The organism is Pseudomonas sp. A34-9 (assembly GCF_029543085.1).
Classification (GTDB): domain Bacteria; phylum Pseudomonadota; class Gammaproteobacteria; order Pseudomonadales; family Pseudomonadaceae; genus Aquipseudomonas.
On record NZ_CP119967.1, the window covers coordinates 2942467 to 3057809 of the forward strand.

Genomic DNA, 115343 nt, shown 5'->3' on the forward strand with positions numbered 1-115343 from the left:
ACACCCATTTGCTCGGCAAACCGTACAGCCCCGAAGCCCTGTTGCAGATGATCCGGGTGGTGATCGGCAACTGAGCGCTGAACATTCCTTTACCAAGGCAGGTCGATGACTTCCAAACGCACCTCCAAAGCGCCCGCCGGCATGGTCCGGGTGCGCGGCGCCCGTGAACACAACCTGAAAAACGTCGACGTCGACATCCCCCGCGACGCGCTGGTGGTGTTCACCGGCGTGTCCGGTTCGGGCAAATCTTCGTTGGCCTTCTCGACCTTGTATGCCGAAGCCCAACGCCGTTACTTCGAATCGGTGGCGCCGTACGCGCGACGGCTGATCGATCAGGTTGGCGTGCCGGATGTCGATTCCATCGAAGGCCTGCCGCCGGCCGTGGCCCTGCAACAGCAACGCGGCACACCGAGCACGCGCTCGTCGGTGGGCAGCGTCACCACGTTGTCGAGCCTGATCCGCATGCTCTATTCCCGCGCCGGCAGTTATCCGCCGGGCCAACCGATGTTGTACGCCGAGGACTTTTCGCCGAACACGCCGCAGGGCGCGTGCCCCGAGTGTCATGGCCTGGGCCGGGTGTATGAAGTCACCGAGGCGCTGATGGTGCCCGATCCGAACCTGACCATCCGCCAGCGCGCGGTGGCGTCCTGGCCGTTGGCCTGGCAGGGCCAGAACCTGCGCGACATCCTCGTGACCATGGGCATCGATGTCGACATCCCGTGGAAAAAGCTGCCGAAAAAACAGCGCGACTGGATACTCTTCACCGAAGAAACCCCGACCGTGCCGGTGTACGCCGGGCTGACCCCGGAAGAAACCCGCGTCGCCCTCAAACGCAAGATGGAGCCGAGTTATCAGGGCACTTTCACCGGCGCCAGGCGCTACGTCCTGCACACCTTTACCCATTCGCAAAGTGCGCTGATGAAGAAGCGTGTGTCGCAGTTCATGCTCGGCAGTCCTTGCCCGTTGTGTGACGGCAAGCGCCTGAAGCGTGAGGCATTGTCGGTGACGTTTGCCGGGTATGACATCGGTGAGCTGTCGCAGATGCCTTTGCTGCAACTGGCCGAAGTATTGCGGCCGGTGGCGGCGGCCAGTTATCTGCAGCAGGCCGAAGCAAGCGGTGAGACCTTGAGCCACGCGCAAACCCGTGAGGCCCGCCAGCAACGCGTGGCCCATGGCGCCAGCGGCCACGGCAGCGCGCCCGATGTGCGACACACGCCCAACCTGTCATTGGAAAAACGCCTGGCGGCGCAGCGCATTGCCGAGGATCTGCTGGAGCGGGTCAGCACCCTGACCGATCTGGGCCTCGGTTATCTGGCGCTGGAGCGCAGCACGCCGACGCTGTCGTCCGGGGAGTTGCAGCGCTTGCGGCTGGCAACGCAACTGGGTTCGCAATTGTTCGGGGTGATCTACGTGCTCGACGAGCCCTCTGCCGGTTTGCATCCGGCCGATGGCGAGGCGTTGTTCGAGGCGTTGCAGCGCTTGAAGGCTGACGGCAACACGCTGTTTGTAGTCGAGCACGACCTGGAAACCATGCGCCGTGCCGACTGGCTGATCGACGTCGGTCCGGCGGCGGGCGAGCAGGGTGGGCAGGTGCTGTACAGCGGCCCGCCCGCCGGTCTGGCCGAGGTCGAAGCGTCGCAGACTCGCGCCTACCTGTTTGCTGAAGCACAGCGCCAGATACGCACGCCGCGCCAACCGTCAGGGTGGCTGAAGCTCGACGGCATCACCCGCAACAACTTGAACAACCTCAGTGCCGAATTTCCGCTGGGCTGCTTTACCTCGGTCACCGGCGTGTCCGGTTCCGGCAAGTCGAGCCTGGTCAGTCAGGCCTTGCTGGAACTGGTCGGCGCGCAGTTGGGACGTACCACGGTGGACAGCGAGCCGGAAGAACTCAGCCTCGAAGACGACGCGCCGCAGGTCAGCAGTGGCCAGGTCACGTCGGGGCTGGAGTCGATCAAGCGACTGGTGCAGGTCGACCAGAAACCTATCGGCCGCACACCGCGTTCCAATCTGGCGACCTACACCGGGTTGTTCGATAACGTGCGCAAGCTCTACGCCGCGACCGACGCTGCACGGGCGGCGGGTTATGACGCCGGACAGTTTTCCTTCAACGTCGCCAAGGGCCGTTGCGCCACGTGCGAAGGCGAAGGGTTTGTCAGTGTCGAGTTGTTGTTCATGCCCAGCGTCTATGCGCCGTGCCCGACTTGTCAGGGTGCGCGGTACAACCCGCAGACCCTGGCAATTCTCTGGGAGGGATTGAGCATCGCCCAAGTGCTGCAATTGACCGTCGATGAAGCGGTGACGGTGTTTGCCGAGCAAGCGGGGATTCGCCGTTCACTGGAAGTGCTGCGCGATATTGGCCTGGGTTATCTGCGTCTGGGTCAGCCGGCCACGGAGTTGTCCGGGGGCGAAGCACAGCGGATCAAACTGGCCACCGAGTTGCAGCGCAACCAGCGCGGCGCGACCTTGTATGTGCTGGATGAACCAACCACCGGGCTGCATCCGCGTGATGTCGACCGGTTGCTGGAGCAACTGGACACACTGGTGACAGCGGGGCACACGGTGATTGTCGTCGAGCACGAAATGCGCGTAGTGGCGCAGAGTGACTGGGTGATCGATATCGGGCCGGGGGCGGGGGATCAGGGCGGCAGGATTGTTGCCGCCGGCACACCGCAGAAAGTGGCGGCGAGCAAGAAGAGCAAGACTGCGCCATTTTTGGCCCGGGCCTTGAGCCGGTAGGGGTGTTGGCAGGGCTGACGCCTAAGCGAGCATAGCGAATCCCGCGTGCACGCCAAATCCTGTAGGAGTGAGCCTGCTCGCGATAGCGGAGTATCAGCCATAGATGAATTGGCTGACCTGACGCCATCGCGAGCAGGCTCACTCCTACAGTGGATCTGTGTACGACATTAATCCCTGTGGGAGCTGCGGTCAGGCACCATCAAGGGTGCGGCGGACCTTGTCGAGCAGCTCGCTGATCTGAAACGGCTTGACCAGCATGTCCATGCCGCTGCCCAGAAACACCTGGCGGTTGATCGCTGTCTCGGCATACCCGGTCATGAACAGAATCGGCAAGCCTTCGCGCCAGCCCCTCGCAACATCCGCCAATTCCCGTCCGCTCATGCGCGGCAGGCCAACGTCGGTCAACAGCAGGTTGATCGACGCATCATTCTGCAAGCGCTCCAGCGCTGTTTCGATCTCCGCTGCCTGGGTGCAGCGATAACCGGCGTCCTCCAGCACTTCAGTGACAAACATGCGCACCGATGGCATGTCTTCGACAATCAACACATGCTCGCCGCTGCCTTGCGGATCGACCACGGGCGCCGGGATATCGACGCCTGTCGGATCGGTGGTGGCCGGCAACATGATCGTCACTTCGGTACCGCGCCGGGCGACGCTGCGGATGTGCGCGTCGCCGCCCGATTGCCGGGCAAAACCGTAGATCGTCGACAGCCCCAGCCCCGTGCCCTGGCCCAACGGTTTGGTGGTGAAAAACGGATCGAAGACCTTGTCGATGACGTTGTGCTCGATCCCTGTGCCGTCGTCACGCACTGACAGCGCCACGTAAGCGCCATCGGCCAGATTCGGGTCACCGTGAGAGTACGCGGCATAAGTGTTGACCCAGATATTGCCGCCTGCCGGCAGCGCATCACGGGCGTTGATCACCAGATTCAGCACCGCGCTTTCCAGTTGCACCGGGTCGACCAAAGCAATGGCCGGTTTGCTGGTCAATTCAAGTTTGAGGCTGATCCGCTCACCGATGGTGCGCACCAGCAATTCTTCCAGCGAGCGTACTTGGTCGTTGATGTCCACCGGCCGCGTATCCAGCGGCTGTTGGCGGGCAAAGGCGAGTAAACGATGGGTCAGGGACGCGGCGCTCATCGCCGAATTCAACGCCGCTTCGCTATAGAACTGCACCTTGTCCAGGCGCTCATCGGCGACGCGTTTCTGGATCAACTCCAGGCTGGTGATGATCCCGGTCAGCAGGTTGTTGAAGTCGTGGGCGATCCCGCCAGTGAGCTTGCCCAGCGCATCCATTTTCTGCACTTGCAGCAACTGCGCCTCGGCGCGCACGCGCTCGGCGACCTCTTTGGCCAGTTGCGTGGTGGTGTCGTCCAGACGCGCCAGATGCGAGCGTTCGCGATGGCGATGTTCGGTGACGTCTTCGACAAATACCAGGCTCAACTCGGGCGTGCGGTACGGCGAAATCTGCCACTCGGTCTCGCGGATCTCACCCTGCACGCGCATGTTCAGCGTGCCTTTCCAGCGTTCGCCATCGACCAGGCGCAAGCGCAGTTCATTGAGGATTGCGCTTTGATCCTCGGCGAAGCATTCACGCAGGGTTTGCGGGGCCTGATTGTCGAGAATCAGTTGTGCGAAAGCGTGGTTGCACTCATGCACCTTGAGGCTGGCATCCAGCACCGCAATCGGCGCGGACACATTGACGAAAATTTCGCGGAATCGCGCTTCACTTTCGCGCAGGGCATTTTCCGTGTCGCGCACCCGTAACAGCGTGCGCAGGGTGGCCAGCAGCACGTCCGGGTCAACCGGGTGAATCAGGTAGGCGTCGGCACCGGCGTCGAGACCGGTGATGATGTCGCCGGTCTGGATCGACGCGGCGGACACATGGATGACAGGCAGCAGCGCGGTGCGCGTATCCGCGCGCAGAATGCGCACGATGTCGAAGCCGCTCATGTCCGGCAGATTGACATCGAGGATCAAAGCGTCGAGCACTTCGCTGTCAATCAGCGCCAGCCCCTCGCCGCCAGTGCCGGCCTCCAGCACCTCGTAACCATGCCGCTCCAGCCGTCGGCGCAGGGCATAGCGGGTGGCGACATTGTCGTCGACGACCAACAGGCGGATGTCACGTTTCATCGACGTTCTCCAGAGCGATCGCCAGCGGAATGACCACGAAGAAGGTCGAGCCGACCCCCGGCGTGCTTTCCAGCCCGACTTCACCGCCGAGCAGGGCCGCGAAGCGTTTGCACAGCGACAGACCCAGCCCGGTGCCGCGCAGACGTTTCTGCAACGGCGAGTCGACCTGGGAAAAGTCCTCGAACAATGCACCATGCAGCTCGGGTGCGATACCGATTCCGGTGTCGCTGACGGCAAAACGCACCTTGTCCACGCCTTCGAGGCGCGCAGACACCCGCACTTCGCCACGGGTGGTGAACTTCAGCGAATTGGAAATGAAGTTGCGCAGGATCTGCGCGAGTTTCTTGTCGTCGGTGTACAGGCGCGGCAAGCCGCTCGGTTCTTCGAAAATCAAATCGACCGCAGTGGCATCGACAATCGGCCGGAACATTCCGCGCAGGGCGGAGAACAGGTCGAACATGTCGAACCAGGCCGGGGAAATGGTGATGCGCCCGGCCTCGATCTTGGCCAGATCGAGCAGGTCATCGACCATGTCACTGAGTTCGCGCGCGGCCGTGCTGACGAACGCCACCTGTTTGTGCTGCTCGGGGCTGAGCGGGCCGTCGAGTTCATCGGCGAGCAGGCTGTTGATGCTCAGGATCGAACCCAGGGGTGTGCGGAACTCATGGCTCATGTACGACAGGAAACGGCTCTTCAGATCCGAGGCCTGGCGCAGTTCTTCAGCCTGTATGTCGAGTTCGGCGTACAGGGCCAGCACGCCCTGATTGGTTTCATCGAGTTCTTCGCGCAGGGCCGCCGTTTCGCTCTGCAACTGCGCAATCAGCGCAGCCTGCTCGGCACTGCTCAGAATGGGCGACTCAGCCATGGGCGGCCTCCAGGGCAACGACCAGCACCGTTACATCGTCGCGCCCGCGACTGAAGTCGCGGTGCAGGACGCCGGCTATCACGGCAGGGTGGCGGTGCACCAGACCGGGGTAGTCTTGAAGATTCCAACGGGACTGCAAGCCGTCGCTGTACATGATCAATAGATTTCCGTTCACGTGAGCATAGTCAAAGGGGCGGGCTTTCCGGTATTGCACGCCGACAATGCCCGGGTGCGAGGCCAGTCCGCGGGATTTGTCGGCGCTGATCAGGCTGGCGCCGATGTTGCCGACGCCGGCAAAGGTCAGGCTGTCGCGCCTGCCGTCGAACTGCATGAACGCAACGGCGCCACCGCGAGTGCCGATCATGTCCCGATGCAGGTCTTCCATCAACATCACCGGTTCGGCGAACGGCGTCAGGGCAAAGGCCTGCGCCCCCGCGCGACCGGCGCGTTCGGCTTCCTCGCCATGCCCGAGGCCGTCGATCACCAGTGCGCTGACGCTGGCGCCTTCATACGCCAGGTGCCAGACATCACCACACGCCGGATCGTCGTGCAACGAATGCTGACTGACGCCATAGCGGATATCCGGCTCGCGGTCGCTGCGTGGGTAAAGTCGTGCCAGCAATACCGCGCCACGCGCGTCGGCATAGACATCGAACACCTCGGTCTGCCGCGATACCGCGCCGAGGCCGATCCCCTGGGTGCCGCCCGTGGAGAATCCATCGGCCAGGCAGGCCTCCAGATCAAAGCCCTGAGCGCGATCCACCGCGAGCATTTCGATGCCGAAACCCGTGGGCCGGGGTAATACGCGAAGATGCAGTGCGCCGTGAGCGGCATGCTTGAGCACATTGCTCGCCAGTTCAGTGGCAACCAAAGCGACGCGCCCGGCATCGCGCTCATCAAAGCCATGCTGTTCAGCGAGTTGCTGCGCGGTGCGCCGGGCATGACCGATCTGACTGCTGTCTTCGATGGGCAGAACCTGGGTCAATGCCCCCACGATATTCATGTCCATCGGGTGATCGTTATGCGTGTGCCTTTGCCGGGCTCGGTGTCGAGTTCGAACTCTTCGACCAGCCGTTTCGCGCCGGTCAGGCCCAGCCCCATGCCGGTACCGGACGTCCAGCCGTCGGTCATCGCCAGTTTGATATCGGCAATACCCGGACCTTCATCGCGAAACGTCAGACGCAGACCGACCTTGTGATCCTCATCGAGAATTTGCCAGTCCATGTCGCCGCCGCCCCCGTAAACCATGGTGTTGCGGGCCAGTTCGCTGACCGCCGTGACCATTTTCGTCAGGTCGATCAGACGCATGCCGCATTCGGTGGCCAGTTTGCGTGCTGTCTGGCGCGCGAGCACGACATCCTGTTCGATGTGGATGGGTTGAGTACCGCTGCTGCGTACGGTCATTGCCGGTCTACTCGTTCCTGCAGCAGCTTCATCCCGCGCTCGACGTTCAATGCCGTGCTGACACCGGGCAGGGTCAGGCCGAGTTCGACCAGGGTGATCGCCACCGCCGGCTGCATGCCGACCAGCATGGTTTCGGCGTCCATGATTTTCGACAGGCCGGAGATCGTGCTGATCATCCGGCCAATGAACGAGTCGACCATGTCCAGCGCCGAGATATCGATCAGCACGCCCCGTGCCGAGGTGTTGCTGATGCGCTCGGACAAGTCGTCCTGCAAGGTGAGGGCGAGCTGGTCATGCATGTCGACCTGGATGGTCACCAGCAGGAACTTGCCCATCTGGAGAATCGGGATACGTTCCATGCTTATACCGTCTTGACGAGGCTGACACCCAGACGGGTCAAGGCCAGTTTCAGCGCATCGGCCAGATTGGCCTTGGTCACCACGCCTTGCAGGTCGAGGCCGAGGTGGACGATGGTCTGGGCAATCTGCGGACGCACACCGCTGATGATGCAGTCGGCGCCCATCAGGCGGATCGCGGTCACGGTTTTCAACAGGTGCTGGGCGACCAGGGTATCGACGGTCGGCACGCCGGTGATGTCGATGATGGCGATTTCCGAACCCGTGTCGACGATGCGTTGCAGCAGCGACTCCATCACCACTTGCGTGCGCTGGGAGTCGAGGGTGCCGATCATTGGCAGGGCGAGCACGCCGTCCCACAGCTTGACCACCGGAGTGGAGAGTTCGAGCAGTTCTTCCTGTTGACGCTTGATCACCGCCTCGCGGGATTTCTGGAAGGTGCGGATGGTGTGCATGCCGAACGCGTCGAGCAGTTCGGAGACTTCCCAAAGTTGCTCGGCGAGCAGCGCAGGCTGGTCGTTGTAATGGCTCTGCAGCAGGTTAAACAACGGCCCTTTGAGGGCGAAGATGAAACTGGCGGTCTGTTGCGAATCCTGGCCGAGCAGGGCGCGGCTGTGGGACAGCTTGTCGAGAAACTGACGCGTCGCTTCCCAGCCAGGTGCATTGATGTTGGTGCCGTTGTCGCTTTCCAGGCCGTTGACCACCAGCTGCAGAAATTCGCCGGTTTGCTGCTGAAGGTCGTGGTCTTTCAGATTGCGCGTGGCGCCGCTGGTTTGAAGTCCGTTGATCCACTCACTCAGCAGTTGCGCTTGTTTGTTTTTCATCGCATCGAGTGTGCTGTTCTGCAGTGCTGCCATGTGCCTGTTGCTCCGTCGCGAATGGGGGGGCGGTCGTGAAAATGATCGCCGCGAAATGATCGACATTTGCCGTTCGAAATAGTTGTTCGCTCCTGCACGTATTTTTTTGATCCGGTGCGAGCAGCGTCCCGATAACTCTAGTATGCGTGAAGGCGAGCGGCGATGTTTTGAACGTTGGCGCGGGGCAGGCTTCGAATCTTTAACACCCGGCGGATGTGCGTCGGGGGTGTTTGACCAACGAGGTGGCCATGAACGAGCAAACGAAGCAGAGCCAATCTGGCGAACCGATCAACCGCAATGATCCGGCAATCGACCCGCAGGTGCCGGGGCAGCCGGCGCCGACGCAGCAGCAGGGCGAAAAAGAGCAGGCGCAGAGTGCCGACCCCGCGGTGGATCAGAAGCAAAAACATACCGACAACGACAATGAGTTCAGCCCGGGCTTTAAACCGACACCGGATCGGGCGGGGCCGGGTGAGGAGACCGATGCTGATATTGATACCGATGGCGGTTGATTTTGGCGGATATGACAAGGCCGCATCTATTGGATGCGGCCTTTTTTTTTGCTTGAGTCTGGTGGTGTGGCTGACATCGATCCCCCTCACCCCAACCCTCTCCCCCAGGGGGGGCGAGGGGGAAAGGGAGCCGATCTCGGTGCCTTTCAAAAATCAGGTTCAACTCGAGGTTTCAGGTCGGTGTAACTCGAACATCCAACTCGGCCGGCTTCCTCTCCCTCCTCCAAAGGGCGAGGGGAAAGGGAGCCGATTGGGGGATGTTCAAAACCGGAGTTCCACTGCAGAACTTCAGTTCGAAGCCGAAATTTCAGGTCGGTGTAACTAGGACATCCAACTCGGTCGGCTCCCTCTCCCTCCGGGAGAGGGCTGGGGTGAGGGTAAGGCTTTTTACTTGCTCGGATGCTTGGCCTGCAGTTCTTTCGCTGCCGCCAGATGTTTCTCCAGCGCCGGCAGCATTTTCTGCGCAAACGCCTTCAATTCAGGGGCGCCTTTTACCTTGTCATCCGTCACGGTATTGGCTTCTTTCTTGAACAGTTCGATGGTCTCTTCGTGCGCCTTCACCTGATTGTTGGCGTAAGCGGCGTCAAAGGATTCATCGCGCATGTCGAGAATTTTTTCCTTGGCCTGTTTGACCAGGGTCGTGGTGTCCGGGACTTTAATGTCGTTGGCCTTGGCAATGCTCGCCAGTTCGTCATTGGCCTTGCCGTGATCGGTGATCATCATGTTGGCGAACGTCTTGATGTCAGCCGATTGGCTTTTTTCCAGAGCCAGACGGCTGGTTTCGATTTCGGCGATGCCACCTGCTGCGGCGTTATCGACGAAATTATTGTCAGTCGCAGCGAACGCGCTGCCCATGCCGCTGCTCAAAGCGACAGCCAGAACCAGATGACGCAGGTTGAATCCGTCCATAGGTGCATCTCCACGCAGTTTTTGTTGGTGTTAACCAATGGAGGCCATGCGGCGAATAAAGGTTTGATCGCATTTGCGACAGGGCGACGAACGGACACCGCTGGTCTGACAGGTGGTCGACAGAAGCGCCCAACCGAGGCCATTCTGATAACTGGCCAGCGCAATCGGTCGCGTTGGCCAGCCGATCAACTGACGGAGGTGTTCCATGCCGGTGACCCATGATCTGTTACAGGACTTGAAGCTTACGAAGGAAGAGATCCAGCAAAAACGCACCGCGGATCCACATCTGGACGCACTGATCAACAAGTATTCCCAGGCGGACGCCGACGTAGTCAAGGCCGAGACTGCCACCTCGGATGCTCCCAGCGACGACACACTGAAAAAACTCAAAGAAAAGCGCCTGCAAGTCAAAGACAGGATCGTCGAGCAGTTACAAGCGCGATCCTGACGCCCAGGTGATCCGCCGACCTACGGTTGCGGATTGACTGGAACGACAGCCACGACCGGCACCTCGAATGTTCAGAGTCTTCTTTTACCGACTCTTTACGAGGTGCCTTATGAACGATCCCAAATTCCCCAGTGAAGAGCAGGGCGCATTCGACCCCGTGCCCACGCATCCCGAACCCAACAGCCCGGCGCATACCACGGCCAATCCTGAAGAGCCGGACGAGGATCTGCCTGAGGACGAAGATCCGGACAAGTTCGACAAGTCCAGTAACTGACAGACCGTCTTCGCGAGCAAGCTCGCGCCCACAGTTGAAACGCATTCCCCTGTAGGAGTGAGCCTGCTCGCGATGGCGTCAGCCCCTTCACCACAAAACTTTCAGATTCACTTCAGGGCCGCATCCAACGGCATCCGCGCCATATTTGTGGCTTTCAACGAGCCGAAATACAACCACGGCCCATACTCGCGCACCGTAGTGATCGGCGAATAATTGCCACTGCTCGCGTCCTGCAGATTGGCGATCACCTTGCCCTCAAGATCCAGCCCCAAGACAAACCCGCGTTTCTCCACTGGCTTAGGCAAAACCGTCAATGCCCGCACGATCATCTTGCGCACGAATGGATGCCCGGCCGTGCCATCGAGCAAGGCATTGCGCGGCGCATACAACGCCACCCAAAACCGATTGCTGCCATTGAACGCCAGGTTGTCCGGCAGCCCCGGCAGGTTGTCGATGAACAGGTCGTGAGTGCCGGCTTTCGGCCCGGTCAGCCAATAACGGCTGATGCGGTAGGCGCCGGTTTCGTTGACCAGCACATAAGCGTCGTCCGGGCCGAGGGTCACGCCGTTGGCGAACTCCAGTTTGTCCAGCAGCACACTGGTTTTACCGCTCTGAAAGTCATAGCGCAGCAGACGTCCGTCGCCGCCGTGCTCGATGATCGCCTCGCCGTCGTGGCCATAGCCCCAACGGCTGGAAGCATCGCTGAAGTAGGCGTAATGCCCGGACTTGTCGATGGCCACGTCGTCGGTGAAACCAAATGTCAGGCCGTTGGCCGCCGTGGTCAGTGGGATCAACTGCCCCTGCGCATCAAGGGACAGCAAGCCCTTGACCCCATCGGCGATGACCAGCATGCCGTTCGGATGCCGGGCCAATCCGAGCGGTCGGCCACCGGTGTCGGCCAGCACTTTGCGCTGCTGGCCGTCGAGGCTGGTGCGAATCAGGCGACCGTCGTGCAGCCCGGTGATCAAGAAGTCACTCTCCAGTAGCAAGGCTTCCGGCCCTTCGATGTCGCTCGGCCCGACCTGCGCTGCGCCTATGAGTTTCTGGTTCTCGGCGAAGGTGCCCTCTGTCAGCGAGGGCGCCGGCGGCGGTTTCCAGGCGACGGGTTCGACTTTGGTGGGCATCAACAACAAGAACGCGATGACGATGAGGATCAGCAACAGCAGCAGATGTCGCAGCTTCACGCGCTGGCCCTCGTCGATGACAGGTATTGCGCGGCCATGTCGCGCAGCGCCAGCATCGACGCAGCGGATTCGCGCTCGATGCGCCGTTTGAGTAACAAGCGATTGGCGATGCGCATGCCCAGACCGTCGAAGCGATAGTCCAGTGTGCGCACAAATCGCGTACTGCTGCCTTCAGCGCTGCATTCATAGGTCAGCAACAGCGACAAGCCATGATCGCCTTGCGCTCGCGCACACCAGCGCCGACCGGGCAAATACTCGGTGACTTCCCAGCTCAAATGGCCTTCACGACCGCCGGCATGAATGTCCTCTTCAAAGTGCGCGCCGGCATGCAGCGGGCCGTGGGGACCGTCGATTTTCAGCGACGAGGGGTGCCACTCCGGCCAGCGACCGACGCTGGCGGCGTAGGCCAGCACGGCGATGGGGTCGCCAGCGATATCGATCGTGTGCTGCAGGCGGGTCATGGGCATTCTCGAATAGCTCAAAGGGGCGGTTTCCGGCTCCCAGTACAGGGTGCCGAACAGGTAGTCCATCAGCGGCAGGACGATGTTGAAGTTGCGCTCCTGCATGCGCTCGCGGCGGTGATGCAATTCGTGCAGACGGCGCATCTGGCGGATCCACGGCAGACGGGTCAGCGGGTTGCGCGGCGGCAAGTGTTCGCAGGCATGGAATATTTCGTAAGTCAGATAACCGAGGACCATGCAGCCGCCGAACAGTCCGGCGACGTTGGCGTTGGCTTGTGCGATCAGCCACCACAGCGGCAGGGTAATCACCAGGGTGTGCAGCACGATCAGCCACGCCGGGAACAGAATCACTCGCCAGTCACGCGCACTGTCGTAGGTCATGTGGCCGGGGGTGAAGAAGCTGTGATGATCGCCCGCATGCCGGGCGTAGAACATTTTTGCGAAGGCTTTTTTCTGGTGGCCGAGATGGCGATGGACCATGTACACGCCGAAATTGAACAACAGCAGGGTAAGCGGCACCGTCAGCCACTCCAGCGGACTGACCTGCTGCACGCGCCCCCAGAATGCTCCCATGGCCAGCACGCCGAACAACAGCACGAAGGCACCGTGCAGCCACGGGTTGTACAGCGGATGAATCGCCGCGCGGTAGCGGCTGCGAAATATCTCGGTGGTCTGCCTCACTGCGTCACCTGCGGGTATTGTTGTTATACCCGGCAGATTAGCCGATCCGGCCGTTTGTGCAGGCCGGACCTCGATGGCACATGCGCCATGCTCCGGTGTAATGCTGCCGATTCAGCTCAAGGGGTTCCAGCGTTGTGACCAGTCGTCATCGGTGCGGATCACTTCGCGCAGCAGGTCGAAGGCTTGCTGCAGCGTCGCCGAATCGCGATCGCGTGAGTAGACAAGGTAAGTCGGGTAGCCGAATTCCGGAGCTTTGGTCACGGCTTCCAGGGCGCCGCTTTCCAGATACGTGCGCACCACGCGGGTGCGGAAGTAGCCGCTGCCGCCGTGTTCGAGAATGTATTGCAGGGCCAGCGGGCCGAGGTTGAAACTCAGCGCCGCTTTGGCTTTTTCCGGCAGGGCGGCGTCATGCTGTCGGCGGAAGTCCGGGCCCCAGTCGATGTAGACGTAGGGATCGGGGCGATCGACCGCGCGCACCAGAATCAGTTTTTCTTCCAGCACTTGCTCGACCTGCAAGCCCGGCCAGTATTCCGGCTGATAGACCAGTGCGGCGTCGAGCACGCCGAGTTCCAGCTGGCGCAGCAGGTTTTCGCCGTCTCGGATCTCCATGCGCAGGGCATGCCCGGGAATTTTCTCGCGCAGCTCCGCCGCCCAACTGAGCATCAACGGGTTGCACAGGCTGACCTCGCCGCCGATGTGCAGCACGTTGTGATAACCCTCGGGCAGCGGCAGGTCGCGGCGGGCGGCCTCCCAGGTCTGCACCAGTTGATTGGCGTAGACCACAAAGGCCTCGCCATTGGGCGTCAGTTTCGCCCCGGCGCGGTTGCGCACGAACAGCGTGCTGCCCAGCTGACTTTCGAGTTTCTGCACCCGGGCGGTGATCGCCGTTTGCGTGACGAACAACTTCTGTGCGGCCGCGGCGAGGCTGCCATGACGGACGATTTCCAGAAAGGTGCGAGCGAGATCGATGTCCATGAGCGGGCCGGTGTTTGAGGTGGGCGCATTGTAAAGGCAAAAGCCCCTCACCCTAACCCTCTCCCAAAGGGAGAGGGGACTGATTGGGGGATATTGAAGAAATACACCGACTTGAACGATCAGCGTTGAATCCATAATCGACCCGATTTTTCAGGTCGATGCAGGGCGCCAGACACCTCGGTCGGTTCCCTCTCCCCTGGGAGAGGGCTAGGGTGAGGGGAAATGCAGTCACCGCCAAAATCAACTGGCCAACTCGGTCAAACGCCCCCGCGCCCACTCCTCGATCAACCGCGCCGGCGTGCCACACACCCTGCGCTTGTAGACAAAGTGTCGGCACTTCTCGGCAAATTGATTACGGTCGTAAAGCATGTCTTCCTGCATCTCTTGCAGCTCGGTGTCACGGCATTGGCGGATCAACACCTGATCAGTCCGCGCCTTGCGCTCGCGTACCGCCGCATAGGTCGAATCGCTCAACACGCCGTTGGCCCGTTGCAGCAACCACAGGGCAAACTCATCCGGGCAGCGCGGGCCGATTTCCTGAACCATACCCAGTTGCCACGCCTGCACCGCGCTTACCGGCAGGCAAGCCTGGGTCAATTGCTCCGCCATTGCCGGGCCGACGGCGCGGGGCAGGCTGTAAGTCCAGTATTCGGAGCCGTACAAACCCATGCTCTTGTAATGCGGATTGAGCACGACATCGGCGCGGGCAAACACAATGTCCGCCGCCAGTGCGAGCATCACGCCACCGGCGCCCGCGTTGCCGGTGACGCCGCTGACCACCAGTTGCCGGGCCGTCAGCAGTTCTTCGCAGACGTCATCGATTGCCTGAATATTCGCCCAGGCTTCGGCACCGGGATCTTGCGCGGCTTGAATCACGTTCAGATGCACGCCGTTGGAAAAACTGCCGCGCCCGCCCTTGATCAGCAACACCTGGGTATCACGGGACTTGGCCCAGCGCAGCGCGGCGACCATGCGCTGGCATTGCTCGGTGCTCATGGCGCCGTTGTAGAACTCGAAGGTCAGTTCGCCGACGTTGCCGGATTCGCGATAACGAAGCGGTTGATACGCTTCGTCACTGAACGGCTGCGTGGCAATCGACCAGTCCAGCACCGGCACATCGTCCAGTTGCCCGGCCAACAGGTGCCGCGCCGGTTGTTTGAAGGTTTCCTCGCCAGGTAGCGGTTTACGGCGCAGCGAACCAATCCACACACTTTGATCACCCGCCGCGACCAGCACCGCATCGTCATGCACCGCAAGAATCTCGCCGGGCATGCCGCTGCGCGCATCGAGGTGCGCGTCGTACACGTAATACTGACCGCCGGCCAGGCTCGCCAGCACGCCGGGCTGGCCGTCGGCGGCATCGATGCAGCGTTTGATGAAGCGTGCGCAGTCGTGCCAGCTGAAGCTGCGGTCGACCTGTTTCATGTTCGGTTGCAAGCGCCCGCGCACTTTCGCATCGGCATAGTCCAGGGCAACCGGCTCAAACCCTTCGATGAATTTCTCCACCACTTCGCGTATGCAACGAATCGCCGCGTCACTGACCCGGCCGTTGTACAGCTCGGATTTACGCAGGCCCGCTGGCAGGTTGAATTCGCAGGTGGCCCACACCGGGCCGGCGTCCATTTCCTCGACGGCTTGCAGCGCTGTGACGCCCCAGCTCGGTAGCTCATTGGTAATCGCCCAGTCGAGGGCACTGGCGCCGCGATCGCCGACGATGCCGGGATGAATGATCACCACCGGACGCTGGGCATTGCTCCACAGCGCCTCGGGGACGCGGTCCTTGAGGAACGGGCAGATCACCAGATCGGCGCCGCTGTGTTCGATCTGCTCGCACACCGCCTGTTCATTGGTAAACAGCACAACGCTGGGCGAGTGTCCGGCCTCGCGCAGTTCCAGCCAGGCGCGTTGGGTCAGGCCGTTAAAGGCCGACGACAGCAGAATGATGTTGAGTGGTCGCATGCTTGCTCTTCCTTGAGTGGGATCAGCCGTGGGCTCTCGGTGAGCCGTCCCTGGCTTTCGATGGAGCCGCGAGATTAATCAGTGACTGCCCACACGCCAGTGATCGAGGTCAACGTTGTGTCAGCCAATGTTTCTGCGGCGACGAAGCGGCTTATGTTTAATGGTTTGCTTGTGCTGATTTTTTATTACTTCAAATGTCTTCGAGGCTATTGCACAGTCGCGCCTGATCAGAGCCGGACGATCCCGGCAGAACGATGGTTTTTCGCAGCGGGTGGGACCCGTTTCAGGGAGCAAGGCATGGGTGGGTACAACCCGCATTACCAGATCATCGGGCAGATGTTTCAAAAGGACTATCGCTGGCTCTGCGCTGCCGTTGGCCGCACGCTGGGTTGCCCGCACAGTGCGCAGGACATTGCCTCGGAAACCTTTTTGCGGGTATTGGCACTGCCGGACCCGGCGGCCATTCGCGAACCACGGGCACTGCTGACCACCATCGCCCGGCGGCTGGTGTACGAAGGCTGGCGCCGTCAGGACCTTGAACGCGCCTATCTGGAAAGCCTGGCGCTGGCGCCGGAGCCGGTGCATCCATCCCCGGAAGAACGCGCGCTGGTGATCGAAGCGCTGCTGGCAGTGGATCGCCTGCTCAATGGCCTGTCGGCCAAGGCCAAAGCGGCGTTTCTCTGCCACCAGCTCGACGGTTTGACCTACAGCGAGATCGGCGAGCAGCTCGGCGTGTCCACCAGCCGCGTGCAGCAATATATGGTCGAGGCGTTCAAGCGCTGCTATCAGGCGATGCAGGCATGAGGCCGGACGAGGCGGTGATCGACGAGGCAGCGCAATGGCTGGCGTTGTTGCAGTCGGGCGAGGCGGGCATGGCTGAGCGGGCAGCGTTTGAGGCCTGGCGGCTTGCCGATCCACGCCATCAACAGGTCATCGAGCAGATGGGCGGCGGCCTGAGCCTGCTGCGCAACCCGAACCTGCGCAGTGTGCCGCGCAGCAGTTTGCTGCACAGCCTCAATGCGCCGTCGAGCCGTCGACGCTTTATCAGCGGCAGTTTGAGTGTGCTCGGCATTGCGCTGCTGGCCGGGTTGCTCGGACGGCGCTACGGCTGGTTGCCGGAGGCGGGGGAGTTGGCGACCGGGACCAGTGAACGGCGTGACTTCACGCTCGCGGACGGCAGTACGCTGACCCTCAATGCGCGCAGTCGTGTGGTGCCTCTGTTCGATGTTCAGCAACGCTTGCTCGCGTTGCGCAGTGGCGAGTTGCTGGTCGACGTGGCGAAAGAGCCGGCGCGGCCCTTTGTGGTCGAGACGGAGCACGGTCGCATGCGTGCCCTGGGCACGAAGTTTCTCGTGCAATACAGCGAGGAGGCGACGCGATTGGTGATGCTCCACTCGCAGGTCGAAGTGCTCACCGCAAGTGGCGCGCGGCAAGTGGTGGCGGCCGGTGAGAGTCTGCTGTTTAACGGCGCCGGGCTGTTGTCGCTGGAGCGCAGCAACGGCCACGAAAGTGCCTGGGTGCAAGGTCGCCTGGAAGTGCGCGACCGGCCTTTGCGCGAGGTCATCGAGAGCCTGCGCCGCTACCGTCGCGGCATCCTCCACCTGAGTCCGCAAGTCGCGGATCTGCGCCTCAGCGGCCTCTATCCGCTCGACGACAGCGATCGCACGTTGCAACTGCTGGAACGCTCGCTGCCGATCCGCGTGACCTGGCACAACCCGTACTGGGTCAGCATTGACCCCCGCCCAGCCGCTACCTCAACTCTGTAGGAGCTGCCGCAGGCTGCGATCTTTTGATCTTGCCTTTGCTTGAGAAAAACCAAAGTCAAAAGATCGCAGCCTGCGGCAGCTCCTACGGGGCCTGGCGTTGAATGGGATGGCCCGGTTTCCGGTTATAGGGATATGACTTCTTGGCCTAATCGCGGCCCTATAAAAAGCGCCGGCCCGCTGCTCATTCCCTGCAGATGCCTCTAACAGGGAAACCCTTCGATGTTCTCATTCAAACAACAATTACCTCGATTGACCCTTGCCGCTGCGTTGGCACTGGGCCTCAGTCCACTGGTGGCGGTCGCTCAGGAACCTGCGGCGGCGGTGTTCACCTTCGACATCGGCACCGGGCCGCTCGACGAAGTGCTGCTGGACATCTCGCGGCAGAGCGGTGTGCCGATTTCCTTTAGTCAGGAACTGGTCCAGGGCAAACGCAGCGCTGCGGTGCGCGGAGCTTTGGGTGGCCGTCAGGCGGTGGAGAAGGCTCTGCTCGGCAGTGGTCTGCAAGTCGAGCAAAGCGCTCAGGGCCTGACCGTTCGCCAAGCCGATGCGCCGGCGAAAGTCACGGCCGTGGCACCGGTCACCAGCGCCGATTACCACATGGAAAAAGTCACCGTCACCGGTTCGCGCATTGCCCGTGCGCAGAGTGATGGCGCCACGCCGGTCAACGTCATCACCCACGAAGAAATGGAAGCGCGCGGCTATAAAAACGTCTACGACGCCTTGGCGACGCAAACGCAAAACACCGGGATGACCCAAGGCGAAGATTACGGCAATACCTGGCAACCAGCGGCTAGCGCACTCAACCTGCGCGGCCTCGGCCCGAACCATACGCTGGTGCTGATCAACGGCCGGCGCGTCGCCGATTATCCGACACCGTACGACGGCAAGGTCAACTTCACTAACCTGGCGAACATTCCGTCGGCGGTCATCGAACGCATCGAAATCCTCAGCAGCGGCGCCTCGGCGATTTACGGTTCGGATGCGATCGCAGGCGTGGTCAACATCATCCTCAAGGACAAGATCAATGGCGTCGACGTCAACCTCAAGGGCGGCACCAGCGAACGCGGCGGTGGCGACAATCAACGCTTGCAGATCAGTGGTGGCGGCAGTTGGGGGGATTTTGACGGCTTGTTCGGTCTGGAGTTGACCCACCGCGATCCCATCTGGGCCGACGACCGTGGCTTTATGCAAAACGGCCCGCTGGCGGATGTCGGTTACCGCCGCGACCTGAGCAACAGTCGATATCTGGGACCGGGTTGCGGCGCTTATCAGGGCACCTTCGACAACAAGCTGTTCAACAGTGGCGGGCGCTGCCGCACCGACCAGATGTACAACGATTACTGGACCGTGCAGACCCAGAAGGAAAACTACGACGGTTACAGCCGTGGCACCTGGCATTTCAGCGACAGCGGCCAGGTTTTCGCCGATTTGATGTACGGCCTCGACCACATCCAGAACAACACGCGTGGGCCGACCTTCACCTCGCCAGACTTCATCAACCAGAACAGCGGCAATCTGGAACGCTGGTATCGCCGTTTCGGTGAGGAAGAGATCGGCGGGCGCACCAGCAACAACAGCAAGTGGCGCGACACCTCGTGGACCGGCACCCTGGGTCTCTCCGACAAGATCGCCGACACCGGCTGGCGTTACGATCTGGCGGCCAATCGCTCGGAGTATCGCAGCGTCGGAACGACCCGCTACAGGCCGCTGTCATCGATTCAGGATTTCTACCTCGGCCCGCAGTTGGGTGTGAGCGGCGGTTATCCGGTGTTCGCCCCGGACGCCTCACGGCTCGACCGGCCACTGACGCCGCAGGAGTGGCAGCAGTTTCGCAGCAACCTGACCCAGAGCAGCAAGTCGGTATCGACCAGCTACAACGCTGCGGTCAACGGTGACCTGTTCGATCTGCCAGCCGGCCCCGTGGGCTTCGCCGGGGTGCTGGAGGCGGGCAAGCAGCAATACCGTGTCGACCCGGATGATGGCCTTAACGACGGCACGTTCTACGGCGTAAGCCCACAGCAAAGCTCCGGGGGCTCGCGCAAGCGTTATGCGGCGGGTGGCGAGTTCAGTATTCCGCTGACTGACACGATTCTGGCGACCGCCGCCGGGCGCTGGGATCAATACAAATTCAGCGGCCGCACCGAGCAGCAGAAAACCTACAACCTGGGGCTTGAGTGGCGCCCGGTGACGAGCCTGTTGTTGCGCGGCAGTTATGGCACCAGTTTCCGCGCGCCGGATCTGAACTACATCTATCAGGCCGACAGCAACGGCTACTCCCCGGCGCAGATCGATTATTACGGTTGCAGCCAGGGCGTGCCGGGCGCCTGTGATCGCGGGCAAGTCAATTACACCCAGAGCGGCACGGCGGACCTTGAGTCGGAACGCGGCAAATCGTGGACCTACGGATTTGTCTGGTCGCCCTCGCGCAACTTCGATCTCTCCACGGATTTCTGGCGGGTCGAGATCGACGATTTGCTAACCACCGTCGACGAAAACCGCTTGCTGCAGCAGGAAAACGAATGCCGCAACGGCACGCAGGACATCAACTCGGCCAATTGCCAATCGACCCTGGCGCGCATCGATCGCAACGCTGGCAATGCGGCGGTCGATCCGAACCAGTTGAACCGCGTGCGGATCAACGCGATCAACGCCGCCAGCGAGCGGGTCAGTGGTCTGGATTTCAAGAGCAATATCCGCTGGGGCGCCGGGCAGTACGGCGCGTTCAGTTCGGCGCTGGGCTACACCTTGGTGCTTTCGCATTACTACAAGGAATCGGAAGAAGCACCCACGCAAGACTGGCGCACTTCACGCACCAATCACGACTGGCGCAGCAAGGTCAACGCCAGCCTGACCTGGGATTACCAGAAAGCCACGGCGACGCTGATGGGCATTCGTTACGGTTCGGTCACCAACGGCGCGGAGGACGGGCGCCTGTCACCGTGGACGGTGTTCAACGCCAGTGCGCGTTACAAGCTCAATGACCGGGCGAGTGTCGGGCTGACCGTGAACAACGTGCTCAATCAGGTTAAACACGATGATTCGGCGGGGTGGCCGTATTACCCGACGGGCAACTATGACCCGTACGGGCGGCAGTGGTGGCTGGATGTGAGTTATCACTTCGGTGGCTGAAAGCATGAATCTTGCGTTTACGTCCTACGGAAAATGGCAGGTTTTGCGGCAAGCGGGGGATATTTCCGACGACTTTTTCAGGTTGGTCGTCGGAAGCGCGTTCTATAGCATCGGACCTGACATTGAAGTCGCTGAGCGGTTTGAACGCTCAGGCTCCCAGATCAAGGATCAATTATGCGTACCTCACACCTCGAGCATGAATCGCCTGCTTATTCCCATCGGTATGCCTGGCGCGATGACCGCGCCAGATGCCCCATGGAGGATGTCCCGATGCCCGCAGCAAAAACGCCCCGGCTTACTGGCCTGAAAAAGGTCGAAGGCAAACCTGTCGATTTACTCGTGCATGGCCAGAACATAGGCGACGATGCGCTGCTGATCGTCCACCTGACGGACGAGGGCTTTGAGCTGAGCGACGTGGTCAACATGCTTTCCACGTCCGAGCTGTACCAGCAAGGCGAGATGGTCAAACGTATCACCGGCAAGTCTGTCAGAACCGTGCGCCGGCTCATGAAGGAAGGCAAATCGATGCGCCTTGACCCGCAGCAGAGCGTCGTCGCCTATCAATATGCGTTGGTGCTGCAGATGGCTATTCGGGCATTCGGGCGTCAATCAAAGGCCGAGGCGTGGATGCAGCAGCCCACTCCCTACCTGAACGGTCGCGTGCCGTTGGAATTGACCCGACATCCACTGGGTTTCCAGATGGTGGAGCAATACCTGGGCCGGATCATTTATGGAGTACACCAATGAATCCCTTGCCTTGGGACGAGCGCTGGTATGCCTGGCGGCTGGATCCCGAAGTCTACGGATGCACCTGGGACAGCGGCATTGGTTCCGAGCTGAACGGAGGACGATGGAATGTACCCGGCCGGCGAGTGGTTTATGCATCCGTCGACCCGTCCTCGGCCATTCTGGAAGTGGCAGCCAATCACAGCTTCGATGTGCTGGACAGTGAACCCTATGTGCTGACGTGTTTCGAGGTCATCAGCGACGCAAAGGTCAGAATCGTACAGCCAGAAGAAGTGCCCAATCCCAACTGGTTGAGCCCGGCACCGCCTTCACCCAATCAGCAGCAGTTTGCCGACGCTTTATTGTCCGAGCATCCGTTTGTGCTGATTCCTTCGGCGGCCACCCGGCATTCGTGGAATCTGCTGGTGAGCTGCGAACTGGCAGAAGGGCAGTTCAAAATGGTCTCTCAGGAGCGGTTTGGACTGGATACCCGATTACTCAGGGAGATGGCACAGGCCTGATGTGCGCTTGGCATTTTTTGCATAACCTCATCACTCAACGGTCTAAATCGCCCTCTATAAATCTTCCTGTGTCACCGCACATCCCTGCATAAACCAAAACGCAGGGATGGCTGTTCATGATCCAGTTTTCACCCGTCAAATCACCTTTGAGCCTGGCCTTGCTGCTGGCAATCAACACGCTCCCGGCCATCGCCGCCGATAGCGCAACTGAACCGACCACCCAACTGCAGCGTGTCGAAGTCACGGGTACGGCAATCCGCCGGGTCGATGCAGAAACCGCGGTGCCGGTCACCATCCTGCGCGTCGAAGAATTGCGCGAGCAGGGCGTGACTACTACGGAAGAACTGGTCAGCCGGATATCCGCCAACCAGTCTTCGGTCGGCTCCGGGCGTTCGGTTGGGTCAAGCAGTGGCGGGGCTTCATATGCCGATCTGCGGGGCATAGGGCCGAACAAGACTCTGGTGTTGCTGAACGGCCGCCGTTTGAGCAACAACGCTACCAATGCGATCAACGGCTCGGGTGTCGACCTCAACACCATCCCGTTCGCCGCGATTGACCGCGTGGAAGTGCTGCGCGATGGCGCTTCGGCGTTGTACGGCACCGATGCGATTGGCGGGGTGATCAACTTCATCACCAAAACCAGCCTGACGGAAGGGCAGATCAGCACCAACTACGACACACCGACGCATTCCGGTGGCGGTGAAAGCCGCAACTTCAGCGGCAGTTGGGGCTTCGGCGATCTGCAGGATGATCGCTTCAACGTGTTCGGCGTGGTCAGCTATGACAAACAGCAACGCCTGGCCGCTGAAGACCGTGGTTACACCTACAACTATCAACCGAACCGCGGGCTCGATTACACCTCCGGCACCGCATCGCCGGCCAACTGGAGCCAAGGCAGTAACGCCACCAATCCCTTGGCCGGCTCCGGCTGCAACGCACCGGGATTGCTGGCGCGTAACGGTATCTGCCGGCAGAGCCTGTGGAATTACCTCGATCTGGTGCCGGAAACGGAGAAGACTTCGGCCTTCGCCAAAGCCACCGGCAAGCTGTCGGACGATCACAATGTCAGCCTCGAATATTTCTGGGCGCGTAACGAAAACCGCACACAGATCGGTCCTGGCACCTTGATGGGCAATCAGGTCAACCCCGGCACCGCATTCTATCCGGGCAACGGCATCACCCCCGGGCCGAACGGTTTTGCCCTCGACCCGACGCAACCGGTCGACGTGAACTGGCGCGAAACCGCCGTCGGCGCGCGCCAGCATGAGGACGACAACACCGGACAACGCTTGCTCTTGAGTTTTGACGGCACACTGGCGGGTTGGGATTACAACCTCGGTGCCTCGTACAACCAGAACAAAGTGGTCAATAGCATTCAGGACGGTTACGTCAACGACCGCGCCGTCAGCGCCGGTATTGCCAATGGCGTGATCAACCCGTTCGGCCCGCAGACGGCTGCCGGTTCGGCGCTGTTGGCGGCCAACGCGGTGGACGGTGATTACGCCACGGCGGTCGGGCGCGTGAAGGCTATCGACGGGCGCATCAGTCGTGAAATCGGCGACTGGTTCGGTGCCGGCCCTTCGGCATTGGCGCTCGGCGGCGAGTATCGCAAGGAAGATTTCCATCAGGATTTCGCCCAGTTTGCCGGCGATGTGCAAAGCCTCGGTGTCGATCCCAACGGCAGCGTGGCCGGGGATCGCAGCGTCTCGGCCGAATACGCCGAGGTCAACGTGCCGGTGCTCGACAGCCTCGAACTGTCCGCTGCCGTACGCCATGACAAGTACAGCGATTTTGGCAGCACCACCAATCCGAAGTACTCGTTCCGCTTCCAGCCGTTCAAGCAACTGGTAGTGCGCGGTGCCTACAGTGAAGGGTTCCGCGCGCCGTCTTTGTATGAGCTGTACAACCCGACCTTCACCAGTTTCACCAACGCCAACTACAACGATCCGCGCTTGTGCGCTGGCGGCAACCCGAGCAATGGCGGCATTGCCAACCGCGATTGCGCGCAGCAGTTCAATCGCATCAGCGGTGGCAATACTGACCTCAGCCCGGAAACGGCGCGCAACGTCACCCTCGGGTTCGTCTATCAGCCGTTTGAGCGCCTGAGCGCCGGGCTGGATTTCTGGTGGATCGACATTGCCAACCAGATTGCCGAATTCCCCGAGTCGGCGGTGTTCGAGAATCCCGAGCTGTACCCGGATCGCCTGGTCCGCAAGCCGGATGGCTCCATCGACCACATCGTCACCGGGCTGGCCAACCTCGGCAAGATCAAGACCAACGGCGTCGACGTCAGCTTCGATTACCGTCTGCCGAGCACCCCGTACGGCAACTTCGGCGTCGGCCTGCAAGGCACTTACGTCACCCGTTATGACTATCAGCAACAGCTCAAGGGCGACTACATCGACAAACTGGGCGATTTCCGTGGCGGTGATTTCGCTTCGGCGGGCGCCGTGGCGCGCTGGCGGCACAGCCTGACCGGCAGCTGGAACTACGGGCCGTTTGGCGCCGCACTGACCAACCGCTACACCAGCGGTTACCACGACTCTGATCGCGACACGCACGATTACGTGGGTTCGTACAACGTCTGGGACCTGGCCGGCACTTACACCTGGCGCAAGACCCTGAGCGTGACGCTCGGGGCGAAAAACCTGTTCGACCGCGAACCACCCTTCAGCAACCAGACCTACACATTCCAGAGCGGCTACGACCCGAAATATGGCGATCCGTTTGGGCGGACGCTGTACACGCGGGTCAGTTACAAGTTCTGAAAATGATCAGAGGTGGCGGGTTTTAGTCACCTATTGATCTAAAGCCCGCCCTATAAAAATCGCCGGCCTGTTGCACATCACAGGTAGGCAGCAGGATGTGTGGTGACTGTTCCGGCGTTATCGCGAGCAGGCTCACTCCTACATTGGATTTGTGTTCACCGCAGACCTTTGTAGGAGTGAGCCTGCTCGCGAAGAGGCCAGTAGCAGCACCGTGTAAAAGGATCTGCCCATGTTCTCCAGGCTCATTTTATTCAGCGCGTGTGCGCTTCTGACTCCGCTCGGTTGGGCCGCCCCGCAACCGGCGTTAACGGTCTACGGCGAACCCGCCAAATACGCCGCCGATTTCCAGCACCTGGCTTACGCCAACCCCGACGCACCGAAGGGCGGCAGCCTGCGCCGGTCCTCGCTGGAAAGCGGCCCGTTCGACCACCTGATTCCCTACACCGACAAAGGCACTGGCGTGGCCGATATTGATGGCTGGCTCTACGCACCGCTGGCCTATCGCAGCAAGGACGAGCCTTACAGCGTCTACGGCCTGGTAGCGCAGCAGATGGAGCTGGATCCGGACCGCCGCTGGTTGCGTTTCTACCTGAACCCGAGGGCACGTTTCGACGACGGCACGCCGATCACCGCCGAAGACGTGCGTTACACCTTCGAACTGTTCACCACCCAGGGCAGCCTCAAATATCGCCAGCAGTTTCGCGATGTCGCTGAAGTCGTCGTGGAGTCGCCCACGCAAGTGCGCTTCCTCTTCAAAAACAACGACAGCCGCACCTTGCCGCTGGACCTGGCGACACTGCCGGTGCTGCCCGAGCATTGGTGGCGTAGCCGCGATTTTGCCGAGGGCGGCGGTTTCGAGATCCCGCCCGGCAGCGGTCCGTATCGCATCAGCGCGGTGGATGCCGGGCGCAGTGTGAAATTTCAGCGGGTGCAGGACTGGTGGGCGAAGGATCTGCCGATCACGCGTGGGCTGTACAACTTCGATCAACTGAGCGTGGAGTTCTTCGCCGACACCGACGTGTCACGGCAGGTGCTCAAGGCCGGCGGCTTTGATTACAACCGCGAGTTCTCCGCCACCAGTTTCACCATCGGTTACGCAGGGGCCGCACTGGAGCAAGGCAAATTGCTCCGCGAACATCTTGCACCCGGTGCCGCTCAAGGCGCGCAAGGCTTTGTGTTCAATCTGCAGAAACCGCCGTTTCAGGATCGTCGGGTGCGCCAGGCGATCGCCATGCTCTGGGATTTCGACTGGACCAACCGGCAGATGATGCGCGGTATGTACCTGCGCCAACACAGCTACTTCTCGCACAGCGCATTGGCGGCCAGGCAGTTGCCGGACGCCGAAGAGCTGAAAATTCTGCAGCCGTTGCGCGGGCGGATTCCCGAAGAAGTCTTTACGAAGGTGTTTGAAGCGCCGAAAACCGACGGCAGCGGTAACATCCGCGCCGAGCAATTGCAGGCCTTGAAATTGCTCGAAGCCGCTGGCTGGAAGCCCCGTGGCGATCAATTGGTGAACGCCAATGGCGAGCCGTTGCACTTCACTTTCCTTAACGGTCAGAAAGGTTTCGAACGACTGTTATTGCCCTTCAAACGCAATCTCGCGCAGATCGGCATCGGTTTCGATATTCGCCAGGTCGACACCGCGCAATACAACAACCGCGTACGCAATCGCGATTACGACATGATCGTCGCCGCTTACCCGGTGAGTCAGGCGCCCGGGCGCGAGATGTTCAATTACTTCGGCTCTGACGATGCCGATGATCCCGGCTCGAACAATTACATGGTGCTGCGCGATCCGGCCGTCGATGCACTGCTTGAAGGGCTGGTGCAGGCCGACAACCGCGAGAGCCTGCTGCGCCACGCGCATGCTCTGGATCGGGTGTTGCAGTGGGGCTACTACTGGGTGCCCAACTATTACCCGCCGGGGATTTCCACGGTGTGGTGGAACCGCTTCGGTCGACCGGCGATTGCGCCGCTGTACGACGCCGGCCTCGACACCTGGTGGGAAATCAGCCCGACCGCACTGAGCGCCAACCAGATGCACAAGGAGTACGCCCATGTGGGGTTATAGCCTGCGGCGCCTGCTGCTGATTGTGCCGACCTTACTGGCGATTTTGTTGGTCAATTTCGTCATCGTGCAAGCCGCGCCCGGTGGTCCGGTGGAACAGGCCATTGCGCGCTTGCAGGGGATTGGCGTCGGCGCGGCGGTGGGCTCCAGCCATGTCGAAACGGTGGGTGGCGAATCCCGCGCGACCCGAGGGCTCGACCCGAAACTGGTGGCCGATATCGAGCGTCAGTACGGCTTCGACAAACCCGCCAGCGAGCGTTTGTGGCTGATGCTCAAAAGCTATGCGCGGCTGGACTTCGGTCAGAGTTTCTTTCGCGGTGCCAGCGTCATTGAACTGATCCGGCAGAAGCTGCCGGTGACCTTGTCGCTGGGTCTGTGGGCGACGTTGATCACCTATCTGGTGTCGATTCCGCTGGGCATTCGCAAAGCCGTGCACAACGGCTCGGCATTTGATGTCTGGAGCAGCGTGGCGATCATCGTCGGTTATGCGCTGCCCGGATTTCTCTTCGCGCTGCTGCTGATCGTGGTGTTTGCCGGCGGCACGGCGCTGGACTGGTTTCCGGTACGCGGGCTGGTCTCGGACAACTTTGCCGAGCTGTCGCCATGGGCCAAGGTGGCCGACTATTTCTGGCACTTGGTGTTGCCGGTGATTGCCTTGGTCATCGGCGGTTTCGCCACGTTGACCATTCTGACCAAGAACAGCTTTCTCAACGAGATCTCGCGGCTATACGTAGTGACCGCGCGGGCCAAGGGCCTGAGTGAAAAGCAGGTGCTGTATGGCCATGTGTTTCGCAATGCGATGCTGCTGGTCGTCGCCGGTTTGCCGCAAGCCTTGGTGACGGTGTTCTTCGGCGGCTCGCTGTTGATCGAAGTGATCTTTTCCCTCGATGGCCTCGGCCGCCTCAGTTACGAAGCGGCGGTCGCGCGCGACTATCCGGTGGTGTTCGGTTCGCTGTTCATCTTCACCCTGTTCGGCCTGCTGATAAAACTGCTCGGCGACCTCTGCTACACGCTGGTCGACCCGCGCATCGACTTCACCGCGAGGGCTGCCTGATGCTGACATTTTCTCCAATCGGCCGGCGCCGCTGGGCGCGGTTCAAGGCGCACCGACGCGGGTGGTGGTCTTTGTGGCTGTTTCTCGCGCTGTTCGGCCTGAGCCTTGGCGGTGAACTGGTGGCCAATGACAAACCGCTGCTGGTGACGTATCAGGGCGAATGGTATTTCCCGGCGTTCAAGCGCTACACCGAGCAGGATTTCGGCGGTGAGTTGCCGTTTCAACCGGACTATCGCAGCGCGCAGGTGCGGCAATTGATTGAAGGGCAGGGCGGGCGAATTTGGTTTGCGCCGATTCCGTTCGCGTTCGACACGGTCAATTACGACCTGACCGAGCCTGCACCGAGCCCGCCCAGTGGCGACAACTGGCTGGGTACCGATGATCAGGCGCGGGACGTGCTGGCGCGGGTGATTTTCGGCACCCGCGTGTCGCTGCTGTTTGCCTTGGCGCTGACGGCGGCGAGTGCGCTGATCGGCATCGCCGCCGGCGCCTTGCAAGGTTACTACGGCGGTTGGGTCGACCTGATCGGTCAGCGCGTGCTGGAGGTGTGGTCGGGGCTGCCGGTGTTGTACCTGCTGATCATTCTGTCCGGGTTTGTCGAACCGAATTTCTGGTGGTTGCTGGGGATCATGGCGCTGTTTTCCTGGTTGAGCCTGGTCGATGTGGTGCGGGCCGAGTTCCTGCGCAGCCGCGGTCTGGAGTACGTGAAAGCCGCGCGTGCGCTGGGGGTGGGCGATGCGCAGGTGATCGTTCGACACATCCTGCCCAACGCCATGAGCGCGACGCTGACCTACCTGCCGTTCATTCTCACCGGAGCGATTGCGACGTTGTCGGCGCTGGACTTTCTCGGTTTCGGCATGCCGGCCGGCAGCGCTTCGCTGGGCGAGTTGATCGGCCAGGGCAAGAGCAATCTGCAAGCACCGTGGCTGGGTTTGACCGCGTTCTTTGCCTTGGCGCTGATCCTGTCACTGTTGGTTTTCATCGGCGAGGCCTGCCGCGATGCGTTTGATCCGAGGACTTGATATGCCTGAACAACTGATCGAAATACGTGACCTGCGCGTCGCCTTCAATGGCCAGCCGGTGGTGCACGGCATTGATCTCGATATCCGTCCCGGCGAGTGCCTGGCGCTGGTCGGCGAGTCCGGCTCTGGCAAATCGGTGACGGCGCACAGCATTTTGCAACTGCTTGACCCGGCCATTACGCGGATCGACGGCAGCATCCGCTATGCCGGCGAGGAACTGCTCGGCGTACATGAGCGCTATCTGCGGCAACTGCGTGGCAATCGCATCGCGATGATTTTTCAGGAGCCGATGAGTTCGCTCAATCCATTACATACGATTGAACGGCAACTGGGCGAAAGCCTGGCGCTGCACAAGGGACTGGCGGGGGCGGCGGCGCGCCAACGGATTCTGCAGTTGCTCGAACTGGTCGGTATTCAGCGCCCGCGCGAGCGGCTCAAGGCTTATCCGCATCAACTCTCGGGCGGTCAGCGCCAGCGGGTGATGATCGCCATGGCGCTGGCCTGCGAGCCGCAGTTGTTGATTGCCGACGAGCCGACCACGGCGCTGGACGTGACCGTGCAACGCAAGATTCTGCTGCTGCTCAAGGAGCTGCAAGAACGGCTCGGCATGGCGCTGCTGATCATCAGTCATGATCTGAATCTGGTGCGTAATATCGCGCAGCGGGTGGCGGTCATGCGCGGCGGGGTGATTGTCGAGCAGGCTTCTTGCGAACAGTTGTTCAGCGCGCCGCAACATCCTTACAGCATCGAATTGCTCAACGCTGAGCCGGGTGGCGAGGCATTGTGTCGGGAACCTGCCGAGGATTTGCTGCAGGTACGCGATCTCAATGTGCGCTTTCGTTTGGGCGGTGGTTGGCTGCGCGCGAAATCCTGGTTGCACGCGGTCAACGGCATTGACTTGAATCTTCAACGCGGCAAGACCTTGGGGATCGTCGGCGAATCCGGTTCCGGTAAATCGACGTTGGGCCAGGCGATTCTGCGTCTGATCGACGCTCAAGGCAGCATCCGCTTTCAGGGCGAGGCGCTGGAACACTTGAGCGGCAAGCAACTCAGGCCGCTGCGCAAACGCCTGCAAGTGGTGTTTCAGGATCCGTTCGGCAGTCTCAGTCCGCGCCTGTGCGTGGCGCAGATCATCGCCGAAGGTTTGCAGGTGCACAGCAATTTGAACGTCCACGAGCGTGAGAGGGCGGTGATTGATGTGCTGCGTGAAGTCGGCCTCGATCCGGCAACTCGCCATCGCTATCCCCACGAGTTTTCCGGGGGGCAGCGGCAACGCATCGCGATTGCCCGGGCACTGGTGCTCAAGCCAGATCTGATTTTGCTCGATGAGCCGACCTCGGCACTGGATCGCACGGTGCAAAAACAGATCGTTGGATTGTTGCGACGTTTGCAGGCGGAGCATGGCCTGACCTATCTGTTCATCAGCCACGATCTGGCGGTGGTGCGCGCGTTGGCCCATGACTTGATTGTGATGAAAGAGGGCGAAGTGGTGGAGCATGGCGAGACGAATGCGCTGTTTGATGCGGCGCAGCATCCGTATACACGAGAGTTGCTGGCTGCGTCATACAGGGCTTGACGCCTGCAGGAGCGGTCGAGTGAAACGAGGCTGCGATCTTTTGCCTTCGGGTTGGAAAAAACAAGGACGAAAGATCGCAGCGTGGCGCAGCGCCTACAGGGTCGAAACGCAAAAATCCCGCCACAGGGGGCGGGATTTTTTGTGTAACTGAACAGCGCTATTACGACGGGAACAGCTCGGACAGTTTCATCGACAGCATCATGTCGCCTTCAACGCGCAGCTTGCCGCCCATGAAAGCCTGCATGCCGTCGGTTTCGCCGCTGACGATACCTTTCAGGGTTTCGCTGTCCAGCACCAGCGTGCAGTTGGCGTCCGGGTTTTCGCCTTCCTGGATATCGCAGGTGCCATCTTTGACGATCAGCGCGTACTGCTTGCCTTCGTCAGTGATGTTGAAACCGAAGACCAGATCCAGACCGGCAGCAGCGGCTGGGTTGAACTTGGCTTGCATTGCTTTTACGGCATCGGCTACGGAGGTCATGGTTCGATCCTTATGGGTTGATTACAGCAAGGTTCACAGTTAACCGGACTCAGCGGAAAGTGATGAGTTCCGGAGCCTTCAACAGTTGCAGATGTGCGTGACTGTTGAAGGAGGCCAAAGCCACCTCGCGACCGCGGAACTTCAGCTGGTTGAGCGAGGTGTTGACGATTTGCCAGTTCAATTCAAAGGCCTGTTTTGCCGGCATTTGCGTAATAAGGTGGAGCAGGGCGGTGATGGTGCCGCCGGAGGTGAACACGGCGATTTTTTGATTTTTGTCGGCCAGATCCAGAATTCGGTGCAACCCGGCCTGCACGCGTTCGACAAAACCCAGCCAGCTTTCCAGCCCCGGTGTGTCATAAGTGCCGGCCAGCCAGCGCTCGATGATCAGAGCGAAAATGCGTTGGAATTCGCCACGGTTCTGCGCGGCGTTGCGCAGGATGTCGAGGGCTTCCGGCTCGTCAGCCAGCATGTCCGGGAGCAGGGCGCGAATCACCGCGTCGGCATCGAATTCGTTGAACGCGGAATCGGTTTCCAGGATCGGCACCGGCAGCCCTTTGGCGGCGTATTGCGCCAGCGCGCTGGTGGCCGTGTGCTGCTGGCGACGCAGGTCACCGGCGAGGCAGCGATCTAAGCTGATGCCCAGTTCAGCGAGATGCTGACCGAGGATTTCTGCCTGGCGCACGCCGGTCGGCGACAGGACGTCATAGTCGTCTGCACCAAAGGAGGCCTGGCCATGTCGAATCAAGTAGATGCTGCCCACGTCCGCGTCATCCCGGTACGTTGAAGGTTGTGGCGAGGTTATGAGGATGGCGGAGAGCTGTCAATGAAAAAACATACGCTTGTTTGAAATGCCCGTTACAGGGGTGTTGCCAGAGGTTTCACGGCTGGCCGACAAGCCGGCGCATGGGTATGCTGGAGCCATCCCGCGTGTGTCTCACATCCGCGCATCGTTTAAGGAGTCTCTGTGGAGTTTTTCACCGAATACGCCAGTTTTCTGGCCAAGACCGTCACCCTGGTGGTCGCCATTCTGGTCGTGCTTGCCAGTTTTGCCGCATTGCGCAGCAAGGGCCGGCGCAAATCGGCCGGTCAGTTGCAGGTCAGCAAACTCAATGACTTCTACAAGGGCCTGCGTGAGCGCCTGGAGCAGACGTTGCTCGACAAGGATCAGCTCAAGGCTTTGCGCAAGGGCGAGGCCAAATCCGAGAAAAACGCGAAAAAGCAGAAGAAACAGCCGGAAGCCAAATCGCGTGTGTTCGTGCTGGATTTCGACGGCGACATCAAGGCCTCGGCCACCGAAAGCCTGCGCCATGAAATCACCGCACTGCTGACGCTCGCCACGCCAAAGGACGAAGTGGTCCTGCGTCTGGAAAGCGGTGGCGGCATGGTTCACAGCTATGGTCTGGCATCCTCGCAACTGGCGCGTATCCGCGAGGCCGGCGTACCGTTGACCGTGTGCATCGACAAGGTCGCGGCCAGCGGCGGCTACATGATGGCGTGCATCGGCGAGAAGATCATCAGCGCACCGTTTGCGATTCTTGGCTCGATCGGCGTGGTTGCTCAGCTGCCCAACGTCAACCGTTTGCTGAAGAAACACGACATCGACTTTGAAGTCCTCACCGCCGGCGAATACAAGCGCACCCTGACCGTGTTTGGCGAAAACACCGAGAAGGGCCGGGAGAAGTTTCAGGAAGACCTGGACATCACCCATCAACTGTTCAAGAACTTTGTTGCCCGTTATCGCCCGCAACTGGCGATTGACGATGTGGCCACCGGGGAAGTCTGGCTCGGCGTCGCGGCGCTGGATAAACAGCTGGTGGATGAGCTCAAGACCAGTGATGAATATCTGGCAGACCGGGCGAAAAAAGCCGAGGTCTATCACCTGCACTACGCCGAGCGCAAAAGTCTGCAGGAACGCATTGGCATGGCCGCCAGCGGTTCGGTGGATCGCGTGCTGTTGAGCTGGTGGAGTCGCCTGACTCAGCAACGTTTCTGGTAACGCAAAGTGCGCTTGCAGGGTCTCGACTCTGCGAGCGTGATTCATCCTGAATCAGATTCTGTGCGTTAACTATGTATTTTATAGTTTCGTATTGTTGTTGTTTTGCGCGCTGACTCATCAACTAATCACGCTGTATCCATTGTCCATTCGACTTTATTCTGAATGCTCACTTCAGATTAAGGTTGTTCAACATGGACGTTGCTAGCCATCACTCGAAATTGCCAAGCATGACGCCTGCCCAACAAGGCGTGTTTTTTGATCTGTTCAAAAAACAAATGCCGCCCTGGCTACTTGCCGCCTCGGAAGTTCTGCGCGGTGAGCTCTATGAAAGTCTCAAATCCAGTTATAAATCCCGCAGCACTGCACTTGAACAGTTGAAGGCGTTCCAATCCCCGCAAAGTTTTTGTACACCGCTACTGGCCAAGGCCATGTCTGAAAAGCTGGGCGAACCCTTTGAAGTTGAAGGGGCCATCTTCCAGCATATCCGTTCCACCTCCAGTCTGTTGGGGCTGCGAAAGAAACTGGTGCTGCCGATCGATCGTGATGTATTGACGGCCGCCTGCGAGAATTTCGAATTGTCGGAAACCCTGGCCGACAGCTACCACGAAGATTCTTTGCTGTATGTCCCGGCACGTTTGACCGGACGATCCAGTCAAATGTTATCGATCAAACCCCACGAGTTCGCCAGGCTGTGTCGTTATCTCGATTTGGGTAAAGAATATAAGAAACATGTGGAAACGCTGTTTGGTAACGACACTCAAGTTGCCAGTTTGCAGGCTGCCTCCGTTGCCTGTGCGAGGGATCAGTTCGAAGTCGATCGACATATTGCTTACATGCGCGAATATATCGGTGCGGATGTTTATCTGATGCTGCAATCGGTCAAGGATTCGCAACCTTCGATCAAGTTGGGCAAGAACACGCTGGGTTATCAAAATCTGCAAATGCTTGGCGTGACTTTGAGAGGGCCGATGTTCATCGGTCCTGTCAGCGAGGCCGCTGACGAGGATTACCGCTGCGTGATTTACATCCCGCAGGATCCGGATCATCCGCTGAAGGAATACTCGTCGTTCTCGGCATTCGAACTGGAATTGAGCAATCGCTTGAGAAATGCCGAATTCCGCAGCTTTTTCATGCGTTTCATCTCACTGGAGGACCGCGCGACCTTCCTCACGGGGCTGAACTGGCGACTGTTGAACGTCAAGCCCAGTCAATTTCCCTACGCCAGCCTGGTTGTACCGCTGACGGGCGTCGATCCCGAAGGCGACGCCAAGCTTGATCTGTTTCTGGCGATTTTTCGCCATCGTGCGGCGCAGGTCCGCGCCGATTCGCTATTGCTGGTCGTGCCGACCGATGCCGAAGACGCCAAGACACGTCTGGCGCGCCTGGAAACCTATAAATCCGTCGGCCTGAATACCGTGATGTTCTTTGCCTCCTTCGTCCCGGTTCTCGGTCAAGTGATGTTCGCGGTCGCCGGCCTGCAACTGCTCAAAGAGATTTACGAAGGCATCGACAGCTGGGCTCACGGCGATCAGGAACACGCCACCGATTGTCTGTTCGATACCCTTGAAAACCTGATTCTGATGGCGGCTTTTGCAGCCGGTGGGACAGCTGCGAGCAAAGCCTTCAAAACCGTGCGGGCGTCGGGTTTCGTGCAGGGTCTGCGGCGTGTCACGGTGGCGCCGCAATCTCGGCGGTTGTGGAATCCGGACATGGCGGCCTATCGTCAGCCAGAGGCCATTCCCCGTCATCTGCCGGCCGACAGCCAAGGTCTGGTCAGCCGTGGCGATCACCGTTACGTATCGCTCGGATCTGATGCATTCGCGGTCAATCCGCTCAGGGGAACAGGATTGTGGGAGGTGAGTAGCACGCCGTTGTCGGCGCGCTATTCGCCAGTGCTCGAAACCAACGGCGAAGGTGCCTGGCGGCACGACTCGGAACTGCCGCAAGACTGGAACACGCTCACGCTGTTCCGGCGTCTGGGGTATCGCGAGGATCAGGTGCCCGAAGCCCGCGCGCTGCAACTGATCGCCAGTACCGGTATCAATGAAGATGCGATGCGGCAACTGTTGGTGCAGCGCGGCAATCCCATGGCGGTGTTGACCGATTCGGTCAAGCGCTTTGGCGCCGATGCGCAGGTCGCAGCGTTTCTCGAGCAGGTGGCCTCGCCTTCGTCTGTGTCGCTGGCGGATGCCGATTTGCAGTTGTACCTGCTGACGGCGGCCGGGCGCTGGCCCAGGGACATGGCGATCATCGTCAGCGCCGTGGGCGACGGGCAAGTGGCACGTTACGGCAGCGAAACGGCTTCGCGTCGAGTCAAAATCAGCGACGATGCGCTGCGCCAGGGCAAGTTTTATCAGCCGTTGCTGGCTGCGCTCAGCAACAAGGAGCGAGCGCGTCTGTTGGGGGCAACTACTGCAGAACAAACAAACCAGGTCGAATTGCTTGCGAGCCACATTGGCAGCCTCGCACCGCGTATGCGCATGGCCTTGATGGATCGCTTGTATCGGCGCGCCGACGTCACTCAACAGCCTCTCAGCGAACCGATCCGCAGCGCGTTTGCCGACTTGTCCGCCAGCGTTGCCGATGAGCTGGTACAGCACGCCAACGTGCGGGAGTGGGAGCAACTGGCAGACGGCAATGTGCCGTTGCGAGTGGCAGAAGAAGCACGCCGCTATCAACAGATTCAGCGCCTGAATCGGTCCTATGAGGGGCTGTATCTGGACGCGGCCAGTGGCTATGACGCGGATCTGCTGGTGCTCGATACTCTGGTGCATCTTCCCGGCTGGCCCGGCGATGTGAGGATGGAAATCCTCGACTGGGGGGTGTACGCCGATCAGCGGGCCACGGTCGGTCCGGAGGATGCGCCGTTCAAGGTGGTCATCGAAGCCTATAGCGAGCGTTATCAGGGCCGTAACAAGCAAGAAACAATCGTCTCTACGCAGCCGACGCGCACTCGCGCCCATTTCTTTCAGGCGTTGTGGGAAAGCCTGCCCGAACTCAGCCGAAAGGCCATTGATGTCGACGGTGACGCCGATGGCACAGGTCTGCGGCAAAAAATCACGGCGTTGGCGCTGCATCGGCGCGAAGCCTTTGCGAAGGTTCTGGGTATCGAACCGGTGCACGCTGACTACCGTTCGCCGATGGGGCTGGCAGACAGACGGGTCGAGCAAGCCTGGGTGCAGACACTCGCCGATTCCGACCCGGTAGTCCCCCGGTCCGCGGCGATCAGGCGTCGTGCGCGGGAACTGTATCCCGCCCATTCGACCGAGCAGATCGAGCGCTTTGTCGCGTCACTCGATGCTGACGATGTGCTGGCCATCAGGAAGCTTGAGCAGATGCGCGAGCAGTACCAGACACTGGTCGACACGTTGGAGCGCTGGACGCAGCGCGATACCTGGTATCACGAGGCAGACGGCTCAAGGCTCAAGGTTCCCCGGCACAGTAAGCACCGTGCGGCGCAGTTGATTTTACGCGCATGGCGCAAGGAAACCCGCAGCGGTCTCTTTGAGGGTCAGCTCTCCTATGACCTGTCCTTCGATGCTCTGCCACTGGGTGACCTGCCGGTGCTCATCGGCGATTTCAGTCACGTCGCGACCCTGCGATTGAGTGGCGTGGGTGCCAGCGCGGGGTTGAACAGCTTTCTGCGCAACTTCACTCACCTGCGCATGCTCGATCTCTCGGGGAATCGGCTGACTCGCATCCCCCAGGCAATCGAGGACATGAGCGGGCTGGTCCGGCTGGACTTGAGCAGCAACCAGATTCAACTGACCGACCGAGCGGTTCTGGCGCCCGGTACCACGGACTTCTTGCGTTCGCTCGATTTGAGTCTGAACCCGACCTTGGCGCGCACGCCGGGTTTTGCCGCGATGCGCAGCTTGCGCCATCTGAACCTGCGAGAAACCGGGATCAGCGAGTGGCCGACGGATATCGATGGACTGACCCATCTGGAAACCCTTGATCTGCGCGACAACAAAATTGTCGATGTACCGCGGGCTGTGTTCAACGCGCGCGCAGTGCTCAATCGCGGCACCAATATCGACGGCAACCCGCTGTCGGCAGCGAGCCTGAAAGCCATCATCGAATATCAGCAAGTGCACGGCATCAGCCTCGGCGTGGTACCTGCCGAATACGTTGATGTGCTGCGTCCGGCTGCCGACAGGACTGGCGCCGGGTGGGTACGCGGTTTGTCGGATGTACCGGTGGCCAGGGCGCAGGAAGTACTGTCCTCGCTGGCCGCTGATCCGGACTCTGGAGATTTTTTCGATGTGTTCCAGCGACTGCGTGACACTGCCGATTTTTCCCGAACCCGTGCGCAACTGGGCCAGCGTGTGTGGGATGTGCTGGAGGCCGCCTGCGCAGACGATCGCCTGCGCCGTGCGCTGTTTCGAATGGCCAGGGTTGGACGGGTCAGCACCGTCAACGTCGCCGGGTTGTTCAGCGATCTTGAGGTCCGGGTGTTGTGTTATCGGGCGTCGGCGGCAGCCCGTACCGGTACGCAAACCCTCGAAGGGGAACTCATCGGCCTGTTGCGGGGGCTGTTTCGGCTAAAAGAGGTGGAACGACAAGCGTTGATCGAGGTTGCCCGACGAGCCCAGACAGAGTCTTTGAGTTTCCGTCAGGCATTGGACATCAGTCTGATTTATCGGGTGCGGCTGGCCGAGCGACTGCAATTGCCTGCACAACCCAGAGAATTGAATGTGTTGCTCGATGCCGAGGTGTCCGATGAGCAGCTTGATCATGCCTACCGGGAGGTGGTCGAGACCGAGCAGACCTCACAACTGGCGGAGTCGATCGGCGGGCAGGAGTTCTGGGCCGAGTATCTGTTGAGGACTCATCAGAACGCCTTTGCCGAAATAATTGATCGCAGCTCACGAGCGCTGACACGGCTTGATGCTGAAACCCACCTGTCCCGTGAAGCAGCCTCGCAACAGATGGTGAGCATTCTCGATAATTTCAGGAACGACAACTTGCAACTGTGTATTCGGTTGACCACTGAGGCGTTGGCTCGACATCCGGGGTTGACCGTTCCCGCGGCAGTTGCGCCGGATGCTCTGGAAGCTTGAGGAACGAGCAACATTGCAGGTCAGCAATGAATCAAGCCGCGGACTTGCGCGGATTGGGGCAGACCGTTTGCCATCGTGAACAATTGAGCGATATGAGAGGGGGAGGCCTTGAGCCCGCGCATGCGGACTCAAGGCTTGCAATCAACGGCGACGGAACAGCGGCAGCGGTTCGTCAGTGGCGGCCTGATAGGTCACCGAAAAGTCCTTGAGACCTTCCAACGCTTCGTACGGGTCTTTGTCCGCACGCACGGCAAAGGCGTCGAAACCACAGCGGTGCATGTAGAACAGCTGATCACGCAACACGTCACCAATCGCCCGCAGTTCGCCTTTGAAACCGTAGCGGTCACGCAGCAGGCGGGCGTTGGAGTAGTTGCGGCCGTCAGTGAAAGCCGGGAAGTTCAGGGCGATGACCTGGAACTCGGCGACGTCTTCACCGATTTCCTCGGCTTCTTCGTCGGCGTCCAGCCACACACCCAGGCCACCGTCGCGAGCCTTGAGCATGCGACTGTGTTCACGCCACAGTTGCAGCGGCACGATCAGATCGTCGCAGTTGCTGATCTCGTCGATGTTGAAATCCTTGGGCAGCAAGTGCCAGGTTTCGTCGACGACCTCGTTGTTCTTAATGATTCGCTGCATAGACGCGTTCCTTGAAGAGGTCGATGCCAATACGCTGGTAGGTGTCGATGAAGCGCTCGTCTTCGGTACGTTGTTCAACGTACACGTCGATCAGCTTCGAGATCACGTCCGGCATGGCTTCCTGAGCGAAGGACGGGCCGAGGATCTTGCCCAGGCTCGCATCACGGCTGGCGCTGCCACCGAGGGAGACCTGATAGAACTCTTCGCCTTTCTTGTCCACGCCGAGAATGCCGATGTGGCCAACGTGGTGGTGACCACAGGCGTTCATGCAACCGGAGATGTTCAGGTCCAGTTCGCCGATGTCGAACAGGTAGTCGAGGTCGTCGAAGCGACGCTGGATCGACTCGGCAATCGGGATCGACTTGGCATTGGCCAGCGAGCAGAAATCACCGCCAGGGCAGCAGATGATGTCGGTCAGCAAGCCGATGTTTGGCGTGGCGAAACCGCTTTCACGCAGCTCGCCCCACAGGGTGAACAACTGGCTTTGCTCAACGTCGGCAAGAATGATGTTCTGTTCGTGCGAGGTGCGCAGTTGACCGAAGCTGTAGCGCTCGGCCAGATCGGCGACGGCGTCGAGCTGCTTGTCGGTGATGTCGCCCGGGGCAACGCCGGTCGGCTTCAGCGACAGGGTCACGGCCACGTAACCCGGTTTTTTGTGCGCCAGGGTGTTGCGGCTGCGCCAGCGAGCGAAGCCCGGATGCTCTTTGTCCAGCTCGGCCAGTTGCGCGGTCTGGTTATCCAGCGCCTTGTAGTCCGGGTCGACGAAGTGCTTGGCGACGCGGTGCAGTTCGGCTTCGGTCAATGTGGTCTGGCCACCGCGCAGGTGTTCCATTTCCGCATCGACTTTCTGGGCGAACACTTCCGGCGTGAGTGCCTTGACGAGGATCTTGATCCGCGCCTTGTATTTGTTGTCGCGACGGCCGTAGCGGTTGTACACGCGCAGGATGGCGTCGAGGTAGCTCAACAGGTCCTGCCACGGCAGGAATTCGTTGATGAACGCGCCGACCACTGGCGTACGACCGAGGCCGCCGCCGACCAGCACGCGGAAACCCAGTTCGCCAGCGGCGTTGTGCACCGGTTCAAGGCCGATGTCGTGGACTTCAATGGCCGCACGGTCAGCGGTCGAACCGTTGACGGCAATCTTGAACTTGCGTGGCAGGTAGGCGAATTCCGGGTGGAAGGTAGTCCACTGACGAACGATCTCGCACCACGGGCGCGGGTCGATCACTTCGTCGGCAGCGACACCGGCGAACTGGTCGGTGGTGACGTTGCGCAGGCAGTTGCCGCTGGTCTGGATCGCGTGCATCTGCACGGTGGCCAGTTCAGCCAGAATGTCCGGGATGTCTTCCACCGCCGGCCAGTTGAACTGCACGTTCTGCCGCGTACTGATGTGGGCGTAGCCCTTGTCGTAGTCGCGGGCAATCTTGGCCATCATGCGCACCTGACGCGAAGTCAGCTGGCCGTAAGGCACCGCCACACGCAACATCGGCGCGAAGCGCTGGATGTACAGGCCATTTTGCAGGCGCAGGGGGCGGAATTCTTCTTCGCTCAGCTCACCTGCCAGATAGCGTCGGGTCTGATCACGGAACTGCTTGACGCGGTCCTCGATGATCCGCTGATCGTACTCGTCGTATACGTACATATAAGTCCTGTTCTCAGGCTTGGGCCATTCGGAGTAGCACTGCGTTTTCGCTTGCTGGAGTCCGATTGTGCCTCTGCAATTCTGCGCGCACGGCCGCGCACTCCCTAACGGAGCCGGGGCAATATACCCGTTTGCAGTTATGCGCAAAAGTGATGTTTGAGTATATGTAAAGAACCAAATCGCCTAACGAGAATGGCTGTCAACTAACCCACATTTGTCGTGCGGACAATCATCGTCTTAACTGTGGTCGAGTCTTTCTGCAATCACCGATAAAACCGACAAGAGGCGATGCAATGAGCAACCCGACCAAGGCAAGAAAAAGCGACAGCAGTGTCGATGCGTGGGCCATTTTGTTCCTGATCATTCTCGTAGTAGGAACAGCGGTATTCTGGGTCAGTCATCAGTAAACGACCCATCCGGGCCCGCTTCCGACAGATTGTCGGACAAAAACGGGATCAGGCATCAATAGCCGGTGGAACGAGGGCTATAATGCGCGGCCATTTTTCCCAGGGCCCGGATGTTTCATGTTCAAGTTTTTCCACCTCAGTCTGCTGTTGTTCGGCGCGCTGTTCCAGACCGGCGCGCGGGCAGAGTCTGTGCTGTTTTTGAATCCGGGTTCGACGCAGGAAGCCTTCTGGGTCAGCTATTCGCAATTCATGCAGGCGGCCGCCCGTGATCTGGGGATCGATCTGCAGATCCTCTACTCTCAACGCCAGCCCGAGTTGACCCTGGCGCAGGCGCGCGTCGCCTTGCAGGGGCCGGATCGTCCCGAGTACCTGGTGTTCGTCAACGAACAATACGTCGCTCCGCAAATTATGCGTCTGGCTGAAAACAGCGGCGTGAAGCTGTTTATGGTCAATGCCGCACTGACGCCTGACCAGCTGACGCTGCTTGGCCGGCGTGACGATCGTATCGGCAGCCTGGTGCCGAACGACGAGGAGGGCGGGTACCTGATGATGAAGGAGCTGATTCGCCTGCATCCGCCGACGCCCGCTGCTGAGCCGATTGAAGTGTTGGCGTTCTCCGGGCTGAAAGTCACCCCCTCGGCACAATTGCGCGAGCGCGGCATGCAGCGAGCGCTGGCCGAACACCCACAGATACGTCTGCGGCAATTGGTCTACAGCGGCTGGACCCAAGAGCGCGCCTATGAGCAGGCCAGACAGCTGTTCGCCCGTTACCCGAAGGTGTCGCTGGTGTGGTCGGCCAATGATGAAATGGCTTTCGGCGCGATGCGCGCGTACGCCGAGACCGGCAAAGTCCCCGGCAAAGATGCCTTGTTCAGTGCGGTCAATACCTCACCGGCGGCCTTGCAGGCTTTGGTTGACGGGCGCCTGAGCGCGTTGGTCGGCGGGCATTTCACCCTGGGCGGCTGGGCCTTGGTCGAGTTGCATGATGTTGAGCAAGGCGTTGAGTTGAATCACTACGGCGGCCGTGACCGGCAGATCGCCTTGTTGCAATTGATCGACAAACCGCACGCCCGGCAAATGCTGGCCATGGGCAAGTCGCCGGACTACGGCGTGAATTTCCGCAAGCTCTCGGCCAAGGGGCAACCGGCGTCGTATCGCTACCCGTTCACCTTGCAGACCCTGATGCGCTGACCGCGTCAGACCCCGGCGAAATGCACCACCAGTTTGACGATGGCAAACAGCGTCAGCGCAAACACCGCCGTGAACAGAATGCCCAGCAACACAAAATGACTGGGTTTGCCATGGGTGAAGTCCCTTGCGCGGTTCTTGCCGCTCTGCACCCCGAACGCCGCCGCCATCACGCTGTGCAGCATCTGCCAGAAGGTCGGCGGTTTGTTGTCGACTGGATCGTCCATAAATCCCTCGTCTGCCGTGTGTGTCAGACAAGCATAGCCAACCGTTTCAAGGGCACCGCAAAAACACGTGTGGGAGCGAGCTTGCTCGCGAAGGCGTCGTGTCAGTCAACATCTAGGTTGAATGATCGACCGCTTTCGCGAGCAGGCGCGCTCCCACAGGGTGTTGCGTCAGGCTGGATTAGTTGTCGTAACCTAGGTTCGGCGCCAGCCAGCGCTCGGTCACGCTCAACTCCTGACCTTTACGCGAGGTGTAGCTCTGCACCTGATCCTTGTCGACCTTGCCCACGGCAAAGTACTGCGCCTGCGGATGGGCGAAGTACCAGCCGCTGACGGCGGCGGCCGGGAACATCGCATAGTGTTCGGTGAGGAACACACCGCTGCGGCCGGCACGCATTTCTTCGGCCTCCGGATCGAGCAAGGCAAACAACGCGGCCTTCTCGGTGTGATCCGGGCACGCCGGGTAACCCGGAGCAGGGCGGATGCCGCTGTATTGCTCTTTGATCAGCGCCTCGTTGTCGAGCACTTCGTCCTTGGCATAACCCCAGTGCTCTTTGCGCACTTGCTGGTGCAGCCACTCGGCGCAGGCCTCGGCCAAACGGTCGGCCAGAGCCTTGACCATGATCGAGTTGTAGTCGTCGCCCGCGTCCTGATAAGCCTTGGCCACTTCTTCGGCGCCAATGCCGGCGGTGGTGATGAAGCCCCCGACGTAGTCAGTCACTTCGCTGTCCTTCGGCGCGACGAAGTCGGCCAGCGAGAAGTTCGGCTTGCCGTCGGTCTTGATGATCTGCTGGCGCAGGTGATGCAGCTTGGCCAATGGCTGGCCGTCATCGCCGTACAGTTCGATGTCGTCATCATGCACCTGATTGGCCGGCCAGAAGCCGAACACCGCACGGGCGCTGATCAGCTTCTCGTCGATCAGTTTGGCGAGCATTTCCTGCGCGTCCTTGTACAGCGCGGTGGCGGCTTCACCGACCACCTCGTCTTCGAGGATGCGCGGGAACTTGCCGGCCAGATCCCAGGAGATGAAGAACGGCGTCCAGTCGATGTATTCGGCCAGCACCTTGAGGTCGATGTTGTCCAGTACCTTGCTGCCGGTGAACGTCGGTTTGACCGGCTCGTAAGTGGCCCAGTCGAACTGTGGCTTCTTGGCGATGGCCGCGGCGTAGCTCAGGCGCTCGGTTCGGGCGCTGCGGTTGGCGGTGCGTTCGCGCACTTCAACGTATTCGGCACGGGTTCTCTCGACGAAACCGGCCTTCAATTCTTTCGACAGCAACTGCGTGGCCACGCCGACCGCGCGCGAGGCATCGGTGACGTAGACCACGGCGTCGTTGCTGTACTTCGGCTCGATCTTCACTGCGGTGTGCGCTTTGGAGGTGGTCGCGCCACCGATCATCAGCGGCAGGTGGAAGTCCTGACGCTGCATCTCACGGGCAACGTGAACCATTTCATCCAGCGACGGTGTGATCAGGCCGGAGAGGCCGATGATGTCGCACTTCTGCTCCTTGGCGACCTGCAGAATCTTCTCTGCCGGGACCATCACGCCGAGGTCGACGATGTCATAGCCGTTGCAACCGAGCACCACGCCGACAATGTTCTTGCCGATGTCGTGCACGTCACCCTTGACGGTTGCCATGAGGATCTTGCCCTTGGCTTCCGGCTTGTCGCCTTTTTCCAGCTCGATGAACGGGATCAAGTGGGCCACGGCCTGTTTCATCACGCGGGCGGACTTCACCACTTGCGGCAGGAACATTTTGCCGGCGCCGAACAGGTCGCCGACGATGTTCATGCCCGACATCAGCGGGCCTTCGATCACCTCGATCGGGCGGGCGAACGACTGGCGCGATTCCTCGGTGTCTTCAACGATGTGGGTGGTGATGCCCTTGACCAGCGCATGCTCCAGACGCTTGTTGACGTCCCAGTTACGCCACTCTTCGGTCTCGGCTTCCTTGACGCTGCCGTCGCCCTTGTACTTGTCGGCGATGGCGAGGAGGGCGTCGGTGCCTTCCGGCGTGCGGTTGAGGATCACGTCTTCAACAGCGTCGCGCAGCTCGACCGGGATCTGGTCGTAGATCTCCAGTTGACCGGCGTTGACGATGCCCATGGTCAGGCCCGCGCGGATCGCGTACAGCAGGAACACCGAGTGGATCGCCTCGCGCACCGGATTGTTGCCGCGGAACGAGAACGACACGTTGGAGACGCCGCCCGACGTCAGCGCATACGGCAGTTCGTCGCGGATGTAGGCACAGGCGTTGATGAAGTCCACAGCGTAGTTGTTGTGTTCTTCGATACCGGTGGCCACAGCGAAGATGTTCGGGTCGAAGATGATGTCTTCCGGCGGGAAGCCGACCTCGTTGACCAGAATGTCGTAGGAGCGTTTGCAGATTTCTTTTTTGCGCGCTTCGGTGTCGGCCTGGCCGGCTTCGTCGAACGCCATCACCACCACGGCCGCGCCGTAGCGCTTGCACAGTTTGGCGTGATGGATGAACTGCTCGACGCCTTCTTTCATGCTGATCGAGTTGACGATGCCCTTGCCCTGAATGCACTTGAGGCCGGCTTCGATCACTTCCCATTTCGACGAGTCGATCATGATCGGCACGCGGGAGATGTCCGGTTCACCGGCGATCAGATTGAGGAAGGTCACCATGGCCTTCTTCGAATCGAGCATGCCTTCGTCCATGTTGATGTCAATCACCTGCGCGCCGGCTTCGACCTGTTGCAGGGCGACTTCGAGGGCTTCGGTGTAGTTGTCTTCACGGATCAGCCGGGCGAATTTCGCCGAGCCGGTGATGTTGGTGCGCTCGCCGACGTTGACGAACAACGAGCTGCGATCGATGGTGAACGGCTCCAGACCCGAGAGACGGCATGCCTTTGGAATGTCCGGAATCTGGCGCGGCGCGTAACCGGCCACGGCTTTGGCGATGGCTTCGATATGCCCCGGCGTGGTGCCGCAGCAACCGCCGACGATGTTGAGGAAGCCGCTTTGGGCGAATTCTTCGATGACTTTGGCGGTTTCCGACGGCAGCTCGTCGTACTCGCCGAATTCGTTCGGCAAACCGGCGTTCGGGTGCGCGGACACGTGGGTGCTGGCCTTGTTCGACAGCTCTTCCAGGTACGGGCGCAGCTCACTGGCGCCGAGCGCGCAGTTGAGGCCGACGGAAATTGGCTTGGCGTGTGCAACGGAGTTCCAGAACGCTTCGGTGGTCTGGCCCGACAGGGTCCGGCCGGAGGCATCGGTGATGGTCCCGGAAATCATGATCGGCAGTTCGAGGTGCAGCTCTTCGAACACGCCTTGCACGGCGAAGATCGCCGCTTTGGCGTTGAGGGTGTCGAAAATGGTTTCGATCAGGATCAGGTCGGCGCCACCCTCGATCAGGCCTTTGGTGGCTTCGGTGTAGTTCTCCACCAGCTCATCAAAGGTGACGTTGCGATAGCCCGGGTTGTTGACGTCCGGCGATAGCGAGCAGGTGCGGCTGGTCGGGCCGAGCACGCCAGCAACGAAGCGCGGCTTGGCCGGGTTCTCGGCGGTCTTGGCGTCGGCAATCTTGCGGGCCAGGCGTGCGCCTTCTACGTTTAACTCGTAGGCCAGTTCTTCCATGCCGTAGTCGGCCATGGAAATGCGCGTGGCGTTGAAGGTGTTGGTTTCGAGGATGTCGGCGCCGGCATCCAGATAGGCTTTCTCGATGCCGCCGATCACGTCCGGACGGGTGATCACCAGTAGATCGTTGTTGCCCTTGACGTCACTCGGCCAATCGGCGAAGCGTTTGCCGCGATAATCCTGCTCTTCGAGCTTGTAGCTCTGGATCATCGTGCCCATGCCGCCATCGAGTATCAGGATGCGCTCTTTGAGAGCTTGCTTGAGAGCTTGAAGGCGGACGCTGCGATCGGACATTTGGACTACTCGGAAAGACCATTACGAAGGAGCGGGATCATAGCAAACCTGTGCGGTTTTAGAGCATGCGGGGCTTTTGCATGAATATCGCTCATGTTGGTACGAGCGTCATACTGTAGAATCGCGGCGTTTTTTTCACGATCGGGATCAAGGGCATGTCGTACCGCGTCATCAGCATTTTTTTGCTGTTTTCAAGCTGGGGCGCCGTTGCGCAGGAACCCACGATCTCATATAGCCGTGATATCCAACCGATCTTCACCGAAAAGTGCGTGGCCTGCCATGCGTGCTACGACTCGGCCTGTCAGTTGAATCTGGGCAGTGGCGAGGGCGCGGCCCGTGGCGCGAGCAAAATGCCGGTCTACGATGGCGAGCGTACACAGGCGGCACCGACCACTCGGCTGTTCTACGACGCTTTCGGCAAACGTGCCTGGCAGCAGAAAGACTTTTATTCGGTGCTCGACGCCCAAGGCAGTCAAGCGGCGTTGATGGCGCGCATGCTCGAATTGGGGCACAAGACGCCACTGACACCGAACGCCAAACTCCCGCAAGACATCGTGTTGGGCCTGAACCGCGAAAACATGTGCGCGCTGCCCGCCGAGTTTGAAGGTTATGCCGGTGCCCATCCGAAAGAAGGCATGCCGCTGGCGGTGACCGGGCTGACCGACCAGCAATATCAGACCCTGCAGCGCTGGCTGGCCTCGGGTGCGCCGATTGACGAACAAGGCCTGGCGCCAAGCGCCCAGGAGGCGCTGCAGATCGTCCAGTGGGAAAACCTGCTCAACACCCCCGGCGCGCGGCAAAGCCTGGTCGGGCGCTGGTTGTACGAGCACTGGTTCCTCGCGCACATCTATTTCAAGGACGGCGAGCCGGGGCATTACTTCCAGTGGGTGCGTTCGCGCACACCGACCGGACAGCCGATCGACCTGATCGCCACCCGCCGCCCCAACGACGATCCGGGCACTCAGGTGTATTACCGCTTGTGGCCGGTACAAGGGGTGATCGTGCACAAGACCCACATCACTTATCCGCTGAGCGCGGCGAAGATGGCGCGGGTGAAAAGCCTGTTCTACAGCGGTAACTGGCAGGTCACTGCGTTGCCGGGTTACGGCCCGCAGAGCCGCGCCAATCCGTTTGCCACGTTCGAAGCGATTCCGGCGCAGGCGCGTTACCAGTTCATGCTCGATAACGCCGAATACTTCGTCCGCACCTTTATTCGCGGCCCGGTGTGCCGTGGGCAGATCGCCACGGACGTGATCCGCGATAACTTCTGGGCGCTGTTCCAGGCCCCGGAGCACGACCTCTATATCACCGACCCGAACTATCGCGGGCAGGCCACGCCGTTGTTGGCCATGCCAGGGCAGAACGACGATGTCGGCAGCGTTTTGAGCCTGTGGCACAACTACCGCAACAAACGTAACGAGTACGAAGCGCTGCGCCGCGACAGCTATGCCGATCAACCGGCACCGAGCTGGTCGACGCTGTGGGCCGGCAACGACAACGCGCTGCTGAGCATATTCCGCCACTTCGACAGCGCATCGGTGACCAAAGGCCTGATCGGCGAGGTGCCGCAGACCATGTGGCTGTTCGACTATCCGCTGCTGGAACGCACCTATTACCAGTTGGCGGTCAACTTCGATGTGTTCGGCAACGTCTCCCATCAGGCGCAAACCCGCCTGTATTTCGACCTGATCCGCAATGGCGCCGAGCAGAACTTCCTGCGCCTGATGCCCGCCGACTCACGCGAGGATTACCTCGACGATTGGTATCAGAGCAGCGGTCAGTTCAAAATGTGGCTCGATTATGAGGCGATTGACGACGACAAACCGACCGCGTTGAAGCTCGACGAGAAAGACCCGAAATACGATTTCGCCATGCAATTACTGGCGCGTTACGGCGATCTCAATGCGCACCCTGATCCGATCAATCGCTGCAACGGCGCTTACTGTTCGCGGCCGAATATCGACCCTTTTCTGCAAAATGCCGAGCAGGCGCTGAGTCGCCTGACTTCGCGCCCGGCGGCCGGTTTGAAGGTCATTGAGCAATTGCCAGAAGCCACGATGCTGCGCATTGAAACCGCCAGCGGCAAACGTGAGGTCTATAGCCTGATGCGCAACCGCGCACACAGTAACGTGGCGTTCCTGCTGGGGGAGTCGCTGCGCTATCAGCCTGGGTTGGACACCATCACCATTTTTCCCGGCGTGCTCAGCAGTTATCCGAACTTCATCTTCAACATTCCGGCCGAGCAAGTGCCCGAGTTTGTCGATGCAATGGAAAACGCCAAGGATGCCAACCGTTTCGAGAAAATCGTCGAACGTTGGGGGATTCGCCGCAGTCATCCGCAATTCTGGTTGTATTTCCATGATCTGAGCCAGTACCTGCACGAAACCGACCCGGTGGAAGAGGGCGTGCTGGACATGAACCGCTACGAGAATCTTTGATCGATTGAAGCTGTCCTGCTGTCCCAGCCTTTAATAACACCGCAAATCCTTGTAGGAGCTGTCGAGTGCAACGAGGCTGCGATCCTTTGATCTTTTAGAATCAAGATCAAAAGATCGCAGCCTTCGGCAGCTCCTACAGGGAATCTGAGGTGGTTTCAGGAACTGTGAGCGGGAGCGGCCGATGTTGATTTCAGTGCAAGCCCTACGTGCGCTGGCCGCGTGGACGGTGGTCTGCCATCACTTCATGCAGATTTTCTTCAACTTCGAAGCACGCGGGCCGATTGGCCAACTGTTCATCGACAAAGGCGCGGTGGGCGTCGATATCTTCTTTGTCATCAGCGGCCTGGTGATTTTTCTCTCGACTGAAAACAAACCGCCGCCGCCCGCGCGTTTTCTGTTGTATCGGCTGTTTCGCATCGTCCCGGCGTATTGGCTGTACACGCTGTTGATGGCACTGCTGGTGGTGTTTGCCCAGCCGATATTGCCCGATCAAACGGTGGACTGGGATCATCTGCTGTTGTCGTTGCTGTTCATTCCCACCGAGAACCCCGGTGGTTATGGCATCTACCCGACGCTTAATGTCGGCTGGACGTTGAATTACGAAATCCTTTTTTACGTGCTGTTCGCCTGGACGCTGTTGTTTCGCTTGCAAGTGCGTCTGCTGGTGGTCGCGGCGCTGCTGTTTGCGGTGAGCCAGGCGTGGACCGGGTTTGGCTGGATCAGTGAGTTCTATCGCTCGGATATCGTCTATGAATTTCTGCTGGGGATCGGCATTGGCATGCTTTATCGCCGGGGCTGGATCGGCGCGGGACTGTGGCTGCCGCTAGCGGCAATCGTGGCGGTATTGCTGACGATCTATCACTTGGCACCGGCGCCGAGGCTGCTGAACTGGGGTGTGCCGAGCGCCGTGCTGGTGATGGCGTGTATCTCGCTTGAGCGTTATGTCGAGCGCAGCCGGGCACTCAAACTGCTCGGCGATTGCTCGTATTCGGTGTATCTGATGCACGTTCTGGTGTTGTCGGCAGGCGGTTATCTGGCCCGACGCTACGGCATCAACCCGTATTTGATGTTCGTCGTGTGCGCGCTGGCCATCGGTGTCGGCTCATGGCTGAGCTACGAATGGGTGGAAAAACGCAGCTATCGCTGGCTCAAGGCGCGAATCGACGACGAGCCTGACGAGAATCTTTCCCGACAAAAATACTAGGACTTTGTCCGGCGCAACGATTGGCGTAAACTGCGCCCAAGCCTGCGAGGAGTTTCCATGACCGCTATTACCATTACCGACGCCGCCCACGATTACCTGGCTGATCTGCTCTCCAAGCAGAACACCCCGGGCATCGGCATCCGCGTCTTTATCACCCAGCCTGGCACCCAGTACGCCGAAACCTGCATTGCCTACTGCAAGCCGGGCGAAGAAAAACCTGAAGACACCGCGCTGGGGCTGAAAAGCTTCACCGCGTACATCGATCACTTCAGCGAAGCGTTTCTCGATGACGCCGTGGTCGACTACGCCACCGACCGTATGGGCGGTCAGCTGACCATCAAGGCCCCGAACGCCAAAGTGCCGATGGTCAACGCCGACAGCCCGGTCAACGAGCGCATCAATTACTACCTGCAAACCGAAATCAACCCGGGGCTGGCCAGCCACGGCGGTCAGGTCAGCCTGATCGATGTGGTGGAAGACGGCATCGCCGTTCTGCAGTTCGGTGGTGGTTGCCAGGGCTGCGGCCAGGCGGACGTGACCTTGAAGGAAGGCATCGAGCGCACCTTGCTCGAGCGCATCCCTGAGCTGAAAGGCGTTCGCGACGTGACCGACCACACGCAGAAAGAAAACGCCTACTACTAAGGTGTTCGCTGCGAAATAACGAACGGCGCTGTGGTGGGGGTGCTTGTCGGATCGCCGCACCGTCCCGCGTGACTGCGTAGCAGTCACAACCAAGACAATGCATTTTCCCGTGATGAATGCATTGTCTGGTGCCACAAGATCAAAAGATCGCAGCCTTCGGCAGCTCCTACAGGGATACACATTCCAATGTAGGAGCTGCCGAAGGCTGCGATCTTTTGATTTTTAAGGTCTGTAGAGGTGTGCATGCCCCGCGCGATACAGCGATGACTCGCTGAACACCTCACTGCCCAACACCCGCCCAACCAGAATCAACGCCGTACGCCGAAACCCTTTGGCCGCAACCTTCCCGGCAATATCCGCCAACGTCCCCACCACCCAATCCTGATCCGGCCACGTCGCCCGGTGAATCACCGCAATCGGGCAGTCCGCGCCGTAATGCGGCAACAGCTGCGCCAGAATCTTCTCCAGATGGTTGACCCCCAGATGAATCGCCATGGTTGCGCCGTGCTGTGCCAGGTTGCCCAATTCCTCACCGGCCGGCATGGCGGTTTTATCGGCGTAGCGGGTCAGAATCACGCTTTGCGACACGTCCGGCAACGTCAGTTCCGCACCCAGCAACGCTGCACAGGCTGCGGTGGCTGTCACACCGGGGATAATCTCGAACGGAATACTCAGCTCACGCAGGTAACGGATCTGCTCTCCGATCGCGCCGTACAGGCTTGGATCGCCGGAATGCACCCGCGCCACATCCTGGCCGTTGGCGTGCGCGGTTTTGATCAGTTCGATGATCTGTTCCAGATGCAATTGCGCGCTGTTGACCACCGTCTCGGCTTGATGGCCGTCGAGCACCGCCGCCGGCACCAACGAACCTGCATAGATAATCACCGGGCAACTGCGGATCAGCCGCTGGCCTTTGACGGTGATCAATTCCGGGTCGCCGGGGCCGGCGCCGATGAAGTAGACGGTCATCGTTAAATCCTTGGAAAAGAGGCGCAACAACGCTTCAGATGAAGATTGTTCATGATCAATGACGGGGATTATCGGGATTTTACGCCGCGCCGGCCAATGCCAACGTTGCCTGAGCGTATTTTTGCCGGGAAATCAGCAGTTTTGCCGGTGCCTGGATCAACTGCTCGGCGAGCGCCAACGCCGCGCTTTCTGCCACGCCGTAGCAACCGGTGCGTTCGTAGGCGATTTGCGAATGGTGACTGAGTCGCTGTTGGTAATTGGCCAGTTGTTCACTGCTGAAATACAGCAAGGGCAGGGCCAGTTGTGCGGCAAGTTCTTGCAGGCCTGGCTCGTCGCGCTTCAAGTCGATGCTGGCCAACGCCTTGACCGCTTGTAGCTCGATACGGTGTGCCTGCAAGGCTTGGTCAAGCAAGGCGCGCAGCGTGCTGGCCGGGCAGCCGCGCTGGCAGCCCAGGCCGACCACGAAGGTCGGCGCTGCGCTGTCATCGGTCATGCGTGGTATTGACCATCGTTTTTGCGGCGGAACAACCAGGCGCTGATCAGGCCCAGGGCCAGCCAGAACGCCACGTTGGTCAACTGCGAAGCGATTTTGAACTGGGCTTCCAGTGCTTCCGGCGCGAGCATCGAATGTACTTGCGGCTGCGGCGCACCGATCACGTGCGGCACGGCGAGGATGGCGACACCGAGGATTTTCATCAGCCAGTGGCGGCTGAACACGATCAGCGACAGGCCGACAGCGGTCGAAGCGGCGGTGCCGATCCACCACATCTGGCGCGAGGCCAGATCTGCCGCAGCAGTGCCCGGCAACTCAGGCGGCAGGCCCAGGGTCGGCGCGAGGACGAAGGTGGCATAACCGGCCAGACCCCAGAGCAGGCCTTGCGAGGTTTTGGTTGGCGCGCGCAGGGTGTAGAGGCCCGCGAGCATCAGGGCGAAACCCACCGCAACCACCAGATTGCCGCCTGTGGTCGAAACCACCCGCTGCCAGCCGTCTTCCGGCTCCCAGGCTTGGGCATCGTGGGTGTGGCCGGCCATGGCGCCTTCGGCGTGTTCATGAACAGCCACCGGCTCGGCTTTCTCGTAGGTTTCAGCCTGAATAATCAGCGGTGAAACCCAGAAGCTTTGCAGCAGAGTGAGGAGCAGGGCGGCCAGCAGGCCGGTGAAACCCGCGGTTTGCGCAATACGCTTGATCATGTCGGCAGGTCTCAGTGGCACGGGAACGCGGCGCTGTGACGGGTATCGTGCGCGGCGTTGTGCACCGCTTCGATGTGCGAGAAACCGGCGAAGTAGACCAGGCTGGCGCCGAGGATCGACGCGAAGATCGCGGCGGTCAGGCGTTGGCTCAGGGTGGTGGTGCTGGCGATTTTGTCCGTGTTGCTGCCGGTGCTGCTGATGATCGACATGGCGCTTCCCTCTGGAGTGTCAGTGGGTGAATCGAGCGCATGAAAACCCCTGCGGGTCGGGCTCGCAGAGGTTCGAACAGCGCCCGCCCACCGCGGGTTTGTTATGTTCAGCGACGCACAAGTGCGTGCTGTGTGTTGCGGGCCGGTCTCCGGGCTCACGAGGGGTTGGCGTCAGGCCGACCTGCAAGCATCACCTTCCCATGCCGTGTCGGCACAGTGGTTTTGACGCTTCGCTCGCTTACCGTTGCGGGGGCAGCACCGGACTGACATGGGCTTGAGTAAAGCACATGATTCACCGGTTTCCCGTTTCACCCTGTGAAGGGCACCCGTAACAAGGTGTGTAGGAGAGCATGGGGTTGGGTTTTTAGTCAATTTTTTGGGGTGGTGGTGGGTTTGAATGATGTGGGCATATCCGTTGCTGCGGTAACGGCGGCTTAGGGTTCCGCCCTTACGGCGGGTCACTTTTTACAGACGCCTAAAAAGTAACCAAAAACGCTTGCTGGTATGACTCACCCACATAGGTAACAAAACAGTTCAAGCACATAGGTAACAGTTTTTAACTGGCACTGGTCGATTCCGAGGATCTGACCATGCCGTGGCGAGAGCTGAAACCTATGGACCTTAAAGTGATGTTCATCGCCGACTATCTGTCCGGTCGGCTCAACTTCAGTCAACTCTGTGCGGCTCACAGCATCAGTCGCAAGACTGGCTACAAGTGGGTGGCCCGCTACAACGCGGACAGCATCAATGGCTTGGCGGAGTGCAGTCGCAAGCGTCATTCTCAAACACAGGCTGTGCCGTTTGCGGTCAAAGAAGCCATTCTTGAGCTGCGGCGCCAAGGTCAAACCACGCCGGGCCCGAAAAAGATCCAGACAGCCCTGCAAGAGCGGTTTCCAGATCAGCCGCCGCCCTCCAAAACCACGATCTACAACGTGCTTAAAAAAGCGGGGCTAGTGGTGTCTCGACGGTTGCGTCAGCGTGTCGCTGTCTATCCAAAACCACTCCAGAAAGCCGACCTTCCTAATCAGCTCTGGAGCGCTGATTACAAAGGCCAATACCTGACAGGAGACGGTGTCTGGTGTTACCCGTTGACGGTAATGGATCACGCCAGTCGATTTTTACTGGCTTGTGAAAGTATGCCGAGCACGACTTTCAAGGACGCCAAAGCCACCTTCGAACGGTTATTTAAGACGTATGGGATGCCTGAGCGGATCCGCACTGATAACGGTGTCCCTTTTGCCAGCGGCGGGCGTGCGGGGTTATCACAATTATCCATTTGGTGGGCTCGTCTAGGCATCATTCATGAGCGGACTCAACCTGGGCGACCTGAGCAAAACGGACGGCATGAACGCATGCACCGCACGCTTAAAAGTACATTGCCAAGACCGCCGGAAATTGAGTGGGGAGCTCAGCAGAAGCATTTTGATCTGTTCATGCAGCACTATAATCATGAGCGTTTTCATGAGGCATTGGGGCAGAAAACCCCGGCCTCTTGCTACATCAGCTCTTCACGGGTATTTCCGAGAAAGTTGCCGGAGATGAAATACCCCAGCCATGTTGAGGCATACCGAACGGACTCCAACGGCGTAGTGAACAAAGGAAGGCTCAGAATCTATGTGGGCTATGTCCTGAAACATCAGATAGTCGGATTGGAGAGCATCAGCGAGGGTGTTTGGGACATCATCTTTGGGCCTGTTCTACTGGGACGTGTTGATGAACGAGACGCTAAGGATGGTTATCTGACGCTCAAAGTAATCAAAAATAAGTGATCAGGTGTTACCCATGTGCCTGAACTTAACTGTTACCTATGTGGTTGTCCCGTTCATGCTCCTACGTTCGGCCCGCTCGCTGGGGCTCGGGGTCCCTTCGCTCCGGGATCGATCCGGGGGCAGCGCCTACGGTTTGCTTCGCTGCACCTCCTCTCGCTGTGTTTGGCTGCGCCAAACGGTCGCTACGCTCCCACGCCCGGATCAATCCCTCCGCTCAGCCTTCCGATGTCGCCTTACAGATCAAAAGCTGCAGCCGAGCTAACGCTCATCCTGTTGAGTGGTGAGGAGCACAGCGTGGTCGGTTTTGGATTTGTGGTGGATTTGCCCCTCACCCCAGCCCTCTCCCCAAGGAGAGGGAGCCGATTTTTGATCTGGCTTAATGATTCTGGACACCCCTGAAGGGCGTAATCTACGCCCAACGACGAGGTGTAATTTTGACTAGACGGTACTTTTCGACAGATTTCAAACGGGACGCGGCTTGCTTGGTACTGGATAAAGATTATTCAGTAAGTGAGGCCTGCGAAGCGATGGGGGTGGGCCCGACCGCTCTGCGCCGCTGGGTTGAGCAGTTGCGCCAGGAGCGCAACGGCAAGACGCCCGAAAGATCCAAAGCCATGACACCCGATCAACAACGCATTCAGGAACTGGAAGCAAAAATCCGACGGATTGAGCGTGAGAAAGAAATCTTAAAAAAGGCTACAGCTCTCTTGATGTCGGATTCCCTCGATCGATAAGGCTGGTCGAGGAGTTAAGCGAGCTATATCCAAGAACCGAGTTGTGCGGTGTGTTTGGAATCAACCGCAGCAGTTATTACGACCGGTTGAAACAGGGCACAAAAGTTGATGTTGAACGCGATCGCCTCAAGATCAAGGCTGTTGAACTGCATCAGCAAAGTCGCGGTTCGATGGGCGCGCGAGGCCTGTCAGAGGCGTTGCGTAACGAAAAGGAGTCTGTAGGTCGCTACATGGCTCGTAGCCTGATGCGCGAAATTGGATTAAAGAGCCAGCAACGGCGCAGGCATCGTTACAAACCCAGCGGCGCGGAGGCTCAATACGCCCCTAACCATTTGGAGCGTAAATTCAACGTCGAGGCGCCCAATCAAGTGTGGTGTGGCGACGTGACTTACATCTGGGCGGGTACTTACTGGGTTTATCTGGCTGCGGTACTTGATCTGCATGCCCGACGCATCGTCGGCTGGGCGATGTCCCGAAGCCCGGATTCAGCACTAACCTGTCAAGCCTTGAAGGTGGCTTTCGAGTCGCGAGGACGGCCTGAAAACTTAATGTTCCATTCGGATCAGGGCTGTCATTACAGCAGCAAAATGTTCCGTGAAACGTTGTCGGACATGCGGATAAAACAAAGCATGAGTCGACGGGGAAACTGCTGGGATAACGCTCCGATGGAACGTTTCTTTGGCAGTTTGAAATCTGAATGGATACCCAAGGCCGGCTACCGAAACGAAGACGAAGCCAGTACCGATGTGTTGCGCTACCTGACCCACTATTACAATCGGATCAGGCTGCACAGCCACAACGGTTATAGGACTCCGGTAGCCATGGAGGCCCTGGCGGCATGAGAAATGAACAAAACCCTATAACTGTGTCCAGTATCGTTTGACCAGATCATTTCGGGATTTTCAAAACCTGAGTTCGACTCGGTATTTCACGTCGGCGTCGCCCGCCCAAACACCTCGGTCAGTCCCCTCTCCCTCGGGGAGAGGGCTAGGGTGAGGGGCTCTTGATCTGGCTCTTGATCTTGCTTTGGCTTTTGATCTTTTGCCCCATCGGCAGGCCGAGCGGAGGTGTTCATCCGGGGGTAGGCGCGCAGCGCCGTGCGGCGCAGCCGCATACATCGAGAGGAGGTGCAGCGAAGCAAACCGTAGGCGATGCCCCCGGATGGACACCGTAGCGAGGGAACACTGAGCCTCAGCGAAGTGCCGTACGCCAGGGGCAAAGCCTTTTGGTTCCTTTTTGGCGTTTGAAAAAGGGACTCACTGTAAGAGCGAAACCGCCAGCGGCAGCACCCGCAGCAACGGATATGCCCCCAATCCAAACATTGACCCATAAGCAAGCCATGCGTAGCCTTGCGCATTCGAGGTTCTTCGGCCCTTGCCGAAGCTAAGAAGGGAACGCGGTCAATGCCGCGGCTGCCCCCGCAACTGTGAACGGTGAAGTTCGCTGCCACGCCACTGCCAGCTCAATCCAGGAGCCCGCGGGAAGGCGCAGCAAACGCCAGGCCCAGCGCCTGAACACCGTCAGCCAGGAGACCTGCCTCGTCACAGATTCTCAATTCAACCGGGCGGGGTGATCCGGTGGCGAACTCTCCGGGCACGCACGCGCGTTGCCGGTTCTCGTCCCGTATGCCCGCCGCTTGCCAAAGGGCATACCGATGAAAACACTGGCCAAACTCCCCGTCACCATCGTCACCGGCTTCCTCGGTTCGGGCAAAACCACGCTGCTGCGGCACATGCTCGACAACGCTCAGGGCCGTCGCATCGCAGTGATCGTCAACGAGTTCGGCGAGTTGGGCATTGACGGTGAAATCCTCAAGCAATGCACCATCGGCTGCACCGAAGAAGAAGCCACCGGTCGCGTTTACGAACTCGCCAACGGCTGCCTGTGCTGCACCGTTCAGGAAGAATTCTTCCCGGTGATGCGCGAGCTGGTCGCCCGTCGCGGCGATCTCGACCACATCCTCATTGAAACCTCGGGCCTGGCCCTGCCGAAACCGCTGGTACAAGCCTTCCAGTGGCCGGAAATCCGCAGCGCCTGCACCGTTGACGCGGTGATCACCGTGGTCGACAGCCCGGCCGTGGCCGCTGGCACCTTCGCCGCGTTCCCGGATCAGGTCGATGCCCAGCGCAAACTCGACCCGAACCTCGATCACGAGTCGCCGCTGCACGAACTGTTCGCCGACCAACTGGCCAGCGCCGACCTCGTCATCCTCAACAAGGCCGACCAGACCAGCCCGGAAGATCTGGCTCGCGTTCGCGCGGAAGTCGCCGAAGAGCTGCCACCGGCGGTGAAAATCATCGAAGCCAGCAACGGTCGTCTGCCGCTGGACGTGCTGATCGGCCTCGGCGCCGGTTCCGAAGAACACATCGACAGCCGCCACAGCCATCACGATCACCACCATGGTGAAGGCGATGACGACCACGATGACCACGATCACGACGCCTTCGATTCGATCTCCATCGAACTGCCGCAAGCTGACGAAAGCCTGCTGCTCGACGCCCTGACGCAGCTGGTGGTCAAGCATGGCATCCTCCGTGTCAAAGGTTTCGCCGCGATCCCGAACAAGCCAATGCGCCTGCTGATCCAGGGTGTGGGGACGCGTTTCGACAAGCATTTCGACCGTCAGTGGGGTGCCGATGAAGCACGTATTACGCGTCTGGTGTTAATCGGCCAGGAACTCGACGCCGCGCAACTCGAAGCGCAGCTGCGCGCCGCGCTCAGCGTTTAAACCATGCACCTGCTCAGGACCCAGCCCGGCGGTTTCGTCTCGGATGACAACATTGCCGACCTTGGCCAGACCCCCGCCGAGTTGGTGATTCTGTGCAGCGGCGACTCCAGCCTGGCGCTGCTCGCCGAGGCCGCGCAGCAGTTGCCCGAGGATTACCCGAGCCTGCGTCTGGCCAACCCGATGCAGGTGCAGAATCACGCCTCGGTCGATTTGTACGTCGACGAAGTGCTGCGCCACGCCAAGGTGATTCTGATTTCGCTGCACGGTGGCATCGCCTATTGGCGTTATGGCGTCGAGCGTCTGATCGAACTGTCCGAGCGCGGTGTGCAAGTGATTCTGGTGCCGGGCGATGACCGTCCCGATCCGGAACTCAGCGACCTGAGCACCGTCAACGCCGTGGATCGTGATCGCCTCTGGCAGTTCTTGCGTCAGGGCGGCCTGGGCAATGCGCTGGATTTCTTCCGTTGTCTGGCCAACCGTTGGCTCGCCCGCGATTACGCGTGGGAAGAACCGCAGACGCTGCCGCGCACGGCGATTTACCACCCGAATAAAACCACCGCCGCACTGAGTGACTGGCAAGCCGATTGGCTGCCCGAGCACCCGGTCGCGGCGGTGTTGTTTTACCGCTCGCATCTGCAAGCGGCGAACACCGCGTTTATCGATGTGTTCTGCCAGCGCTTGCAGGTGGCGGGGCTGAATCCGCTGCCGATCGCGGTGGCCAGTCTGAAAGAACCCGGCTGCCTGACGGTGGTCGAGGATTGGCTGGACGAAGTCGAGGCGGGGGTGATCCTCAACACCACCGGATTCGCCCAGTCCAGCCCCGAAGCGCCGCATCTGCGGCCGTTTCGCCGCAATATTCCGGTGATTCAGGCGATCTGCGCGCAGGACAACGAGCCCGGCTGGCGCGACAGCGAGCAAGGCCTGGGGCCAAGGGATCTGGCCATGCACATCGCCTTGCCGGAACTCGACGGGCGCATCATCAGCCGGCCGATCAGTTTCAAGGATCTGGCCTGGCGCAGTGAGCGTAGTCAGTCCGATGTGGTCTGCTACCGCGCGCAGCCTGAGCGCATGGATTTTGTCGCCGAACTGGCGCGGCGCTGGATTGATCTGGCGCGGGTGCCGAATGGCGAAAAACGCATCGCGTTGATACTTGCCAACTACCCAACCCGTGATGGGCGCATCGGCAACGGCGTCGGCCTCGACACGCCGGCAGCGGCGCTGAATATCCTTCGCGCGTTGCAGGCAGAGGGTTATCCGGTCCCGGCAGAGTTGCCCAATAGCGGCACCGAGTTGATCCAGCAATTGCTCGGTGGCGTCAGCAACGATCTCGACATGATTGATCTGCGCCCGTGCCAGCAAAGTCTGGCGATGGACGCTTACCTGACGATGTTCAACGCGCTGCCCGAGGCCAATAGAAACGCAGTGGTCGAGCGTTGGGGATCGCCGCAAAACGATCCGATGTGCCGCGACGGTCGCATGATGATTGCCGGTCTGCGCTTGGGCCTGACCTTCGTCGGTATTCAGCCGGCGCGCGGTTATCAGGTAGACCCGAGTGCGGTCTATCACGACCCTGATCTGGTGCCGCCGCACGCGTATCTGGCGTTCTATTTCTGGCTGCGCAACACCTACGGCGCCCACGGTGTGATTCACGTCGGCAAGCACGGCAACCTTGAGTGGCTGCCGGGCAAAGGCGTCGGGCTTTCGGAGAATTGCTGGCCGGACGCATTGCTCGGGCCGCTGCCGAACATTTATCCGTTTATCGTCAACGACCCGGGCGAGGGCGCCCAAGCGAAACGACGCACGCAAGCGGTAATCATCGACCACCTGATGCCACCGCTGACCCGCGCCGAAACCTACGGCCCGCTGCGCAATCTGGAACTGCTGGCCGACGAGTATTACGAAGCGCAACTGCTCGACCCACGCCGCGCCCGCGAGTTGCAGCGTGACATTCTGCAACTGGTGCGCGAGACGCAGATCGACCGCGAACTGCAACTCGATGCAGGCCTGGACAGTGATGCCGATGCGGCGATCTGGCTGCCGCGCCTCGATACCTATTTGTGTGATTTGAAGGAATCGCAGATTCGCGATGGTCTGCACATCTTTGGTGAATCGCCGAGCGGGCGTTTGCGCATTGATACGTTGTTGGCGCTGCTACGGATTCCGCGTGGCGACGGCAAGGGCGCGCAGTCGAGTCTGCTGCGCGCATTGGCCAAGGCGTTTGAACTGGGTTTCGACCCGCTCGATTGTGCGTTGGCCGATCCATGGACAGGGCCGCGTCCCGCAGAGCTGCAATCGCAAAGCGACGAAGTCTGGCGCACTGCTGGTGATACCCGCGAACGACTCGAACTGTTTGCCACTGAACTGATTTCCCAGACGCTGCAATCCCCTTGTAGGAGTGAGCCTGCTCGCGATAGCGCAGGGGCATTCGATACATATTTGCCTGACACACCGCTATCGCGAGCAGGCTCACTCCTACAGGGACCGCGCTGGGCTGAAGTCAGCGCAATTATCGACAATCTGCGCGAAGTCGTTGCGCCACGCCTGGACGCCTGCGGCCCCGCTGAAATGCGCGGTTTGCTCGACGCGCTTAGCGGTCGCTTCGTCCCTGCCGGCCCGAGCGGAGCGCCGAGCCGTGGTCGCCTCGACGTGCTGCCGACCGGGCGCAATTTCTACTCGGTCGACGTGCGCAACCTGCCGACCACCACCGCGTGGCGCATCGGGTTCCAGTCGGCGACGTTGATTCTTGAGCGCCATCTCCAGGATCACGGCGATCACCTGCGCCAGCTCGGTTTATCGGTCTGGGGCACGGCAACCATGCGCACCGGTGGCGACGACATTGCCCAAGCGATGGCATTGATGGGCGTGCGTCCGGTGTGGGCCACTGGCAGTCAGCGTGTCGACGACTTCGAGATTCTGCCGCTGAGCCTGCTCGACCGCCCGCGCGTCGATGTCACCTTGCGGGTTTCCGGATTTTTCCGCGATGCGTTCGCCAACCTGATCCGCCTGTTCGACGCAGCAGTGCAAGCGGTGGCGGCCCTCGACGAGCCGGACGACCTCAATCCATTGGCCGCGAAAGTGCGTGCCGAGCGCGAGGCACTGTTGCAGTCGGGCGTCGATGAGGACACCGCACGGCGCCAGGCTGGTTGGCGGATCTTCGGCGCCAAACCCGGTGCCTATGGCGCTGGTGTACAAGGCGCGATCGATGGCCGTTTGTGGCAGACCCGCGACGATCTGGCCGAGGTCTATCTGAACTGGGGCGCCTACGCCTATGGCGGTGCCGACGAAGGTACGGCCGCCCGCGAACAGTTCGTCCAGCGTCTGAGCCAGGTGCAAGCGGTGCTGCAAAATCAGGACAATCGCGAACACGACCTGCTCGACTCCAACGACTATTACCAGTTCCAGGGCGGCATGCTTGCGGCCGTGGAAACCCTGCGTGGCGAGGCGGCGGCCAGTTATCACGGCGATCACAGTCAGCCGGATCTGCCGAAGATTCGCACGTTGAAGGAAGAGCTGAACCGGGTGATTCGCTCACGTGCGGCCAATCCGAAGTGGATCGACGGGGTCAAGCGCCACGGCTATAAAGGCGCGTTTGAACTGGCGGCGACGGTTGATAACCTGTTTGCGTTTGATGCGACGACACAGTTGATCGATGACCACCAGTACGCGTTGTTGGCGGATGCTTATTTGCTGGATCCGGCGACTCGGGAGTTTGTTCGCGAGCATAATCCGCATGCGCTTCGCGATATGACCGAGCGCATGCTTGAGGCGCAGCAGCGGGGGATGTGGCAGGAGCCGGGGGCTTATAAAGAGGCGCTGGAGAATCTGCTGCTGGATATAGAGGAAGATATGTAACGCGTTCAATAACGCCTCCCCCTCACCCCAGCCCTCTCCCCCAAGGGGGAGAGGGGGAAAGGGAGCCGACCTGGGTGCTGTTCAAAACTTGAGTTCGACTGGATAGTTCAAGTCGGTGGATTTCAAAAGAGCACCACGGTCAGTTCCCTCTCCCTCTGGGAGAGGGCTAGGGTGAGGGCATTTCTACCTGACACCCTGCAACCCTCAAGCACACCAAAGACCACGAAAGAGAAAAACCCAAATGACCGACACCCCGCATTTCCCCCTTTCCGCCGTGGTCGGCGCTGATGACCTGAAACTCGCCCTGTGCCTCACCGCCATCGACCCGAAAATCGGCGGCGTGCTGATCGAAGGCCCGCGCGGCATGGCCAAGTCCACCCTGGCCCGTGGCCTGGCCGATCTGCTCGCCAGCGGTCAATTCGTCACCTTGCCGCTGGGTGCCACTGAAGAACGTCTGGTTGGCACCCTCGACCTCGACGCCGCCCTCAGCGAAGGCCGCGCGCAGTTCTCGCCGGGCGTGCTGGCCAAGGCGGACGGCGGCGTGCTCTACGTCGATGAAGTCAATCTGCTGCCGGATCATCTGGTCGATCTGCTGCTTGACGTTGCCGCCAGCGGCACCAACCTGATCGAGCGTGACGGTATCTCCCATCGGCATTCGGCGAAGTTCGTGCTGATCGGCACCATGAACCCGGAAGAGGGCGAGTTGCGCCCGCAACTGCTTGACCGCTTCGGCTTGAACGTTGCTCTCAGCGGTCATACGGTGCCGTCTGAACGCGGACAGATCATCCGTCGGCGTCTGGATTTCGACAGCGATCCGCAAGCGTTCTGCACGCAGTGGCAAGCTGAGCAACAAGCCCTGCGTGTGCGTTGCGAAAATGCTCGCGCTGCCTTGGCCAGGATTGCCCTGGACGATGCCGCACTGGCGCAGATCACCGAGCGTTGTTTTGCTGCCGGGGTCGATGGACTGCGTGCCGATCTGGTCTGGTTACGCGCCGCTCGTGCTCACGCGGCATGGCGCGGGGCGGCGGTGATTGGCGAAGAAGATATCGACGCCGTGGCCGAGTTTGCCCTGCGCCATCGGCGTCGCGAGCACCCGGCATCGAGTCCGCAGCCACCGGCGCAGTCGCCAGCCGAGTCTCAGGCCACGCCAAGTGAAGGGCAGGGCCAGTGGGGCGACATGCCGGCGCCGGCGCTCGCCACCGGCGCCCGCCGCGAAGTGCCGAGCTGGCCAAAAAAGCGTTAGGCATTCGCCCCCGATCCGAGGTGGGGGCGAATGCCAGACCCCGCGCCGGACGGCTGGACAACGGGCGCCAGGGCAAACGCCATATGGCCCGCAGCGGTACGGTGAACTGGCCGGGCACGTTGCTCAACGGGCGTCCTCGGATTCGTGAAGATCTGCTGTTTCAACTGCGCACACGCTCGCCGCATGAACTGTGGCTGGTGATCGTCGATGCCTCGGCCTCGACGCGGCGTCATCACGCCTTGAGCGATGCCAAAGGCCTGCTCGCGCAACTGTTCGATGACGCCTATCGCCAGCGCGCGCGCCTGGCATTGTTAACGGCCAGTGGCGCGGCGCCGAAATGGCAGGTGCAAGGGTTGAAGGCGTCCAGCGGTTTGCATACCTGGCTGGATGCTTTGGGTGCAGGCGGTGGCACGCCGTTGCTGGCGGCGCTGATGCAGGCCGGGCATTGGCTGACGGTGCGGCGCAAGCGTTTTCCCGCCGAGCAGCAGCGATTGTTGGTGGTCACGGATGGTCGTTTGAAACAGTGGTCAGGATTGCCGGTGCTGGCGTGTCCGGGCTTGTTGATCGATATCGAGCGTGGGCCGATTCGGTTGGGGCGGGCGCGGGATCTGGCCGAGTCGTTGGGGTCAGAGTATCGACATATCGATGAGCTGATTTCCCGCTGATATTTTCCGTGTCTGCACGGGCCTCATCGCGAGCAGGCTCACTCCCGCATTTGGAAAGCGTTCACCTGTGGGAGCGAGCCTGCTCGCGAAGGGATTGACCCGGTCTTGAGCCGAACAACCAAAACCCGCATCCCTGCTCTATGCTGCACCCAGCCCAATCACAAGGAGTGAGCGATGCGCGTACTGGTCAACAATCCCGCGGACGATTTCCGCGTCAAAGCCTACGCCGGCACCAACGGCGTGTTGCTGGCCATGGACCTGGCCGAATCCCGGCGCAAAGGCCTGTTGGGTTTCGCCATTGAAAAGCAGCAGGGCGGCAAACCCTGGTTGTTTCTGTTCAACAGCCTGACGTTCCCTGGCAAGGCGCACACGTTCCCCCAGTTCCACGCCACACCGAGCGATACCGCGCCGCTGCAAAAATTTCGCTGGGCGGATTACGCGGTCAATCCGGGCATGACCCTCCACTATCGCGTGCATCTGGCCTACGGTACTGCCGATGCCGTGCAGTTGGGCGAAGCACTTGAGCTGACGGTCACCGCCGATGACGGTCAGCCGAGCAACCAGAGCGTGATATTTAATCGCGCCGTCGCCGCCAGCCAGGCCTTCCAGCGCAAGTTTCCCGATCTCGACGCACAGATCAGCGCCAACAAGAACATGCCCATCGAAGCGTGGCCCGATGCGGCCCGGCAATGGCTGGAAAACGGCTTGCTCGGGCGCTTGCTTGGTTTTATCGAGCGCGCCGTCGATGGCCTGTGGGCGCTGGATATTGCCATCTACGAATACCAGTTACAGGCAATCATCGATGCGGTGAACGCCGCGTATGCGCGGGGTGTGAAGGTGCGGGTGCTGTATCACGCCCGGCCGGATGACGAAGACACCACCCTCAACGAAGCGAGCCTGGCGGCGCTGCCTTCCGCGAGCAAACGCGGGCGAGTGACCCATAACATCTTTCACGACAAATTTATCGTCCTGAGCCGCCTCGCTGCCAGCGGTGAGCATCAGCCTGAAGCCGTACTGTGTGGCAGCACCAATTTCACCGCCAACGGGGTTTATCGTCAGGCCAACGTGGTGCATGTGCTGGACGACGAATCGGTTGCTGCCAGTTATCTGCAAAGTTTCGAGCAGATCTGGACGCGACCGGACGATGTCGGCGCAACTCGTGACTGGATCACCGAACACAACGCGATGAATCCGCAGCAAACTTTATTTGCCGGGTTCTCACCGCGTACCGGCGGCGCGGATCTGCAGGAGTTTGTGCGGATCATCGGCGCGGCGAAAAAGGACGTGCTGTTCGTCACGGCGTTTTCGCTGCCGGATGCGATTCTCAACGCGTTACTCGGCCAGCCCCACGACGACATTTTGCGTTATGGCCTGCAAAACACCGCCAGCCGCATCACCGGGTTTCACGCCGACCGCAGCGCCGAGTTCGCCGCCACCGCGCTGCTCAATACCGGGCTGGAAGGCTGGTTGCGCGAGAGCATGAAAGGTCAGAAAGGCAATCTGCTGGTGCACACCAAAGCGGTAGTCACCGACTTCACCACCGATACGCCGACCATCATCAGTGGTAGCCATAACCTCAGCGTTTCGGCCAGCAATGGCAACGATGAAAACTACCTGATCATTCGGGGCGACGCCGATCTGGCGGATCGCTATGGTCTGGAGCTGTTGCGATTTTACGAGCATTACCGCTTTCGCTATTTCGCGAAGAAACTGGCATTGAAACAGGTGAGTCCGTTGGCGGCAGATGACAGCTGGACCAATGATTACTACGTCGAAGGGGATTTGCGGCAGTTGTCACGGCTGCGCTTCGCGGGGCGCTGACTTGCCCCTGTAGGAGCTGCCGCAGGCTGCGATCTTTTGACTCTCGCATTAGAAAACAAGATCAAAAGATCGCAGCCTTCGGCAGCTCCTACAGGGGAATCTGAAGAGCTGTTACAGATTTTGAAATGATTTTGAGCTGTAGGAAAAGTTACTTAAGCCTGTACGCTCCAAGGCCATTTTTCATTCAGGATCTACATGAACACCCTCTCGGAGCCTCCCGGTTTCAGCTTCCCTTCGCGCCACGGCGCGGTCTTGACGCACTCGCAGCATCCGGTTTTCCGACACCCGACTATCGTAGATAACGCGGCCCCCGAGCCTTTGCGTTGCGCTTTGCCGTGTCCGGCAGCCTGAATCAACCGAGAGAGATAGAGACGTTTTATGGAATGGTTAGCGGATCCCACGGCCTGGTTAGGCTTGTTGACTTTGATCGTGCTGGAACTGGTGCTGGGTATCGACAACCTGGTGTTCATCGCAATCCTCGCGGACAAACTGCCGCCGCATCAACGTGACCGTGCGCGGATTATCGGCCTGTCGCTGGCGCTGATCATGCGCCTGGGTCTGTTGGCGAGTATTTCCTGGCTGGTCACCCTCACGCAGCCGTTGTTCGAGGTGTTCGACAAGAGCTTCTCCGGCCGTGACCTGATCATGCTGTTCGGTGGTGTGTTCCTGTTGTTCAAGGCCACCATGGAATTGCACGAACGCCTTGAAGGTCACGTCGGCGAGCGCACGAGCAACAGCGCTTATGCCATGTTCTGGCCGATCGTCGCGCAGATCGTGGTGCTCGACGCGGTGTTCTCCCTCGATGCGGTGATCACCGCCGTGGGCATGGTCGATGAACTGGCGGTGATGATGATCGCCGTGATCATCTCGATTGGCTTGATGATCGTCGCCAGCAAGCCGCTGACGCGCTTCGTCAACGCGCACCCGACGGTGATCATGCTGTGTCTGGGCTTCCTGATGATGATCGGTTTTGCCCTGACCGCTGAAGGTCTGGGCTTCCACATTCCGAAAGGTTATCTGTACGCCGCCATCGGCTTCTCGATTCTGATCGAGGTGTTCAACCAGATCGCCCGGGCTCGGCGCAAGCGTTCGATGCAAGGCTTGCGGCCGATGCGCGAGCGCACGGCTCATGCGGTCATGCGTTTGCTGGGCGGGCGCAAACTGGCGGTGGAAGAGGTTGGCGAGGAACTCTCCGACCTGCTCGACGACGGTGACGCGCCAAGTGCCGAACTGTTCGATCGTCGCGAACGGGTGATGATCAGCGGTGTGCTGCAACTGGCCGAGCGCCCGATTCGTGGACTGATGACCGTGCGTGCCGATGTCGACACTCTTGATCTGGCGGATGATCGCGAGGCGATTCGTACCCGCTTGATGCACTCGTCCTATTCGCGTCTGCCGTTGATTCGCAACGGTGCGGTGGATGAGCCCTTGGGCTTCGTGCACAAGAAGGAACTGCTCAAGGAGTACCTGGCGGGTGCCGAGCCGAACCTGGAACATTTGGCGCGCAAAACCCTCAACCTGCTCGACAGCTATTCGATCCTCAACGCGCTGGAGCAGATGCGCGCGGCCTCGACGCATATTGCCTTCGTGGTCAACGAATTCGGTGATTTTGTCGGTGTGTTGACCATGACCGACATTCTCGAATCGATCGCCGGTGAGCTGCCGGACGCCAGCGAAATCGAAGGCCCGGACGTGATCGAGGAGCAGGGCGGGTTTATGGTCAGCGGCGCGTTGAACCTGGCGCGTGTGCGCCAGCGCACCGGGTTTGGCGCCGAAGCGACCGAGGACTATCAGACCATGGCCGGGTTGGTGATGAGCCTTCTGGATCGTCTCCCGGTCATTGGTGATCGCCTGGAGCATGCAGGCTGGCACATGACGGTCAAAGCCGTGGAAGAGCGGCGGGTGACTCGGGTGTTGTTGGTGCGCGACTCTGCGTAAGTCAGCATTCTTGCGCTGACGGTGCCGGCCCATTCGCGGGCAAGCCCGCTCCCACAGTGTCCGCGTCGTACACGAAATTTGCGGACACCGATGAGCCCTGTGGGAGCGGGCTTGCCCGCGAAAGCGAATGGTCAGGCGCCGCTGAGCCGCCGGCGCGCACGTGGGACGGTGCAAAGGTTACGCAAAGTGCGACGAAGCCAGCTCAGGTCATGGCGCTGCTTTCGCTGCACCGCCGGTGCTTTTGTCTTGCCGATGTGCTGGGCAAAGTCCGCCGCCAGAGTCTCCTCCGAACCGATGCCTTTGAGTTTTTTCAGCAGCTTGCCATTCTTGTAAAACAGCACTGTCGGCGTGCCCGTGACCTGCGGATGGCGTGGCGACTCACTGGTGTTGAGCATGTAGATATTGGCGCGATGCCGGTACGGCTCGGCAGTCTGCCTGAAGATCGGCCCGGCCCATTCGCAGGCCGGGCAGTGCTCGTTGGCAAAGTACAGAATGACGGGCCGCCAGGTTTTAAGCGCTTTGCGGTAGGTGGGTGGCAACGTGGAGAGGGGGATATTCGCGTTCATCAGAATCTCCTTTTCTGCTGCTGTATGGGTTGACGGTAATCCAGTGCGATCCCTATGCCTACTGTCAGAGTTGACAGGTGTAGCGCGCCCGGTTTTGTGCCATGCGCGCCGAAATGTGGCGCGAATACTCGTCGTGTGTAGCAAACGGTAGCGGGTCTTCAGAGTGCTTTTCGTAACAGCGCCCCTGTCTGTTTTTGCATGTCTTTGATTTGAAAACATTTCGTTCCTCTACAGATTCTTGACCAATCCTGTGGCACACTTTCTGCTGTCTATTCCGTAGTAACAAACCGTGTTCCGGTATAGCGGAATAAACACCATCCTGGAGTGCTTGCCATGCATCGCCGACCTTCCTTGTTCAAAGCGTGTGTTTTTGTTCTCGCGGCTTCGTCCGCTGTCATGGGTATGGCCCAGGCAGCCGACAGCAAGCTCGACAGTGTTCTGGCCCGTGGCAAATTGATCGTGGGCACCGGCAGCACCAATGCGCCGTGGCACTTTCAGGGCGCGGACGGCAAGTTGCAGGGCTTTGATATCGACATCGCCCGCATCGTTGCCAAAGGTCTGTTCAACGACCCGAGCAAGGTCGAGTTCGTCGTGCAGTCGTCCGATGCGCGAATTCCCAACCTGCTCACCGACAAGGTCGACATGAGCTGTCAGTTCATCACCGTCACCGCCAGCCGTGCGCAGCAGGTGGCGTTCACCCTGCCGTACTACCGCGAAGGCGTCGGCCTGCTGCTACCGAACAACAGCAAGTACAAGGAAATCGAAGACCTGCAAGCCGCCGGCGACAGCGTCACCGTGGCGGTGCTGCAAAACGTCTACGCAGAAGAACTGGTGCATCAGGCCTTGCCCAAAGCCAAGGTCGATCAATACGACAGCGTCGACCTGATGTACCAGGCGGTGAACTCTGGCCGTGCTGATGCCGCCGCCACTGACCAGTCTTCGGTCAAGTACCTGATGGTGCAGAACCCTGGCCGCTACCGCAGCCCAAGCTATGCGTGGAGCCCGCAGACCTACGCCTGCGCAGTCAAACGCGGCGATCAGGACTGGCTGAACTTCGTCAACACCGCGTTGCACGAAGCCATGACCGGGGTTGAATTCCCGACCTACGCGGCATCGTTCAAGCAATGGTTCGGTGTTGATCTGCCGTCGCCTGCGATCGGTTTCCCAGTCGAATTCAAATGATCCCGTGAGAGTGGGGCGATGCACGTCGCCCCGCTCAAGGTACTGCTGACCATGAACTATCAGTTGAACTTTGCCGCCGTGTGGCGCGATTTCGACACCTTGCTGGCGGGGCTCGGTCTGGGTCTTGAACTGGCATTGGTGTCGATCGCCATCGGCTGCGTGATCGGCCTGCTGATGGCGTTTGCCTTGCTCTCGAAGCATCGCGCCTTGCGGGTGCTGGCCTCGATATATGTCACGGTGATTCGCAACACGCCGATTCTGGTGTTGATTCTGTTGATTTACTTCGCGCTGCCGAGTCTGGGAATTCGTCTGGACAAGATTCCGTCGTTCATCATCACGCTCTCGCTATATGCCGGGGCGTACCTGACTGAGGTGTTTCGCGGCGGTTTGTTGAGCATCCCTAAAGGCCAGCGCGAAGCCGGGCTGGCCATCGGTCTCGGCGAATGGCAGGTCAAGGCCTACGTCACCGTGCCGGTAATGTTGCGCAATGTGTTGCCGGCGTTGTCGAACAACTTCATTTCGCTGTTCAAGGACACTTCGCTGGCCGCCGCGATTGCGGTGCCGGAGCTGACCTATTACGCGCGCAAGATCAACGTCGAAAGCTACCGGGTGATCGAAACCTGGCTGGTGACCACGGCGTTGTATGTCGCGGCCTGTTACCTCATTGCCATGCTGCTGCGATACCTCGAGCAGCGTCTGGCAATCCGCCGATAGGAGGCTGCGATGTACGAATCGTCCAGTTGGTTACATGAGTTGTGGGTCGCGCGCGAACCGCTTTGGCAGGGCTTTTTGACCAGTGTGCAGGTATCGGCGCTGGCCATTCTGCTCGGCACGATGCTTGGCGTGGTGGCCGGTCTGGTGCTGACGTATGGCAAGTTCTGGATGCGCGCACCGTTTCGTTTTTATGTCGACCTGATTCGCGGCACGCCGGTGTTTGTGCTGGTACTGGCCTGCTTCTATATGGCGCCTGCGCTCGGCTGGCAGATCAGCGCATTTCAGGCCGGAGCCTTGGGCCTGACGCTGTTTTGTGGCTCGCACGTCGCTGAAATTGTCCGTGGTGCGCTGCAAGCCTTGCCGCGCGGGCAGATGGAAGCGAGCAAGGCCATCGGCCTGACGTTCTACCAATCGCTCGGTTACGTGCTGTTACCCCAGGCACTGCGGCAGATCCTGCCGACGTGGGTCAACTCGTCGACCGAAATCGTCAAGGCCTCGACCTTGCTCTCGGTGATCGGCGTGGCCGAATTGCTGCTCAGCACCCAACAGATCATCGCCCGGAACTTCATGACTCTGCAGTTCTATCTGTTCGCCGGTTTTCTGTTCTTCGTCATCAACTACGGCATCGAATTACTCGGCCGGCACATTGAAAAGCGGGTGGCCCTGCCATGACTCAAGCTCAAGTTTCCCCCCAGAATCAGGCGTTGCTGGACATTCGTGGCCTGCACAAACAGTACGGCGCGGTCGAAGTGCTCAAAGGTGTCGATCTGAGCATGCAGCGTGGCAACGTGGTCACGCTGATCGGCTCCAGCGGTTCGGGCAAAACCACATTGCTGCGTTGCGTGAACATGCTCGAGGAATTCCAGGGTGGACAGATACTGCTCGACGGTGAATCCATCGGCTATGACGAAGTCAACGGCAAGCGCATCCGCCACGCTGAAAAAGTCATCGCCCGCCATCGTGCGATGACCGGCATGGCGTTCCAGCAATTCAACCTGTTCCCGCATCTGACCGCGTTGCAGAACGTCACCCTGGGCCTGCTCAAGGTGAAGAAGATGCACAAGGACGAAGCCGTGGTTCTCGCCGAGAAATGGCTGGAGCGCGTCGGCCTGCTGGAACGGCGCAATCACTTTCCCGGGCAGTTGTCCGGCGGTCAGCAACAGCGCGTGGCGATTGCCCGGGCGATTGCGATGAACCCGAGTTTGATGCTGTTCGACGAAGTCACCTCGGCGCTCGACCCGGAACTGGTCGGCGAAGTGCTCAACGTGATCAAAGGCCTGGCCGAAGACGGCATGACCATGTTGCTGGTGACCCACGAAATGCGTTTTGCCTTCGAGGTCTCGGACAAGATCGTTTTCATGAATCAAGGGCGGATCGAAGAGCAGGGGCCTCCCAAGGACCTGTTCGAACGCCCGCAATCGCCGCGTCTGGCTGAGTTTCTCAAGAGCACGCGGTTTTGACTTTCGTTTTGTAATCAGGAGAAGTACCCATGAGCATTACGCGTTACGGCACCGGCAGCACCGCCGCTGGCGGCCAGCCACGTCCATTCGCTCGCGCTGTTGAAGCGGATGGCTGGCTGCATGTGTCCGGCCAGGTGCCGGCGGTGGATGGCGAGATTATTGTGGGCGGCATCGTCGAGCAGACCCATCAGACCATGAAGAACCTGATCGCGATTCTCGAAGAGGCCGGTTATGGCCTGGAAGATGTCGTGCGTGCCGGGGTGTGGCTGGACGATCCGCGTGATTTCAGCAGTTTCAACAAGGTGTTCGGCGAGTATTTCAAGCCTGAGCACGCGCCGGCGCGGGCCTGTGTGCAGGCGAGCATGATGGTTGACTGCAAGGTCGAGATCGATTGCATTGCGTACAAGAAAAAGGCTTGAGATATGTGGCGTCGCTGAGGCCGTAGCCCCTCACCCTAGCCCTCTCCCCCAGGAGAGGGGACTGATTTGTATCGATGCAGATGGGTGTGCCAGACGATGGCATTTGCATCGATACGGTCAGGCTCCCTCTCCCCCTGGGAGAGGGCGGGGGGTGAGGGCAGCGATCCAACTGACACAACGCCAAGGGCCAGTTACCATCCCGGCCTCTTTTATGGGAACAACAGAAATGACCGAAGACACCATCAAGCGCCGGGCCCGTGGTCTGGACCGGGCGTTCGATATCCTCGACTTCCTCAAGGAAATCGGCCAGCCGTTGCGCCCCAACGACATCGCCAACGGTATCGGCAGCCCGAAATCCACGGTCTACGAACTGGTCGCTGCGCTGCTCGAACGACGAATTCTGGAGCCGGTGGGCAAGGACGGTCATGTCTATCTCGGCCGGCAGTTGTATTTCCTCGGTCAGGCGCATCTGCGCCATTTCGACCTCAGCCGCGAGGCCGATCATGCCTTGCAGGAGATCGTCAGTCAGACCCATGAAACCGCGCAGATGTGCCTGCTCAACGGGCGCAAATACACGGTGGCGTTGATGAAGGAGGGCGAGCGGCATTTCCGCATTTCCTCCGACATCGGTGAAAACGCCCCCATTCCCTGGACGGCTTCCGGTCGCTTGCTGCTCGCGCACTTGAGTGATCAGCAGATCATCGACCTGATCGACGAAGACGACTACATCCTGCCCGATGGCGAACGCTTGCCGGTGGAGGAGTTTCTGGCGCAAATCCGTCAGGCCGGCATCGATGGTTTTTTCTCTTTCGACAGTGTTGCCGATACCTTCACCCATTGCTTCGCCGCACCGGTCAAAGACCCTCAAGGCGTAGCGATTTGCACGTTGTGCATCGTCGCTCCACGGGCCGATGCGAAGAACAATTACAACGACTATCGCCGGGTTCTGATGGAGAGCGCCAACAGCCTCGCCCGGCGCATCAACGAATAATCGCGGCGGCCTGCCGCCGTGAACACGAGGAGTTCGACCATGACGACTGCCATCAATTCTGCTGTGGAAAAGGGCGCCGCCGCCATCGGCGCGCAACTGGTACGCGACGTCAGCCTGCCGGCGCTGGTGCTGCACCGCGAAGCGTTGGAGCACAACATCCGCTGGATGCAAAAGTTTGTCAGCGACAGCGGTGCCGAACTGGCGCCTCACGGCAAAACCAGCATGACCCCGGCACTGTTCAAGCGTCAGCTCGACGCCGGCGCGTGGGGCATCACCCTCGCCAGCGCGACCCAGACCCGCGCCGCTTACACCCATGGCGTACGCCGCGTGCTGATGGCCAACCAATTGGTCGGCACACCGAACATGGCATTGATCGCCGATCTGCTGGCGGATCCGTCGTTCGATTTCTATTGCATGGTCGATCATCCGGACAACGTCGCGGATCTCGGCGCCTACTTCGCCTCGCGCGGCGTGAAGCTGAACGTGATGATCGAATACGGTGTGGTCGGCGGGCGTTGCGGCTGCCGCAGCGAGCACGAAGTCATCGAACTGGCCAAGGCGATCAACGCGCAACCGGCGCTGGCCCTGACCGGCATTGAAGGTTATGAAGGGGTGATTCACGGCGATCACGCGGTCAGCGGGATTCGTGAATTTGCCGCATCCCTGGTGCGTCTGGCGGTGCAGTTGCAGAACAGCGGCGCGTTTGCCATCGCCAAACCGATCATCACCGCCTCGGGTTCGGCCTGGTACGACCTGATTGCCGAATCGTTCGAAGCGCAAAACGCGGCGGGGCGTTTCCTCAGCGTGTTGCGTCCGGGCAGTTACGTGGCCCACGACCATGGCATCTACAAAGAAGCGCAGTGCTGCGTGCTCGACCGCCGCAGCGATCTGCACGAAGGCTTGCGCCCGGCGCTGGAAGTCTGGGCGCACGTGCAGTCGCTGCCGGAACCGGGGTTTGCGGTGATTGCACTGGGCAAGCGTGATGTTGCGTTCGATGCCGGTTTGCCGGTGCCGTTGCTGCGTTACAAGGCGGGTGTGGTGCCGGCGCTGGGTGAGGATGTCGGCGCGTGCAAGGTCACGGCGGTGATGGATCAGCATGCGTTCATGACGGTGGCGCCGGGTGTGGAATTGCGCGTTGGCGACATCATTTCCTTTGGTACGTCGCACCCGTGCCTGACGTTCGACAAGTGGCGTGTGGGGTTGTTGGTGGATGAGCAGTTGGCGGTGATCGAGAGCATGGAGACCTGCTTCTAAGACTTGAAACCGAGTCGCGGCCATTCGCGAGCCTGCTCGCGAAGGCGCCAGTCCAGACACCATCGATCAACCAGAGACACCCAAAGATGAACACCCTCAGCCCCCTGGGTCCGAACACCCCGCGCATCGCCCTGATCGGCGAATGCATGATCGAACTGCAGCAACGCGCCGACGGCAGCCTGCAGCAAAGCTTCGGCGGCGACACCCTGAATACGGCGGTGTACCTGGCCCGCGCAATGGGCGAGAAAGCGCAGGTCGACTACGTCACCGCATTGGGTGATGACAGCTTCAGCGACGCCATGTGCCAGATCTGGTCCGACGAAGGCATTGGCCTTGAAAGGGTGCAGCGCCTGCCGGGGCGCTTGCCGGGCCTGTATTGCATTCAGACCGACGCCCACGGCGAGCGTCGTTTCCTGTACTGGCGCAACGAAGCAGCGGTGCGCGACTGTTTCACCACGCCGGCCGCCGCGCCGACTCTCGCGGCATTGCCGGATTACGATGTGTTGTATTTCAGCGGCATCACCCTGGCTGTGCTCGGCGCATCGGGCCGGGAAAAACTGATCCAGACCTTGATCGAAGCGCGGCAGCGTGATGCGCGCATCGTCTTCGATAACAACTACCGGCCACGGTTGTGGGCTTGTGTAGACGACGCGCGAGCGGCGTATCGCAGCGTGTTGCCCTACGTCGATCTGGCGTTATTGACGGTGGATGACGAACAGGCGCTGTTCGGTTTCACGGATTGCGAGGCGGTGTTTGATGCGTACACGCAGTTCGGCACGCCGGAAGTGGTGCTCAAGCGTGGCGCCGAGGCGTGTCTGATTCGCTGTGATGGTGAGGCATTTGCAGTGCCGGCGCAGAAGGTCGCGAAGGTGGTGGACACCACGGCGGCGGGGGATTCGTTCAGTGCGGCGTATCTGGCCAGTCGATTGCTTGGGGGGAGTCCGGCAGAGGCTGCCGAGGCAGGGCACTGGCTGGCCAGCAAGGTGATTCAGGTGCCTGGGGCATTGATTCCCAGAACCTGAAGGGCAATCCCTGTAGGAGCTGCCGAAGGCTGCGATCTGTTGATCTTGATCTTGTTTTCAAGATCAAAGTCAAAGTCAAAAGATCGCAGCCTCGTTTCACTCGACAGCTCCTACACAGCTCCTACACAGCTCCTGCACGGCTTTAGTCGCGGTAGAACACCTGCACCAGGTGATACCCGAACTTGCTCTTGATCGGCCCATGCACAGTGCGCAGCGGTTTCTTGAAGATCACCGCATCAATCGCCCCGACCATCTGCCCTGGCCGCACTTCACCCAGATCGCCGCCGCGTTTGCCGGACGGGCAGGTCGAAAATTTCTTCGCCAGCACATCAAACGCTTCACCCTTGGCGATGCGTTGTTTGAGCTGTTCGGCCTCTTCGGCGGTTTTCACCAGAATGTGGCGGGCTTGGGCTTTCATCGTGCGGTACCTGATAACGGGGTGACGGCGGGGCGCGGATTATGCCTCAAGTCACGCGGTTTGGCTGATCATCGTGCGGATCTTGCTGGCCAGCAGCTCAATGGCAAACGGTTTGGCGACCATGTCCATGCCGTCCTCGAGAAACCCCTGACGCTCGGCGGCTTTTTGCGCATAACCGGTCATGAACAACACCTTGAGGCCCGGCCGATGCTGGCGGGCAATCTCCGCCAACTGCCGGCCGTTCATGCCTGGCAGGCCGACGTCGGTCACCAGCAGGTCCACGCGCAGATCAGACTCGAGCAGGGGCAGGGCGGTCTTCGCATCCTCGGCTTCGTAGGCTTGATAACCCAACTCCCGGAGCAGATCGAGCACCAGCATGCGCACCGCCGGGTCATCTTCGACGACCACCACGGTTTCACCGGTTGCCGTCGTCGGCGCTTGTTCGAACGGCACGGTAACCGGCTGTTCCGGTTCGATGCCGTGCAACCGCGGCAAGTACAAGCGCACACAAGTGCCCTGGCCCGGCAGGCTGTCGAGGCTGACATGCCCACCCGATTGTTGGGCAAAACCATAAATCATCGACAGGCCCAGCCCGGTGCCCTGACCAATGGGCTTGGTGGTGAAAAACGGATCGAAGGCCTTGGAACGTACGGACGGCGTCATGCCGGTGCCGTTGTCGCTGACCGCCAGCATCAGGTAATCGCCGGCCTTGACCGGTTCGAGCGTGGTGATATCGCTGCCGTCGAGATAGACGTTGGCCGTCTCGATCAACAACTCGCCGCCATCGGGCATGGCATCGCGGGCATTGATTACCAGGTTGAGCAGGGCGTTTTCCAATTGACTGACGTCGGTGCTGACCGGCCACACATTTTCGGCCAGACGCAGGGTGAGTTCGATCGGATCGCCCTTGGTGCGGCGGATCAGGTCTTCGAGCGAATGCACCAGTTCATTGACGTCGAGGGTTTTGCGATCCAGCGATTGGCGACGTGAAAACGCCAACAGGCGATGGGTCAACGCTGCCGCACGGTTGGCCGATGACACCGCCGCTTCGGTAAAACGACCAATCTCGTCGGCCCGGCCGTTGGCGATGTAGCGCTGCATCAAATCCAGGCTGCCAATGATGCCGGTGAGCATGTTGTTGAAGTCGTGGGCGATACCGCCGGTGAGCTGACCGACAGCCTCCATTTTCTGCGCGTGGCGCAAGGCATCTTCGGCGCGCTCGCGTTCGAACATCTCGTTCTGCAAACGCTGGTTAGCCTGGGCCAATTGTTCGGTACGGGCGCTGACCCGCTCTTCCAGGGTTTCGTTGAGATTGCGCAAGGCCTCTTCGGTTTTTTTGCGCTCGGTTTCGTCGATGACAAAGATATAGAAACCACTGATCGCGCCGTCGGCGGCGTAACGCGGCAGGTAATTCATCAGCGCGTGGCGATTGCTGCCATCGCGGTGCGGGGTGTACAGGCTGAATGAGCACGGTCTGCCGGCCAGCGCCTCGGCAATGTAGGGCAGGCGCAGGAAATACGCTTCTTCACCGATGACTTCGCGAATTGTGCGGCCGTATAGTTCCTGTGGCGTCAGACCGTACCAGTCCAGATAGGCCGCGTTGTTCAGGCGAAAGCGCTCTTCACAGTCGACATAACTGATCAGGATCGGCATGGCATTGATGATCAGCTGCAGTTCGGTCTGGCTCTGGCGCAGCGCCTGTTCGGTGTGTTTGCGTTCGGTCAGGTCCAGCGCCGCCCCGAGGAATCGCATGGGCCGGCCATGATGATCCTTGTAGCAGCGCCCTCGGGCGAACACCCAGCGCACCTCGCCGTCGGCCTGCAGCAAGCGATATTCCTCAGCGTATTCGGTGCCGTGGGTGATGCAGTGTTTGATGCTGCGCGCAATCATGGCGCGGTCTTCAGGGTGAACGCCTTGCAAGTAATCGCTGATCGGCAACTGGTCGGCAAGACTTGGGTCGATGCCATGCAACTGGGCAAAGTGCGCATCGGCGATGAAGCGATCTTCGCCGATGTCCCAATCCCAGGTGCCGACGGCATCCGTTGCGGCCAACGCCAGTTGCAGGCGCTCTTCGGTTTCCCGCTGAGCCTTGAGGCTTTCCTCGGAGCGTCGCTGCAGTTCCAGAGCGATGCGTCGGCGTTCGTTGGTTTCAATGGCGGTGACCAGAATCCCCGCGACTTGCGCGGTCTCATCGCGGATCGGACTGTAGGTCAAATCCAGCCAGAAGTCGGACTCTTTGCCTTCGCGCTGCAGGGTGAAGCGTCTTTCGCTGTAGGTGCGTACCTGACCTTGTAGGACGGCGCTGTAAATCGGGTCGGTAAAGTCGCGAAGTTCCGGCCAGATCAGGTGCGCAGGCTGTCCGAAAGCGTGCGGATGCTTGTGGCCGGCGAGCAGGGCGAAACCGTTGTTGTAGATCTGCGTGAGTTGCGGGCCCCACAACAGCAGCATCGGCATGGGCGAGTGAATCACGATGTCCACCGCCGTGCGCAGGCTCTGCGGCCAGTTGCCGGCAGCGCCCAGCGGGCTGCGGCTCCAGTCGGTACGGGCGATCAGTGCCTGAGCGTCGTCGGTGTTCGGTGCAGCATTCATTGCATCAGTCCTGAGCGTGGTTCGATGAGGCGACGTCTATCATTGTTGCAGTTGAACTGCGCCAGGCGCAGGTCATTTTCTGTTTATTGAATGCTTCGCGGGTGCTTTTTGCCATGGAAATCGATGCACTGTTGTCAATTTTGTCCAATAAAAACGGTTCGGATCTGTTCCTCTCCACGGGAGCACCGCCCAGTGCGCGTGTCGACGGCGTACTGACGGCGTTGAGCGAGCGGCCTTTCAAGAATGGTGAGACCGCCGCCATCGCCACCTCCCTGATGGACGCCGAGCAGCGACGGGAGTTCGACCGGGATCTGGAAATGAACCTGGCGATTTCGCGAACGGGCATCGGACGTTTTCGTGTGAACATTTTCAAACAGCGCAACGATGTCTCGATCGTCATTCGCAATGTCAGACTCGACATTCCGCGTTTCGCTGATCTGAAACTGCCAGCGGTACTGCTTGAAACCGTCATGCTCAAGCAAGGGCTGATTCTGTTCGTCGGTGCCACCGACTCCGGCAAATCGACGTCGCTGGCTGCGCTGATCGACCACCGCAATCGCCACAGCAGCGGGCACATCATCACCATCGAGGATCCGATCGAGTACATCCATCGCCATCAGCGTTCGATCATCAATCAGCGGGAAGTCGGGGTCGATACGCGCAGCTTCCACGCCGCCTTGAAAAACACGCTGCGCCAGGCCCCGGATGTCGTGCTGATCGGCGAAATCCGTGACCGCGAAACCATGGAGCATGCCTTGGCGTTTGCCGATACCGGGCATTTGGTGTTGTCGACGTTGCACGCCATTAATGCCAATCAGGCGCTGGACCGGATCATCAACATGTTCGCGCAAGAGCGGCGGCCGCAGCTGTTGCAGACGTTGGGTAATAATCTTAAAGCCTGCGTCTCGCAACGTCTTGTCAGGACCAAGGATGGGCAGAGACGCGCTGCAGTGGAGATATTGCTGGGTACCCCGACTATCAGTGATCTCGTGCGCCACAACGAATTGGGCGACCTCAAAGCCATGATGGAAAAATCCGCGGAAGCGGGTATGCAGACGTTTGATCAGTCATTGTTCGAGCTGGTTGAAGAGGGCGCGATCAATGAGGACGATGCGTTGAAATATTCCGATTCGGCCAATAACTTGAAGTTGAGGATAAAGCTGCATCGAGAGGCCGTCGGCAAAGATAACCCGTCAAGCAGTGATTGGGGGCTGATGGACTGATGCGGCGGATGCAAATGCCGGGCGAGGCGCACATACAACGGTCGAACTCAGGGTTATCGCGCTCGACATCAATCGTACTGCGCACTCCAGGGGCCTGGCGGAGCAACCATTCTATAAGTGCAACTCGCGGCGATCCCGAAACTGCTCCAGCGCTTCGGGATTGGCCAACGCATCGGTGTTCTTCACTGGCCGTCCATGCACTATCTCGCGCACGGCCAGTTCGACAACCTTGCCGCTGATGGTGCGTGGAATGTCCGTCACCGCCACGATCTTCGCGGGTACGTGCCTTGGGGTGGTATTGGCGCGGATCACCTGACGGATGCGCTGCTCCAGCGCCTCATCCAGTGTCAGCCCTTCCCGCAACCTGACAAACAGCACAACCCGCACGTCATCCTGCCACTGCTGGCCGATGGCGACGCTGTCCAGCACTTCGGCGACTTTCTCGACCTGGCGATAAATCTCTGCCGTGCCAATGCGCACGCCACCCGGATTGAGCACGGCGTCGGAGCGGCCATGGATGAGCATCCCGCCGTGCGGCCGTTGCTCGGCGTAATCACCCTGGGCCCAGACCCCGGGAAACAGGCTGAAATACGATTGCCGCAGTTTTGCGCCGTCAGGGTCATTCCACAAACGGATCGGCATGGCCGGGAAATGCCGGGTGCAGACCAGTTCGCCTTTTTCGCCAACCACCGGTTGGCCGGCGTCGTTCCAGACTTCCACCGCCATGCCCAGGCTCTTGCCCATGATCTCGCCGCGCCGCACTGGCGACATCGGGTTGCCATTGACGAAGCACGAGACGATATCAGTGCCGCCCGACATCGACGCCAGGCACACATCGGGTTTGAAGTCTCGATAGACGAAGTCATAGCTTTGTGGCGACAGCGCCGAACCGGTACACAGCAGCGTCTTCAGGCTGCCCAGATCATGGCTTTCGCGAGGTATGGCGCCGCTGCTTTCCAGGGTAGCGAGAAACTTGGGGCTGGTGCCAAACACGCTGATGCGCTCATCGTCGATCAAGTCGAGCAAACGCTGGTTATCCGGGTGAAACGGCGAGCCGTCGTACAGCACCACGGCGCTGCCGACTGCGAGCGCCGAGACCAGCCAGTTCCACATCATCCAGCCGCAGGTCGTGTAGTAGAACAGTCGATCCCCTGGGCCGAGATCACAATGCAGACCGTGTTCCTTGACGTGTTGCAGCAGCACGCCGCCGGTGCTGTGGATGATGCATTTCGGCACACCGGTGGTGCCGCTGGAATACAGCACGTACAACGGATGATTAAACGGCACCGCGACAAAGTCTGGTTCGCCGACCGCCGCATAAAAATCGCCCCACAAGGTCACGTCGGCGTCGGTGCGGTAAGTCTCTACCCGAGCGTGCGGGTGGGCGTACGGCACGATGATCAACTGCCTCAGCGTTGGCAGTTGCTCGAGTATTCCGTTGATTTTGTCGGTCTGGTCGATGGTCTTGCCGGCATAACGGTAAGCGGCGCAAGTGATCAGCACCTTCGGTTCGATCTGGCCGAAACGGTCGATCACGCCGTGGCTGCCGAAGTCCGGCGAGGAACACGACCAGATCGCGCCAAGGCTGGTGGTCGCCAGCATCGCCACCAGTGTCTGCCAGGTATTGGGCATGCACGCGGCGACACGATCGCCGATACCCACGCCGGCGGCCTGCAAACTGGCCTGAAACCCAGCGACATGCTCGGCGAGTTCGCCCCAGGTCAATTGCTCGCGTTGACCGTTCTCCGCCACGCTGATCACCGCCACGGCATCGTCACGCCGCCGCAGCAGGTGTTCGGCGAAGTTCAGCGTGGCGCCGGGAAACCACTCGGCGTCGGGCATGTGTGGGCCTTCGCGCAGCACTGCATCGGGCTGAGTGTGGAAGCGGATATCAAAGAAATCGACGATCGCCTGCCAGAACGCCTCGCGCTGCTCGACGCTCCATTGGTGCAGGGCCGGGTAGTCGGCGAGTTTCAGCTGATGGCGTTGATTGACCGCGCGGCGGAAGGTGTCCATGCGTGATTGGGCGATACGGTTGGCGTCGGGTTGCCAGAGGATGTCGGACATTGGTTGCCTCTTGTTATCTGATTTACACGCCGTGCTCGGGTGGTAAAACTATCTGATGCAGGAGTGAGCCTGTTCGCGATAGCGGTGTGTCAGACCCGTAACAGTTAACTGACATACCGCTATCGCGAGCAGGCGAAGGCCTACAAGGGCGCAGCATTACTGTGCCAGCCAGCCACCATCAATATTCCACGCCGCGCCGCGCACCTGGCTACCCGCCTCACTGCACAGGAACAACACCAACTCGCCCAGATGCTGCGGCGTGACGAACTCCAGCGACGGTTGTTTTTCGGCCAGCAAATCATGCTGCGCCTGCTGCGGATCGACACCCTTGGCCGCACGGTCATCGATCTGCTTCTGCACCAGCGGCGTCAACACCCAACCCGGGCAGATAGCATTGCAGGTGACATTGCTGGTCGCGGTTTCCAGGCCGACCACTTTGGTCAAACCGATCACGCCGTGCTTGGCGGCCACATAAGCCGCTTTGCCGGTCGAACCGACCTGGCCATGCACCGAGGCGATATTGATGATGCGTCCCCAGCCTTTGTCGCGCATCCCCGGCAGGCTCAGGCGGGTGCTGTGAAACACCGAAGACAGGTTGATGGCAATGATCGAATCCCAGCGCTCGACGGGGAATTCTTCCACGGCGGCGACATGCTGGATGCCGGCGTTGTTGACCAGAATGTCGACACCGCCGAACTCGCGCTCGGCGTAATTGATCATGTCAGCGATTTGCGCCGGGTCACTGACGTCCGCCGGATGATGGCCGACCTTGCCGCCGAATTGCCCGACCTCGGCGATGACTTTGGACGCATCGCCAAAGCCGTTGAGAATCAGATTCGCGCCAGCCTTGGCCAGGCTCAGTGCGATGCCCAGGCCGATGCCGCTGGTGGACCCGGTTACCAGTGCAGTCTTGCCGGAAAGAGTGGTCATGAATACCTCACACAATGCCAGTGGCGTAGAAAGTGCCGATCACTACGAAAACCGCGAGGGTCTTGATCAGCGTAATACAGAAAATGTCTTTATAGGCTTCGCGGTGGGTCAGGCCGGTGACCGCCAGCAGGGTGATGACCGCGCCGTTGTGCGGCAGGGTGTCCATGCCGCCACTGGCCATCGCGGCGACGCGGTGCAGCACTTCCAGCGGAATATTCGCGGCGTGGGCCGCAGTGATGAACTGCTCGGACATCGCCGCCAGCGCAATGCTCATGCCGCCCGACGCGGATCCGGTGATGCCAGCGAGTAAGGTCACGGTGACGGCTTCGTTGACCAGCGGATTGGGAATCTGCTTGAGCCAGTCCGCCAGCACCAGAAAGCCCGGCAGCGACGCGATCACCGCGCCGAAGCCGTATTCCGACGCGGTGTTCATCGCCGCCAGTAAGGCGCCGCTCACTGCACTTTTGCTGCCTTCGGCGAGCTTGCTGCGAATCGCCTGAAAACCAAACGCCAAGACCATCAGAATGCCAATCAGCAACGCCGCCTGCACCGCCCAGATTGCCGTCAGTTTGGCGATCTCGGTGGTGACCGGCGTGGCCATGCCTGGCAGTGCGAGGCTGTGGGTCTTGCCGTACCACTGCGGAATCCATTGGGTGAACAGCAGGTTCATGATGCCCACCGCCAGCAACGGTGACAGAGCAATCCACGGGTTTGGCAGTTTCAGGTCTGCAGCGGTTTCCGGCTCGTTGCGAAGTTCAGTGCCGTAGCCTTCGCCAGCACGCTGGGCCTTGTTGCGCTGGCGCTGCAGAAACAGCATGCCGGTGCAGAACACGAAAATCGTGCCGATCACCCCCAGCCAAGGCGCCGCCCAGGCGGTGGTGTTGAAGAAGGTGCTGGGGATGATGTTCTGGATCTGCGGCGTGCCGGGCAGGGCGTCCATGGTGAAAGAAAACGCGCCCAAAGCGATGGTCGCCGGGATCAGTCGCTTGGGGATATTGCTCTGGCGGAACATCTCGGCGGCAAACGGGTAAACCGCAAACACAACGACGAACAGCGACACGCCGCCGTAAGTGAGCAAGGCGCAGACCAGCACGATCACCAGCATCGCCTGTTTGGTGCCGAGCAAACGAATGGCCGCAGCGACAATCGAGCGGGAGAACCCCGACAGTTCGATCAACTTGCCGAACACGGCGCCGAGCAGGAATACAGGGAAATACAGTTTGATGAACCCGACCATTTTCTCCATGAACACCCCGGTGAACGCCGGGGCGACGGCGGAAGGGTCGGTGAGCAGCACGGCGCCGAGGGCGGCAATCGGGGCGAAGAGGATAACGCTGTAGCCACGGTAGGCGGCCAGCATCAGCAGCGCCAGGGCTGCCAAGGCAATGATCACACTCATGGTGTGTCTCTCCAGAATTGTTATTTTTGTGGGTGGAACGGGTGTGGGAGAGGCTATAGCGAGATCTGTGCCAGATATATAAGATCTTGAAATATATGGATATTATTGGTTTTTGCTGAAGGGAATTCAGATGTTTGTCTCGTTTTAGAGACGTGGTTAAGCCGAAAAGATCGCAGCCTTCGGCAGCTCCTACACAGAAAGTCGCATTCTCCCGTGTAGGAGCTGCCGAAGGCTGCGATCTTCTGATCTTGAAAAATCCATCTACAAAAAGAGATATGTGTCTCTGTTTAGAGATTCAGGCGATTCCCAACGCCACCATCTTCTTGTACAACGTCGACCGCCCAAGCCCCAATCGAGCCGCCGCTTCCGGCACGTTCCCCGCACATTTCGCTAGAGCGGTCTGAATCGTTTGGCGATCGAACCGCTCCCGCGCCTGAGCGAATGTCTCCTCAGCCAGCGCCTCCATCATCGGTACCGACCCACGTTCGACCGGCGTCAACGTACCAATCGCCGCACGAATATCCTGCTCGGTGAGCATCAAGTCATCACTGAGCAACGCCGCCCGCTCCAGCACATTGCGCAGCTCGCGAATGTTCCCCGGCCAGGCGTGTTGCCCGAGCAGTTCGAGCGCATCACGGTGCAGCTCATGCTGACTGCGCAGCTCCTCAAGGATCGCTTCGCCAAGCGCAGGCAGATCATCAAGACGCTCACGCAATGGCGGCACCTGAATCGGCAACACATTGAGGCGATAGTACAAATCGGCGCGGAACTCACCGCGTTTGATCGCCGCTTGCAGATCGGTCGAGGTCGCGGCAATCACGCGCACATCGCTCTGAATCACCTCGTTGGAACCGACCGGTTCGAACTCTTTTTCCTGCAATACGCGCAGCAGCTTGCTCTGCAAGGGCAACGGCATGTCGCCAATCTCGTCGAGAAACAACGTGCCGCCCTGAGCGATCTGCAACTTGCCGGTGCGGCCCTTGCGGTCGGCGCCGGTAAACGCGCCCGGCGCGGTGCCAAAAAATTCCGCCTCCAGCAGCGCCTCGGGAATCGCCGCGCTGTTGATGCTGACGAACGCTTTGTGTGCCCGTGGCGAGGCACTGTGAATCGCCTGGGCCAGCAACTCTTTGCCGGTGCCGGTTTCGCCAAGCAGCAACACCGGCGACTCGGCGCTGGCACTGCGCCGGGCACGGCGTTTGACTTCGAGGCTGGCGGCGCTGGTGCCGATGAAATGGGCGAAGTTGTATTTGGTCTGCCGGGCGCGCAGCAGAGAGCGGGTCGAGGCCAGTTCTTCCTGCATGCTCAAGTAGCGTTTGAGCATCGGCGACAGCGTGCGCAACTCGTCGAACAAGGCAAACCCGATCGCGCCGATCACCGTGCCGGCGTCGTCATGAATCGGCAGGCGCATGACCACCAGAGGCTCTTTCGGGGTGTCCTGCATGTCCAGAAGGATGGGCCGCCCGGTACGCACGACTTCGCGCAACAGACTGCCGGGGATCACACTCTCACACGGCTTGCCGATTGCGCCTGCCGCCGATTCAAGACCGAAACGCCGGGCGTAACGCTCGTTCATCCAGACGATGTTGGCATCGCGGTCGACAATCACCGTGCCTTCGCTGGACTGCTCGATGATCTCGAACAGCGAACGGATCGCGAGGGTGCGCACCCGTTGGTAGTCCTTGAGGCTTTCGGTGGTGTTCATGGAGGCTGATCCCGATTGTATGTTGCCTGTGCCGGCCCTTTAGCGAGCAAGCTCGTTCCCACAGTGAATCGGGTTGTTCACACACGTTGTAAACGACCGTGAACCTTGTGGGAGCGAGCTTGCTCGCGAATGCCGTGACCCGGTTTCAGGTCGAGCACAGATTATGCCTACCCCGGATGCGCCGCCGCCAACAGCTCTTTGGTGTAGGGATGCTGCGGCGCATCAAACACATCATGACTGGCGCCTCGCTCGACCACTTTGCCGTCCTTGATCACGATCATGTCGTGGGCCAGGGCGCGCACCACCGCCAGGTCGTGGCTGATGAACAGATAGGTCAGCCCGTGTTTTTCCTGAAGCTGGCGGAGCAGGGCGACCACTTGTTTTTGCACCGTGCGGTCCAGCGCCGAAGTCGGTTCGTCGAGCAGAATCAGCGCCGGTTTCAGTACCAGCGCCCGCGCGATGGCGATGCGTTGGCGCTGACCCCCGGAGAACTCGTGGGGATAGCGATGGCGACTTTGCGGGTCGAGGCCGACTTCTTCCAGCACGCGGATTACTTGTTCGTCGCACTCATCAGCGGTCGACTCGCAGTGCACTTCCAGACCTTCGCTGATGATCTGCGCTACTGACATGCGCGGGCTCAGACTGCCGAACGGATCCTGGAACACCACCTGCATTTGCCGGCGCCACGGCCGCATCTGCTTCTGATTGAGGCCGTCGAGCGCCTGGCCCTGAAAGCGGATACCGCCCTCGGAGTCGAGCAAACGCAGGATCGCCTGGCCCAATGTCGACTTGCCGGAACCGGATTCGCCGACGATACCCAGCGTCTTGCCACGCTGGATACTCAGGCTGATGCCATCCACCGCCCGCAGGTATTGCTTGCGCTGGAACAGCCCGCCGCCGACGACAAACTCAACCTTCAGGTCATCGACCTCCAGCACGTTCTCGCGCTCATCCCGGGGCAGGGCTTCGCCTTCGGGTTCGGCGTTGAGCAATACGCAGCTATAAGGATGTTTCGGTTCGGTGAACAGGACTTCGCAGGGCGCCTGCTCGACGATTTCCCCGGCCTTCATCACGCACACGCGCTGGGCAATGCTGCGCACCAGATTGAGGTCGTGGCTGATCAACAGCAGCGACATGCCCAGGCGTTGTTGCAGGGATTTGAGCAGTAGCAGGATCTTGCGCTGCACCGTCACGTCGAGCGCCGTGGTCGGCTCGTCGGCGATCAATAGCTCCGGTTCGCAGGCCAGCGCCATGGCGATCATCACCCGCTGGCGCTGTCCGCCGGAGAGTTGATGCGGGTAAGCCTTGAGGCGTTCCCTGGGGTTCTGGATGCCCACCAGTCCGAGCAGTTCGAGGATCCGCGCCTGCGCCGCTTTACCGCCGAGGCCGCGGTGCAGCAGCAGGGTTTCGCCGATCTGTTTTTCAATGGTGTGCAGCGGATTCAGCGAGGTCATCGGCTCCTGAAAAATCATCGCGATGCGGTTGCCACGCAGTTCGCGCAAGACCTTGGGATCGGTGCCGATCAGTTCCTGCCCGCGATAGCGAATGCTGCCAGTGGTTTGCGCTTCGCTTTCGGGCAGCAACTGCAAAATAGAGTGGGCGGTCACCGATTTGCCCGAGCCCGATTCGCCCACCAGCGCCAGACACTCGCCGGGGCGGATGTCCAGGCACAGGTCGCGCACCACGGTCTGGTCATGGAAGGCAACGTTGAGGTTACGGATTTCAATCAGGTTGTCAGTCATGGCCACGCTTCAGGATCGAGGGTCGAACGCGTCACGCAACGCTTCGCCGATGAACACCAGTAAAGAAAGGATCAGCGCCAGGGTGAAAAACGCCGTCAACCCAAGCCACGGTGCTTGCAGGTTCTGTTTGCCCTGACCGATCAACTCACCCAGCGAGGCGCTGCCGGCGGGCATGCCGAAGCCGAGAAAATCCAGTGCGGTGAGGGTGGAAATCGCCCCGGTCAGAATGAACGGCAGGTAGCTCAGTGTCGCATTCATGGCGTTGGGCAGAATGTGCCGGAAAATCACCTTGCGGTCGGTCAGGCCCAGCGCGCGGGCGGCTTTGACGTATTCCAGATTGCGTCCGCGCAGGAACTCGGCGCGCACCACATCCACCAGCGCCAGCCACGAAAACAGCGCCATGATCCCCAGCAGCCACCAGAAATTCGGCTCGACGAAACCGGAGAGGATGATCAACAGATACAACACCGGCAACCCCGACCAGACTTCCAGCAAACGTTGCCCGAGCAAGTCGACCCAGCCACCGTAGTAGCCCTGCAATGCCCCGGCGGCGATGCCTATGAGGGCGCTGACAAAGGTCAGCATCAAGGCAAACAGGATCGACACCCGTGCGCCGAAAATCACCCGCGCCAGCACATCTCGCGATTGATCGTCCGTGCCCAGCCAGTTGACCGACGTCGGCGGGCTCGGCGCCGGTTTGTTGAGGTCGTAGTTCGGCGTGTCGTCACTGAATGGAATCGGCGGGAACAGCAGCCAGCCACCGTCCTTGCGAATCAGGTTCTGCACATAGTCGCTGCGGTAATCGGCCTGGAACGGCAGTTGCCCGCCGAACTCCTGCTCGGTGTGTCGCTTGAATACCGGGAAGTACCATTGGTCCTGATAGCTGACGACCAAAGGCTTGTCGTTGGCGATCAACTCGCCACCCAGCGTGAGCACAAACAGGCCGATAAACAGCCACAGCGACCACCAGCCACGGCGGTTTTTCTTGAAGCGTTCGAAGCGACGACGGCCCAGAGGCGAGAGCTTGAACATCAGGCGTTCCTCGCGGCGAAATCGATACGCGGATCAACCATCGTGTAACACAGGTCACCGACGAGTTTTATCAGCAGGCCGAAGAGGGTGAAGATGAACAGCGAACCGAACACCACCGGGTAATCCCGCGAAACCGCGGCTTCGTAGCTCATGCGTCCGAGGCCGTCGAGGGAGAAGATCACCTCGATCAGCAAGGAACCGGCGAAGAACACGCTGATGAACGCCTGCGGGATGCCGGACACCACCAGCAGCATCGCGTTGCGGAACACATGCCCGTAGAGCACGCGACGTTCGCTCAGGCCTTTGGCGCGCGCGGTGACCACGTACTGGCGCGTGATCTCATTGAGAAACGAGTTTTTGGTCAGGATCGTCAGCGTGGCGAAACCACCAATCACCAGCGCCGTCACCGGCAGCACCAGGTGCCAGAAATAGTCGACGATTTTGCCGAGGGTCGACAGCGATTCGAAGTTGTCCGACACCAGGCCGCGCACCGGAAACCAGTTCAGCGACGTGCCGCCGGCAAACACCACGATCAGGAACATCGCAAACAGGAACGCCGGCATCGCGTAACCGATGATGATCGCCGTGCTGCTCCAGATATCGAAATGACTGCCATGGTGTACAGCCTTGCGGATACCCAGCGGGATCGACACCAGATAGGTGATCAGCGTCGCCCATAACCCGAGGGAGATCGTCACCGGCATCTTTTCCAGGATCAGGTCGGTGACCGTCGCGCCACGGAAGAAGCTTTTGCCGAAATCCAGTTGCGCGTAGTTCTTCAACATCAGCCACAAGCGTTCGTGGGCCGGTTTGTCGAAGCCGTACTGTTTCTCGATGTCCTTGATCAGTTGCGGATCGAGACCGCGACTGGCCCGTGACGTGCCACTCATGGTTTCGCTGGCGCCGCCACCGACACTGGCGCCGCCGATCCCTTGCAGGTGGGCGATGGCCTGTTCTACCGGACCGCCGGGCGCGGCCTGGATGATCACGAAGTTGACCAGCAGAATGATCACCAGCGTCGGGATGATCAGCAGCAGGCGCCGCAGTATGTAACCCCACATCAGTGCGGTCCTCCGGGTCTGCCACGGGCGATCTTCTCGGCCGTCATCTGTTGATTGGTCAGCGGCGTGCTGCTGATTTCCCACCAGCTCTCGATGGCTTCGTCATTACTGGCTTGCACCGAGGGTATGCCGAAACGGTTCCACCATACGGTCGAGGTACCCGGTGGATAGTAGTTGGGAATCCAGTAGTAATTCCATTGCAGCACCCGGTCCAGAGCATGGGCGTAGTGCAGCATGTCGGACTGCGTGGAGGCGCGGATCAGCCCGTTGATGAGCGTATCCACTGCCGGGTTTTTCAACACCATGTAGTTGTTCGCGCCCGGGTCATTGGCCGACGCCGAGGCGAAGTAATTGAGCAACTCGCCTCCCGGCGAAGTGCTGACCGGGTAGCCGGTGACGATCATGTCGTAATCACGACTCATCAGGCGATTGACGTATTGCGAGGAGTCGATGCGGCGAATGTTCAGGTCGATGCCGATCTGTTTCAACGTACGCTTGTACGGCAGCAACAAGCGATCCATGCCGTTCTGGCTGACCAGGAAGGTGAAGCTCAGCGGTTCGCCCTGGTCATTCACCAGTTGATCGCCATCCGGCTTCCAGCCGGCCTGTTCGAGCAATTCGAGGGCCTGCAATTGTTTGTCGCGGATCAGGCCGCTGCCGTCGGTTTTCGGCGCTTCAAAGACTTTGCTGAAGACTTCGTCGGGAACCTGGCCGCGCAGCGGTTCGAGAATTTTCAGTTCCTGCGCATCGGGCAATTCGCTTGCGGCCAGTTGCGTGTTGGAAAAGTAGCTCTGCTGACGGATATACATGCCGCGCATCATCTGCCGGTTGCTCCATTCGAAGTCCCAGAGCATGGCCAGGGCTTGGCGCACGCGGCGATCGGTGAATACCGGTTTTTGCAGATTGAACACAAACCCCTGGGCCGACTGGGGTGCCTCGGTGGCCAGATGCGCTTTTTGCAGGCGTCCGTCGCTCAGTGCGGGGCTGTCGTAGCCGATCGAATAGCCGGTGGCCGAGAACTCGCGGTTGTAGTCATAGGCGCCGCCCCGCAGCACTTGCCGGGCGACGTCGGTATCACCGAAGTACTCGATGCTGAAATGATCGAAATTGTAGAGGCCGCGACTGACCGGCAAATCCTTGCCCCACCAGTCGGCATTGCGCTCAAAGGTGATGCTGCGCCCCGAATCGACTTTTCCAACTCGATAAGGGCCGCTGCCCAGTGGTGGTTCATAGCCGCCACCCCCGGCGAAATCGCGGCTCTTCCACCAATGCTCGGGAAATACCGGCAGGGTCGCGATGTCTAGTGGCAGGGTACGGTTTTCATTGCTCTTGAAGTCGAAACGCACGGTCAACGGGCCTTCCACTTCGACGCTTTTGACGTCAGCAAACTGGGTGCGATAACGCAGGCTGCCCTGGGTCATCAATAAATCGTAGGTGTAGCGTACGTCTTCGGCGGTAATCGGCTTGCCATCAGCAAAACGTGCCTTGGGATTGATGAAGAACCGCAGCGACAGACCATCATCCGAGCGCTCCATCTTTTGCGCGACCAGTCCGTAAACCGTGTAAGGCTCATCCAGCGAACGCTGGGCCAGCGGCGAATAGAGCAAACCATCGATCTGCGTGACGCCGATGCCTTTGTCTATATAAGGAAGAACATGATCGAAGTGGCCGATCTCGATGGCCGAGCGGCGCATCGTCCCGCCCTTGGGTGCTTGCAGGTTGGTGTAGTCGAAGTGACTGAAGCCGGCAGGGTACTTGGCGGGTTCGCCATAAACAGTCAGCGCGTGTTGCGGTGCAGCGTTCGCGCCGGTGGCGCCCGTCAGCAGGGCGAGGGCGGTGAGCATCAATGTGGGGAAAACCAGTCGCATTGTCAGCCTTGGAACCGGGAAATCGATAAGCGCAAGTTGTACGCGAGAGGCGCGCCAGTCGCCAGCCGTATATGTAACTGAAACACAACGGCCCACCAGAAGGCGGGCCGTTGGCAAGCAATCAGGCGACGGATCAGTCCTGACGGCTGGTGACTTCCAGCAGGTGATAACCGAACTGGGTTTTCACTGGACCTTGCACGACATTGATTGGCGCGCTGAAGACCACGGTGTCGAATTCCTTGACCATCTGGCCAGGACCGAACGAACCCAGATCACCGCCCTGGCGGCTGGACGGGCAGGTGGAGTTGGCTTTGGCGACTTCGGCGAAATCAGCGCCGCCTTCGATCTGGGCCTTGAGTTCGTTGCACTTGTCTTCGCTGGAAACCAGGATGTGGCGGGCAGTGGCTTTAGCCATGGGGAAACTCTCCAATCTATTTCAGTAAAGTGTGGAGCCTACCGGATTCAGTGGGCGAATTCTCGGCAAAGTTCCGTTCGATTGTCCGTGGCTTTGATCAGAGATTCGCGGCGTGCAGACGTTCGGCGTGTTCAACGTACAGTTCAATCGGGTCGGGCAGGGTAGTGATGGTGCTGGCTGTGCGGCGCAGGCTGCCCAGATGGTCCAGCGGATAGTCGGAGCGGATAACCTGCCCCAGATGAGAACTGAAGCGACCGACGAAACCGTCATTCTGCTGCGTCTCGGTCATGAAGTATTGCGATAGCGCATGGCAAATGTTCCGGGCCGGATCGAGGGTCGATGGACTGTGGGCCGGCAGGACGCCGCTCCATGAGTAATAACGCACCCCATTGACTTGCTCCGCGCCCTGGCCGCCCCAGCTCCCGGGCAACCCCTGAGGAAACTTGTCGTTGAAATCGCCCACGCCTTCTGTCGTCAGCGCATTGAGTGCTGCCAGTGCGTTTTGCGGCAATCTCGCGCTGCCACTGAGCAACGAAAGAAAGTTGCCAAACAGGGTCGCCACATTCTGTGCGACCGCCTCGGGCAGCCGCCCGGGCACCAGTGCCTTGCGCAGAAAGTCAGCCATTTCCGAGCCATGGTTCGGGCCACTGACGGAGGTCACCGAGGCGACGGCGTGCGGGGCGAGCGCGGCAGCGTATCGAGCAGCCAATGCGCCCTGGCTGTGTCCGATGAGATTGACTTTGTCGGCACCTGTGCCCCGCAAGACACGATCAATCTGTGCAAGCAGTTGCTCTCCTCGTATTTCGTTTTTATGGGTGGCAGACAGGTGCGGAACAAACACTCGGCTGCCGCTGGCTTTCAGCGCGTTCTTTACGTCATGGAACAGCTCAAAATGACCGATGCGCTCAAATCCGAACAGGCCGTGTACCAACAGGACGGGATAACGAGTTGAAGCATTCCGTTGCATGTTCTTACCTTTTTCGCAGAAGTTCATCGGGAAGTCCGGAGGCCACTCTAAAACACTCGTCCCGTTGACGAAGTAAGAAGAGGCTTCTCTTGACCGTTGAATCTGGACTAGGGGCTGTACGAATTTTCAGATACTTATGAAATCCGAATCGGAAGTTGCGGCCATCTTTCGCTTGGTTGATAGCGGTTCTGTGCAGTTTGCCTACTCAGTTGGATGCTTTTGCCGGGAGGCTGCGGCGGATCGGGCTGACATCGAAAATGTGAGAGGGCGCGTTAAATGTTGGCTGTCGACGCCGTCCACCGAGACGGCGTTTTTTCCAAGGAATGGAGCCACTAATGCACACCCATGAAGTCGAGTTTTGCTACCGGATGCGCCACCCCGTCAGTCCCTGTGTGGCGAGCGAACTGCTGCCAGCGCCGACCCTCGATTGTCTGGAGGGGGCGGTGCTTGACCCTTCTCTTGGCAAGGTCGTTGCCCGTATTGCCCCTTATGCAAACATGACCTGTGGCGATCAGTTGCTGTTGAGTTGGGACGGTCTGGATATAGAGGGCTTTGCTTATCAGCATGAAATGGTTCGTTATGTCAGCGAAGCCCAGGTCGGCAAGGATGTCGTTTTCGTTATCAAAGGCATGCACGTCGCGGCTCTGGATGGCGGTTCGCTGGAGGTCTACTGGAAGCTGCTCAGTGCGGGCTCGTCCGCTCCTGCGCTATCTGCACGCATGCAATTGTCTGTGGGAGATACTCCGACGCAGTTGCTTGCGCCAGTTGTCGAAGGGGCGATAAGGGGAACACTGGATCCGGACCGAGTGACGGAAGGCACGCTAATCGTGCTCCAGCCTTACGCCCGAATGGCGGTGGGGGATCGGGTCAGGTTGCTGTGGGGCGCTGAGGCATTGCCCGCAACGTTCAGCGACAGCTTGAAGGTTGAAGCCTGTGCTGTCGCTGACGTGCTGTCATTCTGGGTTGACGGGGCGCACATCGCTGCGCATCTCGGTGGCGAAGTGATGGTCAGCTATCGAGTCGAGCAGGCCGATGGAGCAGTTCGAGAGTCCGAGGCGACAAGAATCCTCGTCGCTCCGCTCCTTCGTGGTGAGCTGGATGCTCCCGACGTGCTGGAAGCTGAAAATGGCGTGTTGCTGAGAGAGGATTCAGTCGATGGTGTCACCGTCGTGATCGGCAATGCCCAGACTCAGGAAGGTGAACTGGTTTATCTCAAGTGCGACGGCGATCTTTTCAACCACCGGGATGACCGTGAGATCACTCGGGAAACGGCGGGAAAGCCGCTGATCTTTATCGTGCCTCACCGGTTCTGGCGTGAACACCATGGCACGACCGTGCGTGTGGCCTACACGGTTGAACGTCTGGACGATGTCAGTCAGGCATCGGCGGTGGTGCAGGTGCAAGTGGAGGCATAGCGGGAATGTGGCCAGCCCTCCGGATTGCACTGAACCCGGAGGGCAAGCCTGGTCGTCAGACTTTTGCCTGTCCCGCCAGGCGTTGTGCGGCGTCAAGGAGCAGGTGTTCCGTTGCGCTGAAACCGAGGCAGCCATCGGTAATCGACACCCCGTAACGCAGGGACTCGCTCAGTGGCTGGCAGCCTTCGAACAGGTGCGATTCAATCATCATGCCGATCAGTGCGCGATCACCTTGCAGGCGTTGCTCGAGCACTTCGTTGAATACGCCTGGCTGGCGCAATGGATCTTTGCCGCTGTTGGCGTGGCTGCAGTCGACCATGATTCGGCCTGGAATCTTCAGTCGGTTCAGGTCAGCGTGGATTTTTGCCACGCTTTCGCGATCATGGTTCGGCCCTTTATGGCCCCCGCGCAATACCAGATGGGTGTCGGGGTTGCCTGGCGTTTGAATGATGGCCGGATGACCTTGGCTGTCGACGCCGAAATGCCGGTGCGGATGGGCTGCCGAACGCATGGCGTCAACCGCAATGGCTGCGCCACCGTCGGTGCCGTTCTTGAAGCCGACCGGCATGCTCAATCCACTGGCCATCTCCCGGTGAATCTGCGATTCAGTGGTGCGGGCGCCAATGGCCACCCAGCTCAACAGGTCATCGAAGTAGCCGGCGGCCATCGGTTGCAGCAATTCTGTGGCCACCGGCAAGCCGAGACGGATCATTTCCAGCATCAGTTCGCGCGACTGGGTCAGGCCGCCAGCCATGTCATCACTGCCATCCAGATGCGGGTCGTAGGCCAGGCCTTTCCAGCCGACCGTGGTACGCGGTTTTTCGACGTAGGCGCGCATCACCAACAGCATTTCGCCGCTGACTTCTTCAGCCAGGCGAGCGAGCTTGCCGGCGTACTCCAGTGCGGATTTGGGATCGTGGATAGAGCAGGGACCGACGATGACCAGCAGACGCTGATCCTGGCCGTTAAGAATGGCGCGAACCGCCTGACGATGGATGGCGACTTGCTGACTCAAGGCATTGCTCAGGGGTAGTTGCTGTTTGAGTTGCAACGAGCTGGGCAGGCGCAGAGTCAATGCTTCGTTGGCAGAATCGAGAGTGGACAGTGGCAGGGCAGAAACGGACGAGTTCATATTCGGTCTTCCTGGGCTGGCGGCGGGTGCTTCCCGCTCACTCGGCCCTACTGGGGTGTTCGACAATTGGCCGTATTGGCTACGTGTGTGTGCTTGCCACCTTTGGGTGACCGATCGGAGGCGGCAGGCTGTCCCGAGCGGAAGCTGGTAAATCGCCAGGCGCTAAAGCTGTCGTAACGGTAATAAGTGGCGTAGTTCATGTCGTGAATCCTCAAAGTGTCTGGTGTGTTGCTGAAAAAGTGTGGGGCTGAAAAAACAAAACCCCCGGTCGGGAGGCCGACCGGGGGTTGAGAATTCTCTGGTAGGCGACCCGTTGTTATGGGCGCCGTTTGGGTATCAGGCGCGCCAGTGGCTAAACCAATACCCAAAATAAAAGCTGACCGGAGCGCAAACGTCATTCGCCCGGGCAGCCGCAACCGAGCGCGGGGCGCTGGCGGTACGAAGCTGTGAGAGGGCGTTGAACATGGTCTGTCTCCGATGAATGGGCCGAGCTTACTAGACGCCGATACGCCTCAGCAATCAGAAATTGCTATCGCCTGATCAACGAAACGCCTATTGCTAGAGTCAGGCAAGAGTGGTGACACTCTGTGCCTTGCTTGATTGCCAAGGATGAAACGTGTCGACATTGACTATTGCTGCTGCGCAAACCATTTCCATCGCCGGTGATCTTTCTGGAAACATTACCCGGCATAGTCGCTTCATTGAGATCGCTGCGGAGCAGGGCGTCGAATTACTGGTTTTCCCCGAGTTGTCGCTGACTGGCTATGAGGGAGAGGTCGCGGCAACGTTGGCGATAGACCCGCAAGATGCCGTGCTGCAACCTCTCAGGGATTTGGCCCGAGCGCTTGGCATAACTGCCGTCGTCGGCATGCCGATCCGGCTGAAGAGCAGCGCTTCGGTTTTGATCGGTGCCCTGGTCCTGGGCGCTGATGGCTCGCTCGGTGTGTACAGCAAGCAGCATTTGCACTCGGGCGAGGAGCTTGTATTTGCCCCGGGTCTCGGCGGGCCGCCGCTGAACATTGGCGGCGAAGTGATCGCATTGGCGGTGTGCGCCGATTTCTCACATGCCAGCCATGCTGCAGCGGCCGCCGATCAAGGCGCTGACGTGTACGCGGCCGGTGTATTGATCAGCGAAAAAGGTTACGCAGCCGACACAGCGATACTTCAGGGTTATGCTCGGCAACACTCGATGGCGGTGCTGATGGCCAATCACGGTGGGCTGACCGGCGGTTGGCAATCCGCCGGGCGCAGTGGCATCTGGTCTGAAGACGGTTCGTTGGTCGTTGCGGCGCCTGGGGCGGGCGATCTTCTGGTAATCGCCCAGCGTCACGCGGGTGCATGGCAGGGGCGAATAGTTCCTGTTGTGCAAGCCTGATGACATTGTGCTTGCGTCTCGCGGCTCCAGAGGATCTGGCGTTTGCCCGCGGTCTCACCTGTCAGAACATGCTGCGCTACTACATTCACCATGACCTGTTATGGCAGGACGAGGCGTTTGACGTGGCGTGGGCGGGGCGGCAGAACTGGCTGATAGTGCAGGGCGATGTGCCGGCAGGTTTTCTCAGCCTCAGCCGGGATATGCGCGCGTTGTACATTCGTGAACTGCAGATTGCTGAAGCGTTTCAGGGGCAGGGCGCGGGTTCCTGGGCGATTGATCAGGTTATCGACATGGCTCGCAAAGAGAAGCGTCCGGCTTTGCGGCTGACCGTATTCGAAAATAATCCGGCGAGAAACTTGTATGAAAGAAAAGGCCTACAGGTTCAGGGCGCGGATGAGTGTTTTCTGCGAATGCAGCTTGATATCAGTACACATGTGCTCTGAAACCCACGGCCGGCAAGCCTTCAATGATGAATTGAAACTTTTTAAATGACGCTTTCCGCTAGGTCTGCGTGGCACTTTTTGCTAAGGTGTCCGGCATCCCAATATGACCATATCGCGAGGTGTCTGCTTGATTAGGGTGCTAGTGGTCGATGACCATGATCTCGTTCGTACAGGCATTACACGTATGCTGGCCGATATCGATGGCTTGCAGGTGGTTGGCCAGGCCGAATCCGGGGAAGAGTCCCTGATCAAGGCCCGAGAGTTGAAGCCCGATGTGGTGCTGATGGACGTCAAGATGCCTGGCATCGGCGGCCTGGAAGCCACGCGCAAACTGTTGCGCAGTCATCCGGATATCAAGGTGGTCGCGGTTACGGTATGTGAAGAGGATCCTTTCCCGACACGCTTGCTGCAGGCAGGTGCTGCGGGCTATCTGACCAAGGGCGCGGGTTTGCCGGAAATGGTCCAGGCCATTCGCCTGGTGTTTGCCGGCCAGCGCTATATCAGTCCGCAGATTGCCCAGCAATTGGCGATCAAGTCTTTTCAACCGTCCAATGATTCGCCCTTCGACGCCTTGTCCGAGCGGGAAATTCAGATCGCATTGATGATTGTCGGCTGTCAGAAGGTACAGATCATTTCCGACAAGTTGTGCCTGTCGCCGAAAACCGTGAACACCTATCGCTACCGTATTTTCGAGAAACTTTCGATCAGCAGCGACGTCGAGTTGACACTGTTGGCGGTGCGTCACGGCATGGTTGATGCCAGCCTCTGACCATGACTGAAACATTCGATTCCGGCGCTTTTCTGTCGACAGTCAGCGGGCGCCCCGGCGTGTACCGCATGTTCGACAGTGATGCGCGCCTGTTGTACGTGGGCAAGGCCAAGAACCTGAAAAAGCGTCTGGCCAGCTACTTTCGCAAAACCGGTCTGGCGCCCAAGACTGCCGCGTTGGTCGGGCGCATTGCGCAGGTCGAAACGACCATCACCGCCAACGAAACCGAAGCGCTGTTGCTTGAGCAAACGCTGATAAAGGAATGGCGGCCGCCGTACAACATTCTGTTGCGCGACGACAAGTCCTATCCCTACGTGTTTCTGTCCGACGGCCAGTTCCCTCGCCTGAGCATTCATCGCGGGGCCAAAAAGGCCAAGGGCAAGTACTTCGGCCCCTATCCGAGTGCCGGCGCCATACGTGAAAGCCTGAGTCTGCTGCAAAAGACCTTCTTCGTTCGCCAGTGTGAAGACAGCTACTACAAGAACCGAACCCGTCCCTGTCTGCAGTATCAGATCAAACGCTGCAAAGCGCCTTGCGTGGGGTTGGTTGAGCCTGAGGTGTATGCCGAAGACGTGCGTCACTCGGTCATGTTTCTTGAGGGCCGCAGTCACGCGCTGACCAACGAGCTGTCCACGGCGATGGAGGAGGCGGCGATCAACCTCGAGTTCGAGCGAGCCGCCGAGTTGCGCGATCAGATCGCGCTGCTGCGTCGAGTCCAGGATCAACAGAGCATGGAAGGCGGCACAGGGGATATCGATGTCATCGCGGCATTCGTCAATCCGGGGGGCGCCTGCGTGCACTTGATCAGCGTCCGTGGTGGGCGCGTATTGGGCAGCAAAAATTTCTTCCCGCAAGTCGGTATCGAAGAGGATGTGTCGGAAGTCATGGCCGCGTTTCTCGGCCAGTACTTCATCAGCAGCCCCGAGCGCGACTTGCCGAGCGAGCTGATTGTCAATGTCGTGCACGAGGATTTTCCGACGCTGATCGAAGCGATTCATGAGTTGCGCGGCCGCGAGCTGGCCATCAGTCATCGGGTGCGTGGCACGCGTGCACGCTGGCAGCAACTGGCGGTCACCAATGCCGAGCAGGCGTTGGGCGCGCGCCTGGCCAACCGTCAACACACTGCCGCGCGGTTCGAGGCCCTGGCAGAAGTGTTGAATCTGGATGAGCCGCCGCAGCGCCTGGAATGCTACGACATCAGTCATTCCAGCGGTGAGGCAACGGTCGCTTCTTGTGTGGTGTTTGGCCCGGAAGGCGCGATCAAGTCGGACTACCGGCGCTACAACATCGAGGGTGTCACGGCAGGTGACGACTACGCCGCCATGCATCAGGCGCTGACGCGTCGCTTCAGCAAACTCAAGGAAGGTGAGGGCAAGTTACCGGACATCTTGCTGGTGGACGGTGGCAAGGGCCAACTGTCGATGGCTCGCGATGTTCTCAACGAGTTGGCCGTGCCGGATCTGATCCTGCTCGGGGTCGCCAAAGGCGCCACGCGTAAGGCGGGATTTGAAACGTTGTATCTGAATGATGCGGCGCATGAGTTCACTTTGCGTGGCGACTCGCCGGCCTTGCACCTTATTCAACAGATCCGCGATGAGGCTCACCGCTTCGCTATTACAGGACACCGCGCACGTCGAGGCAAAACCCGCCGTACGTCAACGCTGGAAGGCGTTGCGGGCGTTGGGCCAACCCGACGTCGCGACTTGTTGAAACATTTTGGTGGATTGCAGGAGCTGTCTCGTGCAAGCATCGAAGAGATCGCCAAAGCCCCGGGGATCAGTAAAAAGCTCGCAGAGTCGATTTATGCGAACCTGCATAGCGAGTAGAATGCCCCTTCACCTCGTAGCCAGTTGTGCCGATGAATATCCCTAATCTGATTACCGTTCTACGCGTCCTGCTCATCCCGATCTTCATTTTGCTGTTCTATCTGCCTTACCAGTGGAGTTACATGGCCTCCGCCTCGGTGTTTGCCTTCGCGGCAGCGACGGACTGGCTGGACGGTTATCTGGCCCGTCGTCTGGAGCAAAGCACTCCGTTCGGTGCGTTTCTCGATCCAGTAGCCGACAAACTCATGGTTGCAGTGGCACTGGTGCTGCTGGTTCAGGAACACGGCAATCTCTGGCTCACACTGCCGGCAGCTGTCATCATCGGTCGCGAGATTGTGGTGTCGGCCTTGCGTGAATGGATGGCCGAACTCGGCGCCCGTGCCCACGTCGCCGTTTCGAATCTCGGCAAATGGAAAACCGCTGCGCAGATGCTCGCACTGGTGATCCTGCTGGCCAATCCAAAGGACTTCAGTTTCTGGGTTATCCTGGGTTACGCCTTGCTGATGGTCTCTGCTGGACTGACATTGTGGTCGATGGTTCAATACCTTCGCGCCGCCTGGCCGCACCTGAAGACCGATGTTGAAAAGAAATAAAACTTTTTTGAATCAAGGGGTTGACGGAGCTTCTTAATTCTATAGAATGCGCATCACCAAGCGGGAATAGCTCAGTTGGTAGAGCACGACCTTGCCAAGGTCGGGGTCGCGAGTTCGAGTCTCGTTTCCCGCTCCAATTTGTACAGTGTTTGTTGTTGTGCTACTGACAGCAAATACTTTGAGGCCGAGTAGCAAAATGGTTATGCAGTGGATTGCAAATCCACCTACGCCGGTTCGATTCCGACCTCGGCCTCCACTATAAACAAGCTCCGTAGATCCATGATTTACGGAGCTTTTTTATTTGCACTGCGCTGCAAGATTTAGTCTTGAAAAACGGCCTCTGCGAACTTGCTTCACCGGGAAGTGATGTATATATTTCCCGCACTGCTGTTCAAGGTTGGATCTTGTCAGGATCTCTACCGTGTAGCAGAAGACAGCAACACCGCGCTACCGCCCGAATGGCGAAACTGGTAGACGCATGGGACTTAAAATCCCCCGCTCGTAAGGGCGTGCCGGTTCGATTCCGGCTTCGGGCACCATAAATATCAAGGGCTTGCATGACATATCTCATGCAAGCCCTTCTTTTTTTTTCCGCAATCAAAAAATCTTTTCCGCAATTCGTGACCGTCAGTCACTTCGTAGGGGTAACCTCCATCCCCTTCCGCATGCGGATGTACTGTTCTGTCATCCCGACGGTTGTATGTCCGAGCTGGTCCCGAGCTTCTCGGATGCTGCCTGTTGACTCCTCCTTATCCGTCGCCGCTTTTGCTCTTAGGTCGCGCATCTGAAATTCTGCTTTTGGAATCCCGGCTGCTTCCCTGGCGTCATCGAACCGTTTTCTGAGCATGCTGGTTGTCATCGGCTGCCCAGAGTCGATTACTACGAGACGTGTTGATCTGATTTTGTGTCCAGCCTTTCGTGCCATGATTCGATCGATTACGACTTTGAGCTCACCAATGATCTCGATCCTTCGTTTAGCCCCAGTCTTGCCTTGCTGAACAGAGAGCTTCCCGTCTTTTATGTCTCGCTCATCCATCTTCAATGTGTCTGCGACCCTCTGACCTGTTAGATAGAACAGGTCCAAAGCGTCTCTCAATGGCTGATCGGCATGCTGGTACGCGCGTTTACGCACACGCGTGCTTTTTAAATTTCTCCAAAGGTTCAGAATCTTTCGTTGAAGCCGAAAGCATCTCCTGAAGTCATCGGTCGATCACTTCATTGAGTCGTCTGATATCGCTAGGTTGAAAATGAGGTACGAAGCTGCCGCGAGTTACCTGCCCCATCCGCCAGCACGAGCAGGATGAAACCGCATGCTGGGTCGTCTTTGGTTTCTCGGCTAATGCACATTAAATCGAAAAAGTGAAATGCGGAGAGGCGCGGACGGGTGACGCCTTTTTCAGGCTGCTAGGTGAGTGGGGTGACGACTGGTGTATTTGACGCCGGATGGCAGGATGCCATTAAAGATCTTCACGCGACGGGCGATAGCGTGGTTAACAGCCACGGAGATTCCCGATGAATATTCAACGTCACTTCATGATTGCTTGTTTGTGCCTGATCGGCGTGGACGCTGCCTTCGCACAGCAATCACAACCTGTTGATGGAGCCATTCACTTTCATGGACGTATCATCGAGTCGAGTTGCATGGCAGGAAGAGCCAGTTATTCCTTCTTGGACCTGTTGGAGTGCCCGCGGGCGAATACGAGACAAGTGGTCAACGTGCGAAATGTCAGTCGTATAAACGCTGAAGCGAGTAATCCTCAAGGAAAGGTAACTGCGCAGTTGGTAACTGATACACGCAAGCAAGAGCAGTACTATGCTCAGCGGTACGTGCTCAGGGATGCCGCGGGCAAGCAGATAAACTCCGGAAATTACCTAGTGACACTCACGTTGCCTTGATGCGGCTAAGATCATCCAAGGTGCGTCCTTGTTTGTAAGATACTGGTTAGCAAGGGCGCAAGAAATGAGAATTGTCTTATTCTCGAGTGAAAAGGCGACGAATAGCGCCGCTGAGTTAAATTGACCAATAGCATTTGACTTGTAGGCTCTGAGCATGAGGTGGTCTGTAATCCCGCCTATGGAATCACCTGTTTGAGACTTGTCCTAAAGTCCCTGCGTGGTGTTGTCGCTAGACTGCCATGCTGACATAAAAGCGACAGAGAGCTCCTATGAACACGGTGATTCACTCCCTCAACACACCAAACTCTGGGCGAAATAAAAACTCGGCCCTCTACTGTTTGACCCTACTGTCTTTGAGCTTGATTGGATTGACCGTCAGTGCAGGATATCAAATTGTTGAGTTGATTCCGCTCAAAGCCACCGTCCACCAGCAGGCACGAGAGCTTACCGAAAGTGCCGAGCGCATAAAAAAATTAAGAGACGAAAACCTGACGCTATCAAGTCAGCGGGTCAGCCTTGAGACCGAACTTGCGACTGCTGTGAAGAGAGCGAGTGAACTCGAAGCGCTGGAAGTTGAGCGGCAGAACCAACAAAGCGATGATGACAGTGCAACTGAAGAGAGCGACAACGGGTTATGCGCGATCATCGTGGAGAATATTCGACAGGTGGAAAACCAGTTGAATCGCGACGATTTCCTTCGTTTGCGTGACGAGCGAGAAGCTGAGGCCGAAGCGGTGCTTGAGGTCTATGAAAAAGAGTTGACCGCGTGCCTTGCCAGATCGGTCGAGAAAAGCAGTCACTCGGCTGACGAACCTAACCCGATACAAGTGCAAGATTCTCCTGCGCAGTAAGCTATTATCTTCGCGCTATAACCTGCTCAATGCAGTGCCAGCATGTGCAATCGCATGCGGCCTTGCTGTGCCGTTGACTCGGTCGCTCTTTAAGAAGGCCGAGTCAGCTTCCGCCATGGCGCTTCCTACTAATACTAGGCTACAAGTAATCAAGTGCGGCCCCCCGAAATCCATATGCAGTTTAATTGATAGGAAGGATTTTCATATATGTTGAATAAAATTAGGTGACGGATGTTGACTCGGATATTTGTATCTAGAGGTATTTGATAGCATACATATTTCCCTGTTTCAGTGCCGGGCTTTAAATCGATCTGTTGTGCGCCTAGAATCTGGGCGAACTTTGCGAGCAGTTCAACGTAGGTGGCTGGTTATCCTGAAGTAAAATGGGAGACTATATGTTTGGGTTGTGTTGAATTCGCTCGTCTCTCCATTCTTTATCTGGAAAGATATCCACTCGGTCATTGAGATTGAATTAAAACGGATGAGGCCATTAAATGGATAAATATCAGGAAGGTCGGCGGTTGTGCCTTGAGCTTTATTAATACCCATAGGGCAGTTTGTCAACGGGATTGAGATGGTGGACAACGTGTTTATACCCCGACCAATAAAAAGCATTGAGGCCCGGTTTCCAAATACTCCTTTTATGATGCTTGGCGCCCGGTAGGATGTTGCGATCACATTCATGCTGCGGTGGTTATGTTGATAACCTTCAAGGTGTCAGCAGTAAAGTACCATCAGGGGGTATTGTCGCGCCTGTCTTGATGTCACCGGTCTTAACCAATTAAAGCCCAGTGCAGTGGAGTAGGGAACTCCAATCCTCAGCATTGGAAAGATCGACAGCGTATTGCGTTGCAGGTATACCATTGTGTATCCACTGCCAGGAAATACCTGAATCAGCTATTGGGTAGAGTACGGCGATATCGTTGCGTACTCGTCATCGAGGGAGCCACTATGAAAACTTTTCGTGTGTTTGAATTCGTTCGTAAGTCATTTTTTTGCCGCACTATAGATTGTTTTTCCCTGAGGTGTGTCCCTCGGAATGGATATACTTGAGGGTAGGGTGAAACGAAAGGTGGATTGTTAACTCCCTACTAAGGGCGTAGGATGCGCTTGCTACTTGCGATAATTAAAAAGCTGCGTTCAGTGTCAAATTCATTTTCCTAAGGCATATGGTGAGCTCTCCGAGTAACAATTCGTTATTGATTTATCTTTTGCTCACGGCAGAGGGTGGAGAAGACATATAAGGAAAGTATACGTGGCCTCGCTCGGAGTTTGCGCGCAGGGCTCTTGCCCTGCGTGCTAATACTCTGAAGTAATTGAGGGGGGCGTATGCTTAAATTAGGGTGCGCATTTAGCTCGTACCGCTCATGATTCACGTTTTCTTCTTTCTCTGGTAGTGAGTGTGGTGCTGTAGATTGCTTGCCCTGCCATTTGATTACAATGGTGCCTTGATCTTCAGTAACTAGCGCTAATGCTTTGCCCGTTGGATCAGACAAAGCAAGTTGCTAACCTTCTGCATCTTTCAGCGCGGCACCGAACGGAATCGCCTTGCCCTCTTGGTCAAAGATTTCGAACTGGGCTCGCCGGCCTTTACTGCCTTCAAAACGTGCGCGAACAATTGACCCGCGGCGAGGAACCAATTGTTGTGTCGCGTTATCAAGTTCGATCTCCCCACCGAGATTACGAGTGTCCAGAGACACCCAGTTAACGCGGTAAGGCTGGGCGTTTGGCAGGACCGCATAGCCATTAAAGCCGGTTTTCACACCTGAATAGCTGCTGACTTCTACATACGCACGCGGGGCACGGGGGCTCGACCCAAGTGGGAAGGAGATAGATACGCTTAATTGCGTATCATCGGTTGCCCCGCCATATGTCCCTAATTCCAGCGTCTTACTCAAACTAATATTGTAGTTCAGATCCCGCCAGTTATTGCTGTAGCCAGCAGAAAAGCTGTGAGATCCGCCGCGATCCCGGTAGTGCTGGTCACTAGCGTTCAAATACAGCGAACCGAATTGGGGTGAATCACCCAAAGTCTGGTTGACCGTCAGATCGGTGCGGGTTTCGGAGTTTCCGGTACGGCGGGTGGCACCAACGCTAATATCCTGTACGTGGTCAGTTAGCGTACGGTACCCCTCAGTAGAATAACGGTACGCTGCGAGGGTGAAACTGGTATCTGTATCCGTAAGCTTCTTGGCGTACAGTGCGCGCACGCTACTATCTGGCTGCCCCCACCCACCCACCCATGGACCGACTTCTCCGCCAGAGAATCCGAAAGCGTTCGATAACGGCAAAAACACCCAAGTATCCTGTTGACGCGGGTAACGTTGTAAATTGAGAAATTAACCGCTTAGAGGTATTTTTATGTACCGCCTCTTATTTAGAGTGGATCGCTTTAGAAGGTTTTTAGAGGTAATTTATTAAAAACATTATTTCAGAATTTGCTGTTCCCGCCTTTAATTCTGGCGCACTAGGTAACCTGACATATTTTGTTGATAAAGATATGTCGAAGCTCACTGTCCCCGGCATAAATTGGTCTGAGGTGTATGTTTTTCTGAAATCAAAATCTGATCCTGTAGAATTTCTTATTTTGACGCCGGCGCCCTTTGCAGTGGATGCGGGATTCAGACTAATTATGCCCGAAGCTGGGTTCGCAGAAGGCGAGCTGGAGGTCGGTAGCAATTGGTACTCAACTTTATTAATTCCATTGGGGCAGTCACGCAATGGAATCGAAAAGGACACGTAATTGTCGTCAGTTAACTCACTCAGAGTTGGATGTCCCAAGTCTACATTTATGTTGTCCGGAGACTGGCAGGAGCCGGCTATAATGTTCATATTGGTAACGGATAAACTTACTGCTTTGACGCCCCCTATAATCAAATAACCCAATATCCCGTCAGGAATCTTGGCGTCGGGCGAAATCTCTCCGATCTTAACTATTCGAAATCCTTGAGGTTTATTCCAAAGTGTATTGGAGTGGGGAGGATACCAAGAGCCGCCAGGATATTGAACCGCCGGAGATGACCAATACAGGTATTGCCACGCCAAACCGGTTGCGCCAATCGGATACAAGCCTGATGCTATCGATTGTCCGTTCCCATCTGCGCTACCTATTTGAAACTCAGTGGTGCAGGTATAATGACCTCCATGGCTCACCGGGGATTCGGTTGTATAAATTACGGTGCCATTTGGCGTGCCTGTGGGCACGTTAATGCTTGCGGGAAGCGTAAAATCCATAGAGACTATGGAGGGGGTTCCTATAATTGTACAAGCTGCGTGTGCATGCAGAGATAATGCGTATAAGAGAGCAGATGATAACAATATTATAATGTGGTGCACTATTCGGCCTCCGGTAACAGGGTCTGGACTACGGGGAGATCATTCCTTAATCTTTCCGAGGATAAAAAATCGATATTGGGGGGGGCTAAGCTGCGTTTTATTTTAATGTATGGCGTGGCTTTAAGGCGCAATGGTCCTTGAAATGTCAGGTATTGAGCAGTAAGAATTGTCTGCTTTGTAAGGGAGTCCTAGTGCGTCGCGCGATATGCCTGTCGATCACTCGTGCTGCAGCCTGGTCCGTAAATCCTATGGGACTTGCATGGGGCTGAAATCGCGCCGCCGGCCTACAGCTCTTATAAGTAGGGATATGCTCCAGAAATCGCAAACGGATAGCTTTGAATCTCTTCTGATTTTCCTAGAGAAAGTCGGCGGTTTGTGGTTTTTGGCGTCCGGAAAAGGCCATATGGGACTTAGTTGGGGCTGAGGCGCTATTTTGATGCGAAAACCGGGACCAGTGAATGGTTTACTGATTTTCGTCTGTGATGCGATCTGCTAGGCTTTCTCGAATCCGATTCCAAGGATGACTTCCATATCATCTGACTCGCAATTCAACGTTGCCGCAGCAGATGGTCTGACACAGCTGCTGCACAACAAACAAGCCTTGGCGGTCGTGTTAGCTCGTAACTGACTGCTTTTTCGCGCTACGAGCAGAGCGCCTTCCCAGGTGCGAACTGGCGGTGCTATTTTTCGTCTTTATGGTCAATATTTTGGCCGCCTATCGAGACTTTGCTCTGCAGGTGGCCGTGTCCAGCTGACGCTTCTTTCGCTGCGGAAGGGCTAACTGCCATCATTAGGTGGACTCAGGCAACATAATCCCCTAGATTCTCGGCAAAATGTCACGGACGTCGAGATGGATTCTAACGATTCGGGCGGTGTTGCCGCCAAGTAAGGTTTCCTGGTTCAGGACTGTGTCGCAGCTTTCCATGTCACTCGGATGCTTCGTGACAAGACCATTCGCAGCGTCCGCTGTGAGGTCACGGACGATATTGACATCATCTCCGACGGCTACGTCGACTTCATACAAGTCAAAAGTACCGAGAAGACGCGCTGGAACATCTCGGACATGGTTAAAAACGGGAAGGGCGCTGACAAGAAAACCATTCCTTGCAGTTCGATCTTGCACAAGTCGATGCAATGCGAGTCAGATTCAGGCCTAACCCGGCGATACTTGATTGTCACTGAAGACAAGGTCAACAAGACCCTGGAGTACCTGACGATCGAGCCCTGGCGCGGGAAGGTAAGCCAGGTAGGCAGGAACTGATTGATGATCGAGCGAACGAAGAACTACCAGACGGGCTCAGGCGTTACCGTCGCCGATTGGGTTGATGCAGCTATGTGGCAGGTATATCACACCATCCGCGAAGTGGAGCTTTTGGGGATAGCGAACATTCGAAGGTCTTCCGAGGATCTGCATGGCGTTACCTTCAGCTCTTAAGCTGCTGCTGAAGACATTTGGTGCCTGATCCTCGATACGGTGACCCGTAAAGGCGAGCGTTCGCGGCGTGTCCACAGTGCTGACTAGCGATCTCATGAGCGAGTTGCTCGTTGGAGTGATTAGCGTGCAGGGTGCTTGTACTGCACGCTAATCACTCCAAGTTAACAAATGGTCGATCATAATATCAGGGTACGCATTTTAGTGCGTACCGTTCATAATTCACGTGTTCTTCTTTCTCTGGTAGTGAATATGACGCTGTACATTGCTTGCCCTGCCATTTGATTACAATGGTGCCTTGATCTTCGGTAACTAGTGCTAAGGCCTTGCCCGTTGGATCTGATAGAGCAACTTGCTTCCCTTCTGAATCTTCCAGCGCGGCACCAAAAGGAATCGCCTTGCCCTCTTTATCAAAAATTTCAAATTGTACTCGCCGGCCTTTATTGCCCTCAAAGCGGGCACGGACAATCGACCCGCGGCGAGGAACCAATTGTTGTGTCGCGTTATCGAGTTCAATTTCGCCACCGAGATTACGAGTGTCCAGAGACACCCAGTTAACGCGGTAAGGCTGTGCGTTTGGCAGGACCGCATAGCCGTTAAAGCCTGTTTTCACACCTGAATAGCTGCTGACTTCTACACCAGATATTCCTGGTACTTCTACCAGCGCAAACGTCTCGCCGACCGTCTGCCCCAAGTTAACTCCACCTGCGTGGGCGACGATAGAGCCCGAAACATTGAAGTTCTGTGAGTCGTAGTCAATGCCTCGGCTGTACCCTAAGCCAATGTCACCCATTGAGGTACGGCTACTTAGACTCATCGAGCCCGATTGGTCGCCGTCAACGCTTTGTCCGGCTTGCACGGAATAGTAGGTGTCACTGTCTTCTGTCAGGTAGCCGTTGAGGCCGGCCTGCGTACTAGTACCGGTGTTTTGTTTGTTAGTTGAAAGATACGCACGCGGCGAACGGGGGCTCGACCCAAGCGGGAAGGAGATAGATACGCTTAATTGCGTATCATCGGTTGCCCCGCCATATGTCCCTAGTTCCAGCGTCTTACTCAAACTAATGTTGTAGTTCAGATCCCGCCAGTTATTGCTGTAGCCAGCAGAAAAGCTGCGAGATCCGCCGCGATCCCAGTAGCGCTGGTCACTGGCGTTCAGATACAGCGAACCGAATTGGCGTGAATCCCCCAAAGTCTGGTTGACCGTCAGATCGGTACGGGTTTTAGAGTTCCCGGCACGGCGCGTGGCACCAACGCTATTATCCTGTACGTGGTCGGTCAGAGTACGATAGCCCTCAGTAGAATAACGGTACGCTGCGAGGGTGAAACTTGTATCTGTACCCGTAAACGTCTTGGCGTAGAGTGCGCGCACGCTGCTACCTTGAGTTGTTACGCCGAATGCCTTACTGGATGACCGAGTGATGTCCAGCGACATCGCGCCAATGGAGGTATTCTTAGCCGCGCCCAGTGATAGAGCCTGGAAACCGTTACTGGTCTGCAAGCCAGCGATCCCTGTAAGATTGCTTGTCAAGCCATAGGCGAATGTGCTGCTGATAAAGGCTGGCTTGTCATAGCCCTCCGAGTTGTTATTGAATTTGCCCCCCGACACGCTGTACTTCAATTGCCCTTCGCGCACCATTGTCGGAAGAGCCGAAAACGCCTGTTTGGACACTTTTCGCCGACCATCAGCTTCGACGATAGTGATCTCAAGATCGCCATTGGACCCCGAAGGATAGATATCGCTGATCTCAAATGGACCTGGTGGAACGTTGGTCGTGTAAAGGATGTAATTATCCTGACGGACTTCAATGGTTGCATTGGTCTCTGCCACGCCGCGAATTGTCGGCGCATAACCTCGTTCGCTGTCGGCACGCATGCCTTCATCGGACGAAACTTTCACACCCTGATAGCGCACGCTGTCGAACAGGTCTGAATCGGAAAAGATTTCGCCCGCGCTGAGCTGCCCCTTGATCGAGGTGAGGTCGTGTTGCACAAATGTACGGTTGCTGACGAAGCGATTTGGTCGACCTGTCGAGCTGCTGAAGTTGGACTCATTGCGTAACCGCCAGGCGCCCAGGTTTATTCCGTTGCGCAGTCCCAGATTATTGGATATTTGCTTGCCATTGCTGGTCTTATTGCGAGTCGTGCTCAACTGGTAGTTGATGAAACCAGCTGCCACACCCTGATCCCACAACTCGGAATCGACATAGCCACGCATGCCCCGCGACATGGCCACTTGTGGCACGCTGACAAGCAAGCGCAGCCTGTTGGAATCAAAGCTTAGGCTGGCTTGGTCGATCATCGATGCCAAGTCGTAATGATCAGCAGGGTGCTCCTCGTCGACCAATCCCTGGTCGTGCAGTTTCTGCATGTCTATGCCCAGTTGCAGCAGTAAATCGAGCGTTATGCGGGGTTCGACCTTACCGGTGAGCGCGTTCGCTTCAAATGTAACGTCGCGACGACCTACTAGAGTTCCATTACTGTAAACATCCACGCGATATTGCCCCGGCAATACGCTGTTGGCGTTCAATAGTGGTTGCAGATCGACGGCCGAGGCCCCTTGCAGAAACAGCGTGTTAAACGACTCGGCAGGCGCATCGATTTCTGCCTCAGCACCATAGGTGTCACAGCAGATCGCCATGTTGATCGCAAAAAACAGGGGATGCAGGCAGCCCAGCGCCGCTTTCTTTTTAGTGAGCACAGAGTGACGGCTGCGTTTCTCAACACAAACTGCAGATGTGTAGGGCTGGGAGAAAAACATGCAATTTGCCTTTTCAGTTCCAGTCGCTGAAACCGGAGAATGGAGCTAATTAGAAATTGTATGAAACTGGAAAGAAGTAGCTGTAAGTTATCGGCTAAGTTAGTTTGCGGTACGTCCTGCGAAGCTTCCAATGTCGGTCAAAGGAGCGTCAAATGTTTGTTGAGCGCCATAATCGTTAATGGCTGAAAACGTCAGGCGTGGTGAACTGGCCTGTGGTCGTGATTTCATCGTGAAAACTTTTACTTCGCCAGGGCTAATCATCGTGGAATCCATCACGAGCTCAAAGTTCTGACCCGCACCCACTTTGAGGTCGGCGAGGGAAACATGATAGTTTCCTGTGTTGGTAACTTTCAAAGAGGGCTTGCCAGCGACGTTTTCAAGTTTCCATGAGAGTAACTCTGGCGCCTTTGCGGCGTCCCCCGATAGCCCGGCAGGACGGAAAAACAACTTGATGCGCTGACGCACTGCCAACTGCAAAGTATTGGCATCGGTAGCGGCGGCTTGAGGGATTTCCTGGACATTCAGCCATACCACTGATTCTTTATCCACAGGCATACCCTTGCCTTCATAGAGAATTCTAAGTAATTGCTGCTGATTCGCTTCCATTCGTGCCAGTGGCGGCGTGACTGCAAAAGGAGGCGTGGACGAATCCGTCTCTCCATTATCGAGCCAAGACTGTACTAGAATGGTTTGCCCACCGTTGCGCACGGTGACATTCGCCTCTTTGTTCGCACCGTCAAAGATCACCCGCGTGGCGCTCAGAGAAATGCTGGCGAAGGCCGAATGAGCCATCAGCATCCCGGCAAGACCCAGGCAAAGCGGAAAATAGCGGCTTAACATATAGCGTTCTCCCATTAGTTGTCGCCGGCAGGACGAGGCGTGTTTGCCTCGTCCTGCGCTTGGCTATGGCTTACTCGTATTGCAGAACGAACGGCAGAGTGGCATTACCGGTACCAGCGGTAGCAGCTGCCTTGTCACCAGTGGTGACGTAAGCAGCGGCGAACGACAGAGTGCCGTCGCCACCTTCACCAGCGTCTCCGGTCAAGCCAGTTTCAATCTTGGCGGTGGCGTCGGAGCTCAGATCGATCATTTCACCGTTGCTATTCAGCAGCGCGATACCAACGCCTTTCGCTGCGTCGGAACCCTGCAGCTTCAGGACTTTTTTACCGTCAACCAGGCCCGAGCCACCATTAAGGGTCGGCTTGAACAGCATCGAAACTTTAGTACCTGCGTTGCAGTTCACTTGCAGGTTGAAATCGTTGGCGGCAATACGGCCGGCGGTAGGTGCGGAGTCGCTACCCATGTCTTTGATCGAAACGTTACCCATATCTACCGAGATAACTTTGTCTTTGCCGGTGCTGCCATCAACAGAGCAAGCGTCGTTGTTGATAATGCCGGTAAAGCTGATTTGGCCACTGCCGCCTTTAACTGGGTCGGCTGCCATTGCACCTGCGGAAACGGACAATACGGAAAGAGCGAGTACAGCCAAAGTAAATTTTTTCATGTTTATATCCGGAGTTATTGTGAAGTGCTGCATTGAAATGCCTGGCCATAGTATGTCCGGATGAAAAGGCAGTCTTTGAGACTTGTCTCAAAACGAATTTTCCAACTCGCACTTGCTCGAAGTGCGATCATTCACGCATGCCACATTTAAAAACTATATTGAGACAATTCTTAATGCGTCAGCGAGACTGTAGGGAGTAGACTTTGACCAGCGGGGGGGATTCGCCTGCAAATGCCTGGGGTGGGGACTTAATGTCTTGGTAATAGGCGCCGCGGACTTGCCGTGCCTGCATGAATTATAAAAGGGGTTAACGGTTCGTGAACACGCTTCGGATATTGGTATTGGAAGATCATGCCTTTCAACGAGTGGCGGCGGTCAGTGCGCTTAACAGCTTGGGTTACGAGGATATATTTCAAGCGGCGGACGGCAAAGAAGCGTTGTCTGTTATCTCTCAGGTGGGAGGTGTAGACATTGCGCTTTGTGACTTGAATATGGCTGGAATGGACGGATTGACCTTCCTGCGACTAGCGAAAGAGTCTGGATTGATACGTGCCGTGATTATATGTAGCTCGCTACCCGAGGACCTACTGCGAACTGTTGATCGTATTGTCACCTTGCAGGGCTTGGAATTGGTGGGAAGTGTTGGCAAGCCATTATCGGTGGAAGTACTTCAGCCGTTACTGATGCGCTACCGGTCGGATGAAACGCTCGCCACCAAATCAATAGAAAACACCCCGGATCAACCCTCAGAGTACGAGATGCTCGAAGCCATACGTCGACAAGAGTTTCGGGCTTATTTTCAGCCAAAGTTTCATTTGCGCAGTGGGGAAGTGGATGGCGCAGAAGTTTTGGTCAGGTGGCAAAGTCCTAGTCGGGGCTTGCTATCCCCCGGGATGTTTTTGCCAACCATAGAGCGATGCGGTTTGCTCGATGAGATGTTTTTCAGTTTGTTGACTCAAGGGCTCAGCTTGCAGCGATTCGTTCAATCTCATGGTAAGCCATTCAGGCTGGCTTTCAATTTGGACGTGTCGCAGATGGCCAACCCAAATTTGGTTGATCGGATAAAGGCGTTGTTACGAATTCATGGCGCTTCGCCGGCCGGCCTAATCTTTGAGCTGACCGAAACCGGGTTACTGCAGATGCCTGAAGTCAGTATGGAAAATATGGTGCGCTTACGCATGCTTGGCTTCAGTCTGGCAATCGATGACTTCGGCGTAGGCTATTCATCGCTTGAGAGGCTTTGTCAAATGCCGTTCAACGAAATCAAGTTGGACGCAGGGTTTGTGCAAAATTATGAGCAGGCGCGCTACAGCGCAGTCATTCATGGCGCATTGGCATTGGCGCGAGAACTGGATATGCGCGTAGTGGCTGAGGGTATTGAGACTGCTGATCAGGCGCGCCATTTGGATAGTCTCGGCTGTCGGTGGGGGCAAGGTTTTTTCTACGCCAGGCCGATGAATTGGGCGCACCTTGTGGACTGGCGCTTTGAAGGTGAAAAGTCATCTTGGCGGAGAGCGATCGGGTCGCCAGATCGCTGAGCGCAGCAATTTTTCGAGATTTTGGGGCAAAACCCCAATCGGCGCACTGTGAAATTAATCATTCTTAGTCGAGAATGCTGTGAGAAATGTCTGAAATCGCGGCGTGTCACTTATTGGTCTAGAAGTGAGCGCAAGCAACTTCATAATTTCCCTCATGTTTTGGAGCAAATCATGCATTGGTCCGTAGTAAACCCGTTACGTGTTGCGATCCTTGATGATCACTCGCTCATACGGTTGGCGATGAAGTCTCGCCTGGCGCGTGAGGCGGAGTTCAACGTAGTAGGTGTTTTCGGCAGTAGTGCCGAGTTGCTCACGGGCTTGCGTGAGATAGAAACTGACCTGCTGATTCTCGATTACAAACTACATGATGGGGAGCTAGACGGGCTCAATCTCATCCGCCTACTACGAAAGCATTACCCCGCGTTGTGCATTCTGGTCTCTTCCTCTGAAGAGCGGCCTGCTGTGGTAAGGATGGCTGTCGGGGCTGGCGTGAGTGGTTTTTTTGGTAAATCGCAACCGGTTGATGATCTGATCACTGCGATCCGCATCTCGGCGTCTGGCCAGTTATATCTTTCGTCAGCTATGGCGTTTGAACTCGACTCGCTTCCTGTGGCGGGTGAGGAGTCCGTTAACGGTAATGGCGATGGCTCCCCTCATACGGATGACTTCCTGACCAATCCTCTGCTGTCTCCTAAAGAAAAAGAGGTCCTGCGCTGCTGTCTGGAGGGAATGGGTGTGACGCAGATCGCACTCAAGTTCTCCCGCAGTCGTAAAACCATCAGCGGTCAAAAACAATCGGCTTACAAAAAGCTAGGCATCCGGGGCGACGCGGAGCTTTTCAAATTGCAGCAAAGTCTCACGGTCGAGATGTAGAGGTAATAAGTTTATGCCTCACCTGTTACGCATTTTTCTATTGCCTTGCGTTATTTTAATCCTTGGCCCCGGGTCGTTGTTGGCAGCTGAACCGCGCACGCTGCAAGTGTTTGGTCGATCTGAATGCAAAGACTTGCAGCTCAATCTCTCGAATGAAGAATGGGGATGGTTGCGGCAAAAGCGCAGTCTTGTGCTAGGCGCGGGGCAACCCGATTTCCCACCTTACGTAATGACCTACAGCGGCTCCCGATATGAAGGGATTGCGGCTGATATCGCCTGCATAGTCAGTCATGCATTGCATGTCGAAATCAGCGTGAAAGCTTATCCTGATCGACGTAGTGCAATGGCAGCCTTGATAAATGGCGAGATCGATTTACTCGGCAGTTCGAACAGCTACGAGATTGCCGACGGATCTATGGTGCTAAGTCAGCCTTACGTTCACGACCTGCCGGCGATTTTTGTACGAGGTGATGATCGACGACCTATGCCGGCAAACTTTGCAGGTCTGCGTATCGCGGTAGCGGATGATTACTTACCTTTGAATCAGTTGCACACTTTGTATCCCAATGCGGAATTCGTTCTCTTTCCATCTAACGAGCTAGGGTTGGCTGCGCTGGCCTTTGGCAAAGTGGACTTATATTTGGGGGATTCCGTTTCCAGCAACTATCTGATCAACCTAAACTATTTTAACTATGTTCGTCTGCATTCATTCGTCAATCTGCAAACCGGTGGTTTCAGTTTTGCGCTACGCAAGGGCAACGACCAACTTAAGCATCTGGTGGATCTGACGATCGATTCCTTGGGCGATGCGAGGATTGAGGAGATCACAAAGCGTTGGTCTGGCGGCGGGGCGCTGATGCCTAAGCGGATTGACCTTTCTCCTTCCGAAGCGCGCTGGATTGAGCAACATCCGGTCGTACGGTTTGTAATAAATGACGATCAGGCACCTTTTGCTTTCTTTGATGCCGAAGGGCATTTCGGTGGGATCGGTGCAGATATGCTCGAGCTGATCCAACAGCGAACGGGGCTGCAAATAGACGTTAAGCGTACCGACAGTTTTTCCAGCCTGAGCTCCAGTCTGCTCGCAGGTACTGCCGACCTCTCATTGCTGACACCGACGGTATCGAGGGAGGCAGGTATGCGTTTCACGTACCCGCTCCTGGTCAGTCCTTTTGTAATAGTTACAGACAAAGCATCAAACTCACCTTCAAGTTTGCAGGAGCTTCGTGGTAAACGCGTCGCGATCCCGGAAAATTCCGCAGAAC

The 115343-nt window shown here is 58.7% G+C and carries 91 protein-coding genes, 3 tRNA genes, 2 pseudogenes and 2 riboswitches (2 of these 98 only partly in view); of the genes and pseudogenes, 54 read left to right on the forward strand and 42 right to left on the reverse strand.

The features are described 5' to 3' along the window. Both P3G59_RS13135 and P3G59_RS13140 read left to right on the forward strand, forming a co-directional pair. Positions 1-74: the 3' portion of a hybrid sensor histidine kinase/response regulator gene (locus P3G59_RS13135; protein ID WP_277761887.1), read on the forward strand. The gene continues 2038 nt to the left of window position 1, outside the view; the window shows 74 of its 2112 coding nt (coding positions 2039-2112); its start codon lies beyond the left edge, outside the window; the stop codon is at positions 72-74. A gap of 31 nt (positions 75-105) precedes the next feature. After that, complete coding sequence (locus tag P3G59_RS13140) at positions 106-2739, forward strand: excinuclease ABC subunit UvrA (protein ID WP_277761888.1); 2634 nt, start codon at positions 106-108, stop codon at positions 2737-2739. A gap of 189 nt (positions 2740-2928) precedes the next feature. Here P3G59_RS13140 and P3G59_RS13145 read toward each other — a convergent pair whose 3' ends face one another. From P3G59_RS13145 to P3G59_RS13170, 6 genes are read right to left on the reverse strand one after another with little or no spacing between them, the layout of a single operon-like run. Next, positions 2929-4872, reverse strand: coding sequence for a response regulator (locus P3G59_RS13145; protein ID WP_277761889.1), 1944 nt, complete (start codon positions 4870-4872; stop codon positions 2929-2931). Further along, complete coding sequence (locus P3G59_RS13150; protein WP_277761890.1) at positions 4862-5737, reverse strand: ATP-binding protein; 876 nt, start codon at positions 5735-5737, stop codon at positions 4862-4864. The genes P3G59_RS13145 and P3G59_RS13150 overlap by 11 nt, the downstream gene beginning before the upstream one ends. Then, positions 5730-6740 carry an ATP-binding protein gene (locus P3G59_RS13155; RefSeq protein WP_277762146.1) on the reverse strand — a complete coding sequence of 337 codons (1011 nt, stop codon included), beginning with the start codon at positions 6738-6740 and terminating at the stop codon, positions 5730-5732. Before P3G59_RS13155 ends, P3G59_RS13150 begins: the two co-directional genes overlap by 8 nt. Then, entirely contained in the window at positions 6737-7141 is a 405-nt protein-coding gene (locus P3G59_RS13160; RefSeq protein ID WP_277761891.1) for an anti-sigma regulatory factor, read from the reverse strand. Before P3G59_RS13160 ends, P3G59_RS13155 begins: the two co-directional genes overlap by 4 nt. Beyond that, on the reverse strand, positions 7138-7500 hold the full coding sequence (locus P3G59_RS13165) for an STAS domain-containing protein (protein ID WP_095136273.1): 363 nt from the start codon (positions 7498-7500) through the stop codon (positions 7138-7140). Before P3G59_RS13165 ends, P3G59_RS13160 begins: the two co-directional genes overlap by 4 nt. 2 nt (positions 7501-7502) lie before the next feature. Beyond that, positions 7503-8354 (reverse strand): STAS domain-containing protein, encoded by an 852-nt coding sequence (locus P3G59_RS13170; RefSeq protein WP_277761892.1) that lies wholly within the window; start codon positions 8352-8354, stop codon positions 7503-7505. Positions 8355-8602: 248 nt separating this feature from the next. Here P3G59_RS13170 and P3G59_RS13175 point away from each other — a divergent pair, with 248 nt between their 5' ends. Next, positions 8603-8866, forward strand: coding sequence for a hypothetical protein (locus P3G59_RS13175; protein ID WP_277761893.1), 264 nt, complete (start codon positions 8603-8605; stop codon positions 8864-8866). 387 nt (positions 8867-9253) lie between these two features. Here the strand turns inward: P3G59_RS13175 and P3G59_RS13180 are convergent, their stop codons facing one another. Both P3G59_RS13180 and P3G59_RS13185 read right to left on the reverse strand, forming a co-directional pair. Further along, positions 9254-9775 carry a DUF4142 domain-containing protein gene (locus P3G59_RS13180; protein WP_277761894.1) on the reverse strand — a complete coding sequence of 174 codons (522 nt, stop codon included), beginning with the start codon at positions 9773-9775 and terminating at the stop codon, positions 9254-9256. Positions 9776-9805: 30 nt separating this feature from the next. Beyond that, positions 9806-9982 (reverse strand): hypothetical protein, encoded by a 177-nt coding sequence (locus P3G59_RS13185; protein ID WP_277761895.1) that lies wholly within the window; start codon positions 9980-9982, stop codon positions 9806-9808. Here P3G59_RS13185 and P3G59_RS13190 point away from each other — a divergent pair. After that, positions 9981-10223: a DUF465 domain-containing protein gene (locus P3G59_RS13190; protein ID WP_277761896.1), complete on the forward strand. Its 243-nt coding sequence runs from the start codon at positions 9981-9983 to the stop codon at positions 10221-10223. The genes P3G59_RS13185 and P3G59_RS13190 overlap by 2 nt on opposite strands. Before the next feature lie 109 nt (positions 10224-10332). Further along, the gene (locus P3G59_RS13195) at positions 10333-10497 is read left to right on the forward strand and encodes a hypothetical protein (protein WP_007912545.1); all 165 of its coding nucleotides are present in this window, start codon (positions 10333-10335) and stop codon (positions 10495-10497) included. Positions 10498-10604: 107 nt separating this feature from the next. Here the strand turns inward: P3G59_RS13195 and P3G59_RS13200 are convergent, their stop codons facing one another. The 4 genes from P3G59_RS13200 to P3G59_RS13215 all read right to left on the reverse strand — a co-directional run bounded on the left by P3G59_RS13200 (position 10605) and on the right by P3G59_RS13215 (position 15757). Then, complete coding sequence (locus tag P3G59_RS13200; protein ID WP_277761897.1) at positions 10605-11681, reverse strand: SMP-30/gluconolactonase/LRE family protein; 1077 nt, start codon at positions 11679-11681, stop codon at positions 10605-10607. Beyond that, on the reverse strand, positions 11678-12823 hold the full coding sequence (locus P3G59_RS13205; RefSeq protein WP_277761898.1) for a sterol desaturase family protein: 1146 nt from the start codon (positions 12821-12823) through the stop codon (positions 11678-11680). The genes P3G59_RS13200 and P3G59_RS13205 overlap by 4 nt, the downstream gene beginning before the upstream one ends. A 111-nt stretch (positions 12824-12934) precedes the next feature. Next, a complete protein-coding gene (locus P3G59_RS13210) occupies positions 12935-13798 on the reverse strand; it encodes a LysR family transcriptional regulator (RefSeq protein ID WP_277761899.1) in 864 nt (287 codons plus the stop codon). A gap of 240 nt (positions 13799-14038) precedes the next feature. Next, positions 14039-15757, reverse strand: a complete 1719-nt coding sequence (locus P3G59_RS13215; protein WP_277761900.1) for a hydrogenase maturation protein — start codon at positions 15755-15757, stop codon at positions 14039-14041. Between the two features lie 297 nt (positions 15758-16054). Here P3G59_RS13215 and P3G59_RS13220 point away from each other — a divergent pair, with 297 nt between their 5' ends. The 10 genes from P3G59_RS13220 to P3G59_RS13265 all read left to right on the forward strand — a co-directional run bounded on the left by P3G59_RS13220 (position 16055) and on the right by P3G59_RS13265 (position 30387). Next, positions 16055-16561, forward strand: a complete 507-nt coding sequence (locus P3G59_RS13220) for a sigma-70 family RNA polymerase sigma factor (RefSeq protein ID WP_277761901.1) — start codon at positions 16055-16057, stop codon at positions 16559-16561. Next, entirely contained in the window at positions 16558-17523 is a 966-nt protein-coding gene (locus P3G59_RS13225; RefSeq protein WP_277761902.1) for a FecR family protein, read from the forward strand. Before P3G59_RS13220 ends, P3G59_RS13225 begins: the two co-directional genes overlap by 4 nt. Before the next feature lie 219 nt (positions 17524-17742). Then, positions 17743-20652: a TonB-dependent receptor gene (locus P3G59_RS13230; protein ID WP_277761903.1), complete on the forward strand. Its 2910-nt coding sequence runs from the start codon at positions 17743-17745 to the stop codon at positions 20650-20652. A 270-nt stretch (positions 20653-20922) separates the two neighbouring features. Next, positions 20923-21399: an antitoxin Xre/MbcA/ParS toxin-binding domain-containing protein gene (locus tag P3G59_RS13235; protein WP_277761904.1), complete on the forward strand. Its 477-nt coding sequence runs from the start codon at positions 20923-20925 to the stop codon at positions 21397-21399. Further along, positions 21396-21899 carry an RES domain-containing protein gene (locus tag P3G59_RS13240; RefSeq protein ID WP_277761905.1) on the forward strand — a complete coding sequence of 168 codons (504 nt, stop codon included), beginning with the start codon at positions 21396-21398 and terminating at the stop codon, positions 21897-21899. The genes P3G59_RS13235 and P3G59_RS13240 overlap by 4 nt, the downstream gene beginning before the upstream one ends. A 116-nt stretch (positions 21900-22015) precedes the next feature. Then, positions 22016-24667: a TonB-dependent receptor gene (locus P3G59_RS13245; protein ID WP_277761906.1), complete on the forward strand. Its 2652-nt coding sequence runs from the start codon at positions 22016-22018 to the stop codon at positions 24665-24667. 229 nt (positions 24668-24896) lie between these two features. Further along, a complete protein-coding gene (locus tag P3G59_RS13250; RefSeq protein ID WP_277761907.1) occupies positions 24897-26738 on the forward strand; it encodes an extracellular solute-binding protein in 1842 nt (613 codons plus the stop codon). Further along, positions 26725-27789, forward strand: coding sequence for a microcin C ABC transporter permease YejB (locus P3G59_RS13255; RefSeq protein ID WP_277761908.1), 1065 nt, complete (start codon positions 26725-26727; stop codon positions 27787-27789). Before P3G59_RS13250 ends, P3G59_RS13255 begins: the two co-directional genes overlap by 14 nt. Beyond that, a complete protein-coding gene (locus P3G59_RS13260; RefSeq protein ID WP_277761909.1) occupies positions 27789-28811 on the forward strand; it encodes an ABC transporter permease in 1023 nt (340 codons plus the stop codon). Before P3G59_RS13255 ends, P3G59_RS13260 begins: the two co-directional genes overlap by 1 nt. A gap of 1 nt (position 28812) precedes the next feature. Then, positions 28813-30387, forward strand: coding sequence for an ABC transporter ATP-binding protein (locus P3G59_RS13265; RefSeq protein WP_277761910.1), 1575 nt, complete (start codon positions 28813-28815; stop codon positions 30385-30387). A 160-nt stretch (positions 30388-30547) separates the two neighbouring features. On the opposite strand, the gene P3G59_RS13270 is transcribed toward P3G59_RS13265, so the two are convergent. Together P3G59_RS13270 and P3G59_RS13275 are read right to left on the reverse strand one after the other, a co-directional pair. After that, positions 30548-30865, reverse strand: coding sequence for an SCP2 sterol-binding domain-containing protein (locus P3G59_RS13270; protein ID WP_277761911.1), 318 nt, complete (start codon positions 30863-30865; stop codon positions 30548-30550). Between the two features lie 49 nt (positions 30866-30914). Continuing rightward, positions 30915-31625, reverse strand: a complete 711-nt coding sequence (locus tag P3G59_RS13275) for a histidine phosphatase family protein (RefSeq protein WP_277761912.1) — start codon at positions 31623-31625, stop codon at positions 30915-30917. 204 nt (positions 31626-31829) lie between these two features. Here P3G59_RS13275 and sohB point away from each other — a divergent pair, with 204 nt between their 5' ends. Together sohB and P3G59_RS13285 are read left to right on the forward strand one after the other, a co-directional pair. Beyond that, entirely contained in the window at positions 31830-32861 is a 1032-nt protein-coding gene (gene sohB / locus P3G59_RS13280; protein WP_277761913.1) for a protease SohB, read from the forward strand. Positions 32862-33052: 191 nt separating this feature from the next. Then, complete coding sequence (locus P3G59_RS13285; RefSeq protein ID WP_277761914.1) at positions 33053-37924, forward strand: NEL-type E3 ubiquitin ligase domain-containing protein; 4872 nt, start codon at positions 33053-33055, stop codon at positions 37922-37924. A gap of 141 nt (positions 37925-38065) precedes the next feature. Here P3G59_RS13285 and P3G59_RS13290 read toward each other — a convergent pair whose 3' ends face one another. Together P3G59_RS13290 and P3G59_RS13295 are read right to left on the reverse strand one after the other, a co-directional pair. Beyond that, positions 38066-38560 carry a DUF934 domain-containing protein gene (locus tag P3G59_RS13290; RefSeq protein WP_007912572.1) on the reverse strand — a complete coding sequence of 165 codons (495 nt, stop codon included), beginning with the start codon at positions 38558-38560 and terminating at the stop codon, positions 38066-38068. Next, positions 38544-40202 carry a nitrite/sulfite reductase gene (locus P3G59_RS13295; protein ID WP_277761915.1) on the reverse strand — a complete coding sequence of 553 codons (1659 nt, stop codon included), beginning with the start codon at positions 40200-40202 and terminating at the stop codon, positions 38544-38546. The genes P3G59_RS13290 and P3G59_RS13295 overlap by 17 nt, the downstream gene beginning before the upstream one ends. A gap of 524 nt (positions 40203-40726) precedes the next feature. Here P3G59_RS13295 and P3G59_RS13300 point away from each other — a divergent pair. Beyond that, positions 40727-41800 (forward strand): ABC transporter substrate-binding protein, encoded by a 1074-nt coding sequence (locus P3G59_RS13300; protein ID WP_277761916.1) that lies wholly within the window; start codon positions 40727-40729, stop codon positions 41798-41800. Between the two features lie 5 nt (positions 41801-41805). Here the strand turns inward: P3G59_RS13300 and P3G59_RS13305 are convergent, their stop codons facing one another. Together P3G59_RS13305 and metH are read right to left on the reverse strand one after the other, a co-directional pair. Then, on the reverse strand, positions 41806-42024 hold the full coding sequence (locus tag P3G59_RS13305) for a DUF2970 domain-containing protein (RefSeq protein WP_122590792.1): 219 nt from the start codon (positions 42022-42024) through the stop codon (positions 41806-41808). A gap of 178 nt (positions 42025-42202) precedes the next feature. After that, positions 42203-45913 carry a methionine synthase gene (gene metH / locus P3G59_RS13310; RefSeq protein ID WP_277761917.1) on the reverse strand — a complete coding sequence of 1237 codons (3711 nt, stop codon included), beginning with the start codon at positions 45911-45913 and terminating at the stop codon, positions 42203-42205. Between the two features lie 155 nt (positions 45914-46068). Here metH and P3G59_RS13315 point away from each other — a divergent pair, with 155 nt between their 5' ends. The 3 genes from P3G59_RS13315 (at position 46069) to nfuA (ending at position 50197) form a co-directional block, all read left to right on the forward strand. Beyond that, positions 46069-48351: a fatty acid cis/trans isomerase gene (locus P3G59_RS13315; protein WP_277761918.1), complete on the forward strand. Its 2283-nt coding sequence runs from the start codon at positions 46069-46071 to the stop codon at positions 48349-48351. Positions 48352-48532: 181 nt separating this feature from the next. Continuing rightward, positions 48533-49555, forward strand: a complete 1023-nt coding sequence (locus P3G59_RS13320; RefSeq protein WP_277761919.1) for an acyltransferase — start codon at positions 48533-48535, stop codon at positions 49553-49555. Between the two features lie 57 nt (positions 49556-49612). Beyond that, positions 49613-50197: a Fe-S biogenesis protein NfuA gene (gene nfuA / locus P3G59_RS13325; protein WP_007912592.1), complete on the forward strand. Its 585-nt coding sequence runs from the start codon at positions 49613-49615 to the stop codon at positions 50195-50197. Positions 50198-50419: 222 nt separating this feature from the next. Here the strand turns inward: nfuA and cobM are convergent, their stop codons facing one another. The 4 genes from cobM to P3G59_RS13345 all read right to left on the reverse strand — a co-directional run bounded on the left by cobM (position 50420) and on the right by P3G59_RS13345 (position 52566). Continuing rightward, positions 50420-51166 carry a precorrin-4 C(11)-methyltransferase gene (gene cobM / locus P3G59_RS13330; RefSeq protein WP_277761920.1) on the reverse strand — a complete coding sequence of 249 codons (747 nt, stop codon included), beginning with the start codon at positions 51164-51166 and terminating at the stop codon, positions 50420-50422. A 79-nt stretch (positions 51167-51245) separates the two neighbouring features. After that, on the reverse strand, positions 51246-51659 hold the full coding sequence (locus tag P3G59_RS13335; protein ID WP_277761921.1) for a cobalamin biosynthesis protein: 414 nt from the start codon (positions 51657-51659) through the stop codon (positions 51246-51248). Next, positions 51656-52357, reverse strand: a complete 702-nt coding sequence (locus P3G59_RS13340) for a CbtA family protein (protein ID WP_277761922.1) — start codon at positions 52355-52357, stop codon at positions 51656-51658. Before P3G59_RS13340 ends, P3G59_RS13335 begins: the two co-directional genes overlap by 4 nt. 11 nt (positions 52358-52368) lie before the next feature. Continuing rightward, complete coding sequence (locus P3G59_RS13345; protein WP_093430890.1) at positions 52369-52566, reverse strand: CbtB domain-containing protein; 198 nt, start codon at positions 52564-52566, stop codon at positions 52369-52371. A gap of 122 nt (positions 52567-52688) precedes the next feature. Then, positions 52689-52911: riboswitch (cobalamin riboswitch) on the reverse strand. 245 nt (positions 52912-53156) lie between these two features. On the opposite strand from P3G59_RS13345, the gene P3G59_RS13350 reads away from it, so the two are divergent. From P3G59_RS13350 to P3G59_RS13385, 8 genes are all read left to right on the forward strand, one after another. Beyond that, positions 53157-54335 (forward strand): IS481 family transposase, encoded by a 1179-nt coding sequence (locus tag P3G59_RS13350; RefSeq protein WP_277761923.1) that lies wholly within the window; start codon positions 53157-53159, stop codon positions 54333-54335. 434 nt (positions 54336-54769) lie between these two features. Beyond that, positions 54770-55911 (forward strand): IS3 family transposase gene (locus tag P3G59_RS13355; RefSeq protein ID WP_277758200.1). Its coding sequence is split into 2 segments (ribosomal slippage): positions 54770-55019 and positions 55019-55911, totalling 1143 coding nucleotides; the frame shifts between segments, so codons are not numbered across the junction. 501 nt (positions 55912-56412) lie between these two features. Further along, positions 56413-56625: riboswitch (cobalamin riboswitch) on the forward strand. Between the two features lie 98 nt (positions 56626-56723). Beyond that, positions 56724-57797: a cobalamin biosynthesis protein CobW gene (cobW, locus tag P3G59_RS13360; protein WP_277761924.1), complete on the forward strand. Its 1074-nt coding sequence runs from the start codon at positions 56724-56726 to the stop codon at positions 57795-57797. A 3-nt stretch (positions 57798-57800) separates the two neighbouring features. Continuing rightward, entirely contained in the window at positions 57801-61649 is a 3849-nt protein-coding gene (cobN, locus tag P3G59_RS13365; protein ID WP_277761925.1) for a cobaltochelatase subunit CobN, read from the forward strand. Between the two features lie 241 nt (positions 61650-61890). Continuing rightward, positions 61891-62892, forward strand: coding sequence for an AAA family ATPase (locus P3G59_RS13370; RefSeq protein ID WP_277761926.1), 1002 nt, complete (start codon positions 61891-61893; stop codon positions 62890-62892). Beyond that, complete coding sequence (locus P3G59_RS13375) at positions 62817-63557, forward strand: VWA domain-containing protein (RefSeq protein WP_277761927.1); 741 nt, start codon at positions 62817-62819, stop codon at positions 63555-63557. The genes P3G59_RS13370 and P3G59_RS13375 overlap by 76 nt, the downstream gene beginning before the upstream one ends. Positions 63558-63731: 174 nt before the next feature. After that, on the forward strand, positions 63732-65378 hold the full coding sequence (locus P3G59_RS13380) for a phospholipase D-like domain-containing protein (RefSeq protein ID WP_277761928.1): 1647 nt from the start codon (positions 63732-63734) through the stop codon (positions 65376-65378). Positions 65379-65756: 378 nt separating this feature from the next. Beyond that, a complete protein-coding gene (locus tag P3G59_RS13385; protein WP_277761929.1) occupies positions 65757-67316 on the forward strand; it encodes a TerC family protein in 1560 nt (519 codons plus the stop codon). Between the two features lie 131 nt (positions 67317-67447). On the opposite strand, the gene P3G59_RS13390 is transcribed toward P3G59_RS13385, so the two are convergent. Next, on the reverse strand, positions 67448-67882 hold the full coding sequence (locus P3G59_RS13390) for a thioredoxin family protein (RefSeq protein ID WP_277761930.1): 435 nt from the start codon (positions 67880-67882) through the stop codon (positions 67448-67450). Positions 67883-68215: 333 nt separating this feature from the next. On the opposite strand from P3G59_RS13390, the gene P3G59_RS13395 reads away from it, so the two are divergent. The 8 genes from P3G59_RS13395 to P3G59_RS13430 all read left to right on the forward strand — a co-directional run bounded on the left by P3G59_RS13395 (position 68216) and on the right by P3G59_RS13430 (position 74924). Then, a complete protein-coding gene (locus P3G59_RS13395) occupies positions 68216-69064 on the forward strand; it encodes a transporter substrate-binding domain-containing protein (protein WP_007912334.1) in 849 nt (282 codons plus the stop codon). A 51-nt stretch (positions 69065-69115) separates the two neighbouring features. After that, complete coding sequence (locus P3G59_RS13400; RefSeq protein WP_277762147.1) at positions 69116-69778, forward strand: amino acid ABC transporter permease; 663 nt, start codon at positions 69116-69118, stop codon at positions 69776-69778. Between the two features lie 9 nt (positions 69779-69787). After that, the gene (locus P3G59_RS13405) at positions 69788-70450 is read left to right on the forward strand and encodes an amino acid ABC transporter permease (protein WP_277761931.1); all 663 of its coding nucleotides are present in this window, start codon (positions 69788-69790) and stop codon (positions 70448-70450) included. Next, positions 70447-71238, forward strand: a complete 792-nt coding sequence (locus P3G59_RS13410) for an amino acid ABC transporter ATP-binding protein (protein ID WP_277761932.1) — start codon at positions 70447-70449, stop codon at positions 71236-71238. Before P3G59_RS13405 ends, P3G59_RS13410 begins: the two co-directional genes overlap by 4 nt. Before the next feature lie 29 nt (positions 71239-71267). After that, complete coding sequence (locus P3G59_RS13415; protein ID WP_007912330.1) at positions 71268-71657, forward strand: RidA family protein; 390 nt, start codon at positions 71268-71270, stop codon at positions 71655-71657. A 226-nt stretch (positions 71658-71883) separates the two neighbouring features. Then, positions 71884-72648: an IclR family transcriptional regulator gene (locus P3G59_RS13420; protein WP_277761933.1), complete on the forward strand. Its 765-nt coding sequence runs from the start codon at positions 71884-71886 to the stop codon at positions 72646-72648. Between the two features lie 39 nt (positions 72649-72687). Further along, positions 72688-73902, forward strand: coding sequence for an amino acid deaminase (locus P3G59_RS13425; protein ID WP_277761934.1), 1215 nt, complete (start codon positions 72688-72690; stop codon positions 73900-73902). Positions 73903-73988: 86 nt separating this feature from the next. Next, the gene (locus P3G59_RS13430; RefSeq protein WP_277761935.1) at positions 73989-74924 is read left to right on the forward strand and encodes a sugar kinase; all 936 of its coding nucleotides are present in this window, start codon (positions 73989-73991) and stop codon (positions 74922-74924) included. Positions 74925-75066: 142 nt separating this feature from the next. Here the strand turns inward: P3G59_RS13430 and P3G59_RS13435 are convergent, their stop codons facing one another. Then, positions 75067-75342, reverse strand: coding sequence for a peptidylprolyl isomerase (locus P3G59_RS13435; RefSeq protein WP_007912322.1), 276 nt, complete (start codon positions 75340-75342; stop codon positions 75067-75069). A gap of 51 nt (positions 75343-75393) precedes the next feature. After that, the gene (locus P3G59_RS13440; protein ID WP_277761936.1) at positions 75394-77931 is read right to left on the reverse strand and encodes a PAS domain S-box protein; all 2538 of its coding nucleotides are present in this window, start codon (positions 77929-77931) and stop codon (positions 75394-75396) included. 113 nt (positions 77932-78044) lie between these two features. On the opposite strand from P3G59_RS13440, the gene P3G59_RS13445 reads away from it, so the two are divergent. Continuing rightward, the gene (locus P3G59_RS13445; RefSeq protein WP_277761937.1) at positions 78045-79154 is read left to right on the forward strand and encodes a PilT/PilU family type 4a pilus ATPase; all 1110 of its coding nucleotides are present in this window, start codon (positions 78045-78047) and stop codon (positions 79152-79154) included. Between the two features lie 111 nt (positions 79155-79265). Here P3G59_RS13445 and P3G59_RS13450 read toward each other — a convergent pair whose 3' ends face one another. From P3G59_RS13450 to P3G59_RS13495, 10 genes are all read right to left on the reverse strand, one after another. Then, positions 79266-81221, reverse strand: coding sequence for an acetoacetate--CoA ligase (locus P3G59_RS13450; RefSeq protein WP_277761938.1), 1956 nt, complete (start codon positions 81219-81221; stop codon positions 79266-79268). Positions 81222-81377: 156 nt separating this feature from the next. Beyond that, complete coding sequence (gene hbdH / locus P3G59_RS13455) at positions 81378-82151, reverse strand: 3-hydroxybutyrate dehydrogenase (RefSeq protein WP_277761939.1); 774 nt, start codon at positions 82149-82151, stop codon at positions 81378-81380. A gap of 7 nt (positions 82152-82158) precedes the next feature. Further along, on the reverse strand, positions 82159-83550 hold the full coding sequence (locus P3G59_RS13460) for a GntP family permease (RefSeq protein WP_277761940.1): 1392 nt from the start codon (positions 83548-83550) through the stop codon (positions 82159-82161). Between the two features lie 295 nt (positions 83551-83845). Continuing rightward, positions 83846-85252 (reverse strand): sigma 54-interacting transcriptional regulator, encoded by a 1407-nt coding sequence (locus P3G59_RS13465; RefSeq protein WP_277761941.1) that lies wholly within the window; start codon positions 85250-85252, stop codon positions 83846-83848. A gap of 167 nt (positions 85253-85419) precedes the next feature. Next, positions 85420-86994, reverse strand: a complete 1575-nt coding sequence (locus P3G59_RS13470) for an ABC transporter ATP-binding protein (protein WP_277761942.1) — start codon at positions 86992-86994, stop codon at positions 85420-85422. Positions 86995-87003: 9 nt separating this feature from the next. Then, entirely contained in the window at positions 87004-88026 is a 1023-nt protein-coding gene (locus P3G59_RS13475) for an ABC transporter permease (RefSeq protein ID WP_277761943.1), read from the reverse strand. Beyond that, entirely contained in the window at positions 88026-89087 is a 1062-nt protein-coding gene (locus P3G59_RS13480) for a microcin C ABC transporter permease YejB (RefSeq protein ID WP_277761944.1), read from the reverse strand. The genes P3G59_RS13475 and P3G59_RS13480 overlap by 1 nt, the downstream gene beginning before the upstream one ends. Next, positions 89087-90955, reverse strand: coding sequence for an extracellular solute-binding protein (locus P3G59_RS13485; RefSeq protein ID WP_277761945.1), 1869 nt, complete (start codon positions 90953-90955; stop codon positions 89087-89089). Before P3G59_RS13485 ends, P3G59_RS13480 begins: the two co-directional genes overlap by 1 nt. Positions 90956-91088: 133 nt before the next feature. Next, complete coding sequence (locus tag P3G59_RS13490) at positions 91089-91370, reverse strand: peptidylprolyl isomerase (protein ID WP_007912303.1); 282 nt, start codon at positions 91368-91370, stop codon at positions 91089-91091. Between the two features lie 97 nt (positions 91371-91467). Next, entirely contained in the window at positions 91468-92337 is an 870-nt protein-coding gene (locus P3G59_RS13495) for a triacylglycerol lipase (protein WP_277762148.1), read from the reverse strand. 335 nt (positions 92338-92672) lie between these two features. Here P3G59_RS13495 and P3G59_RS13500 point away from each other — a divergent pair, with 335 nt between their 5' ends. Beyond that, complete coding sequence (locus P3G59_RS13500; RefSeq protein ID WP_277761946.1) at positions 92673-93752, forward strand: hypothetical protein; 1080 nt, start codon at positions 92673-92675, stop codon at positions 93750-93752. A gap of 55 nt (positions 93753-93807) precedes the next feature. Here P3G59_RS13500 and P3G59_RS13505 read toward each other — a convergent pair whose 3' ends face one another. Further along, on the reverse strand, positions 93808-94884 hold the full coding sequence (locus P3G59_RS13505; protein WP_277761947.1) for a 3-deoxy-7-phosphoheptulonate synthase: 1077 nt from the start codon (positions 94882-94884) through the stop codon (positions 93808-93810). 616 nt (positions 94885-95500) lie between these two features. Here P3G59_RS13505 and P3G59_RS13510 point away from each other — a divergent pair. The 8 genes from P3G59_RS13510 (at position 95501) to P3G59_RS13545 (ending at position 100429) form a co-directional block, all read left to right on the forward strand. After that, a complete protein-coding gene (locus P3G59_RS13510) occupies positions 95501-96259 on the forward strand; it encodes a carbon-nitrogen hydrolase family protein (protein ID WP_277761948.1) in 759 nt (252 codons plus the stop codon). Beyond that, positions 96259-96702, forward strand: coding sequence for a GNAT family N-acetyltransferase (locus tag P3G59_RS13515; protein WP_277761949.1), 444 nt, complete (start codon positions 96259-96261; stop codon positions 96700-96702). Before P3G59_RS13510 ends, P3G59_RS13515 begins: the two co-directional genes overlap by 1 nt. A gap of 127 nt (positions 96703-96829) precedes the next feature. Further along, a complete protein-coding gene (gene uvrY / locus P3G59_RS13520) occupies positions 96830-97471 on the forward strand; it encodes a UvrY/SirA/GacA family response regulator transcription factor (protein WP_016984198.1) in 642 nt (213 codons plus the stop codon). Positions 97472-97473: 2 nt separating this feature from the next. Next, positions 97474-99297 (forward strand): excinuclease ABC subunit UvrC, encoded by a 1824-nt coding sequence (gene uvrC, locus P3G59_RS13525; RefSeq protein ID WP_127927157.1) that lies wholly within the window; start codon positions 97474-97476, stop codon positions 99295-99297. A gap of 32 nt (positions 99298-99329) precedes the next feature. Beyond that, positions 99330-99890, forward strand: coding sequence for a CDP-diacylglycerol--glycerol-3-phosphate 3-phosphatidyltransferase (pgsA, locus tag P3G59_RS13530; RefSeq protein ID WP_007950102.1), 561 nt, complete (start codon positions 99330-99332; stop codon positions 99888-99890). A 60-nt stretch (positions 99891-99950) separates the two neighbouring features. Further along, positions 99951-100026: transfer RNA gene (locus tag P3G59_RS13535), tRNA-Gly, on the forward strand. 46 nt (positions 100027-100072) lie between these two features. Beyond that, positions 100073-100146, forward strand: a tRNA-Cys gene (locus P3G59_RS13540). Positions 100147-100342: 196 nt separating this feature from the next. Continuing rightward, positions 100343-100429 (forward strand) — tRNA-Leu (locus tag P3G59_RS13545). Positions 100430-100521: 92 nt separating this feature from the next. Here the strand turns inward: P3G59_RS13545 and P3G59_RS13550 are convergent. After that, positions 100522-101007 (reverse strand): annotated as a pseudogene (locus P3G59_RS13550) (tyrosine-type recombinase/integrase); the annotation flags it as partial. Between the two features lie 395 nt (positions 101008-101402). On the opposite strand from P3G59_RS13550, the gene P3G59_RS13555 reads away from it, so the two are divergent. Then, positions 101403-101786 carry a type 1 fimbrial protein gene (locus P3G59_RS13555; RefSeq protein WP_277761951.1) on the forward strand — a complete coding sequence of 128 codons (384 nt, stop codon included), beginning with the start codon at positions 101403-101405 and terminating at the stop codon, positions 101784-101786. Positions 101787-102055: 269 nt separating this feature from the next. After that, entirely contained in the window at positions 102056-102637 is a 582-nt protein-coding gene (locus tag P3G59_RS13560; RefSeq protein WP_277761952.1) for a hypothetical protein, read from the forward strand. Between the two features lie 1361 nt (positions 102638-103998). Here the strand turns inward: P3G59_RS13560 and P3G59_RS13565 are convergent. Both P3G59_RS13565 and P3G59_RS13570 read right to left on the reverse strand, forming a co-directional pair. Beyond that, positions 103999-104853, reverse strand: a pseudogene (locus P3G59_RS13565) (fimbria/pilus outer membrane usher protein); the annotation flags it as partial. 187 nt (positions 104854-105040) lie between these two features. After that, positions 105041-105973: a fimbrial protein gene (locus tag P3G59_RS13570; protein ID WP_277761953.1), complete on the reverse strand. Its 933-nt coding sequence runs from the start codon at positions 105971-105973 to the stop codon at positions 105041-105043. A gap of 895 nt (positions 105974-106868) precedes the next feature. Between P3G59_RS13570 and P3G59_RS13575 the strand changes: the two genes are divergently transcribed. Beyond that, positions 106869-107234 carry a dsDNA nuclease domain-containing protein gene (locus P3G59_RS13575; protein ID WP_277762149.1) on the forward strand — a complete coding sequence of 122 codons (366 nt, stop codon included), beginning with the start codon at positions 106869-106871 and terminating at the stop codon, positions 107232-107234. Between the two features lie 3 nt (positions 107235-107237). After that, the gene (locus tag P3G59_RS13580) at positions 107238-107408 is read left to right on the forward strand and encodes a hypothetical protein (protein WP_277761954.1); all 171 of its coding nucleotides are present in this window, start codon (positions 107238-107240) and stop codon (positions 107406-107408) included. Between the two features lie 184 nt (positions 107409-107592). Here P3G59_RS13580 and P3G59_RS13585 read toward each other — a convergent pair whose 3' ends face one another. From P3G59_RS13585 to P3G59_RS13595, 3 genes are all read right to left on the reverse strand, one after another. Next, positions 107593-110043, reverse strand: a complete 2451-nt coding sequence (locus P3G59_RS13585) for a fimbria/pilus outer membrane usher protein (protein WP_277762150.1) — start codon at positions 110041-110043, stop codon at positions 107593-107595. Between the two features lie 219 nt (positions 110044-110262). Beyond that, positions 110263-111003 (reverse strand): molecular chaperone, encoded by a 741-nt coding sequence (locus tag P3G59_RS13590; RefSeq protein WP_277761955.1) that lies wholly within the window; start codon positions 111001-111003, stop codon positions 110263-110265. Between the two features lie 70 nt (positions 111004-111073). After that, positions 111074-111667, reverse strand: coding sequence for a fimbrial protein (locus tag P3G59_RS13595; RefSeq protein WP_277761956.1), 594 nt, complete (start codon positions 111665-111667; stop codon positions 111074-111076). A gap of 317 nt (positions 111668-111984) precedes the next feature. Here P3G59_RS13595 and P3G59_RS13600 point away from each other — a divergent pair, with 317 nt between their 5' ends. The 3 genes from P3G59_RS13600 to P3G59_RS13610 all read left to right on the forward strand — a co-directional run. After that, positions 111985-113205 (forward strand): EAL domain-containing response regulator, encoded by a 1221-nt coding sequence (locus tag P3G59_RS13600; protein WP_277761957.1) that lies wholly within the window; start codon positions 111985-111987, stop codon positions 113203-113205. A gap of 171 nt (positions 113206-113376) precedes the next feature. After that, the gene (locus P3G59_RS13605; RefSeq protein ID WP_277761958.1) at positions 113377-114078 is read left to right on the forward strand and encodes a response regulator transcription factor; all 702 of its coding nucleotides are present in this window, start codon (positions 113377-113379) and stop codon (positions 114076-114078) included. 13 nt (positions 114079-114091) lie between these two features. Beyond that, a protein-coding gene (locus P3G59_RS13610; RefSeq protein WP_277761959.1) for a transporter substrate-binding domain-containing protein crosses the window boundary here: on the forward strand, positions 114092-115343 show its 5' portion. 2378 nt of this gene lie beyond the right edge of the window; 1252 of the gene's 3630 nt are visible here — the first part of the coding sequence; the start codon lies at positions 114092-114094; its stop codon lies off the right edge, out of view.

What these genes read in the sequence shown, in the direction of transcription:
- P3G59_RS13460 (WP_277761940.1), bottom strand. Translation starts at nt 83,550, where the DNA reads ATGAGTGTGATCATTGCCTTGGCAGCCCTGGCGCTGCTGATGCTGGCC.
- P3G59_RS13315 (WP_277761918.1), top strand. Translation starts at nt 46,069, where the DNA reads ATGTCGTACCGCGTCATCAGCATTTTTTTGCTGTTTTCAAGCTGGGGC.
- metH (WP_277761917.1), bottom strand. Translation starts at nt 45,913, where the DNA reads ATGTCCGATCGCAGCGTCCGCCTTCAAGCTCTCAAGCAAGCTCTCAAA.
- P3G59_RS13595 (WP_277761956.1), bottom strand. Translation starts at nt 111,667, where the DNA reads ATGAAAAAATTTACTTTGGCTGTACTCGCTCTTTCCGTATTGTCCGTT.
- P3G59_RS13320 (WP_277761919.1), top strand. Translation starts at nt 48,533, where the DNA reads ATGTTGATTTCAGTGCAAGCCCTACGTGCGCTGGCCGCGTGGACGGTG.
- P3G59_RS13430 (WP_277761935.1), top strand. Translation starts at nt 73,989, where the DNA reads ATGAACACCCTCAGCCCCCTGGGTCCGAACACCCCGCGCATCGCCCTG.
- P3G59_RS13145 (WP_277761889.1), bottom strand. Translation starts at nt 4,872, where the DNA reads ATGAAACGTGACATCCGCCTGTTGGTCGTCGACGACAATGTCGCCACC.
- P3G59_RS13495 (WP_277762148.1), bottom strand. Translation starts at nt 92,337, where the DNA reads ATGCAACGGAATGCTTCAACTCGTTATCCCGTCCTGTTGGTACACGGC.
- P3G59_RS13450 (WP_277761938.1), bottom strand. Translation starts at nt 81,221, where the DNA reads ATGTCCGACATCCTCTGGCAACCCGACGCCAACCGTATCGCCCAATCA.
- P3G59_RS13305 (WP_122590792.1), bottom strand. Translation starts at nt 42,024, where the DNA reads ATGGACGATCCAGTCGACAACAAACCGCCGACCTTCTGGCAGATGCTG.
- P3G59_RS13290 (WP_007912572.1), bottom strand. Translation starts at nt 38,560, where the DNA reads ATGCAGCGAATCATTAAGAACAACGAGGTCGTCGACGAAACCTGGCAC.
- P3G59_RS13225 (WP_277761902.1), top strand. Translation starts at nt 16,558, where the DNA reads ATGAGGCCGGACGAGGCGGTGATCGACGAGGCAGCGCAATGGCTGGCG.
- P3G59_RS13185 (WP_277761895.1), bottom strand. Translation starts at nt 9,982, where the DNA reads ATGGAACACCTCCGTCAGTTGATCGGCTGGCCAACGCGACCGATTGCG.
- P3G59_RS13160 (WP_277761891.1), bottom strand. Translation starts at nt 7,141, where the DNA reads ATGACCGTACGCAGCAGCGGTACTCAACCCATCCACATCGAACAGGAT.
- P3G59_RS13580 (WP_277761954.1), top strand. Translation starts at nt 107,238, where the DNA reads ATGATCGAGCGAACGAAGAACTACCAGACGGGCTCAGGCGTTACCGTC.
- P3G59_RS13410 (WP_277761932.1), top strand. Translation starts at nt 70,447, where the DNA reads ATGACTCAAGCTCAAGTTTCCCCCCAGAATCAGGCGTTGCTGGACATT.
- P3G59_RS13590 (WP_277761955.1), bottom strand. Translation starts at nt 111,003, where the DNA reads ATGTTAAGCCGCTATTTTCCGCTTTGCCTGGGTCTTGCCGGGATGCTG.
- P3G59_RS13395 (WP_007912334.1), top strand. Translation starts at nt 68,216, where the DNA reads ATGCATCGCCGACCTTCCTTGTTCAAAGCGTGTGTTTTTGTTCTCGCG.
- P3G59_RS13235 (WP_277761904.1), top strand. Translation starts at nt 20,923, where the DNA reads ATGCCCGCAGCAAAAACGCCCCGGCTTACTGGCCTGAAAAAGGTCGAA.
- P3G59_RS13380 (WP_277761928.1), top strand. Translation starts at nt 63,732, where the DNA reads ATGCGCGTACTGGTCAACAATCCCGCGGACGATTTCCGCGTCAAAGCC.
- P3G59_RS13480 (WP_277761944.1), bottom strand. Translation starts at nt 89,087, where the DNA reads ATGTGGGGTTACATACTGCGGCGCCTGCTGCTGATCATCCCGACGCTG.
- P3G59_RS13295 (WP_277761915.1), bottom strand. Translation starts at nt 40,202, where the DNA reads ATGTACGTATACGACGAGTACGATCAGCGGATCATCGAGGACCGCGTC.
- P3G59_RS13370 (WP_277761926.1), top strand. Translation starts at nt 61,891, where the DNA reads ATGACCGACACCCCGCATTTCCCCCTTTCCGCCGTGGTCGGCGCTGAT.
- cobM (WP_277761920.1), bottom strand. Translation starts at nt 51,166, where the DNA reads ATGACCGTCTACTTCATCGGCGCCGGCCCCGGCGACCCGGAATTGATC.
- P3G59_RS13465 (WP_277761941.1), bottom strand. Translation starts at nt 85,252, where the DNA reads ATGAACACCACCGAAAGCCTCAAGGACTACCAACGGGTGCGCACCCTC.
- P3G59_RS13605 (WP_277761958.1), top strand. Translation starts at nt 113,377, where the DNA reads ATGCATTGGTCCGTAGTAAACCCGTTACGTGTTGCGATCCTTGATGAT.
- P3G59_RS13470 (WP_277761942.1), bottom strand. Translation starts at nt 86,994, where the DNA reads ATGACTGACAACCTGATTGAAATCCGTAACCTCAACGTTGCCTTCCAT.
- P3G59_RS13180 (WP_277761894.1), bottom strand. Translation starts at nt 9,775, where the DNA reads ATGGACGGATTCAACCTGCGTCATCTGGTTCTGGCTGTCGCTTTGAGC.
- P3G59_RS13490 (WP_007912303.1), bottom strand. Translation starts at nt 91,370, where the DNA reads ATGGCTAAAGCCACTGCCCGCCACATCCTGGTTTCCAGCGAAGACAAG.
- P3G59_RS13560 (WP_277761952.1), top strand. Translation starts at nt 102,056, where the DNA reads ATGAACACGGTGATTCACTCCCTCAACACACCAAACTCTGGGCGAAAT.
- P3G59_RS13195 (WP_007912545.1), top strand. Translation starts at nt 10,333, where the DNA reads ATGAACGATCCCAAATTCCCCAGTGAAGAGCAGGGCGCATTCGACCCC.
- P3G59_RS13345 (WP_093430890.1), bottom strand. Translation starts at nt 52,566, where the DNA reads ATGTCGATCATCAGCAGCACCGGCAGCAACACGGACAAAATCGCCAGC.
- P3G59_RS13515 (WP_277761949.1), top strand. Translation starts at nt 96,259, where the DNA reads ATGACATTGTGCTTGCGTCTCGCGGCTCCAGAGGATCTGGCGTTTGCC.
- P3G59_RS13140 (WP_277761888.1), top strand. Translation starts at nt 106, where the DNA reads ATGACTTCCAAACGCACCTCCAAAGCGCCCGCCGGCATGGTCCGGGTG.
- cobW (WP_277761924.1), top strand. Translation starts at nt 56,724, where the DNA reads ATGAAAACACTGGCCAAACTCCCCGTCACCATCGTCACCGGCTTCCTC.
- P3G59_RS13335 (WP_277761921.1), bottom strand. Translation starts at nt 51,659, where the DNA reads ATGACCGATGACAGCGCAGCGCCGACCTTCGTGGTCGGCCTGGGCTGC.
- P3G59_RS13245 (WP_277761906.1), top strand. Translation starts at nt 22,016, where the DNA reads ATGATCCAGTTTTCACCCGTCAAATCACCTTTGAGCCTGGCCTTGCTG.
- P3G59_RS13475 (WP_277761943.1), bottom strand. Translation starts at nt 88,026, where the DNA reads ATGTTCAAGCTCTCGCCTCTGGGCCGTCGTCGCTTCGAACGCTTCAAG.
- P3G59_RS13340 (WP_277761922.1), bottom strand. Translation starts at nt 52,357, where the DNA reads ATGATCAAGCGTATTGCGCAAACCGCGGGTTTCACCGGCCTGCTGGCC.
- P3G59_RS13350 (WP_277761923.1), top strand. Translation starts at nt 53,157, where the DNA reads ATGCCGTGGCGAGAGCTGAAACCTATGGACCTTAAAGTGATGTTCATC.
- P3G59_RS13400 (WP_277762147.1), top strand. Translation starts at nt 69,116, where the DNA reads ATGAACTATCAGTTGAACTTTGCCGCCGTGTGGCGCGATTTCGACACC.
- P3G59_RS13555 (WP_277761951.1), top strand. Translation starts at nt 101,403, where the DNA reads ATGAATATTCAACGTCACTTCATGATTGCTTGTTTGTGCCTGATCGGC.
- P3G59_RS13240 (WP_277761905.1), top strand. Translation starts at nt 21,396, where the DNA reads ATGAATCCCTTGCCTTGGGACGAGCGCTGGTATGCCTGGCGGCTGGAT.
- P3G59_RS13270 (WP_277761911.1), bottom strand. Translation starts at nt 30,865, where the DNA reads ATGACCTCCGTAGCCGATGCCGTAAAAGCAATGCAAGCCAAGTTCAAC.
- P3G59_RS13265 (WP_277761910.1), top strand. Translation starts at nt 28,813, where the DNA reads ATGCCTGAACAACTGATCGAAATACGTGACCTGCGCGTCGCCTTCAAT.
- P3G59_RS13220 (WP_277761901.1), top strand. Translation starts at nt 16,055, where the DNA reads ATGGGTGGGTACAACCCGCATTACCAGATCATCGGGCAGATGTTTCAA.
- P3G59_RS13440 (WP_277761936.1), bottom strand. Translation starts at nt 77,931, where the DNA reads ATGAATGCTGCACCGAACACCGACGACGCTCAGGCACTGATCGCCCGT.
- P3G59_RS13485 (WP_277761945.1), bottom strand. Translation starts at nt 90,955, where the DNA reads ATGCGACTGGTTTTCCCCACATTGATGCTCACCGCCCTCGCCCTGCTG.
- P3G59_RS13390 (WP_277761930.1), bottom strand. Translation starts at nt 67,882, where the DNA reads ATGAACGCGAATATCCCCCTCTCCACGTTGCCACCCACCTACCGCAAA.
- P3G59_RS13215 (WP_277761900.1), bottom strand. Translation starts at nt 15,757, where the DNA reads ATGCGACCACTCAACATCATTCTGCTGTCGTCGGCCTTTAACGGCCTG.
- P3G59_RS13405 (WP_277761931.1), top strand. Translation starts at nt 69,788, where the DNA reads ATGTACGAATCGTCCAGTTGGTTACATGAGTTGTGGGTCGCGCGCGAA.
- P3G59_RS13175 (WP_277761893.1), top strand. Translation starts at nt 8,603, where the DNA reads ATGAACGAGCAAACGAAGCAGAGCCAATCTGGCGAACCGATCAACCGC.
- P3G59_RS13165 (WP_095136273.1), bottom strand. Translation starts at nt 7,500, where the DNA reads ATGGAACGTATCCCGATTCTCCAGATGGGCAAGTTCCTGCTGGTGACC.
- P3G59_RS13300 (WP_277761916.1), top strand. Translation starts at nt 40,727, where the DNA reads ATGTTCAAGTTTTTCCACCTCAGTCTGCTGTTGTTCGGCGCGCTGTTC.
- P3G59_RS13170 (WP_277761892.1), bottom strand. Translation starts at nt 8,354, where the DNA reads ATGGCAGCACTGCAGAACAGCACACTCGATGCGATGAAAAACAAACAA.
- P3G59_RS13420 (WP_277761933.1), top strand. Translation starts at nt 71,884, where the DNA reads ATGACCGAAGACACCATCAAGCGCCGGGCCCGTGGTCTGGACCGGGCG.
- cobN (WP_277761925.1), top strand. Translation starts at nt 57,801, where the DNA reads ATGCACCTGCTCAGGACCCAGCCCGGCGGTTTCGTCTCGGATGACAAC.
- P3G59_RS13415 (WP_007912330.1), top strand. Translation starts at nt 71,268, where the DNA reads ATGAGCATTACGCGTTACGGCACCGGCAGCACCGCCGCTGGCGGCCAG.
- hbdH (WP_277761939.1), bottom strand. Translation starts at nt 82,151, where the DNA reads ATGACCACTCTTTCCGGCAAGACTGCACTGGTAACCGGGTCCACCAGC.
- pgsA (WP_007950102.1), top strand. Translation starts at nt 99,330, where the DNA reads ATGAATATCCCTAATCTGATTACCGTTCTACGCGTCCTGCTCATCCCG.
- P3G59_RS13505 (WP_277761947.1), bottom strand. Translation starts at nt 94,884, where the DNA reads ATGAACTCGTCCGTTTCTGCCCTGCCACTGTCCACTCTCGATTCTGCC.
- P3G59_RS13230 (WP_277761903.1), top strand. Translation starts at nt 17,743, where the DNA reads ATGTTCTCATTCAAACAACAATTACCTCGATTGACCCTTGCCGCTGCG.
- nfuA (WP_007912592.1), top strand. Translation starts at nt 49,613, where the DNA reads ATGACCGCTATTACCATTACCGACGCCGCCCACGATTACCTGGCTGAT.
- P3G59_RS13285 (WP_277761914.1), top strand. Translation starts at nt 33,053, where the DNA reads ATGGACGTTGCTAGCCATCACTCGAAATTGCCAAGCATGACGCCTGCC.
- P3G59_RS13190 (WP_277761896.1), top strand. Translation starts at nt 9,981, where the DNA reads ATGCCGGTGACCCATGATCTGTTACAGGACTTGAAGCTTACGAAGGAA.
- P3G59_RS13385 (WP_277761929.1), top strand. Translation starts at nt 65,757, where the DNA reads ATGGAATGGTTAGCGGATCCCACGGCCTGGTTAGGCTTGTTGACTTTG.
- P3G59_RS13255 (WP_277761908.1), top strand. Translation starts at nt 26,725, where the DNA reads ATGTGGGGTTATAGCCTGCGGCGCCTGCTGCTGATTGTGCCGACCTTA.
- P3G59_RS13585 (WP_277762150.1), bottom strand. Translation starts at nt 110,043, where the DNA reads ATGGCGATCTGCTGTGACACCTATGGTGCTGAGGCAGAAATCGATGCG.
- P3G59_RS13210 (WP_277761899.1), bottom strand. Translation starts at nt 13,798, where the DNA reads ATGGACATCGATCTCGCTCGCACCTTTCTGGAAATCGTCCGTCATGGC.
- P3G59_RS13445 (WP_277761937.1), top strand. Translation starts at nt 78,045, where the DNA reads ATGGAAATCGATGCACTGTTGTCAATTTTGTCCAATAAAAACGGTTCG.
- P3G59_RS13435 (WP_007912322.1), bottom strand. Translation starts at nt 75,342, where the DNA reads ATGAAAGCCCAAGCCCGCCACATTCTGGTGAAAACCGCCGAAGAGGCC.
- P3G59_RS13150 (WP_277761890.1), bottom strand. Translation starts at nt 5,737, where the DNA reads ATGGCTGAGTCGCCCATTCTGAGCAGTGCCGAGCAGGCTGCGCTGATT.
- P3G59_RS13425 (WP_277761934.1), top strand. Translation starts at nt 72,688, where the DNA reads ATGACGACTGCCATCAATTCTGCTGTGGAAAAGGGCGCCGCCGCCATC.
- P3G59_RS13250 (WP_277761907.1), top strand. Translation starts at nt 24,897, where the DNA reads ATGTTCTCCAGGCTCATTTTATTCAGCGCGTGTGCGCTTCTGACTCCG.
- P3G59_RS13155 (WP_277762146.1), bottom strand. Translation starts at nt 6,740, where the DNA reads ATGAATATCGTGGGGGCATTGACCCAGGTTCTGCCCATCGAAGACAGC.
- P3G59_RS13500 (WP_277761946.1), top strand. Translation starts at nt 92,673, where the DNA reads ATGCACACCCATGAAGTCGAGTTTTGCTACCGGATGCGCCACCCCGTC.
- uvrC (WP_127927157.1), top strand. Translation starts at nt 97,474, where the DNA reads ATGACTGAAACATTCGATTCCGGCGCTTTTCTGTCGACAGTCAGCGGG.
- P3G59_RS13260 (WP_277761909.1), top strand. Translation starts at nt 27,789, where the DNA reads ATGCTGACATTTTCTCCAATCGGCCGGCGCCGCTGGGCGCGGTTCAAG.